Source organism: Paenibacillus silvae (genome assembly GCF_014639235.1).
In the GTDB taxonomy this organism is placed as follows: domain Bacteria; phylum Bacillota; class Bacilli; order Paenibacillales; family Paenibacillaceae; genus Paenibacillus; species Paenibacillus silvae.
The window spans coordinates 1-115,343 of the sequence record NZ_BMFU01000011.1 but is presented as its reverse complement, the minus strand read 5'-3'; the positions used below and the strand labels follow the sequence as shown (position 1 = coordinate 115,343).

Here is a 115,343-nt window from a genome sequence, read left to right as displayed (position 1 = left end):
ATTATTGCTGGGAACGGTACGGTTGCGATGGAAATTATGGAAAGTCTCGATGAGCATGCAGATTATGTATTTGTAACGATTGGTGGCGGTGGTCTGGCAGCCGGCGTGGGAACATATATGAGAACGGTCAGCCCTGACACTCAAATTATCGGTGTTGAGCCGCTTGGCGCGGCTTCTATGAGTGAAGCGATGTTCCGTAAACAGGTGGTCACACTGGATGATATTGATAAGTTTGTCGATGGTGCGGCGGTGAAACGGGTGGGCGATCTGACCTTTGATATCTGCAGCAGCATTCTGGATGACATCGTCAAGGTGCCGGAAGGCAAAGCCTGCACAACCATTCTGGAGTTATATAACGAAAATGCCATCGTGGTGGAGCCTGCCGGTTCGCTGGCTGTTGCTGCACTCGACCAGTATCGGGAACAGATTGCAGGCAAGACGGTCGTATGTGTAATTAGCGGCGGTAACAATGACATTGACCGGATGCAGGAGATCAAGGAGCGTTCCTTGATCTATGAAGGGTTGAAATACTACTTTATGGTGAATTTCCCGCAGCGTGCAGGGGCTTTGCGCGAGTTCCTGGAGGAAGTGCTTGGTCCGAATGACGATATCGCCAGATTTGAATATACGAAAAAGCATGACAAGGAAAACGGACCGGCCCTGGTCGGCATCGAACTGATGTACAAAGAGGACTACCAGCCGCTGATCGAGCGCATGAACCGCAAAGGCATCGCCTATACAGAGCTGAACAAAAACCTCAATCTGTTCAACATGTTAATCTGATAAAGGATTTCGACTGGTTATAAGACAGACAAGTAGAAAGGGGCATTTGGGGACAAGTGAAACCAACGACAGAGTCAGCTATACCCAACTCAACACCTCAGCTCCGACCTGCGCGGAAGGAAGATGTGGATCAGATGCTTCCGCTGCTGGTGCAGGCGATTGACGATATTGCTTATGCACTTGCAGGTGAGGGTGATCATGAGCGGGCGATGCACATTTTGCGGGAATTAATGACACAGGAACATAACAGGATAAGTTATCAGAACATTACCGTGATGGAGCAGGAAGGGCAGGTTACTGGAATTCTGATCGCTTACGCGGGGGATGATGCGGACCGTCTGGATCAACCGATTCTGGATCGGCCTGGACGGGATACGGACGAGAAGTATGCATTGGTAAAAGAAACCCGTCCCGGGGAGTATTATCTGGATACTCTCTCGGTAAGCGAGTCATTTCAGGGGCAGGGCATCGGCCGTGCACTGATGGCTGCTTTTGAGCAGCAGGGGAAAGAACGCGGCCACTCACGGGCAGCCCTCATCGTAGAACAGGACAATGGACGTGCGAGGCAGCTGTATGAACGGCAAGGTTACGTTCAGGATGAAACCATCCTCATTGGAGGACATGCGTACGATCATATGATTAAACCGCTTTAAGCGGTTGTGTTGGGTGTTCTTTGTCAAATATGGCTAAAGGCGAAGGCGGCAGGCTGCTGGCTACGGGTTCAAGGTGGATTCTCAGGACACAGGACAAGGATAGTTAGTATGTTTCCGCATATGCTGTACACAGGAACCATGGGATACGCAAAAAAAGAAGACGAGACCCCCTCATGATGAGGTGGATTTCGTCTTTTTGCTGTGTGTACCGACATGAGCGATTCGGCTAACGATCTCAGATGACGTTATTTCGCCATTTTCAGCTCACTTTCACATCTAACGAATCGGAGAAACGTTATTTCCACTTTTTATGCCGAAAATCACAGGTTTTCACTCATTCTAGATGAAATAGCGTCGCTGGAGATCGTTACATTGCTGAACCGCTCAGAAAACGCCAAATAAGGCTTTTGGGAATCGTTAGAAAATGCTGCTATTCAGCAATCAACATCTCATCTCATCCCAACCTCACACTACTAGTTCCAAAACTCACTTCTAGGCATATTTTGTTCCAGCCAGTTTTCGACCGCTTCGGATTGTTCATAGTTGGAATCGGCAACGACATCCATAAACGCATTCAGCTTTTTCAGAAAAGCACTGTCTTTGGAGGCGTTGCGCTGTAAGACAGCTTTGTAACCTTTTTGAGCATTCGCATCCATGACAGTGGTGTCATAATCGAACAGAGGTGTATTATCCAGCCCATAAAAAGTGTAGTAGGTGTACTCGTTCAGCAGCATCTGTATCTGCTTCTTCCGATTGGACTTAGGATAATCATTCAGGAATTGTTCCTGATTCAGCGCACGATTGAGCATCTCCTGATATCCAATCATGAGGCCTCCATCCTCCGTAGAAATATCGCTTGTTTCCACGGCCATGATTCGGATGTACTGTTTAATATCCTTATTCACGTAGGAGGTATATTTGTCAAAAGCCGCATAATTCATAATTGGATACAGTGAGCCCTCAATCATCGTCAGGCGGTAACCACTGTCTCTGGCTTGCTGCAGCAAGTTGCGCAGCGTGTTGTCTTTGGTGCGGGCCATCAGTTGGGTGAAGCTGTTATTCCACTTATAGATTTTCAACATCTGATCCTGTACATTCGGGACAAGCATACGATCCGTCATAGCGGTCAGTGCCTTGATCCTTGCGTTCTCCAGCTGCATTATCATTAATGTTGCATGATAAGGGGTCACCTGGCTGATCTTGGACTCAAGGTAGCGATCTGCTGCGGGCAGACCATTTTTTTTGTTAAGCATATTCTGAAATGATTTGTAGATCGCGGATGAACTAGCTGTTGTAACCTTGGTCTCCGCAGCCGGGGCAGCAGAAGCGATGCCAGCGACTGGAGCAGCAGCCGTTTGCAACAGTACAGCTATTGCCGTGGCGGTAAGCAGCGTGCGTAAACCTTTATTTTTAAAATAATGTAAAGATGATGTCATCAATATAAACCTCCTGCAATTCTGTATTGTTAGATGCGACCGAAGTAAAGGCTGCCTAGGAAAATAAGTCCCCTGCCTGAGCACTTGGTTAACCATTACCCACAGATTACAGTAATTGGCACATAAAGTGGTTGCGGAATAATGACAAATTCTTCTGTTATTTTTAACTTTTCAAGGTAGATGCCAGGTGAATTTTTCTGCGAAAATAATTTTTGTGCAAACCGGAAACTTTTTATCGAATCGGAACGTCTTAAATGTGCATAGGAAAATACAGGAATTCATCTACAGCACATCTAGTCTATACGAATGTTACTAATTATGGAGAGAATGGGGATAGAGGTATGAGGAAAGCGGGAGGAAATCAAGTCAAAAAGGTGATGTCAGCGTTGGCCGTGTCGGCCATGCTCATGTCTGCATTGCCACTGTCGGTGATGGACGCAGCGGCAAGAATCAGTATCTATATTAATGATGCCGAGCTGCCGTCAGCTCAAGCTCCAGTTATGAAGGCTGGGCGGGTACTTGTTCCGCTGCGGTCGATTTTCGAGGGGTTGGATGCAGATGTAAAATACAGCAATCAAACGAAAAAAATTACAGCAACACGCGGAGATCAGGAGGTTTCATTAACGCTCGGTTCCAAGGTTGCATATATCAACGGACAGCTCACCATGCTGGATGTGCCTGCGAGTACAATCAAAGGAAACACGATGGTGCCGATTCGTTTTGTGAGTGAAGCGTTTGGCGAAAAAGTTTTCTGGAACTCTCGGAATCAGCGTGTGGATATCAAAACAACATCAACGCCTGAAACGCCAGTAGATGATACGCAGTTTGCGGCCTGGAATATATATGGCTCGGTATACGGCAGCAACGGAGATGGTCGCGATCTGACGGTGAGCTTTACACGTGCGACTTCGGAAAAAAGCGTGTCTGCGTATCGGATTATGCTGGTGAAAACACGTGATGTGAACAGTTTCAATGAAAAGACGGCCTCGGCTGTTCCTTCCGCAAATTATACTTCCATTACGCCAAACGGCAGCAATCCGAAGCTCACACTGAATGCTCAGACACGTGACGTTAACGGAGATTTGCTTAACGGCAATGAAAGCTACCGTCTGTATGTATTAACCGTAGGCAACAGCAGCAATAACTACACAAATACATTGAACTGGTCTTCCCAAGTTCTGAAGCTGAACCAGGTGAAATCTTCCGTTCAGGCTGTAACAGGGCTGCGTGTAGCTGACGTAAGCGATTATGGCGATGGCAGAGATATGGAGATTAATTTTACACAGCCAAGCACGACGTCCAATATTACGTATTACCGTGCATATGTAGTAAAAGCAAAGGATGCCTCGGCATTTAATCTCAATGCAGCTAATAAAGTATCCAGTGCCAATTCTACGATTATCTACAAAGGCAACTCAAGTGCAGTCAAAGCTCAGCTGACTTCCTCATCCAGGGACACTTCTGGCGATTTGATCAAGAGCGGAACAGCCTATGTGGTATACATCATGTCAGTGAGTGCGAATACAACTATGGATAGCAAGCTGTCCACATCTTCATCTTCCCTGACGTTGTCTGTAAATACAGCGGCAGCTCCAGTGATTACACAAGTGAGAGACATTTCAGATTATGGAGATGGCCGTGACATCCAGGTAAGCTTTAACCGTGTATCGGATGAGTCGAAGGTGGCAAACTATCGTGTGTTTGTTGTACGGAACTCGGTAACCAGCAGCTTTAATCTGAATACAGCAAGCAATCTGTCTTCCAGTCTCTATTACACGGTAAATAAAACAGGCAACAACATTACGGTAACCCTGCCTTCAAATATGCGGGATACAAGCGGTTATAACATCACGAATTTACAGGATTATCGAATCTATGTCATGGCAGCAGGCAATCAGCAAAATAACTACACTAATGCACTGTCGGCTTCTTCCAGTGTATTGAGATTGACGTCAAACAGCACTGCAGGTGTGGTAAGCAACCTGTCCGTTGCAGATATCGGTGACAACGGGAACGGTTCTGATCTGCGCGTGACATTCACCAGAGCGTCGAATGAGTCCAATATTTCGCACTATCGCGTGTTCGTGGTGCCTGCGAGCTACGCAGGAAGCTTCGGTCTGAATGCAGCCAATTCTTCGAATTATTACACTCAGGTGAACAAAACGGGCGGTAATCTGACCGTATCACTGCAGTCTGGCACTAGGGATACAAACGGGAATCTCATTGTTAACGGTCTTGCTTACCGGGTATTTGTCCTGTCCGTGAACAACAACGGCAATTGGAGCCAGAATGCTTTGTCCTCATATTCGGCTCAGATTACCCTGACACAGAATGCAACGGTGCCGGCTCCGACGAGTGTGGCTGCAACTGATGTTTCGGATAATGGGAATGGTAGTGACCTGCGTGTGACGTTCAATAAGTCATCCAATGAGACGAATGTAAATCATTATCGTGTATTTGTTGTCAAAAATTCGGACGTTAGCAACTTTAATTTGAGTTCTGCTTTAAATAATGGATATTACACGTCTAGAAGTAAGACGGGAAGTAATCAGACTTTCAATTTAACGAATGATGCCAGATCAACGGACGGAAATCTTATTGCAAACAATATTGATTATCGAGTGTTTGTTGTGGCGGTGAATAATAATTCCTCTCAGTCCAGTGCAATCTCATCGGCATCGGCTGTTATCAGATTGACTAGCACATCTGCTGTAGCAGCAGTAAGCAAGGTAGATGTAACTGTTAAAAATCAGGGGCAACAGGCAGGCAACGCTTCTGACGTGTCTGTGTCCTTTCCTAAAGCAGCGAATGAAACGGGCATAGCTAAATATCGTCTATTCATTGTCCCTGCGGAACAGGTGAATGGTTTCACCCCAAATACTGCAACGGAGATAAGATATTATACCGATCTGGATAAAAGTAGTGCTGGCAATGCTTTCTACTTGAATGATGGATTCCGGGATATTAACAATAAACCTCTTGAAATTGGGAAAAAATACAGGATCTTTATTATGTCCTTATCAGAGAGTACATCTCGTGCATCAAGTTTGTCACCAGCATCCGATGAGTTTAGCATCAATGCTCCAGCGACTGCAGTTCAGGCAGCTGCCATTACAGAGTTGCAAAAATCAGCAACTGACGCAAGCTACAAACTTACGTTTACCAAGCCATCTAGTGAAAGTGGTATCTCTTCGTATAAATTATATATTGTGAAGGGAGGAGGAGCTCTTGATGCGTCTTTAGCAAATCCAAACAGTAATTATTCAGTTGGGGAGCCCAAGACTGTCGAAGTAACTTTAAATGCGTCTTCCTTAGATTCTACCGGGGCTGCTCTTGTAGAAGGAGAAGCGTACACGGTATATATATTGTCAGTTGCGTCCAATACAACAATTAACAGAAATACGATATCAAGTCCGTCGAGTACGTTTAAGTTAGAAAAGGCTGCATCTACGCAAACAACAAATTCGGATCAAACGAATACTACGAATACACCAGGTGATTCGTCGGGAACGCCTACAGGACAGTTATCTACATCAACTCAAGGTTAATCTCTATATAACATCTTTTCAGCTCGCTCCCTTTCCATTCCCCCGGAAAGGGAGTTTTCCTTTTCTCCGTTATCGGCACACGACAGCATCTGCGAACGTCATGACCAATGTCCTTATTTTCGGACAATTATAGCGCTGAAAAGGGTTCCTTGGGCCATTGCTGATCTATGATCAAACGACCGATAATAAAAGGCAGAGAGGCATTAGCTCATAAGCTGAAAGGAAGGATGGCATGTTAGCGTTTCGTTTGACAGGGCGGCCGAATTCAAGAATGCCTTTGTACCTGTACGGTGTGGGTACACAGGAAGAGAAGGGGCTTCATAGACCGGATGGATTTCCGGTTTACCAGCTGTTTATGGCCCGAGGTGGCGGGGGGCGGTTTAATATTGCGGGAAGAGGGGGCCTTGTTATTGGCGAAGGTCAATTGTTTGCACTTGAACCGGGAATAGCTCATGAGTATATTCCTCATCCCAAAACGACCGGGGAGCTGGCGTGTATCGGAATCGGCGGTGAATCAGCGGCATCGGTGCTTCAGGCTGCAGGATTGGTTCGAACGGGACCTGGCACCGTGACCGGGTTTGATGTAGTATGGTCACGGATGACGGAATTGTGGAAGGCGCTGGATCAGGGCAAGATGTCGATGTGGAGTATCTCTGCCTTGGTATACCAGTTCATTCTGGAGCTCGCTCAGGCTATGCCTCAAGAAGCACTGCCAACTTTTCCGGCGGCAGCGCCAGAAATCAGGCACTTATCCAAGGAAGCGGACAGTGCAGGGCAAGAGAGCAGCGTGTCGGGAATGCAGCCGCACCCGGATGCTGGCCAACAGGGGCTCAACCGGGCGATTGCCTTGATGCAGGCTCATTATCAGGATGATCTGTTATTTAAGCATGTGGCCGATGCAGCAGGTTACTCGGTACAGCATCTGAATCGACTGTTTCATCAGCACTACGGTGTGACAGGACATCAGTATATGCAGCGCTGGCGTTTGCATAAGGGAATGGAGTGGCTGAACAAACATCCTCAGGCGAGTGTGAAGGAAGCGGCAGAGAATGTAGGCATGGAAGTGAATTATTTTATCCGGATGTACAAGCGTGAATTCGGGGAGACGCCGGGCAAAGGTGTAAAGCAGCGCAATCAGCTCAAGCTGGAGCAGAGTCTTACGCTGAACCCTAGTACTCTCCCAAACCCGAACCCTCTGGTAGAGGGATAAGAGCAAAAAAATGGATTAATCAAAGGGCAAAACGAATTAGCGATTTAAAATAATCAACACGGCAGCCATATAAAAAGGGACCGATTCGGTCCCTTTTAAACATCCATTGTAGTATTGAACACATGAATATGTGCTCGTCTGTTTCCTGTTATGCCTGTTTCTTTTGCCCGAATATCGGCCTCATTAAAGCAAGTCCTACAATGCCAATGAGCGCACTCACCCACGGGGCCATGTAGAAAACAGGCAGTTTATCTCTAAGCGGGTAACCGACAAAGAGTACAAGCACAACGATGACGATATAGATGAGGATACCTCGAACGTTGACTTTGGGCATCACATGTTTGTCCTCGCCCTGGTCGTCTGGTCGTGCTGCTAATCGACGCAGCATCTCCACCAGTGCAATTCCGCCTACAGCGGCAATAAGGAGGGAAAACAGGCTAATATGCTCGAAAGGCTCGGTATCGCCGTCGGTCATACCGAAGAATAATCCTGCGCAGCCTTGAATGAGCAGTACTACGGATATAGCTGCCCAGGCGATCATCACATACCATTTAGGTGTTCGCTGCGCAGACTCTGACGTATTGTCATGATTCGCGTGCTGAACGGTGCTGGCATTATTCTTTTTGTTGGAAACTGTACCGGAATGATTTCTGCCCGTATTTGTGCCTGATTGTACATTTGGCTGAGCATTACCTGTTCCCAGCTGCATATAAATATCCTTTTCCAGATCAGGTCCATACAATTCGCGAGCCGGTTTGTTTGACTGCTGTGCCTGTACGATCGCTTTACCTGCGGCGAGAATCCATTCTTCCTGAGTTCTCTCGTCTGCCGGTGACTGCCGTGCAATAGTGCTAATCTGGTTGTACAATTTTACGTTATCTGGTGTCATTCGACTCATCTCGGTGATTTGCCGATTTTGTATTTCTTTCAGCTTCTTATACGAAATCCCCAATGCTTGCTCCCCCTGTCCTCGCACGTTCTGATCTTCCATATTCATGAAGACCCTGACGGTATTTTAGTATACGGGAAGGGCTGTCGTTTCGCAAAGTCATTCCTTATAAAATAACTGCTTATGGTTCACCCATAGCCCGATGCAGGCTAGCACAACACAGGTACATAAGAGCACCAGCTTTCCATGATGCTGAATCCATGCAAGCAGATGTGCCATGAGTTCATTCCTTTCGGTGAAAGGCGTTCCAGACAGGGGATGCCTTTGATTTTGGTTTTATTTTCCCCATGTGAATCTGTGAATATACACGGACCGTTCCGAAGAAGCAACGATTCTGTGAACGGTGAATAAAGAGCTGTGCAATCCACCACAATAGTAGCAATTTAAAACCGAAATGACGGACAGGAGGGTGCTCAAGATGGACAAGCAATCAGAACTGACACGTAAGATGCTGCTCAACAGTAATTCCCGTGGTGTTAAGGATGAGGTAGTGCCAATGAATGAGACCGTGGACGATGCGGAGTTTGGGGAAGAGCTTAACGATGACAATCTGCAGGGCAGAAGCTTCTGGGACAACGATGGTGAAGGTCAGCAGCATGAATGGAACGGACGAATCGAGACTCATGCCATGTTCCGCAGGAGTTACGAGTAGGAAAGAACCATGGACTATACATGCAGAGGAAATAGCTGCTACAGGAACCAAACAGCGTATATTACGAGCCTTGCTGAACATAGCCAGGCTCTTTTTTTGCAGGGGGGAATGGCTCAAAAAGAGAACAATTACATACGACAAAGAACGATCATTTCTCGCGTTGACTTACGGGTAAAGGAATGATAATATACTAATATCTTCTTAATACTTACTAAACTTATCGGATTAAATATAATTAACATAAGAACGAGAAACGTCAAATAGATTGCATTGTGAGCATGGAAAGGGGAAATCGGTATGGAACGTCAGATCAGCATCCGTCACGGCGAAGAGGAGTTAACCGCGACCATTCACTATCCGGTTGTAAAAGATATCAAAGAGGAGACACGTCAGCAGCGTGTGCCTTTGGCGGTCATCTGTCATGGCTTTGTGGGAAGCCGAATTGGTGTGGATCGTTTGTTTGTAAAGACTGCTCGTGAACTCGCGGAGGACGGATATCTGGTGCTTCGTTTCGATTACATCGGCTGCGGGGAGAGCAGCGGTGAATATGGAGCAGAAGGGCTGGAGTCCATGGTGCTGCAAACCCGTTCTGTACTGGACTATGCGGTGAACTGCAGTGATGTAGACCCGACACGTGTCACATTGATCGGACACAGCTTGGGTGGAGCTGTTGCGCTATTGACAGCTGTGCGTGACAAACGGGTTAAAAATCTCGTGATGTGGTCTGCTGTCGGTTACCCATTCAATGATATTGTAAAGATTACAGGCCGGGACGTGTACGATGAAGGTGTGAGAAAAGGTGCTGCCGATTATCTAGGTTACAAATTCACACCGAAATTTTTCGAATCTCTCGCAGAACATCAACCATTCCAGGAAGCCGTGAAGTTCAGCGGGGATGTGCTGGTTGTACACGGTACTTCCGATGAGGTTATCCCGGTAGACTATGCGTTTCTGTATCAGAAAGTTTTCTGGATGCGTCAGGAAGGGCGCTGCGACAAGGAGATTATTTTCCAGGGCAATCACACCTTCTCATCAGGTAAAGAGCGGGAACAGCTCATTACTCGCACAAGAGAATGGCTTGGAGAACGTCAGAAGATTGAAGAGAACTGGCAGCACTGGATGATCTAAACGATAAGTCAAACGTCATCAATCAAAAGTCACAGGGGTAGCTTGGAAAAGCGCCTTCTTCGGGGTAAAATAGAGAGGTAAGCATCCTATCCGTGTCTGGAGGTTGGCAGCGATGACATTACCCGCACTATTCATTGCGCATGGTTCTCCCCTGCTTTCGGTGGAGAGCAGTGACTACACTCAATTTTTGAACCAGCTTGGAGAGAGGCTGCCGGCTCCGAAGGCTATCGTTGTTTTTACTGCACACTGGGACTGTCCTGTGCCTTCGGTGACGATGGATGAGAAGCATCAAACCCTGCATGATTTTTACGGATATCCTTCAGCAATGTATAACATACAGTACCCTGCAGTCGGGCAGACTGAGATTGCAAACGAGATCTGTGCGTTATTCTCCCGAAGCAACTTGCCGTATCAGCCTGTTATGAGACGAGGACTGGATCATGGCGTGTGGGTGCCGCTGCTGCATATGTATCCCGAGGCCAACATTCCGGTTATTGCCGTGTCGGTGGACTCCCTGCGTTCTCCTCAAGAGCAGTATGATATCGGTCGTATGCTGGAGCAGCTCAGACATGATCATGTGCTCATCATCGGCAGCGGTGGAACCGTTCATAATCTGAGAATGCTGGCACAGGATGACGAGCCACAGGACTGGGCAATCGAATTTGATGATTGGCTTGGAGAGCGCCTGCAGCAATGGAACACAAGAGAGCTGTTTCAGTATGATAAAAAAGCTCCTCATGCACGGACAGCAGTACCCTCCTATGGAATGGAGCATATCGCACCTTTGTTCTATGCGATGGGCACAGCGGATATGTCCCGCACAGCCCGGCGGTTATTTCAATCCTATCCTCATGGCACGCTTAGTCTGAACTGCTGGCAGTTTGGAGACGGCATATAACTTGGAGCAGATGAGCGTGGATAACATGCAAATGCTGGAATGTAGTTCTCATTCAGTTTGGGTTCAAGTGATGTCTTTCAAGTTATTAACGATTAATGAAGTGAAGAATACCATACTAAATAAGATAAAAGGTTCCTCGCGTCTGTTAACGACTGCGTGGAACCTTTTTTTGGTGTATAGATACGTCACAGGCTTAGCTCAAATATCTCAAAAAGCGTGCCAGTATCCTGACTTTAACACTACTTACGAATCTCGAACAACTCACATTCCGCACGTGAGTGATAGGCTAGATCGCTGACACTGGATTGCACAACAACGGTGTTCTCGTCAAAACGAATGATGATGCCGCCAGAATCGATCTGGTGGTTATCTTTGAATACGCGAATTTTATGTTTTAAAGTCATGGCTTCCTGAAAATCGGCGTCCGTTTCAAGACGGCGTTGAGTTGGCATATATAGGATACTCCTTTTTGCGAACAGACTTTAGTTTTATCATAATACGGAGTCCGGCAGGTGAGCAAGTGTGCTGCATAGGAAATGTTACACGCAGCACTATATTTTATGATGAAAAAATCCTGCTCCGAAAGAAGGAGCAGGACCGAGATTTTATATTTTATTCAGATTAAGCTGTTTTCTTCGTTGGTGTTATGGTTGGTGTCGTAGGTGTCACCGTTTTGTTACGGTTGAACAATCCGCGAAGGTAAGGCAGAACCCAGTGATCCAGACCGATTTTACCAGCATTTGCACCAGCTACGACGATGAAGATTTCCATCAGAACCAGTTGAGCGTTGGTGCTTACTGTACCCGAGAAGAGGAACGCGAAGTTCATGACCATTGCCATCAGAGCTGCCAGGGTTGTGAAGCATCCAAGGATGAGTCCCAGACCTACAAGGAATTCACCAAGCGGGATAACGAAGTCGAACAATCCGGCATTCGGAATTGCGAATTTTTCAAGGAATGTTGCCCACCAAGCTTGAACGGCCGGGTGATCACCTGTTGCTTTTTCAAGTGCCCCTGCGAGGAAGCCGCCTGCTTCGAATCCACCAGTCAATTTGCTCCAGCCGTGAGTCATCCAGTCGTAACCGATATACACCCGAAGTATTGTCAAAATCCACATTGCCACTTTGTTTTCTCTAATCCATTGGTTGAAGCTGAACATATAAACCACTCCTTTTATGAAATCTAATGTGTGTTGTTTTTGTTTTTCTAAGTGATCACCTTTGATGTCTTTATTGTATAGCCGTAAAGGTGTTTTGTTTGTGATAATAATCACAATCTAGTTCAAATTTTAAGTAAGGTTTGAGAAGTTCACATTTCAGACGAATTTTTTCCCTTTAACTGTGATTCAAAAACGATAAACGAGCTGTATCAAGGTTTTTCAGGCGCAGACAAAACGGAAGCATTGTGATTAAATGGAAGGAAATACGTGAGATGGTTGTCTGCATGAGAGAAATATCACACATGACATCTGAAGGGAGTCAGCCAGATCGTTCAGGAGGTTTTATTTTGAATTCGTTTTCTTGGAAAAAAGGGTTGCTGACAGCGTCAGGCTGTCTTCTCGCTATTAGCCTTGTCGCTTGTCAGGATAAGGAGCTCGCCAAGGTTCCTCAGCCGGAGCCTGCACCAGTACAGGAAGAGCAGCCGATTGAGCAGCCTGTTAATCCGATGAATACAGCTCCTTTAACAGGACTAGCTGTGGAGACAGCACCCACGGATCGCCCGCTGGCGGTCATGATTAACAATGCACCTGCGGCACGTCCTCAATCCGGGCTAAGCGCAGCAGACATTATTATCGAGGTGCTTGCTGAAGGCGGCATCACCCGTTTCATCGCGGTTTTCCAGAGTGAAGGCGGTGCAGACGCTGTTGGCCCTGTGCGCAGCATTCGTCCGTACCTGATCGAGCTCGGAGAGAGCTATGATGGTGTGCTTGTGCATGCGGGAGGCAGCCCGGAGGCCTATTCTATTTTGCAAAAACAGCAGAAGCAGCATATGGATGAAATTTCGAATGGCGGCCCCTATTTCTGGCGCTCCAAGGATCGCAAGGCTCCTCACAACCTGTATACCTCTGTCGAAAAGCTTAGAGAGGGTGCAGAGAAGAAAGGATACAGCCATGAGTTCCAATCACCTGTGTATATGTACGACGAACAAGGGTCTACTTCAGCAGGGGAGGCTGTGAAGCAGTTTGAGCTCCATTATTTATTGAATAGTTATAAAGTAACGTATGATTACGATGAGGTTAGCGGACGATATATGAGAATGGTTAATGGAAAGCCCGATGAGGATAAAGATAATGGCCATCAGCTTGGTGCAGCTAACATTATTGTTGCCGGAGCAGATCATAAGGTGCTTGATGATGTAGGCCGATTGGCTGTTAATGTGGATCAAGGCGGGGAAGCGATGCTGTTTCAGAAGGGAAAGATGATTCGCGGGCAATGGGTGAGGAAAAAAGGGGATATCATTCGTTTCGTGCAGGACGGAGTGGAGATGAAGCTGGTTCCTGGTAAAACCTTCATTAACATCGTTCCAAACGCCCCGAAATTTTCAGATCATGTGAAGCTCGGTGAGCAGTCATGATAAGTTCCTGGGTTGATTTTCCTGGAGAAATGTAAACGCAGTGTAAAATTTAAGTCTGATTTTGCCATAATTCCACATAATTAAGATTCATTTCAGGTTTATATGAGAAGAATATAAAAAAGCATCGCAGCTTTTGTACAAACCATGAAACAAATATGATAAGATATCAAAGGTTGTCATTTCATGTTTCATCGGTTATCAGCGCAATTTCTCGAAGAGGGGATAGAGCTATGAAGATTAAGAAGAAGAAGGATATATTTTTTGAAACACTGGAGAACATGGCAGATACGGTGGTTCAAGCGGCAGATTATTTCTCCCAGCATGTTTCCAACCTTCAGGATGTAACTCTTTTTGCTAATGAAATGAAGAAGTACGAGTCGCAATGTGATGACTACGTACACACCATCATTACAGAGCTGAACAAAACATTTATCACGCCGATTGAACGCGATGATATTATGGAACTGACAACAACTCTTGATGACGTATTGGACGGAATCGAAGCTACAGCTTCCCGTTTCTATATGTACCAACTGGTTGATCCGGACGAATATATCGTTCAATTTGCAGAAATTTTGCGTCAATCGGCTTATGAAATTCAAAAGGCGATTCATTTGCTGTCCCAGAAAAAATTGCTGGCGATTCGTGAATACACCATTCGTCTGAACGATCTGGAAAACCAGGGCGACGAAGTATTGCGTAATTGTATCAAGAATCTGTTCGCAACGGTATCCGATCCGATTGAGCTGATCAAGCGCAAAGAGATTTATGAACGCCTTGAAACGACAACGGATGATTGCGAGCATGTTGCCAACGTTCTTGAGTCCATCATCATGCGTAATTCTTAAGGAGCCAGAGACTAATGGAAACAACGATTTGGGTATTAGGTATAGTCGTCTTCCTTGCACTGGCGTTTGACTTCATTAATGGGTTTCACGATACAGCCAATGCCATCGCAACTTCGGTATCAACACGTGCATTGACGCCGCGCCGGGCTATTCTTCTGGCGGCTGTGATGAACTTTGTCGGTGCAATGATGTTTACAGGTGTAGCGAAGACGATTGGGGGGAGTGTGACGGACCCCACCAAGCTGGATAACGGCATCGAGGTCGTCATAGTCACCTTGATCGCCGCGATCATATGGAATCTGGTGACATGGTGGTTTGGAATTCCTTCTTCCTCTTCACATGCGCTGATCGGCGCGCTCGCGGGTGCTGTACTCGTTGGAGCAGGTTCGGACAAAGTGAAATGGACAGGCTTCATTGATATTGTAGGCGGTTTGCTGTTATCACCTCTGATTGCTTTTGCAATCGGTTATATCGTCATGACGATTCTCAAGTATGTATTTGCCAAACGAAGCCCGCATAACGTCAATAAGGGCTTCCGTACGGTACAGATTTTCACAGCTGCACTGCAGGCATTCACGCACGGTACTAACGATGCGCAGAAGGCCATGGGGATCATTACGTTCGCGCTTGTCGCAGCTAAAGTACAGGATCATCTCGAAGTACCGCTGTGGGTAAAAATTTCGGCGGCCACTGCGATGGCACTGGGAACGTCCATTGGTGGATGGAAAATCATCAAAACGATGGGCACGAAAATTTTCAAAATCGAACCGATTAACGGCTTTGCAGCAGATTTGTCCGCGGCCTCGGTTATTTTCTCGGCAACGTTGCTTCACCTTCCGGTAAGTACTACCCATGCGATTACATCCGCGATTCTGGGTGTAGGTTCGGCTAAGCGCTTTTCGGCGGTAAAATGGGGACTGGCCGGCCGTATAATTATTACGTGGTTTATAACGATTCCAATTTCCGGAGCTCTTGCGGGATTGCTGTACTGGATTATTTTCTAAACCGCTCATATAAAGCAACACAACCGTGGATATGTTTTAGAAAACCGAACAATGGTCTGTTTATAACCATGTCAATATCGGGATATGTGGATAATTAAACAATGATATGGAAAATAGGCTGTGCACGAAATTGTGGACAGGCTGGATATGTGGATAGCCATCCGTGGAATGATAAACCAAAAGAAATCTTCCTGTGGATACAGGAAACTGTGTGGATAGGGGAAATGAGAGAAGCCAACCGGGTTGGCTTTTTTTGTTTGTGTTTGTCATATCAAGCCACAAGCCACGATAAGTCATATAAAGTAATACATTCGCAGCGATGACTTACTCCGTAAAGCAGACGTATGTGGCTTGACGTTGTATGATGGAATAGGGAAGAACTTCGACAAGAGACAAGGACGTGGTCTACTCCATGATTCGTACACTTGCAATTACGCGGGATCACCAGGTTACCGTGAACATGCCGCTTGAGCAGCTGGAATTGAGCGATTATGCATGGGTATGGGCAGATTTCAACCAGCCGACAGAAGAAGAAAGCCGATTGCTGGACAGCTATTTTCATTTTCACCCGTTAGCGATTGAGGACTGTATGCATGTCTTGCAGCGGCCCAAGCTGGACTATTATGAGAATTTGCAGTTTCTCGTGCTGCATGCACTGAATCCGGTCACACTGGAGGCCGAAGAGGTGGATTTGTTTCTGGGAGCCAACTTTCTGGTGTCTTTTCATCATGGGAAGCTGGAAGAAGTAGATGAAGCCTGGGATCGTTTGCTGCAGCATGCACATGAACGAACCATCTGGGCAAGAGGGCCGGTCGCGGCAGCCTATACCGTGATGGACAAGCTGGTGGATCATTATTTTCCGTCCCTGTTTGCCATTGAGGATGAGCTGGCTGAATTGGAAAACCGCGGCGGTCAGGAGTCGGTAGAGGAACTGATGAATCAGGTATTTGATCTGAGAAGTCGACTGCTGAAGCTGAGACGCACCGTTGTTCCGATGCGTGATCTGCTCTATCGGGTCGTGAATTCACAGCATGTCCAGCGATCAGGGGAGCATACGGTGTATTTTACTGATATATATGACCATTTGCTCAAGCTGACAGATATGATTGAAGCGGATCGAGAGATGACGGCTGATCTGCGCGACAGCTATATTTCGCTGAACTCTAACCGCATGAATCAGATTATGAAAACTTTAACCGTGATTACTACCGTATTTATGCCGCTCACCTTGATTGCCGGTATCTATGGAATGAACTTCACCCATATGCCAGAGCTGCAGTGGAAGTACGGATATGGTGCCGTGCTGCTGCTGATGTTTGTACTGGGCGGCTGCATGGTGGCGTGGTTTGTAAAGCGTGGCTGGTTCAAGTAGGCAGGGGCTTGTGGCCCCTGTCTTCTTGTCTCATTTTATTGTTCTATCCACATGTGAATAAGTTTTCTCGTAGATACATAACTGTGCATAAGTAAAAAGATTAAAATATGCGACCAGTTCTGCCTTAAACGCAGCCTTAGTCTACTTCAAGCACAAAAGAAGCGGTTTGCGTTTCCTGCCCGTTCACAAAAATAGTGAGCGTATGGAGTCCCGCGTAAAATTTGCGAGTAGTGATCAGCTTGAAGGATTGCTTGGTCGCGACTTGCGTGCGGCCTTCCGCATACATTCTGTCAGAGCATTTGAAGCGCTTGGGTGCCTGCTTGCCGTTAGCCTTCATATAACCGATCTCATATTCAATCCGCAGCATCTGCGGCTCCCCGCTTGTATTGACCACATCGAATGAAAAATGAAGCTCCTCCCCTGTCGCAATGGTATCCCGTTCCAGCTTCAGGTTCTCAATATCAACAGCTTCCTGTTTGTTGTAGCCGAACAAGCTTAATGCAGCGGGATGCCCTTTTTTGAGCAGTGAACGACTCGCATGACGGATAATCCAGTCCGTATGCGGATGCTGGCCATGCCAGGACTGAGCTAAATCCAGCACAAGATCGGCATGATCTTTGGAGATATCGTTCAGGTGATTGGCGACACTTTTTCGTACATACAGAGAGCTGTCCTGCCGGAGTGCATGCAAAATGGGAAGCACCGGCGTGGGATCAGCAATAAATTCACCAAGCTTGGCTCCCCATGGCAAACGAGGGCGGCTGCCTTCACTGGCTAACCTGCGAATATGCTCATCACTGCTTTCCGTCCATTCCATCAGTTGTTTGATCGTCTGGAGAGGGTAACGCTGAATAAAGGGGCGCACCGCAAACTCCGAGCTGGAATAAGGTGTAACAAGCGCAAGATACTTCATGGATAGCTCGTACCTGTCTGGCGCAAGTCCATTCACTTCAATGAAGTCAGGTATGAAAAGAAACTCAACACCTCGCAGCTGCGGGGCTGCCTGCCCGATAATATGTAATGCTTCTTCATAGTCTGCTGGAAGCACCTGAGTCAAAGCTTCCGTAATGCGGCGAATCCTTGCCTTGAATTCGAGTGTTTCCCAGCCCTCGGCGAAGATTAACTCACGAAATTGCTGTGTCTGCAGCTGTGGGTAAAACTGGCGAAGCTGGTCAGCGGTCCGATCAACCAGAGCGGGGGTATATTTGTCTTTGAACAGTTCCATGGTCTGCCTCCTTATATGTATTCTCTAGTATAAGTTGAACTAAAGATTTTACACAGACCACTCCGATGACAGAATAACCTGGAGAGTAGCGGTTATCCCCAGATTTTTTCGATTCCCTTTTCCAAAGGGGAAAATCCGGTGATAAAGGCGACCGCTCCGCTTTTTCAGGTTTTTTCTGTCCTCTCCGTTAACGTGTAAATGAAGAGTTCAACTTATATATTATACCTCATCTACTGTGCATGGGAACATAGGTTCTTAGTATTTATTCTGAAAAAAATTATTCAGACACCCGCCTTCGCAGAGGGGGTGTCTGAAGGGAACTAGCTTTTGCGTCTTTTGGGGCGCGGTTTTGCAGTTGAGTTTTTGCGGCGTACCGGAGAAGAGTTGCGTTTGCGCTGCTTGCCGTTCGTTTGTTTGCGGCGCTTGCGCGGGCGAGGCTTGGAATATTCCTCGAAATCAGCGTCTGCTTCACTGCTGCTATTTTTATTTTTGCCAAAAGGCAGAATGCCCATGACAAGCTTCATCATCGGTGCCATCTGCTGAATGCCGCCAACGACCTTCTGCATCTTGGCTACACCGTTCATAATGCCGTCAATACCGCCGAAGCGGTCAATCATGCCTTTGAGCTCCCCCAGATTCGCGAGGGAAAAGCCTGAACTACCTGAAGATGCGGGTGTCTGGGCTGGAACAACAGGGGTAACTGGAGTGCTGCCTCCCAGAAAGCCTCCACCAGGTGCACCTTGCCCGTAAGGCACAAGACCGGATGCTTCGACTTCAGCGAAACCCGGATAATGCGGATCAACCCCAGGATACATCGGCTGAATCTGGGCTTCATTCAGAGAACGCGGGACACCATAAGGTACATAGACCGATGTATGGGCCTGCCGATGACCAGGAGGAGCCGGCCGCGGCCGTGTTCCCGGTTGACGATGGTAATAATGCTGTGGCATGAACGATCACGTTCCTTCTATATTGGATTTCGGAATTGCGTTCCACCGAGGATCCCGGAATGGATTTTTACCAAGATATCATTGGAGTGAAATAAGGAAACAACAAGCAAGGTGGAACTCCCTTTTGATATACTGTATGTCATTCGCGGAGAGGCGGCGTAGGCGAGTGTCACGGGAAACGGGATATTTGCGGATTTGGGCGCAGAGGAGGTGTGAGGAGCGGGGATGTAACTTGAGGAAGAAAAATAAAATTTTGACACAAATTCGTCACAATTAAGTTTCATAAAATCCTAGAAGATTAATCGGATATGGTTCCCTATAAATGGGGATAAACTGCGATATTTAGGGGTAATGTCCATGAGGGGAGGACAATGATCCTATTTGTAAGCGTTAACATGTGTTTTTATTCTGTAGTGCGTGAAATCGTTAACGCTTGAAATACCAACTCAGGGTAGGTACAATGTAGGTACACAGTAACCGCTAGGGGATGATAAATAAATGCAGCTGAAAAAGCTAAATGATAAAAGTATAGAACAACTATTCGAGGCCATCCTGACACTGAAGGATATTGAGGAGTGTTATGTCTTTTTTGATGACCTCTGCACCGTAAACGAGATTCAATCCATGTCCCAGCGTCTGGAAGTGGCACGTATGCTTGGTAAAGGCAATACATATAACCAGATTGAGGCGGAGACTGGCGCGAGCACAGCTACAATCTCGCGTGTGAAGCGTTGTCTGAATTACGGCAATGATGGTTATAAAATGACGCTGGAACGCCTGGGGCGCTAATTTATGAAGAAGCCGGGTGTACTCATCATTAGTCACGGTTCTCAGGAGAAGACCTGGGTTGAATCCGTCGATGACGCGATTTCCCGGCTGAATCTGCCCGAGCCGCTGCCTGTTGAAGCTGGATTTCTGGAACTCGTGAATGGACGTTTAATTCAGGACGGTATCAACCGGCTGGAAGCTCAAGGTGTAACGGATCTGCTCGTTGTACCTCTCTTTGTTTCGTCTGGAAGCACACATGTGGATGAGATTGAATACGCGATTGGAGCCAAGGAAGCCCCAGAACGGGAAACTGATCTCGAACCATTTGAGGTGAAGGCCCGGGTTCATTTTGGTTATCCGGTGGATGATGATCCTGATATTGCGGTAATGGTGTGGGACAAGGTCCAGTCACTGTCACAGCAGCCCGAACAGGAGACCATCCTGCTCATTGGACATGGAAGCATCCATGACGGATTTCGCCAGCGCTGGGAAGCCGGCATAGCTTCTCTTGCTCGACGCGTGCAAGATATTAGCGGTGTAGCTCATACAGATTACGCGCTGCTTAATCCCGAGAGTGTGCATGACAAGGCGAAATACTGGAGCGAAGAGCGTGGAAGCCGTGTAATTGTGGCACCGCTGTTTCTGAGCGCCGGTTATTTCACGCGTCATGTCATTACGGATCGGCTTCAAGGTCTGGACTATGCATATAGTGGGGAAACGTTGTTACCTCATCCGCTGCTTGGTCAGTGGCTGGAACGGCAAATTCAGTATTTGCTGGACCAGTGTAATAGTGCTCAGGATTAAGGAATGCACGGCAATGGCTTTTAATTTTAATTGTAAGGCATCCAGTCAGCATAATGAAAACCACGTCCGAGGACGTGGTTTTTTGGCTCGGATTTTTAGTTAGGCAAAGCTTAGTCAGTAAGCAGTTAAGATAGGAAAGGGATTCGGATAAAATCTTGGGATAACAGCGGCTCTCAAGGTTATTCGCCATTGAAGCGGGCCGTGTAAAGTCTTTGGTTCAGATCAAGAATAAACAATGAATTATCTAAACCAAGCCTTATTCAGGTTGTTCGTAAAGTTGTTATCGTTAAATGGTACATTGGCACTGCCAAAGTCCGTTGTATTCAGTGCATTGCGTGCGGCCGAAGTCAGATCATCCCAACCGATCAGCGGCTGAGTTCCTCCGACCACATTGGTTACACCGAGCTCATGGTTAAGCGGCCAGGTGCTGTTGTAGGAGATTTTCGGATGATCCCCCTGCATATTGCTTGAGCTTGGAGCTACGTTCGTGAACTGGCCGTGGCCGGAATAGGCGACGGAGAGCACTTTCGGATTGGCTACAGCGGGATTGTCTACCCAAACGACAATGCCTTCCCAATCATGACGATGTCCGAATCCGGGAGATGGATTGTCTTTCGGAAAATACCATGCGTACATGATCGCCCACACTCCATTATGCCAAGCTGAGCGGGAGTAGACCTGGCCCAGATTGGAGCTGCAGCCGCCATTGTGTGATCCTGATGTTGCCAAGCCGGCACTGGTGTTGCCCTGTGCATCTACAGCGGGGAAAGGCACGCATCCATGGTAGACCTTTAGAAACGGCTGGAAACGTTTCGCCGTAATCTGTGTAGCGGTCACGGGTGTGACCTCCTGAAAGCCGACGACCTGATCATGGTTGATCACGGCCGCATCGGCGGTAGTAACCAGAGGCATACAGGCGAGGAGGGTGACCATGAGCATCAGTACAAGTTTCTTCGTTTTGTTCATCATGCAATTCTCCTTTGCGACATATTGGCGTGCTGGTTGTTATGTATGAGGCATGTACTCACATCTTACTGGAAAAATATTGATTATATTTATATTTTTATATTGAGATTTGTAAATTTGCGGTATATTTATGTCATCATCAAAGGATGCCTGAAAGGGTAGGAGAGATTAATTCGTGTTCAGGCGGGCAGAATGGAAGGATAGCGGGTTATTTTGCAAAAACGAGTTGTGGATTACAGGCTAGGACATCTTTACGTTTGGTGATATGATAGAAGCAGCGGTCTAAGGAATGAGACGAAATTCCTTTGGCATAGATATGAATGTGGAACGTATTGTTTGGGCGGGATGAATTGAAGTTTAATGTTGTGTTAAATGGCGGCCTTTACTGAAAAGTAAACAAAGCGGATGAGGTCGTTCCGACTCATGGATAATGTGGAATAGGTGGCGTATCAGATGAAAAGAGCTCGATTAATATATAATCCGACCTCCGGCCGGGAAGAAATGAAGAAACGTCTGGCAGATATTTTGCAGCGTCTGGATCAAGGCGGTATTGAGGCTTCCTGTCATGCAACAACGGGTGAAGGGGATGCAACCCGGGAAGCGGAGCTGGCCATTGAACGCGGATATGACATGATTATTGCGGCAGGCGGCGACGGCACGTTGTATGAGGTCATTAACGGCATGGCTGAACGGGAGAACCGTCCGCCGCTGGGTGTATTTCCTCTGGGAACGACGAATGATTTTGCGCGTGCGCTTGGTATTCCAAGACAATGGGAAGATTACGTGGATCTGGTCATTCATCAGCAGACACGTCCGCTTGATCTGGGCAAGGCCAATGATAAATATTTTATTAATATTGCAGGTGGCGGGTCGTTAACCGAGTTAACCTATGAAGTGCCGAGTCGTCTGAAAACGATGATCGGGCAGCTGGCCTATTATATGAAGGGCATCGAAAAGATGTCGAACCTGTCCCCACAGGAGCTGATCATTCGTGCGAACGGACAGGAAGAAATTCATGATGAATTCATGCTGTTCCTCATTGCCAATACCAATTCCGTCGGCGGCTTCGAGAAGCTTGCTCCCGGTGCAACCATTGATGACGGGATGCTCGATGTGATTGCAGTGCGCAAGTGTAACCTGGCCGACATGATCCGTCTCGTTACGCTGGCGCTGCGTGGGGAGCATCTGAATGACAAGAAGGTTTTGCATTTCCAGACCGATCATATGGAAGTGACCTCACCAGGACATGTGCTGCTGAATCTGGACGGAGAGCTGGGCGGATCACTGCCGGCAACGTTTACGAATCTCAAGCATCATCTGCAGCTGTTCCATCGGTAAAACGAAGCCTCCCCTGGGTGGGGCGGTGTGGTGGAATTGGTCTGATGGGCTGAGTCTGATACATTCTTATGATCCGTTTGGTGCGGTATGATCTTGAGTTGGGCTCATGATGCTAACTAGTCATGTGGCTTGAGTTGATCAGTTGTGAGTTGTGCATGAGTGCGGGAGTGTATTAGTGAATGTGCGCGCGAGTGTAAGACTGAGTGAGTACATGCGCATAGGGATATAGAATTGTGTAGGAGCGTGTTAGGCTGAATAGCGCATGGATATAGGATGTAAAAGTGCGTGAATGCAAGAGTATATGTAAGAAAGTATGAATGCGAGAGTAAATGTAATAGCCCGACAGTATTTCCAAGAGGCGCAATAGTATTATGTAGAGTACGTGAGTACTGCTTTAAGAGCGGACTGTTGTGCAAGATTAAATGTGAGATGTAGGGCGCAAGTTTACATGAAGGGTGCGAGAGTACAGGAAGCAAGAGTGCAATAATATGTGTAAGAGTGTGTGTGGATATATGAGAAGGTAAGAATACGAAAGTATCTGTAAGAGTGCGACAGTATTTCTAAGAGGCGCAATAGTATATGTAAGAGTACGTGAGTACTGCTTTAAGAGCAGACTGTTGTGTAAGAGTAAATGTGAGATGTGGAGCGCAAGTTTATACGTGAGAGTGCAAGTATATATGTAAGATTCGTGAGTATGTCTGCGAGTGCGAGTGTATGTGTAGAGCTCGATAGTATATATAGGAGCACTGCTGTTGTGGGAGTCGCTTGGTAAGCCGGAATTGGTGCCTTTCGTGCTAACGATTTCAGGAAGTCTTATTTTGGAGAAATCAGTACATTTGGAATTCTAACGATTCGGTGAGACGCTATTTTAGGTGAAATGACTCAAAATGGCCGATAAACTCGATTTTACATTGAAATAACGTCTCTGAGATTCGTTAGAATTTTAGAACGTTATTTTTGGCGTGAATAAGGTTCCCAGGATTCGTTAGAATTCAGCGAGCATAAGCGAGCGGTGCTCATCCTTTCAAAAATTACAAACATTGTCGCTGGGTGACGCAAAATGCGACTTATCGCTGGATTTAACCACTGCCTTTGAAGGCGGTGTACTATATAAGAAAGAAGTGAATGTGCGTTGTCTAATATGAACCGCAGCGGTCGTGGAAAAAACCGCCGGAATTCGGCTGCTCCTCAAGGGAAGGGGAAAGCTTCAGCGTCCCGTCAGCCAAGTCAAAGTCAATCAAACCAATCAAGACCGCGTGAATCAGCAGCATCAATCGAAGGATTGCCCGTCAGTAAAAATGAAGAAACCGTCATTGATATCATCGGCATGAATCATGACGGCGAGGGCGTAGGCCGCGCGAATGGCTATACATTATTTGTGCAGGGTGCTCTTCCGGGTGAAACCGTGCGCGTGCGCGTGATGAAAACGAAAAAGCAATACGGCTACGCCAAGCTGCTGGAAATCGTCAAAGCCAGCCCGGATCGCGTATCCGCGCCATGTCCGATCTATGATCAATGTGGTGGATGCCAGATTCAACATATGAGCTACGCTGGTCAACTGGCGTGGAAACGTCAGCTGGTGATCGATAATCTGCAGCGCATCGGGAAGCTGAACGTGTTGGTGGAGGATGAGACTCAAGTAATCGAGCCTGAACAATCTCCATTTGATGAACGAATAGAAGAACAAACCAACGAGAGTAATCGAATGCGTCTGCGACTTGAAGGTGTCATGAACGAAAAAGACACAGAACACGCAATTCGTGTACTGCCAACGATGGGCATGGACGAGCCGTGGCGTTACCGGAACAAGGCACAAGTGCCGATTGGCGCAGCTGAAGGCGGTTTGGTTGGTGGTTTTTATGCAAAAGGAAGCCATCGGATCATCGACATGGATACCTGTCTTATTCAGCACGAGCACAACGATGAAGTCGTGGCCAAGGTGAAGGAGATCGGCAGCCATCTTGGCATTAGTGCATACAACGAGGAAACAGGCCGGGGGTTACTGCGTCATGTCGTGGTAAAAAAGGCGTTCCGTACAGGCGAGATGATGCTGGTGCTGGTCACGAACGGTCGGGATATTCCACATCAAGACGAATGGATCGGCAGCATCCGCGAAGCGATTCCGCAAGTGGTGAGCATTTGTCAGAACGTGAACAAAAAGCAGACAAACGTTATTTTCGGCGAGGAAACCCGTGTCCTGTGGGGACGTGATGTCATCTATGATTATATCGGCGATGTGCAATTTGCAATCTCTCCGCGTTCGTTCTATCAGGTCAATCCGGTGCAGACCGAAGTGCTGTATGGCAAAACGGTAGAATACGCCGGACTGAGCGGCAAAGAAACGGTTATTGATGCATACTGCGGCATCGGAACGATCTCTCTTTTCCTGGCGCAGCATGCGGATCAAGTGTATGGGGTAGAGATTGTGCCCGAAGCCATTGAGGATGCCCGAAGTAATGCGCTGCTAAACGAGATGCGTAACGTCAAATTCGAAGTCGGCGCCTCCGAGGACGTCATTCCGCGCTGGAAAGAACAAGGCATCGAAGCAGACGTCATCGTTGTTGACCCACCGCGCAAAGGCTGCGACCCGCGTCTACTCGACACGATCCTGGAGATGAAACCGGAACGCGTAGTCTATGTCAGCTGCAACCCAAGCACCTTGGCGCGTGATTTAAGAGTTCTGGAGGACGGCGGCTATCGTACGGTGGAGGTAACGCCGGTGGATATGTTCCCGCATACGGTGCATGTGGAGGTAGTAATAGGAATGCAACGCAAAGATACCTAGAAATCCTTTGTTTTCAACACTTTGCGCCGTTTACGACTTTTACGAAGGATGGCCCTGATTTCAAAAATAAGGTTCTAAAGGAAACAATTGAGGTTTCGGTCGTGCTTGACCTTGGTTTTGAGGTCGAGTGTGTAGATATGTCGGGAGAGAGAAGAAAATAGCCTAAAATCGTTAGATTGAAATTTCAAGAGAGCGCCTTTGTAAGGCGTTTTTTTTGTTTCATACATAGACAAAATTCGCACATTTATTCCAATATTTTCACGACTGTATGGTACTATAGACATGTAGTATCTATTTTACCAAGACCAACATATTTAATGTCTATGGAGGGATTTTTGTGAAGCTAAAAAAAGTTTCGATACAAAATTACAGACGGTTTATAGAGACATCGCTATCATTGGCTGATGACGTCACTTTGTTGGCTGGTGCAAACAACAGCGGGAAGACATCTTTAATTGAGCTTTTAGAAAATATATTAAATTCGTCAAAAACGGAATTTTGTGTTTCTGATATACCTGTAACTCTCTCAAAAGAATGGGTTGATCAGGCATACTCAATCTTTATTAATCATTTTGAGAAAAATGATGATAGAGAGAAAACAATTCAAGCGATAGTAAATGATCTTTTTTGTTTAGATGGAGCTCCTGGGAAAGAGAAACTTCTTATTTTACCAACAGTCGTTCGGCTAAGAGTTGATTATGAGACTAATGAAGAGATGGGGGATTTTGCTGACTATATTATGGATTTAGATCTTAACCATTGTTCAATCTATTTCGAATATTCATTCGAGGTTACTTCTACTACTTTTAGTCAGTCGCTAGACAAGGACTTTGAAAAATTAAAAAGTAGGTATGAAAAGCTTTCTGGAGAAAAGGATCAAAATACTAAGATGGGTTTCTTTAAAGAAAAAATATTAGGTACATACGTTTCTAGTATTATTGAGAAGTGTTACTTTGCTGATAGGCAGTTTCAAAATAAAAATGAAATGGAACTTTCACATTTCCGAAAGTTGTTTAATTTATATAATATTTATGCAGGCAGGCCATTAGAAGACCAGAATGTAGGTCACTCAAAAAGTATTAGCAAAAATGTCCTTGATCTTGCACATCATGATGATGCATGGAAAGCATTTCTGGGAGCCTTGCCAGATAAGATACTTCAGCCAATTGAAGAACTAGGGATAACAGATATTGTAAGGAAGGTTTCGGTGGATGGACTTACTGAGACAATTTCTTCAATTGCTCAAGCTAATGGGGGGAATACGGGGAGCATTATGCTTGATTTAGAGATCTCGGAGGAAACGATTAGTTCTCTTATCAGCCAAATTACTCACGCTAAGTATGATCTTCAGGGGCACTATCTCAATGAAACATCACAAGGATTGGGATACAGTAATATGATATTTATTCTCTTGCAACTTGAAAGATATAAAAGGAACATTGACCCATTGCTGGTGAACATATTTATTATTGAAGAACCTGAGTCACACATGCATCCACAAATGCAAAATGTCTTTGGGAAATTTCTGAAAAAATACTACCAAGAAAAAAAGATACAAGGGTTAATAACCACACATTCTAGTGAGATGGTTAGAGTAACTGAAATGAAGAACCTCAGAGTGGCAAGACCGACAACTCCGTTCATAAGCAATATATTTGATTTCTCATCTTTTAAAGAAAGTGTAAGTAAGGACCCTGTTCTTGATAATTTCTACGATTGGTTCTATGAAATAGGATTCTCTGATATAGTATTTGCCGATAGAGTCATTATTTACGAGGGTGACACAGAAAGAATGCTCATTAGAAAACTCTTTTCTTTGGATGATTTTGCAGTATTAAATCAACTATATATCGCATTTGTTCAGGTGGGAGGAGCGTATGCTCACAACTATAGAACTCTCATTGAGTTTATGGGAATAAAAACGCTTATACTAACGGATCTTGATTATAATAAAGCCTCAAAAACAGAAAGTCACATAAGAGCCTCAGGAACAACGAATGCCACGATTAATAATTTTTATGAAATAACACATCCAGAAACCAAGCCAACTGTAGCAGATTTGTATGAGTGGAAAAAGAATGAGGGGAACATATTGTTTAAAGGCTGTGCATATCTAAATTATCAAGGGGAAAAGGACAGCTTTGCTCGTACCTTAGAAGAAGCAATGCTTGCTAAGCATTATAAATTAACAGCAGTTGAGGAAAAGAGTCGGGAGGATTGGATTAATTTAAGAAATGTTGACAAATTGAAGTTTACTATTCCTCAAGAAGAGGGACAATATACAATTAGAGACATTGTTGAGCATACTTCAAAAGGAAAAACAGATTTTATGTATTCAGTGATCCTAAATAATTTAACTAAAAATATGTTGCCAGATTATATTGAGGAGGGGCTGGCATGGCTGAAGAAATAGTAGATAAAAATATCTATTTAGTTAATGCTCCGGCCGGAAGTGGTAAGACAACGGCAATCAAATCAATGATTTTCAAGCATCTGGTTGAATATCCCAAAGATAATATTCTTTGTATAACATACACAAATAGGGCTGCAGAAGAATTAGGGAAGGATATGGATAATAAAAAAGTTTATTTTTCAACAATTCATTCTTTTTTACACAACTTTCTAAAGATTTATTTTTCACATGAACAAATACTAAATTTGTACTTTGAAACATATGGTGCTGAAATAATGAAGAGAATTACCAATGAAAATGGGGATGAAAAGATAACCAGAAGTAATGAAAGGTATATTGAGAAAAACGGTGAGTTATCATTTAATTATATTAAGGAAAACCTTAAGTCTATCTATTACAATGAGTCTCAATTTAACTTTTTATATTATGGAGGCTTGTCTCATGATGATCTTATAACGTTTTCTAAATTAGTATTTGATAAGTTTCCTGTCATTAGAAGGAGATTGACAAAAAAGTATCAACTTATATTTATTGATGAGTATCAAGATTCATCGGCAAATGTATTAAAATTATTTTATGAAGCAGTTCATGCAACCTCTACAGAGCTATATTTTCTGGGAGATAAAATGCAACAAATATATAGGAACTATGATGGCTCATTTGAAGATAAACTTTTAACCCTCAATCAATCAATTAAATTAACTACTAATTATAGATCAGTTCCTGCTGTTATTGACATTTTAAACAATTTGTATAATAACAATTCGTATAAGCAAGAACCTGCAGAGAAAAATTTAAATGTAGTAGCTGATCACTTGCCTAGAATTTTGTTATGTGATGATGTTTCTGAGAAGCTTAAGTTTGAAAAACAAAATTATCCTAACGCATTATTGTTGTTCTTGCTTAATCAAAAACGATTTGACTCTATTGGAGCAGGAGATCTTTATAGAAAGTATAACAAAATGGAACGATATTCGCATATACAACAATATAGTGCTGTTGATGTGCTTATAAATGATTCACAGGATAACCCAGATAGTTTAGTTAAATTATTGTTCTTGGTTAACCAAATTGCTCAGGACTATGGTACTAAGAGCTTAGGCAATATCGTTCAGTTGTTCAAACGAAATTCTAAAATATTTAATGATACTGTATTTACCGTGAAAAAACATGAAGATAAACGTAGATTGGATAATTTATTGCTTAAAGTTGCGGATGTATATAATAATTCTCAAATGGAATATAGTATAAAATCAGTGCTAAATACACTTTTGGAAACTGCACTGGTTAGACCGGATTATATAGGCTCCATAATTGATGACGAAGAATACTCTTTAGTTTTGGAAGTTAATATAGCAGAGTTTCGTCTTCTAGCTGAGTACTTAAAAACACCAAATGTATCTACACAACATGGCGTAAAGGGAGAGAGCCATGACACAGTTTTTTTTATAGCAGAGGACAGTAACAGCAAGCCATTAGTCCATATGTATAAGTTCTTTAACATGTGGAGTAACATGGAGGTGTCACTTAATGAATTTGAGTCGTTCTATTATGAATATGTTGAGTGGATAAAGGATACAACTTCATACTTAGGGTTCAAATTATCTGAAATTAATAGTGAGCTGCATAAAAAACATCGAGAGTATTTAACATCAAGAATAAATCAACTACTTAAACACTTTGAAAATAATGAGTACTTCAAAAATTTATGTGAGAGTGATCACAAAGCATATGTAGACAATCCACTTGTAAAAACAGCCAAAATGTGTTTCAAAGAAAGCCAAGTGTATGGATCTTTAAGTGCTTATCGTTTATTTTATGTAGGTTGTTCTCGTGCACGAAGAAATTTGTCAATATTTATTAATAAATCTAAAATCGAAAATTTTTCTTCTCAATTAGTAAAGAAATTTTGCGAAATAGGGTTTGAAGTCATGGAATAAACTAATTCAGTTTTTGATTTCAAGTAAACAAGAGAGCATCCCTTACCAGATGCTTTCTTTTCATATAGATATCCTTTAAAAGCCGATTGCTCTGAATTATAGCGCAGTCGGCTTTTTTACGTTGAAGGGAGGAAATGAGATGACAAAGGTATTCGCTCTCGCTAATCAAAAGGGCGGTGTTGGCAAAACGACAACGGCTGTGAATTTGGGTATTGGCTTGGTTAAGGAAGGCAAGAAAGTGCTACTGGTGGATGCAGATGCGCAAGGGAATTTGACAGATTCCTTGGGCTACCGGGAACCAGACAGCATTCCTGTATCGTTAGCTACTTTGCTTGTCAAAACGATGATGGAGGAGTCCTACGATTCACAGGAAGGAATTTTGCAGCATCAGGAGGGCGTTGCACTCATCCCAGGCAATATTGAGCTGTCGGCGGTTGAGGTTTCTCTTGTAAACACAATGAGCCGTGAAACGATTCTGCGCTCCTATATCGACCAGGTAAAGTCAGATTATGATTATGTCCTTATTGATTGCATGCCAAGTCTGGGGATGCTGACAATCAATGCCTTGGCAGCAGCAGATAGTGTCATTATTCCGGTACAGGCACATTATTTGCCAGCCAAGGGAATGGCTCAGCTTTTGCAAACCATTGCTCGTGTGCGTCGTCAAATTAATCCGAAACTGGCGCTGGATGGCGTACTGCTTACGATGGTAGACAGCCGCACGAATTTCGCCAAGGATATTGCTCATGTGCTTCGGCATGAGTATGGGGACAAGCTACGTGTCTTTCAGGATGAAATTCCCTTATCCATCCGCGCGGCAGAAACGAGTGCCAAGGGAAAAAGCATCTATGCGCATGATCCAAATGGTCAGGCTGCAAAGGCATATATGGCTTTTACGAAGGAGGTGCAGCGTATTGGCAGCGAAAGACGACAGACGCGCCAGCATCAAGCTGAGCACGGTCGATGATTTATTCTCGACAGATGAAAGCCGTGCTGATGCGCAGCGGGAAAAGGTAATGGAGATTCCACTTGTTGAAATCAGCGAGTTTCCCGGCCATCCCTTCAAGGTCAAGGCAGATGAAGCCATGCTGGAAATGGCAGATAGTGTGAAGCAATATGGTATTTTGGTTCCCGGCCTGGTGCGTCAAAAGCCAGACGGCAGCTATGAGATGGTTGCAGGGCATCGTAGGAAAAAGGCGAGTGAGCTTGCTGGAGCGGAAACAATGCCGTGTATTGTAAGAGAACTGGATGATGATCAGGCTACGATCATTATGGTGGATAGCAATTTGCAAAGGGAGAACATTTCAGCGAGTGAGAAGGCGTTTGCTTATAAAATGAAGCTGGACGCTATTAAAAGGCAAGGGGCTCGAAATGATCTGACTTCTGCGCAAGTTGCGCAGAAGTCAGCGGGTAAAACATCTCGCCAGATTATAGCAGAGCAAGCTGGGGAAGGCCCACATCAAATTTCCCGTTACATTCGCCTAACCGAGCTCACCCCAACCATTCTTGAAATGGTGGATGAGAAGCAGATTGCCTTTAATCCAGCAGTAGAGCTATCTTATTTGTCCGAAAAAGAGCAGCAGGACCTTTACGAAACAATGCAGTCTGAGGATTGTACACCATCATTGGCACAGGCGCAGCGTATGAAGAAGCTAAGCCAGGATGGGCGACTGAATATGGATGTTATTTTCTCTATTCTTACGGAGGAGAAGCCAAATCAGAAGGAAAAGCTGCATATCCAGCGTGAAAGAATTGACCGTTTCTTCCCAAGGGAGTTCACTGAAAAGCAGAAGGAAGACCTCATTGTGCAGCTACTGGAGGGCTGGTATCGAAAGCGGCAGCGAGAGCATGAGCGCTGATGCTCAAATATACAATTAAACCGAATAGAATAACCGGCTCTCCTGTAAATGGAGAGTTTTTTTATGCCTTTTTTTAGAGAGAGGAGGTGAGAGGAAAATGGATTTTACTAAGGGGAAGCGACGTGTCTATGAACGCTTAATGAAGGAAAAGCCTGGCTTTGGTCGCCATAAGCAAGAGGATGAAGAGGAAAGTCAGCGTCCTTGCATCTCAGACCGTAAGCAACGGACAGGGGAACAAGAAAAGCAGGGAAAAGAGGATGCTTAATGGAGCAGGAAAAACGGATGGTAAAGGGATATGAGGTCGTTCAAGCCATTGAAATTGGCAAGGTTGAGGTGATTCTGGCTGTAGATGAGCAGCAGGACAAGCCTTATTTGGTCTGTTATTGCACTCGGCAAAATCTGCTCAGCATGGAGCAATATTATGGTGCGGAACAAGGAAGCGATTATTTAAAGGCTATGAAGGATTTTACGGAGCGGATTCAGGATGAGGTAGCTTCCCTGCAGCAGGAGCGGGCCGCTCTTCCGCTGGATATGCCTGTGTTAACGGCGAATGAATGTCATGCACTTACCAGCGAAGCCAATCTTGAAAATGAGCTGCTGGCTATTCGCCCTGAACGACTGCGCCCTGAATATCGGGCTGCCCATCACCAGCTTGTCGTGGCTATAGGCGGCTTTGGGATGTCCCCTCACGCCAGAGGTAGGGCTGTATATGTCAGAAATGTGTATTCGGGCAAGGAGCAGCGCTGGAATCGGGACGATATGCTGGGAAGCGTGAAGCCAGAGCATATTCCACCTTGGGCACAGCAGCGAATTGAGCAGCAGCAGGCAGCAGAGAAGAAGAAGGCCAATCAGCGTACGGATGCACGTTAAATAGAAGGGAGATAGAAGCTATGTCATGGACGTATCACCGCCGTAAGCTATTCATTATCGCTGGCATTATTTTAGGCGTGTTGCTCCTGATTGCAGCGGTTGTTTTTACCGTAAGAAGTCAGTCAGAGCAACAGCAGCAGAGGCAGGTCATGATTTCACAATATGAACAGCAAATTCAGCAATTGAAGAAAGCGGAGCAGCAAGCACAGGGTGAAGCCTGGACAATAACTCGCACCCTGCCTGCTGGGAGCTTAATTACAGCAGATGATTTAAAATCCGTTACTATACCTGCTTTCATGCTACAGGCTAACGTAATAACAGATAAAAATGCGATTATTGGCAGGTACACCAAGGTCGAGCTACAGACCGATGCCCCTATTTATCCAGCTATGCTGTATGAGGGCAAGCCAATTGCAAATGATGTGCGGGTTCAGGAGCTTCAAATTATACAGCTTCCCACGTTGCTGAAAAAGGAGCAATACGTGGATGTGCGGATTCAGTTTCCTACGGGTGAGGATTTCGTAGTGCTTTCCAAAAAGCAGGTGCTACAGCGGGAGGGGACTGTCATTTGGCTCGAGCTAAATGAGTCAGATCGGATGCTGTTCTCCAGTGCGACGATAGATGCCTACTTGCAGGGAGCCAGACTGTATGCGTTGACTTATGTGGAAGCTGGTCTACAGGCAGCAGCTATTGTAAATTATCCAGCAAGCAGCGTAGTGCTGGATTTGCTGGAAATAGACCCAAATCTGGTTGAAAAGGCAACGACAGAGCTGGCGCGCAGACTTCGCAAAACACTGGAAAGTAATCTGAGTGACATGAGCGAGGCAGATAAGCTACGGGTGATGTCTGGTAATATTGCGGTGCAGCAGCAGCTTATGAATGAACGGGCGACAACACTGCAAAGCAATTTGGCACAGCAATCGACCCTGCCACAGCCTGAGTTTGCCGAGCCAGCGGCGCAGAAGCCGATTTTAGTGGAGCCAGGGATAGAGCAAGCACCAACGACTCCAGTAACCAAGGAGCCAATGAGTGAGCCTGCTGCACCATCCCCACAGGTCACTCCACCTGCTTCATCGGAGCCGCAGCCACAGCCATCTAGTGATACGGACAAGCTAGAGGAAATTTTTAATCAATGAGGAGGGAGTGCAGCGATGAAAAAAATTGTATTTTTAGGCGCACCAGATAAAAGCCATTTACTGCTCATCTTGGGCAAGCTGCTTGCTGTAACGGGGCAAAAGGTCATCGTGGTCGATTCCACGCTTAGGCAAGGGGTTCAGGGCTATATGCCAGACAGTGAAGCTCATCTGCCCATTCGCCAATTCGAGGGCATGGACGTTGCACGCGGCTTTGTTACACCCGTTCAGCTGGAGCGTTCCTTGCAGGGGAATTATGATGTACTGCTGCTGGATACGGATCATACCGAATTTGTGAAGGGACGGGACTTGGCAGCCTATGACAAGCGGGTGTGGTGCAGCAGCTATGGACGGCTTCATTTACAGCGAAATGCAGAGCTGATGCAGCGGCTGTGTCTGCATGAAGCCGAAGGCAAACCGTTGTCCTTTTATAAAATGCTCACCCAGCTTGTGCCTGTAAGTATCACAGAAGCTTATTTAGATGAATTGCTGGACACGCAGCATATCCAGTGGGAGAATACTATTTTTCGTTTTGCCCTAGATGAGCGTAATACATCGGTGGAGCTGGACAATCAGCACCACAGCCGATTAGATGTTAGAAGATTAACAGGCAGCTATCGCCGCACTGTGCTGGATATGGTCAAGCATTTGCTGGAATGGGATGAACGAACGGTACAGCAGGCATGGAAGCAGCTACGCAAGGCGCGCATCAGAGGAAGAAACTGACCATGAAGAATAAGGAACGGGAGAAAAAGGAGGGAGTTTACCTGTGGGACATACGATTGTGTTCTGGAGTCCGGTATCCGGTCAAGCGGGAACAACCAGCAACTTGACAGCGGTAGCCGCCCTGCTCGGACTGGAGTATACAGCACGCACTGTGCTGTTTGGTCACATGAATAGTAGCTTTGCAGCACTGGAGCAGGGCTTTACACGCACCTCATGGCAACAGGGCGATCTGCTCAGTGGCACGGATATGGGAGTGGATGCGCTGCTGCGACTGGTGCAAAACCAAAAGCTGCAGCCTACCATGATCTATAATTACACGCTGCCGCTACTCAAGGACAGACTAGATATGCTGCCAGGCTCGCAGCGAACAGATCAGAGCTTTATCATTACAGCCATGCCTTGGTTAACAGCCATGCTGGATATGGCGAAGCGTGCTTATGATTTGGTGCTTGTCGATGGTGGCTGCGGTACAAGGAGTGCGTGGACGATGAAGCTACTAGAGGAGGCGGATGTGCTAGTAATCTGTCTGCCACAAAACAAACTGGTGCTCCAGCAGTTTTTTCGGCATGCAAGCCTACAGGAGCTGATGCAGAGTAAAAAGCATCTGCTCTTATTTGGTCAATATGATCGTCATTCGACCTGGACTGTGAAAAATTTGCTGCGACAGTTTGGCAAGCAGCGTGAAGCAGCTTATCCGATGAGCTACAACACAGGCTGGCTGGATGCGCGTCAGCAGGGCGATGGTCTTCGTTATTTCTTCCGAAATCGACAGGTAAGCAAGGCACATGAAAATTTCAACTATGTTCATGAGGTAAGAAGGGTGACGCAGGTGCTTGTCAAGCAATGCGGACTCCAGCCCTTCTTTGGTGGAAGGGAGGAGCCGAATCAATGATGGCCGCTTGGCATGGCTTGCTCATTTTAGGCTTACTGTTGGCAGGAGCCAGCCTTCTGTTCCTTCGCATGAACCGCATCATGCCAGACCAGCCGAAAGAAGTCCCCATCTATACGCTGGAGGGCATGACAGACTACATCAAGCATACGCTGCATGAGCTGACAAGTGCGAATCTGAGCGATTATGGCTTGTCCGAAGAAGAGTATCGTCGGCGTAAAAGCAAGCGGGCAGAGCTGAAACGCGCACTGCGTGGTGCAACCTCTGGTGATTTGCGGGACAAGCAATATGTGAAGCAGGTAATTACTGATTTGCTTACCCATCATTTTACGCTGGATGAGGTCAGCCTAGATCGGCTAATTCCCTTTGACAATCCTGAACAGCTTACGTCACAGGATCGCTTTGAGATTTTGCTGTACACATACAAGCAGCAGCATGGCTATGAGGCGCTTAGTCAGTTGCTTCAGCGCTATGCGCTGGACGAGGCAAAGCTGCTGGAGGAGGGCGATGAGGAGGTTTATCGCATCACAGCCGAGGAGATTGCTGAGATTTATGAGCAGGAGCTACCAACACTTGAGATACAGGACAAGCTGGAGCTTATAGTTCAACGGATTTATCAGCAATACAAGGGCTTTAGTGTGGTGGACGAGCTGCGGGATATGCGCATAGATGGTATTTCTGGCGGGGTATCGGGCATTCCCCCTTCTGTATGGGAGGGTGAGAATACAGCGCAGACGAGCCTGAGAGAGGCTCCATGTTCCTATGATAGTGTCTGGCTGTTTTATCAGGGGAAGTCGATTCATTTGAGCTTTTTGTCCTTTGGCTCAGAGCAGGAGCTACGCCGTGTGTGCCAAAACATCTACAAGCATAATTTCCCTGGTCAGCTGTCCGAGGCAAACGGCTATAAGGTCAACGAAATGGCGGATGGCTCCCGCGTAGTGGTGCTGCGCCCCCGATTATCCGAATCGTGGGCTTTTTTTGTGCGCAAATTTGATGTGCAAAGCGCCACGCTGGAGCAGCTTTTGCAGGACGAGCATGCGGAGATACCAATTGGACTCATTCGCTTTTTGGTCATGGGTGAGCGAATTACAGCCATTACTGGTGCACAGGGTAGCGGTAAGACCACGCTGCTTATGGCAATGGTGAAGCATATTTCGGCATTGCTTCCCATTCGGGTACAGGAAATGAGCTTTGAGCTGCAACTCCGCAAGATCTATCCAAATCGTAACATTCTCAGCTTACGTGAAACGGATACCATTTCGGGTCAGGCAGGTCTGGATATTCAAAAGAAAACAGACGGCTCGGTTAATATTTTGGGTGAGATAGCCACCGATCCGGTCGCAGCCTGGATGGTTCAAATGGCGCAGGTTGCCTCCTTGTTTACGCTGTTTACGCATCATGCCAAGACCTTTCGCGACTTGGTTTATGCGCTCCGTAACTCACTGCTTAAAACAGGTGTATTTACGAACGAACGAATAGCCGAGCAGCAGGTCGTCAGCGTCATTAACTTTGATATTCATCTGCGCCGCGATTTGGATGGAAGACGTTATATTGAGCGCATCACAGAGTGTGTGCCTTTGGAGCAGGAAGCAGCCTATCCCACACATTTTCGGGAGTTGCCTACGCTGGAGGGGAAAATGAGCGCCTTTATGGATACGATGACCACATATTTTCAGCGCTCCACAGATCGCCCGTTATATGAGGCACGCAATGTGGTGGAGTTTCAGCATGGACAGTATGTTGCGGTGCATCCGTTGTCAGAGACTTGCCGCAGTGCCATTTTGGAGCGGCTTTCTGGTCCTGACCAAGCGGCTTTCTTGGCATTTCTAAGCCATTGGGGGGATGAGCATGAGGCTTGATGGACTTTCGTTGCTGCTGGGAACCGCAACGGTGCTGTTTTTGGGTGTCGCGGTTGCCTTTCTCTGGCTATCTCGCTACAGCTCCGAGGTGGGTGCGGCGCGACAATATGAGGCCTTACGCAAGCCCGCCAAAACCAGTAAAAAGCAGGCACTGCATCAGTTCATGCAGCGGCTATATTTGCTGTGCAGCAGGCTTCCTTTACTTCGTGCCTATCTAAGCTCCATACGCAAACGGTTGACCATCCTGCATATGGGGGATGAGTGGAAGCTGCGGCTGGAAACGATGCGCGTGACCTTGTGGGCATGGAGTGTGCTTGGATTGGCAAGCCTTCCTCTGCTGCTATGGGTGCGTGATCCGATGAGCCTGCTCATGCTGCTCATTGGCTGCTGGGTCGTGCATGGCATGATGGTTGATGTCGTCGTGCAGCGCTTGGAGGTTCGCCTGCTGCGCCAGCTTCGTACCTTTTTAGGTGATCTGCGGCATCATTATCATCGACATGGCATGGTGGAGGAGGCGCTTTATGAGGCGGCAGACTCCGCCGCTTATGAGATGGCACTGCATGGGCAGGAGCTGGTGGAGGTGCTGTCGGACAGTCATACAGAGGAACGGCTGGAGCAGTATTTGGAAACGGCACCGAACCGCTATTTAAAGGGCTTGGCGGGACTTTCTCACTTGACGAAGGAATATGGGGACAAGCAGACCGAGGAGGGCTCGCTGTATTTACAGTCATTAGGCAAGCTGACGAATGAGCTGAATTTGGAGCTGCTTAGACGAGAAAGGCTTGGCTTTCTACTGCAAGGCTTGTCAGTTATTGCGCTGCTGCCACTGTTGTTCACACAACCACTGGAGGCATGGGGGAGTCGTTATTTTCCGGCAATGGCTGCCTTCTATACGAGCACCTCTGGCTGGACAACCAAGCTGGGTGTGCTGCTGGTCGTATGGCTCTCTTATATTTTGCTTCGGCACATTCAGGAGCTGGAGATGACGCCCAAGTCTACGAATCGAGCGATATGGGAAAAGCACTTATACCAGTGGGGCTGGGTTCGCAGGCTTGTCCATCGCTTGGGGCCAGCACCTGGCTCTGATGAAGCAAGCAGGCTGATTAGGCTGCTCAAGGAGAGCGGATCTCCGCTGCGACTGGAATGGTTTACGCTCCGGCGAATCATGGCGGGGGCGATTGCCCTGCTCATGGCAATCGGTATAGGTGCTGCGCTGCATATTACAGCACGCCATCAGCTCTTATACATGCCAGTGCGCTCTGGCATCCTGCTCGGTCAGCCGACACCGGAGGAGCAGGCAAGCGCAGAGGCAGCTTTAGCCTTAGATAGACAGATGATGGAGCAATTAAAGGGGGTGAAGCAGCGCTCAATGACAACGATTTTATCACTTTTAGGAGGTGAGGCCGACAAGGGAAAAACCGAGGCGCAGCTTGAGGCAGATGCGCGGCGAATTTTAGGCAAGCTGGAGCAGCTTGACCAGCAATATGTGAAATGGTGGGAGGTGCTGCTTATCCTGCTAGCAGGCTGGGCGGGCTACTGCCTCCCTGTAGGCATTCGTCTGTTTCAGCGAAAAATGCGGCAGATGGAAATGAAGCATGAGGTCGATCAATTGCATACGGTCATTGCCATGCTAGCCCATATGGAACGCATGTCGGTAGAGGATTTACTGATTTGGCTGGAGCAGTTTGCAAGGCTATTTAAGGAGCCGCTTCAGTCCTGCCTGCTTCATTTCGACCAGGGGGCTGAGCAGGCGCTGGTACAGCTCAAGGAGGATGTCCCCTTTCTTCCCTTTGTACGCACAGTCGAAAAGCTGGAGCTGGCTGCGCAGAGTCTACCGCTGCGTGATGTCTTTGACGATTTGGAGTCCGAGTATGCCTTTGCTCAGGAGCAACGTAAGCAGGAGTATGAGCAATTAATTGAGCATAAGGCAGGCTGGGGCAGTTGGATTGGCTTCGCTCCGATGATGACGCTCATTTTTGGCTATCTGGTGCTGCCCCTCATTTGGGTCAGTCTGAATCAGATGTCGGTTTATTATGAACAGCTTCAACGCATTCAATAATTTGTAAGGCTTTACAGGCTCTTTCCATCAGGGGAGGGCTTTTTGCTGTACTACTTTATACCTTCAAAGGAGCGAGATAAGACATGTCAAATGCACAAAAAGCACTAGTGATGGCCGCAGGAATTTTCCTTGCCATCGCCCTGATTACACTGGCGGTTGTTTTGTTTACGTCCGCACAGGATTCCACCAAGGCGGCGCAAAGTAATTTTAGTAATATTCAAACCGAGCTATCCCAAACGGCATTTACCGTCTATGACAATACCACGCTGTCCGGCAGCCAAGTCGTCAATGCACTGCGTAAGTTCAGCGATCAGGAGCAATTCGGGATTCAAATCGTGACAGGTAAAAATCCGACAGGACAATGGTATGGCAAGGTGATTAATGCTGGAGTGCCGCTGGATAGCATCACCTATGGAACGGTCGTTGGCGAAGCGCCAGGGAAGCTCAGTCATACGGTGGATGAGGCAAATGTGAACTATGTCAATCCGAGCGGAAAGTTTAAGGCACAACTGGTGCTGGATCGCAGTAACGTCATTCGGGGTATTATTTTCCGTCAGCAATAAGAAATAGCAGGGTTAGCGGGCAGACATAGGTCTGCTCGCTGCTTTTAAGAAAGGAGGCAGCGACATGGGACATGCAACCAGAAACATGCTAGAGATGAGCGCAGCTTGCTTGCTGTTTCTGTTAGCGATAACGAGTGGGCTAGGGCTATTCACAACAGGGAATGCCATGACGAAGACTGCTTACTTGGCAGGAACAGGGCTGGATCGCAGCATTCAGCAATCCCTTAGCCCCCTTGCGGGAGATGGTCGCTTGTCAGGCAATGAGGTTTTGCATCTGCTTGCCCGTTTGGAGGAGGGAGCTGTTGAAATTATGGTAGATGATGTGCGGTATTCCGCCCCCATCGAGCGTGAGAACGGACTGCCTTCGAGCCTTCGGATGAACGCACGCTATCAAGTGCAATATGACCGTGATTCCAATGGAGAAGTGCTCCGTGTCCGCTTGACCTCATAAAGGAGAATGTCATGAACAGCTATATGAAGGTTTTTTCCATCCTGTTAGCTGTGCTGCTGCTGTACCTGTATCCCATCTATACCGCTTTTCAGCAGCAGGATGATCTATCGGAGCTAGTGGCGATGAAGGTGACAACCACGTTTGTAGATAGTGTGCGAGATAAGGGGTATATTTCGCCTACAATGTACAATGATTTTGTTGAAGCGCTGTCTGTGACGGGCTTGGTGTTTGATGTGCAGATGCAGCATGAAAGCAAGAAATATGTGCCTGTATACACGGATGTGACGCGTCCTGAAACGTTTCAAAATCGGTATGAGCTTCACACAGACAACTTTTATCAGGCACAAATCATGGCGACGCTGTTTCCCGAACAGTCTGTGCCTAAGGAGGACCCGCTTCGCCGCTACAAGCTGCGGATAGGAGATACCTTTGCCGTAACGGTTGCCAATAAAAGTCGCACGTCAGGCACAGTGATGTTTGATTTTATAAACAACGCCGTTAGTGCAAGCGAAGAAATAGTCATTCCTTACGGCGGGGTGGTGCGCAATGAAGTGGATTGAGTGGGCAGTTGTTGGTGTACTGATCCTGTTTCCGTTCGCGCAAATGAATCAGTTTGAAACAGAATTACTGCGAAAAACGATGCTGCTGGAGCTACGCTATGATGCGGCGCTGGATGCTGCTGTAGATGCAGCGGCGCAAGCGCTGATTTTGAATGCAGATGAGCAAAAGGAGTCGCGCTACGAATCGGTCAAGCGCATCGCAATGAACAAGGAGGCTGCAATAGAAGCCTTTTATCACACACTGTATCTGAACTTTGGGATTGCAGATGATCCGATAGCGCAGGGTGTGCTGAGGCGATATATTCCGGCAGTTGCCATTGTTGGCTATGACGGATTTTATGTCTATGCAGAGGAGGAATGGATAGATAGTGGGAATCAAACCATCATGGGAACAGCCTGGGGGTTGAAGAAGCCCTATGTGTATTCGGATACGGCGGGTAATAGCTTTTCGTTTACACTGGATGAGCAGGTATTGGCATATGCTGCTGGCACGTATAGCTGGCAGGAGGGGGTACGCTCGGAGCTATCAGCAGCAGCTATTCCGCTTCTAAGGGATGGGAGCCTATTTAATCAGGTTCGGCAAAGTACTATCGTTCAAGCTCTTCAGGACGAGCTGGCTTATCGGATTAACCAGCATAATGAGGCTGCCCTGCGTAGCGGTGTGTCCTATACGTTTACACTGCCTTCTATTCCGCTGGAGGATTGGCACAATTCTATTCAAGATGTAGGTGTCATTGCCTTCTTACAAGGAATTCCGATGGGCAGCAGGGTGTACAACAGCTATGCCTTTGGCGGTAGTCGAGTGGTCAAGCTACCCGAAATAGTGGGCGCACGCAAAGGAGAAATGAAGGTATATTACCGTCGTTCCAGTAACTATAACTATCCTATCGAAGAAACCTTCACCAGCGAGCAGGTGGCTGCGCAAAAAGGCTATATGCCCTTGCCATAAAGCTGCACTGGGAGGGTAGACATGCTATGACATTGCCTTTATGCTTACTGTAATAGGGTTATCCTTCCAATATTGTCATTAAAATAATCGAAGAGGTGAAGCAGGATGAGGAAATGGACACTGGCTGTGCTTATGGCTATTTTGCTTGTGAGTATACCTGTTGCAAGTGCGAATGCCTCCAGTTTACCGCCTACCTTTGTGAGTGTCGTGCTGGATGGCAAAAAGATTTGGTTTCCAGATGCACAAGCCTATATTGATGCTAATCAGCGTACGCTAGTACCCGTAAGATTTGTAGCGGAATCCCTTGGAGCCAAGGTAGGCTGGGAGGGGAAAAGTCGAACAGTTCCCATTTCTCGTGATGGGCAGGATATTAGCCTGGCCATCGGCTCCGCAACGGCTATTGTGAACGGGAAACAAATCGAATTGGATACACAGGCTGTCATGACTGGTGGCAGAACGTTTGTGCCACTGCGCTTTGTCAGTGAGGTGCTGGGCGCTGAGGTGAAATGGGAGGGCAAGACAGCAACGGTGCTGATTCAAACCAAGGAGTTATCTGAAGCAGATACCGATGAGTGGGGACGGCTCATCCGAAAGACCAATCTCCCTAAAAACGCAGCAGATTATCCGTACATTTTGGCAGACTTACCGAATGAAATGTATGAGCTGGCTTATCCGTATTCAGAGCCGACTGATCGGAGAGTGACAGCAAAGCTTTATTCCAATGTCCCTGAATTTACAAAAGCAAATATAGATATTTGGATGGGACGTTTGAAGGCCTTTGGTGGATTATGGCTAAATGTGGATTACAGATCAATAGATGATGCTTGGGCGCAGGCTGTATTTGCTACTAAAATGCAGAACTCTAACGCAGAGCTAAAATATATTCGCAAGTATGTAGACTGGGTAAAGAGTAACAAAATTCAAGTAGCGGGCTATTTAGAGCCGGAGCCTTCACTGATTTATAAGGATGGATTTGGTTCCTATCATATGCGTGTGAAGTTCCGTCTTAAATTTATCTCTTTTGATAAACAGGAACGATTGATATATGATGAGTGGTTCCCACAAAATGCAAGGTTTGAAAAGAATGTATGGTACGAGGGCTACTCAGATATTAAAATGACAACTAATGTAGGCGGGGATTGGGGAAGCACCCTAAAGGTTTCGCCGACGGCTAGCCTATTCAACAACCAAACCATTTCAAAGGTGGAATAGCTGTATGAAGCATACAAAACTATATAAGCGTCTTCTGTGCATGCTGCTGGCATGCACTTTTTTTATGCCTATAATCTGCATTAGTCGTGTAGAAGCTGCACCACCAGTTATGAAGGTTGAGGATGGCATGATTAAATTTGAAATAACCAGTACAGCGGCAACAGCCGCGATTCGTTATCGAACAGTGGGCTGGGTCGTTACGCGAGAGCAGGTTTGCTCAACAACAACTCCCAAGCAGTGTGGAGATCCACGAAGCAAACCCCATGCACTATTTATGGAGCAGGAGGTTCAACAAACAGGTCAATTTCCTAATCCAGCAGTACCAGGACAACCTTTAACATCCTATTATAAAATACCGGAGGATGTCGTAACACAGCGACTTTGGGCGGCAGGCATGGAGGGCATCAAGGATAACGATGACCTGTTCTTTTATGCAGTCATGGTATCTGTCAATGGTGATGGCTCGGTTAGAAAAGGACCATTTTATACATTGGGAGGGATTAAGGGAGCTGAGGGCTGGCGGGTTCCCGATGATCTCGATGATTATTTTGGCATCCATCTATACTACCGAAGTGCAGATTTTCCAGTAGATATTATTGCTAAAACAGTGGATGGCAAAATCATTAAGCAGCCCCAGGTCACCTTTCTAAAGGGCAAGTATAAAATTGGGGAGGAAATCAATCATGAATTCCCTGCTGTTATTGAAGATGGCGGTAAAACCTACACGATTGTCCGATCCTATATCTCGCCCAAGCAGGACAAGACGCAAAAGAAGTGGCTACAGGAAAATCCAGAAACCAATGATAAGGTGCGTATTCGGAGCTTTACCGTTGCCTTAGGCGGTTCAGACGTTATTGCAGAGTATTCCGAAAAAAATGAAGTTAAGGCGATTTATTTAACCAGCAGTGGCGAAAAAATTAAGGAGATAGACAAGGGCGAGTATGCTACTGGCTCAGAGGTGCAGCATACCTTTGAAGCTACGCTTACACATGAAGGCGAGGCCTATGAGCTGATTCGTTCCTACATTACCAACAATAATAAGCCTCAGGAGCAGTTATTCGTGCAGGAGAAGGGCGACAGCAAGCTACGAGAACGATCTATTCGTGTGGGTTCAGGCGGCTCAAACATCATCGGTATCTACAGGTCTGCCAATGGCGGAAAGGACGAGGAGCAGCCTGGGGCAACCAAGGAAGCGGAAATGATGAATCCTTCCGTCGCGGCCGTCATTCGGGCAGACACACGCGGAGCTGAGAAGTTTGATGTGCTACAGGGGATTCCGACATCAGAGAGTCTTTACGTACAGGCAGAAGCGAAATCCTATTTATATCGTAATAAGTTTTCAGAGGTAAAGGGGACGAAGTCTTACCCGATTACGGTTAGTCGTACGTATACACTGCAATGGACAGAAACCAAGCCGGGTCCTCCGGACAGTAAGGGTAATCCAACCACAATATCCGTCAGTCGCTCAGATACACAGACGGTAACCAATAGCTATACAGTCGAGCGAAAATATAGCTACTGGCTAATTAATCGCTTAGAAGTGTATGGGCTAGAGAAAGCTACCGTTTCAAATTATGCACTGCCTGCTGGTCAGATCGTACTCCAGCCGAAGGGCTATACGTTACCTACTGTAGATGCCACACATGCAGCAGATACGGCTGCTCATCTGACTGATCCCGTCTATCAGAATGTAACGCTGCCTGGCCAAACCCTACAGGGCGGTAGCAGTCGTCCAAGTGTCCCTAGTGAAAACTGGAATTCACAGGCGGAGGCAGCCATTTCTAAAATCAAGGTAAAGAATGATTCGCTGGTGTTCAACGGTCAAACGGTGATGGATAATCGTCAGACAGAGGAAGCCGCACCAGCGCCGGGAAGTATTCCTGCGCCATCCATGATTGGACAGAATGTGCTATATGGTCAGGGCTATATCATTGATGCAAGCAAAAGCAACAAGGTGAGTCAGCCAAGCGCAGGTAAGCTGGAATATAAGCTGGTCAAGGGGATTGGTGGTGGACAGGCCCAAGGCTTCCCGATTCAAGGCATCAATCCTGTAACCGTCCATACTCCCGTGGTTAATCTGGCATCCGTATCTGATGACAAGGCGCATAATCAGAAAACACAGCCAACTGCTGGACGTTCAGCACTCATTTTAAATCGTCCCTTCACCGTAGCTATTCCAACCAGCGGACAGCATCGGAGCATTACAGGTTATGGCAACCGCGATTATGCCAAATATATGCGGGACAAGCAAGTCTGGTTCCCATTTGATGTGTATCAGGCGGATCGGACAACGCTCATTCCCAAGGAAACCTGGACCTCCATTCCTGTTGGTGAGCTACAAACTGCTTTTTATTTGCCTACTTGGGTGGATGAAGGTAACTATAGTGTGCTGTTCCGAACGATTGCTGAAAACAGTCCGGCATCCTTCACCTCTCAAATGCATGCCAATCTGGACAATGCGCATCATGTTGCTACACAAGCCGTTGATGTAGAGGTAATTGGACGTATGTACGATTTTCGGATTACGGATATTGCCGATTATCAGTGGGAAACGGTGTTCCGTACAGCTAAAGGCAGTGCCACACCGACCGGAAGTAGCTACTGGGTTGGGAAAAATGGCATTGATGGTGCAGCAAGAGGGAATAACACTCCATTTGTGTTGCCGATTCGTCCGGGTAGTCACCCCGAAATAGGCAAAAAAAACATTGCGGTAAAAACAGGCTATCAGTTCAAGTTTGAGGTGAAAACACTCGGCAACATGTTCGGTTCAGGCGACGGCATTAAAATTACGCCTACCTTTTATTTTGTAGACAGTAAGGGGAAAAATCGGCAGGAGGTAGATCTATACTATCATTCGGGAAATACTCGCTTCATCCGAATTGGCTCTAGTGCAGATACAGAGCGAAGACAGGTGACGCTAGACACGCGCTTACGAAATATCTCCCAGCAGGAGCTAACGCAAACGGCTACCTCCCTATGGGCATTAAACGGTTTAACGGGAGATCAGCAGACGTATATTCGTCAATTTCTGAAAAATGCACAGCAGAACACCTATGTGGGCGGATACGATGTCATGCTGCTGCCGCCACAATTGCGAACCCTAATTGGTAGCACGAAAGCGCCATCAGGTGTGAATACGGCTCGCGTCCAAGCCTCGGTACAACGCTGGTTTGGGGAGTATAGTTTGCCTGCTGCACCTTATGTCGTACCCAAGGGCTTCAATATTGCTGAATACGGGCGCGCCCAACAGCTGGACGACAAATCTCCTATATTTCTTCGGAATGGTTATATAATCGTGAATTTTAAGCTGGAAACGATTCACAAGCAAAAGTTGAATGAGCCGCATTTGCAGTATAAGGATGCGCCGCTCAGCAATCAATGGCAACTGGAGGGCTTTCAGCGCAGCTTTGTTGATCCTTACGGGGCAGCCTTCTCCCTGCTGGATGGAGATGTTGTCTTTTATCATGCCAATTTATCCAGTTATGACGACTTTGGAACAGGAGGCACCCATTAACTACAACTGGGAGGAAGAACTATGGATGAAAAGCTGCAAGCCGCCGCACCAGAGGATGCGGCTTATTTTTATTCCGCATCTGCTGAGGAGGAAATTAGTCGAGCCTGTATTGGTCATTTGCGTGGTGATTTTGGGCGTTCAGGGGAAGAGTTTTGGGTCAACTGGTTCACGAGAAGCTCCCCCTATGAAACGTCTGCGTTTAAAGATGAGCTGGGCAAGGTATTCCAAGTAATGGGTGAACAGGAGGTATTGAAGAGTCGCCGTCATATGCTTCGCTTTTGCAGTCAGCATCCAGAGGCGCGTATTGGTGGTGCATGGAGTACAGATGTATACGGGTTCTCCATGCAAACCAAGGAGCACCGTTATTATTTACGCTGCTTTCCCTTTGCGGGCGATTACAACTTTTATGTGTATTGCTACCGTAAGGAGCACCTGCTGGAAAAGCCGCTAGCGAAAGGGTCAGAAGAACCAGCAGCATCACATAAAAAACTGCCACGCGGAGCGGAGCGTTAAAAGGGGAGGGGCGAGCATTGACTGCAAAAATGCAGCAAATGGTGAAGCTTTCTGCACAAACGGCTCGTAGCGTCACGGATGATCCTGAACAGTGGGGCGCTTTTTTGCGAACAGCAGCATGGAATTATAAGTATCCCTTTCATGACCAACTGCTCCTGTTTGCACAGCGTCCTGATGCAACGGCCTGCGCAACTATAGAGGTGTGGAATAAGCGCTTGGATCGCTGGGTAAAACGTGGAGCCAAGGGCATAGCATTAATTGAGGATCGGGGTAGCACACTTGGTCTTCGCCATGTGTTTGATATTTCAGATACGCAAAGCCGCAAGGCACAGGAGATAACACTTTGGCATCTCAGGCCAGACGACAACACTGCGATTGCCGAAACACTAAGCAATAGGCTAGACCAAGAAGGCGAATATGCCACCTTACCTGAATTACTTATCGCCACCGCAAAACAGGCGGTAGAGGACAATAGTGCCGATTATGTACAAGCAATAATGAAGGAGCTGGAGTTCAGCTTATTGGAAGAGCTGGAGCCATCGCATGTGGAGCTGTTGTTTCGCCTGAACGCACAGTATGCAGTAGGCTATACGCTGCTGACGCGATGTGGCTTTTCTGCCGCGGACTATATTGGAGAAGAAGAGCTAGCAGGTATTGGCTATTTTAATACCTTGCCTACCCTCTCTCAATTGGGGGCTGCCATCAGCGATGTGTCAGAAATGCTGCTGCGCGAGTTGGAATCAACCATTCGAGAGCAGCGACGAGTTGAACGTGCCTCCGTACAGCAATATAAGAGTCGCAGCCTTGCAAAACTAACACCGCTCCAGCACAATAAAGCTAACAAGACAGAAGGGAAGGATGAGCATGGAACTGACCTACACCCGTCAAGGGGACTACCTGCTTCCGAATCTGGCAATGCCAGAAGAGGTAACGCCGATTGGCAAGTATGGGATGCTGCGCAAAAGCTACCTTCAGACGGAGCAGATGGGCATGTACGCCAGTCTGATGTTATCGGGCAAGCTGCACGCTCATCTGACGGAGATCGAGCAGACCCTCCGCCAGCAACTCGAAGTCACTATGAATCAGCTTCTGCTGACGCAGCCAGCGCCAGACAAGGCGAGCGATCCGATGGCGTGGATGGCTCACATGAACAGCCTCAAGCAGCAGGCGGAGGAGCTTCTACTGCCGGAGCTGATTTACAGCTAAAATGGCATGATCGGAGAACGGAGGACAACAGTCTTCCGTTTTTTCATGATTGGAAGGCAATTAATGAGCTTCTGCGCACAGCCCCCTTGCGCGAGGATAAGGGTGCAATTGAACTATTTTTTGCTCAAAATGAGGATTGGCAAGCACAGCAACGTTATGTACGCAGTCTGTTTGAGCTTGGACAGTCGGAGCACGTGCTGGAAAGTGGACTTCGTATCGGCTATGAGCCTTATGCGAATGTCCTGCATCTGTGGACAGGTTTGGCAGAAGCACGAGAAGCACAGGGCTTCTATGATTGGGGCGTTATTGCCGAACATATTCAAAGCATGCTGCTTCTACAGGAGTTTCGAGAGCAGGCGACATCATTACCCACCGTTGAACAACAGCTATTATGGATGGAGGAAGCAGAGGCAGAAAAGGCCTCTGCTTTTACTTTGCCGCAAGCGGTCATAGATGCCATTTTACAGAAAGGAAGCAGCTTTGCTGATAGCAAGTATCGGATTGCTGCTCATTTTCAACAGCATTTATCTCCCAAGAAGCATGCCGATTTCTTGAAGCAGGAATACGGTGAGGGTGGTCGCGTACCCATTCTTACGGGTACAGACATAAGGGAATGGCATAACAGTAAGGGAATTACACTTGAGCGTGGCTTCAGCGGGAAGCCTGAGGACAAAATCACCTTGCCCTGGATGAAGGTACAAAAGCGCATTGGGGAGCTAATTGCGCATGGGCGTTATTTAACCCAGCAGGAGAAGAAGCAATTCCCCCTCTATCGGCAAAAAGAACAGGGGGAAACAGAGGTTGTTCATAATGAGGCTGAGACTAATAAAGCTAGTCAAGATACTGCTGATGATGAACAATATATCTATTCTCAGGGGGATACCGTATTTGAAGGTGAAACGGAGTATGAGATTGCCTTCTTCAACAAGGATTTTGTTCGACTTCAAGATGCAAACAGCCCCTACTATACAATAGATGTATCTCATGAGCAGCTTAAGGAGCTATTGCAAACCAACCCACTGAATGCAGATTTTTGGCCTCTTTTTGAAAAAGAGGCATTAAGATCCGTGGAAAGCGAAAAGAAGCCTGACGATGATTTACAGAGCTTGACAAGTCATATAAAGGATGGCAGAGAGACATCGTTTCACGATTTAAACCCTCTTTCATTAGGAGAGCAGAAGAAAGCAAGTCGTAGCTCAAGCAATCCCGCTCCAGACAATTTTCGTATTCAGGATCATGAGCTGGGGCAGGGCAGTACCAAGGTGAAATTTACTCGTAATGTAGCAGCAATTCAGCTTTTGAAGCAGGTGGAGGCGGAAAATCGTCAGGCGACAGCCGAGGAGCAGGAGATTCTTGCTCAATATGTAGGCTGGGGTGGGCTATCTCAGGCCTTTGACGAGGGGAATGCCCAATGGAGCAACGAATATGCCCAGCTAAAGGCGCTGCTGGAACCGGAGGAATACGAGCTTGCTCGCGCCTCTACGCTAAACGCCCATTATACCTCTCCAATCGTTATTCAAGCGATGTACAAATGCTTGGAGAGAATGGGCTTTCGTAGTGGTAATATATTAGAGCCAGCCTGTGGAACAGGTAACTTTTTGGGTCTTGTGCCGGAGTCGTTTCAGGATTCACGGCTATTTGGCGTGGAGCTGGACAGCATTACAGGCAGGCTAGCCAAGCAGCTTTATCCCGGTGCATCCATTATGGTCAGCGGCTTTGAGGAAACAGCCTTGCCAGATAGCTTCTTCGACCTCGCCATTGGCAATGTACCCTTTGGCGGCTATGGCGTTTCTGACAAAAAGTATGACAAGCATAAATTCCTAATTCATGATTACTTTTTTGCCAAAACACTGGACAAGGTACGCCCTGGTGGAATTATTGCCTTTATCACCTCAAAGGGGACGATGGATAAGCAAAGTCCGGCTGTTCGTAAATACATTGCTGAGCGGGCAGAACTGCTTGGTGCAGTCAGGCTGCCGAATAATGCCTTTCTCTCTAATGCAGGAACAGAGGTAACAGCGGACATTTTATTTTTGCAAAAGCGCGACCGCATGGTTGCAGTCAGTGAACAGAGCGTGGAATGGCTAGGTCTTGCTGAAACAGTCGATAGTGTACCGATTAATGCGTATTTTGTAGCACATCCTGAAATGGTGCTTGGCACAATGGTCTTTGATGACCGGATGTATGGAAATAAGCGAGAAACCGCCTGTCTGCCTCATCCCGACACCAGCCTAAGTGAGCTTTTAGAGGAAGCGATGCTGGGCATTCATGCAGAGTGGCAAGAATTAGAGCGCGAGGAGCTACCGGAAGAGCAGGATTTCTCTTTACCAGCTGATCCAAGCGTTCGCAACTTTAGCTACACGCTGGTGGATGGACACATTTATTTTCGGGAAAATAGCCGCATGCATCGGATGGATACCTCCATGACTGCTGCTGGACGTATTAAGGAGCTGCTTGCTTTGCGGGAAACGGTGCGCACACTAATGGACTATCAGATGGAGGACTATAGTGAGGCGGCTATTCGGGAGCAGCAGCAGAGACTCAGTGAGCAGTATGACCAGTTTACCAAGCAATATGGTCTGATTAACAGTCGAGCCAACAGTCTTGCCTTTTCCGATGATAGCGCCTATTTTTTGCTATGCTCACTAGAGATTTTGGATGAGGAGGGACGACTGCTTCGCAAGGCGGACATGTTCACTAAGCGTACGATTAAGCAGCAGTCTGTCATAGAACATGTGGATACGGCGGCAGAGGCCCTTGCCGTATCCATTGGGGAAAAGGCCTGTGTTGATTTGCCCTTTATGGAGAATTTAACAGGCTTCACAAGGGAGAAGCTGATACAGGAGCTGCAAGGCATCATATTTGCGAATCCAGAACGAACGGATGTCGAAGGCAATCCGATCTATGAAACGGCTGATGCTTATCTATCCGGTCATGTACGAGACAAGCTACGAGTTGCCAAGCAGTTTGCCGCATATGATGCGAGGTATGGTGAAAATGTCAGGGCGCTTGAAGCGGTGCAGCCGAAGGATCTGGATGCCTCGGAAATTGATGTGCGGATGGGTGCAACCTGGCTGCCAGCAGAGGATATTCGGAGTTTTATGTTTGAGCTGCTGGATACGCCCTATATGTTCCAGCAATCCATTCAAGTGCTTTATTCTGAGTATACAGCGGCCTGGAATATACGCGGCAAGAATGATGATCGCAGCAATAATATTAAAGCCAATATGACGTATGGTACAAGCCGAATGAGTGCGTACAAAATTATGGAGGATACACTAAACCTACGGGATGTGCGCATCTTTGATACGGTGGTTGAGGACGGGGTAGAAAAGCGGGTACTGAACAGACAGGAAACCGCAATCGCCCAGCAAAAGCAGGAGCGAATAAAGGAGTCCTTTCAGGAGTGGATTTGGAAGGAGCCTGAGCGAAGGGAACGATTAACACGACTTTACAATGAGCGGTTTAATGCGATCAGGCCGCGTGAATACGATGGCAGTCATATTCTTTTCAAGGGGATGAATCCCGAAATTGGACTGAGGCAGCACCAGATTAACGCGGTTGCTCGTGCCTTGTATGGAGGAAATGCGTTATTTGCACACTGCGTGGGTGCGGGCAAGACCTTTGCAATGACTGCGGCAGCGATGGAGAGCAAGCATTTGGGGCTATGTAACAAAAGCATGTTTGTTGTGCCCAATCACTTAATTGAGCAGTGGGCAGCAGAGTTCCTGCAGCTCTATCCCGCAGCTAATGTTTTAGTAACGACGAAGAAGGATTTCGAAACTAAAAATCGCAAGCGATTTTGCGCTCGGATTGCTACAGGGGACTATGATGCTATTATTATGGGTCACTCGCAGTTTGAAAAGATTCCGATTTCAACAGAACGTCAGCGTCAGCAATTGCATGATCAAATTGTCGAAATAACGAGTGGTATTCGGGAGTTGAAGGAAGCTAAAAGTGAGCGCTATGCGATTAAGCAGCTAGAGAAGACCAAAAAAACGCTTCAGGTCAAGCTGGAGAAGCTGAATGATACGAGCCGCAAGGATGATGTTGTTACCTTTGAGGAGCTTGGCGTGGATCGGCTGTTCGTGGATGAGGCTGATTCATATAAGAACCTGTTTTTATATACCAAAATGCGTAATGTGGCGGGTTTATCTCAAACAGAGGCTCAGAAGTCCTCCGATATGTTTGCCAAGTGTCGTTATTTGAATGAGCTGACAGAGGGACGTGGAGTTATTTTTGCAACGGGTACGCCTATCTCCAACTCCATTACTGAAATGTATACGATGCAACGCTACCTCCAATATGAGCGGCTACAGAGGCAGGGATTGCAGCATTTTGATTCTTGGGCATCCACGTTTGGTGAGACAGTTACCGCTATAGAGCTTGCGCCGGAAGGAACGGGGTATAGAGCGAAAACAAGGTTTGCTCGCTTTTACAATTTGCCTGAGCTAATGAGTATGTTTAAGGAAGTAGCGGACATTCAAACAGCAGATATGCTCCAGCTTCCTGTGCCAAAAGCATATTTTCATAATGTTGCTGTACCACCGAGTGAATTTCAAAAGAACATGGTAGCAGAGCTATCGGAGCGTGCAGAGAGGGTTCGTGCTAAGCAGGTTGAGCCTCACGAGGACAATATGCTTAGCATCACCAATGATGGGCGTAAGCTGGCTTTAGACCAGCGATTGGCTAATCCAATACTCCCTGATTATGAGAGCAGCAAGGTGAGCGCTTGTGCAAGCAACGTCTATCAGCATTGGTTGGACGGCTCGAAGGAGCGACTCACACAGCTTGTATTTTGCGACCTGTCTACTCCCAAAACAGACGGCACATTCAATGTGTATGATGAGTTAAAGCGTAAGCTGGTAGAAAAAGGTGTACCAGCTGAGGAAATTGCTTATATCCATCATGCCAATACGGATATGCAAAAAAAGGAGCTATTTACCAAGGTACGGGTCGGCCAAGTACGTGTTTTGCTCGGGTCAACCGCCAAGCTAGGCGCGGGTACGAATGTGCAGACAAAATTGATTGCACTTCATGATTTGGATTGTCCTTGGCGTCCACGAGATCTGGAGCAGCGTAGTGGACGAATTATTCGGCAAGGCAATCAAAACGGCGAGGTTCATATTTTTCGCTATGTCACGGAAAATACGTTTGATGCTTATATGTATCAGACGCTAGAGAACAAGCAGCGCTTTATCTCCCAAATTATGACCAGTAAGTCCCCTGTACGCTCTGCAGAGGATATTGATGAAACAGCGTTGTCCTATGCCGAGGTAAAGGCGCTGGCGACAGGCAACCCGTACATTAAGGAAAAGATGGATTTAGATATTCAGGTATCCAAGCTAAAGCTGCTAAAGGCCAATCATTTAAGCCAGCGATATACATTAGAGGATCGATTGCTCAAAATACTGCCTGTGCAAATTAAGTCCACAGAAGAAAAAATTGTGGGCTTGGAGAAAGACGTAGCATTGTTCAAAGAATCTTCTCAGAAATATGGGGATGACTCAGCCTTTCCTGGTATGGTTATTGAGGGAACTAGCTATACGGAAAGGGCAACAGCAGGCGTAGCCTTGCTGGAGGCATGCAAGAAAATGACATCGCCAGATCCACAGGAGATTGGCGATTATTTGGGCTTCAGCTTATGGCTGTCCTTTGATAGCTTTCAAAAGGAATATAAGGTAACGCTGCGCGGCATGCTTGGTTATATGGTTCCATTGGGAGCTGACGGTGGCGGTAACATGACACGGTTAAACAATGTGTTGTCCGATCTGCCAAGCAAGCTGCAATATGCTAGCCAGCAACTAACAACAATGTACCAGCAGGTGAATACCGCCAAGGAGCAGGTTGCCATGCCATTTGAAAAAGAGCAGGAGCTACAGGAGAAATCTAAGCGACTTGTCGAGTTAAACATCTTATTGAATATGGACAAACGAGAAAATGAAGGAGTAGATGCTACCCCGGATGAACAGCAGGAGTCAACTCGCAAGCCCCCTCATAGGGAGAGATAATTCGTTTGACACATTCGATCTCCTAGCCTGGCTTTTGTATAGTGGAGGCAGGGAGGAGTGTGTATGCATTGGAGCTATGGACAGAGCTATTAAAAATGGGCTTTAGTGAAATAGAAAATGAAGTGGTCAGTCGGCTGCGTGCAAATGAACCGGTATACCGTCAGCTAGGGGAGCAGCGCTCGCTTCTGTTACAGCAGCATCCGTTGCTCCAAAACGTATCGGAGGGCAATCGGGCCTTGTTTCCAAGTCAAGTGGACTATGAGGCTTGGCTACTCAGTAAAGCGCTTGGGGATGAGCTTGATCAGATGGAGCGAGCAGCCATTTACATGCAGGGACATGCCGACTGTTATTCTTACTTCAAAAAAATAGGTGTGCTCTAATCGTTCCAGCCAAGGTGAGTATATTCAACTATAAAGGATACAATGGTATAATGAAGATAGTTAGGAATGGAGTGAGAGGCCCATGCTGGAATTGCTTGATCCGCGTGTAGATGTTATTTTTAAACGAATCTTCGGCAGCGAGCATAACAAGGATGTGCTGCTGGCCTTTTTGAACAGCACCTTCCGCGAGGCGGGTGAATCACCACTGACTGAAATTGTGCTGCTTAATCCGTACACCGAGCCAGACAGTCCAAATGACAAGCAGTCCATTATGGACATTAAGGCGAAGACAGCCAAGGGCGAGCTGTTGAATATAGAAATGCAGCTGTTTAACCCATACCATATGGAAAAACGAACACTGTTCTATTGGTCTGAAATGTATTACCATCAGATACCTAAGGGCGGAAATTACAATACCTTAAAGAAATGCGTGACCATTAATATACTGAACTATTCCTGTCTGCCTAATGACCGTTACCATAGCGTATTTCATTTGCGAGAGGATCGCACTGGAATTAAACTGGTGGATGATATTGAAATTCACATTATGGAATTGACCAAGCTGAGCGAGCATGCGGCAGAGCTTGAAGAAGGCGGACTGGTGAACTGGCTGCTGTTTTTAAAGGGAGTCGATCAATCCAATTGGGAGGTGCTGACGATGAAGGAGCCGATGCTGAAAAAAGCGATGGATACACTGGAGTTTCTGAGCCAGGATGCAGCGGCACGCATGGCTTATGATGCTAGAATGAAGGCACTGAGCGATGAGCATTCTCGAATTGAGGGAGCCAAGACTGAAACCAGCAAAGAAATTGCGCTTCGACTTTTGGACAGAGGCGTGGACCTGCAAACCATTTCAGAGGCAACGGGCTTATCGGTTGCAGAAATTAAGGAATTGAGATAGTAAGCGAAAGAACGCTTTTCACCCTATTATTTTTATTTTATGGTGCAAATTGACGGCAGCCACAGCTACAGGGCTGTCTTTCTTTTTGTCCAAAATTAGATTAGGGGGTACGCTATGAGCTATGTAAGTAAGGAGCAAATTGAACAGGCGAAGCAGCTTGATTTGCTGACATATTTACAGATGTACGAGCCTTACGAACTGGTTCGCTGTTCTCGTAACGTCTACTGCACTCGAACCCACGATAGTCTGAAAATCTCCAATGGAAAATGGTTTTGGTGGTCGCGTGGATTAGGCGGTCGTTCCGCATTAGACTACCTCATTAAAGTCAGGGAATTAACCTTTCCAGAAGCCGTGCTTGCGTTAACAGGACCAGCTTCAATAGAAAGTTCGCATAGGGATGTTCAGCATGATGCCGTGACTTCTTCTAGTAAGGAATTTAAGCTTCCAGAGCGAAGTGACAGTAATCAGCGTGTCATTGCTTATTTAACCAAGCGAGGCATTGATCGTAGCGTCATAGATTTTTGTCTGGCATCTGGGAGGCTCTATGAAAGCCTTCCTTATCATAATGCTGTTTTTGTCGGGTTTGACCAGCAGGGCATTCCCCGCTATGCAGCTATCCGTGGCACAAGTAAAACAAAATATATGGGCGAGGTAGGGGGTAGCGATAAGCGCTACTCCTTTTCTATTGCGGCAAAAGAATATGGGCAAAATCTTCATTTGTTTGAGAGTGCGATTGATTTGCTATCTTACTGCACGCTAGAAAAGCTGAAAGGCTTGGATTGGAGGCAGATGCATTTGCTTTCATTGGGTGGTATTTACAAGCCTTCAGCGGGGAAGGGGCAGGCTGATGCTCCGGTAGCCTTAACGCAATATTTGAATACTCACATTGACATTAACCGTGTGGTTCTGCATTTAGATAATGATGAGCCAGGGAGGACTGCTGCATTCACCATTAATCGTTTGCTTTCCCCTGAGTTTTCTATTTCTGATGAAATACCGCGAAATGGGAAAGACGTAAACGACATGCTACTAGATTATCTGTGTCGGAGAAGAGAACAAATCAGGTTAAGATAGTTTGGCTTTGTGGGGAAATTAATGTCTATGAATAGAAGGAATGAATGATGGGATTTGTATTTTAACACACTCAAAGAAGGGTTGATTGTTGGTAAGTAACGAGTGAATTTCAAGAAGCAGCCTTCGCTTTTTTTCGGCAAGTGTTTTAAAAGAACAATGCGAGACGTATGTCTCGTGTTGTAGCAAGCACTGAATTTGGATATCCAAATTCACTTGTTAGGGGCAAAGCCCCTAAGACCCCAAGTCATTTTTTATGCTTGAGTGTTGTTTGTTTTGCTTAAAGAATATATTTTTTCACAAAATTTTCAAGGGTGAGATCAATGAGAAAACGTAGAGTTTCATTTGTATTGCGATTAAGTGAATCTGAGCATTCACATCTCATGAAGGGAGTAAAATCTACAGGCCTTCCAAGAGAAACATTTATTCGTTCTCTAATTCTAGGATATATCCCCAAGGCTAAACCGCCTCCTGACTACTACGCTATGATGCGAGAGCTTCATGCGATTGGAAACAACCTAAACCAGCTTGCAGCCAAAGCTAATGCAACTGGGCATTTGGATAGCATTTTTTTTCAACAGGAAGCCGACCGACTTCGGAAATCAGTCCAACATATCCAACAGGCAGTAACAGCTCCTGAAAAAGGAGCAAGCTAAGCTTTTATACGACATCATTTAAAAGGTTACCTTGAATTATTTTGTGAGGGAGAAGAGTTGTGTGATTGGGCTCTAAGCAGTTCAAATATAAATGTAAATATGAAATGTATTGGCTATTGCATTAGTAGAGATAACTACTGAACATCAATTATTTTTCTTATCATTATCTTTTTCAAAAAGCTTATTAATACTTGAACACAAGTAGCTAATGATTTCGATGTTGTGACCAGTTTGGGATTGATATGAAGGATGTGCAAACTGATTTCTCATTACCCTAATACCGTGATATATAGATTTTTCTGTTTCTGTTATAAGACCTATTTCAAATAACTTATCAATTTTCTTGCTCAGCTTATTAGGTACTTCAGTTTGACGTTCCTCAAGCTTTAGCTTAATTGCTAGCTCTAAAGCTCTAAAAGCGTAGTCATGAGCTACCGTAAAGAATGTCCAGTAAAGATACCCGTACATGTATAGTGCCTTAGCAGTCTCGAAAATCTCTCTAACATCAAGAGGGACTTTTTCAGATAATATGAGCTTGTTGGCTTCCTCAATGTAAGTGGCTTCTGTAACTGGAACACCATCGAGAGAAACAAATTGTAACGTGGGATTAGGTAAGTAATAATTTTCTTCTGTAATTATTTTGGGGAGGTTCATTGAAATTCAGTCCTTTCATTTACGAGTATTTTCAAATCGGGTGATACCCTTGCTTCAATATAACAATACCAATTCACACTATCATTCTAACATGGTGAATGTATTACGATTTATTGCTTTTGGAAAGTTCCGAGAGAAGAGGCATTAGAGTTTTAAGTGTCTTCTAACATGTATCATTTTTGCTTACGGCCCATTTTTTAATTTCTAACAGAATACTACTGTGATTTCTTTGTTTAGTTATTCTGAGTTCTGTCAGTTCAACTGAGGCACCATTCTAAATCACCATGATTGAGTAAGGAGGTGTCGCATTGGCAACAACAGCCATTTGGGATGTGACAGATCGGCTAAAGCGAGTCATTGACTACATTGCTAATCCTGAAAAAACAGATTTATCTCAAGAGATAGAAAGTGGCCTAGAGCAAGCCTTAAAATACGTACAGGACAGTGGCAAAACGGAAAAACAGCTATATGTGAGTGGAATCAATTGTGATCCGCTCACTGCCTATGAGCAGATGCAACGAACAAAACGACAGTTTCAAAAGACCGAGGGAATTCTGGCCTTTCACGGCTATCAATCCTTTGCACCTGGTGAAGCAACACCGGAAATTGCCCATGCTATCGGAATGAAGCTGGCACAGGAGCTATGGGGAGAGCGCTTTGAGGTGGTGGTATCCACTCATCTAGACAAGCAGCATTTACACAATCACTTTGTGCTAAATGCTGTTTCTTTTTTTGACGGTAAACGCTACTACGATAACAAAGCCTCTTATGCACTGCTCCGTCAAACCTCGGATCGGCTTTGCAGAGAGTATGCGCTGTCGGTTATTACACATCCTGAGCGTGGAAGGGCTGCACATTATGGAGAATGGAAGGCAGAACATGAAAATCGCCCAACCTGGCGAGGACTCATTCGTGAGGATGTAGATCAGGCACTGGCTACCGCGATGACTATGACGCAGTTTTTTTCGCAATTACAAAAGAAGGGCTACGAGGTAAAGACAGCGGCAAAGCATTGGGCAATCCGTCCTCCAGGTAAGCAGCGCTTTGTTCGTTTGCGTAGTCTTGGAGAAGCGTACACCGAGGAGGCACTCAAGCAGCGTATTCTTCAGAACAAAGCTCCTAAGCAAGCAATGCCAGCTCCACTACCACGAAAACGAAAGGGTATCCTGTACGGGAAAGTGGCTGGCAGTCGCAAGCTTCAAGGCTTACAGGGCTTATATGTAAAGTACCTGTATCAAATGGGCATTATTCCCTCCAATCGTAGGACAGCTAAAAGACCAACCTTTCGTTTGCGTGAGGATGTACGAAGGATGTCGCTGCTGACTGCACAAGCAAAGCTGCTTAGTGAAAAGAAGATTTCGACAAGGGAACAGCTTGAGCTTTACCTGTCTGAGGCGAGCATGCAGATGGAGCTGTTAAAAACGGGACGAAAGGGACTTTACCATCGAATTCGCCGCTGCAAGGATAATGAACAAAGGCTGAGCTACAAGGCGGACATAGCCGGTCTAACTAAGCAGCTTTCTGTACTACGAAGGGAGGTGAGGCTTGGCGAGGGAATACTGGCACGTTCCGCGGACATGCAGACTACGCTAAGGCAAGAGCAAGGAACATGGCGAAAGGAGGAGCAGAAGCATGAGCACCGAAGCAGAGGCAGCCAATCAGGTCGTGAATATGAGTCTGCGCAGCATCGAGGTGATGGCCAAAATTTCAGGAGAAGGCGCTAAGCACCTGGCTGTATATCTATTTGCAGCTTTGCAGGGGCAAAAGCGGACAAAGGGCAGCATTCGCTTGGAAAGTCTGCTACGCAGCGGCAAGGAGCTGAAGGTGTTTGCGGTCAGGAATGCGGATCTCGAAACCTTCTGTACGGAAGCAAAGCGGTATGGTGTATTGTACTGTGCGTTGCGCGACAAAAAAAATGTGGATGGCTTATGTGACATTATGGTTCGCGCCGAGGATGCTTCCAAAATTAATCGGATTGTAGAACGCTTTAAGCTGGCAACGGTAGATACAGCAAGCATTAAAAGTGAAATCGAGAAGTCACGGGAAACTGCCTCGCCGCAACAAGAGCAAGAACCACGAGATGAGGAGCACACCCATACACAGGAAGCAGAGGTAACAGCGGCTTCGGATGAGTTAGAGAAGGTGAATACGGAGGATTTTTTGGACGAGCTGATGGGAAAGCCTCAAGCACCGGAGGAAGCTCCAATACAGGAAGAGCAGCCGGTGATGAAGGAGCCAAGCATGGAGGAGAGAACCTTGGGGGAGAAGCCCTCCCATCTGTTAGAGCCTATCTCCGAACCCAGCGAGGCTACCGTAAAGGATATCCCTGATGCGCAGCCTGCAAAGGAGCCAGAACGAATCTCCATTCGACAGCTATTACGAGAAATTAGAGAAGAAAACCGTAAGGCCAATAAGGAGAAGCAGACGTTAGTGCATGAGGACCCACTACCCTCCAGAAAAAATCGCCAACCAGCAGGGAAGGCAAAGAGCACCAAGGGAAAGGGTGATGGAGGAAGAAAGCGAGGGAAGACGAAATGAGTGGGCTGGATGATTTATTCAGAGAAGAAGCATCTATTCCTTCAGCAACGAAGCGCGGCGATCAGGCCTTTAATAAAGAGGCATGGGTGCAAAAAAAGCAGGAGCTGCGGCAGTGGACGTATGACACCATAGATACGGCTTCACTACAAATTGCTCAAAGTGGGGAGGGCTTTCAACAGTATTTGGATGTGCAGAGCCGTTTTGACCGCTACAGTGTTGCTAACGCATTGCTCATTCTGGCACAACGGCCAGAAGCAACTCGTATTGCTGATTTTGAAGGCTGGAAGGAGCAGGGTGTATTTATCCGCAGGAAGGAAACCGGATTTTATATTCTGGAGCCAGGGGAGAGCTACAAGCGGGAGGATGGGAGCACGGCCATTAGCTATAACCCAAAGAGGATGTTTGATATTTCGCAAACTACGGCGCTTCCGAAACAGGAGCAGAACGTGATGCCTGATGAACGAGCAAAAATTAAAGCGCTAATTGAACGTGCGCCCGTTCCAATTACAATGAGCGACAGCTTGCCATCAGAGATGCATGCGTTGTATCAACCAGATACAAGAAGCATTGTCATTCGCCGCGGACTTGCTGCAGGCGATATTTTTCGTGCGCTAACACAGGAGCTTGCACATGCGGAGATGGATAAGGGCAACGGACAATACGCTCGTTCCGAAAGCAGCTTACAGGCGTATTGTGCAGCCTATATGCTGAGCAAGCAATTTGGATTTTCTACCAGTAGCTTTTCCTTTCAACGTGTACCTGAGCTGCTAGGTAAAATGGAGCCGCAGCAGCTTCGGAAAGAACTGACGTATATGAAGGAAGCCGCACAGCCAAGCATTGTCCGAATGAATCGCCAGCTCTCACAGCAGCAGCGACAAGCCAAGCGTTCAGAGCCTACTCGCTAGCTACAATCTTAAAACAGGAGGGAGTGCCTATGAAGGAGCAGCATGAACGGACGCTAAGCCTGGATCATTACGAGCATGGTATTGTGGTGCACGCACTGCATAGCTTACGTAATGATTTAATTGGTGAGAAGCGCCCAACAGATGCCGTCGATGATTTATTGTTAAAGGCCATTGAAGCCCCGTATCAAAAACAGAAGCGATGGAAACGCCATGAAGCGCGATAGAGCCGTAAGGAGTAACCTATTACTCTTTGCGGCTTTTTTTGTGCCCGTTGTTTGGTTGGCTTTACTGGCAGCGCCCGCCTTATCAGAGGGAGTGTTTGGTATCATTACACATTTAAATCAAGCGTTCCAGCAGCCATTTCATATTCAATGGGTAGAGGATACACCACGTAGCTTATTTATCTTTATCCTTTCCTATGGCTTGGGAGCAGGGATCTATTTGGCTTCACCTCGTAACTACCGCCGCCGGGAGGAGCATGGTAGCGCACGCTGGGGGAGGGCAAAAACAATAAATAGCAAATACCGCAGTAAGACACCAGAGCAAAACAAAATTTTAACCCAGCGTGTACGAATTGGGTTGGATGGACGAAAGCATCGTCGTAATTTAAATGTGCTGGTAGTCGGTGGCTCTGGTGCAGGGAAAACGCGCTTTTATGCAAAGCCGAACGTCATGCAGACGGCTACCTCCTATGTAGTGCTTGACCCCAAAGGGGAGATTTTACGCGATACAGGGCATCTGCTACGGACACAGGGCTATGACATTCGAGTCATGGATTTGATTAATCCTCATCGCTCTCATGGCTATAATCCATTTGCCTATTTGCAGGATGACAAGGACGTACTGAAGCTGGTCACAAATTTGATTCGCAACACCACGCCCAAGGGAAGTAGCACCAATGACCCGTTTTGGGAACGTTCTGAAACGGCACTGCTTGAAGCGCTCATTCTGTACCTGCTCTATGAAGCACCGCCAGAGGAGCAGAACTTTCCGATGGTGATGGAGATGATTGCAGCGGCAGAGGTGCGTGAGGAGGATGAAACCTATCAGAGCCCGCTGGATGAGCTATTTGAACGGCTGGAGATGCGTGACCCTGATCATCTAGCGGTGAAGCAGTATAACATCTTCAAGCTGGCTGCTGGAAAAACGGCAAAGTCGATTTTGATTGGACTTGGTGTACGGCTGGAAAAATTCAACCTGCATACGATAGCAGGTATGAGCTTGGTTGATGAATTGGGCTTATCCACGATTGGAACGAGAAAGACAGCATTATTTGCTGTCATTCCTGACAACGATAGCAGCTTTAACTTTATTGTAGGCATGCTGTATACGCAGCTTTTCCAAGCCTTAATGTATGAGGCTGATTATCGGCATGGAGGTCGCCTGCCTACGCATGTCCATTTTGTTATGGACGAATTTGCGAATGTTGCCCTGCCAGACGAGTTTGATAAGCTTCTATCCACGATGCGCAGTCGGGAGATTTCTGTATCAATCATTTTGCAAAATCTGGCGCAGCTCAAGGCACTTTATAAGGATAGCTGGGAATCCATCGTAGGCAACTGCGATGTGTTTTTGTATTTAGGGGGAAATGAGCAGTCCACGCATAAATACGTGTCTGAGCTGCTTGGTAAGGAAACGATTGATACGAATACGTATGGTCAGAGTAAAGGACGCAGCGGGAGCTACTCCATTAATTATCAGCAATCGGGACGTGAGCTGCTCGCTCCAGATGAGGTGCGGCTGCTGGATAACCGCTATGCACTACTGTTCATCCGTGGGGAGTATCCAGTACAGGACGACAAATACGATTTATTGAAGCATCCAAATATTCTCTATACAGCAGATGGAGAACAGCCACCCTTTAAACACGGAGGCACAGAGCATGCAAGGGATTGGCGCTCTATCACGCTGCATGAGGATGGAGAGTACGAGCTGCTTTCCGAGGAGGAAGTGGAGGCAAGTCTAGTAGACCAGGGAGGTAGAATGGCATGAAGGGAAACACGAAACGCAAGTGGCTGTTAGGACTGTACATCTTCACTGTACTTAGTGCGGTTTTTTCATCTGTTGCCTATGCAGCAGGTGATCCTATGTCCGCCGTTAATAATTTATCCAATTTCATTTTTGGCCTAATTAGGGCGATTGGCATGATTATTTTAGGCTTTGGTGTGGTGCAGGTGGGACTATCCTTTAAGTCACATGATCCGTCGCAGCGAGCTAACGGATTTTTGACCTTGGCTGGTGGAATTATCATTACCTTCACCAAGGAAATTCTGAATATTATCACTGGATAACCAGCTTAAAAGAAGGGGCAGGCCTTATATGCTTGCCCCTTTGCTTCTGGAAGGGAGGCAGCCTGTGTCTAAAAATAGCTGGATTGCTGAAAATTTAGAAAATGCTTTAGAAACCTGGAATGACAAAATGGCAGAGATTTGGACGCTGGTCACTCAATCCCCTACGGAGTTTAAAGGAGGGAGCGTTTGGCACGTCATTCTGGATATTCATGGTGGACTGCAGGCCACAGGCTTAGCACTGCTTGTGTTGTTTTTTGTCATTGGTGTAGTGAAAACGACAGGCAGCTTTGCTGAGGTAAAAAAGCCAGAGGTTGCCGTTAAGCTGTTTATTCGCTTTATTCTGGCAAAGGCGGTGGTTACCTATGGACTAGAGCTTATGCTGACGCTGTTTACCATTGTTCAGGGTATCATCTCGACCATGATGGCTCGTTCAGGCTTTGGTTCCGCGACTGCAGCTGCGTTGCCCAGTACAATAGCTCAAGCCATTGAAGAGGTGGGATTTTGGCAAAGCATTCCTCTATGGATTGTCACACTGCTAGGTAGCCTGTTTATTACAGTGCTGTCCTTCATTATGATTTTATCCGTATATGGACGCTTTTTTCGCATTTATTTGTATACAGCCATTGCACCAGTTCCACTTTCTTCCTTTGCGGGGGAGCCAAGTCAATCTATTGGAAAATCCTTTTTGAAGGGATATGCTGCGGTGTGCTTGGAGGGAGCCATCATCGTACTGGCTTGTATCATCTTTACAGCCTTTGCTGCTGCGCCTCCAGCAGTGGAAGAAGGTGCCGGGGCTATCACAATGGTATGGACTTATATTGGGGAGCTAATCTTTAATATGCTGGTGCTTGTAGGGATGATAAAGATGGCTGATCGTATTGTGAGGGAAATGATGGGGCTTTAAAAGCAGATCCATATGAGTTATTTAATTGCGCCAGGATGCGCCAAGAAATAACTTTAGCAGTGCCAGAGCATCCTTTCGCTGCTGCTCAGTACAATGCTTCAAAGCAGCCATAATTAAAGCTGTTTCATTATCCTCAGAAGGATTAGGTTCTGAGTTCAAGAGTAAATCATTGGGAGATAACTTGAGTAAGGAGCAAATACTCAGCATTGTCTCAATAGACATGCCTACCTGCCCACGCTCGATATTAGCACAGAAACGCGGAACCTTGCCGATTTTTTCAGCAAATTGCTCACGTGAAATTCCTAATACTTCCCGTTGTTTACGAATACGCTGACCAACCAGCTTTCTATCATAGTTAAGCATAATAGCACCTCCTTAATCCGACTTAATAGCCTGCATTTTCTATTATGAATGAGTGCACAATTGACTGACATGATTTTTAAAGTTACTATTTTTGTAACCTTAAAAGTCTAAAAATATAAGGAGGCTATGAATTGCTTGATCCACTTAAATTGTTAGAGGAAGAGCGCCGAAACCTAAACGTAATTGGTCAAAGGTCATTGGAGCAGTCAATTCCGCTTTTCAATAACGAGCAACTTCAAGTGCAAAGTCGGCTGGTCGATGAACTTCTCATGCAGTTGTATCGAGAAAAGAGGAGTAGAAAGTAGTCTTAGCGTAGAGGTGAGGGGGAAGCAGGGCGATGGGATTTCCACCGTGGTTTCGGCAAGCGATTCAAGGAAGAATGGATGAGGTTTCTGCGAGAATTGAGCATGATCCTGAATTAAGCTTTATTCGTGAGCAAGCAGATAAAGCCTTTGAAGCGTTATTTGCGGGAAAGGATATTGGACGTATGCCGGAGTTCTCTGAATGGGAGGACTGGCATCACCATAAGTATGGCATTATAAATGAACGATTGTATCTACAGGGGCTGAAGGATGGTATTCAGCTTGCTGCCACGCTGCTATGTCATTCCACTGGGTTTGATGAAGGCGAAGGATGTAGCCATACAGAGGAAAGGAAGAACAGTGACTAGTGAGTAGCTAATCGGGAGGGATGAAGGTGGAGGTAAAGATTAACCGGGAAATCCGGGAATATACGGAAAGCTTATTTTTTGGACTGTCCTTGCGGCAGTTCTTTTTTTCTATTCTGGCTGTTGGTGTAGCGATTGCTCTGTATTTTGGCTTGCGTAGGCAATTTGGCATTGAAACATTAAGCTGGATGTGTGTGCTGGGGGCTGCACCATGTGCGGCATTGGGCTTTATTAGGTATCATGGCATGACAGCAGAGCAGCTATTATGGGCGTATGTAAAATCCGAATTTCTTATGCCGCGGCGCTTAATTTTTTATTCCACAAATACCTACTATGAGGCGTTACAGGGAACGATTCAAAAGTATGAAAAAGAAGGAATGAAGCGCTATGATTAAAACGCTAAGTCGCATTCTGAAGCAGGATAAGGAAAGGTTCGTTATACCGAAAGGTGTTCAACAGGTAATCCCGATTCGCGCCATCTGGCCGGACGGGATTTTTTTTGTTGGAAACAAGTTTTCTAAATCCTATCGCTTTGAGGATATTAACTATGCCGTGGCATCTAGGGAGGATAAGGAGGAGATGTTCTTATCCTATTCAGAGCTGCTTAATTCCTTTGACAGCGGAGCAACAACCAAAATAACGATTCATAACCGCCGCTTGAACCAGGCTGATTTTGAAGGCTCTATGCTTATTCCATTGCGAGAAGATCCACTTGATCTATATCGGAAGGAATATAATCAAATGCTGATGGACAAGGCCGTTGGAGCACACGGAACGGTTCAGGAAAAATATATCACCATCTCCATCGCCAAGAAAAGCGTCGAGGAGGCGCGGCAATATTTCGCTAGGGTCACCACTGAGCTATCCGCTCATTTTGCTCGGCTTGGATCACGCTGCATCGAGCTAGATGCGGCAGATCGTCTGCAGATTTTTCATGACTTTTATCGAATGAATGAAGAAGCAAGCTTCCGATTTAGCTTACCTGAAACGATGAGAAAGGGACATGACTTTAAGGATTACATCTGCCCCGATACGCTGGAGTTTGAGAAGGATCATTTTCGCATGGGGGAGCTGTACGGGCGGGTTATTTTCCTTCGTGAGTACGCGAGCTATATTAAAGACAGTATGGTATCCGAGCTATGTGATTTAAATCGGAATTTGTTTCTATCCCTGGACATCATTCCAATTCCGACAGATGAAGCAGTTCGTGAAGTAGAGAACCGTCTTTTGGGCGTGGAAACCAACATTACCAACTGGCAGCGCAGGCAAAACAAGCACAACAACTTTTCTGCTGTCGTGCCCTATGATATGGAGCAGCAGCGCAAGCAGAGTAAGGAGTTCCTGGATGATCTGACTACACGCGACCAGCGTATGATGTTTGGACTGCTGACGATGGTGCATGTTGCTGAAAGCAAGGAGCAGCTTGATAGTGATACAGAGGCGATACTGACAACAGCGCGCAAGCACCTGTGCCAATTCTCCACCCTGAGCTATCAGCAAATGGATGGACTGAATACTGCATTGCCCTTTGGAGTAAGGAAGGTGCATGCGCTGAGAACGTTGACTACGGAAAGCACGGCAGTGTTCATCCCCTTTCGGGCGCAGGAGGTCATCCATCCCGAGGGCATTTATTATGGGCAAAATGTAATTAGCAAGAACATGCTCATTGCCAATCGGAAGCAGCTGCTAAATGGAAACAGCTTCATTTTGGGGGTATCCGGTTCAGGAAAAAGCTTTACTGCCAAGCGTGAAATCGTCAATCAGGTGCTCGCTACAGATGACGATGTCATTCTCATTGATCCGGAGCGCGAATATTCGGCACTGGTTGAGGCGTTGGGGGGCGAAACGATTCATATTTCAGCAACCTCGCCTAACCATATTAATGCGATGGATATGAACCGTCAGTATGGAGATGGAGCCAATCCAATTATTTTAAAATCAGAATTTGTACTTTCCTTATGCGAGCAGCTAATGGGAGGGCATCATTTGGGCGCAAAGGAAAAATCGCTTATTGACCGTTGCACAGCCAGTGTATACCGAAGGTTCCTGCAAAACAACTACAAGGGAGATCCACCTACGCTGCAGGATTTTAGAGCAGAGCTGCTCAAGCAAGCCGAGCCCGAGGCTCAGGATATTGCATTGGCAATTGAGCTGTTTACTGCTGGCAGCTTGAATACCTTTGCGAAGCCAACCAATGTAAATGTGAACAACCGTCTCATTTGCTATGACATTCTGGATTTGGGAAAGCAGCTACTGCCAATCGGGATGCTGGTGGTGTTAGATAGCATTCTTAATAGAATCTCGCAAAATCGGGCAAAAGGGAGAAATACCTTCATCTTCATAGATGAAATCTATCTGTTGTTTCAGCATGAATATAGCGCCAATTTTCTGTTTACGCTCTGGAAGCGAGTCAGAAAATATGGCGCTTTTTGTACGGGAATTACACAAAATGTGGACGACTTATTGCAGAGCCACACAGCTCGAACGATGCTGGCTAACAGCGAATTTATTGTAATGCTGAATCAGGCAAGCACGGATAGAAGGGAATTGGCAGAGCTTTTGAATATTTCTGATTTGCAATTGTCCTACATTACAAATGTAGATGCCGGGAACGGTCTTCTAAAGGTCGGCAGCTCATTAGTGCCATTTACAGATAAATTTCCACGCCATACAAGGCTGTATAGCTTAATGACGACCAAACCAGGTGAGTAAAAGTTCAATTACAAGTAGGCGGCTATCCATTTAATGCTGGATAGCCGCCTTAATTCGTATTGTTTTTCATTGGGTTAACTACAATACCTCCTGTAGCAGGTGCTTGATTTTCTTCCTCAGTCTATGTATCCGACTGGTAACTGCTGTATTGGACAGGCTATATTTTGCACTCAATTCAAGAATGGACAAGTGCTGCTTGAAGTAGTCCTCATACAATGCCTGTTCACGAGAATTGAGCTTATTCAAAAGCTCCTCAACCAATTTGCTTAGGTTAGTCGAGGGAAACAGGACCTCATCTAAAAACGGACAGCCACAAGCTAGCATGTCGGCTACATCGCAGTGAAGGTCAACCTCATATTTTTGCTGGATATAGCACTTTCGAAAAACATTGTTTACCTGATTACGGGAGGTTCTATAAAGCCAGCCTTCAATATTTGGATGTTTTTTAAGCTTGTTTGCTTGCTGTCCTGCATGTAGGAAGGTATTTTGCACGCATTCCTCAGTTGCATCAGTGTAATGGCCTCTCAGAAGTTTTTTGCAAAATAAACGGATTCGGTTGGCATGACTTCGATAGATTTCCTCTAAAAACTCCCCATTGGTTTTTAAGCTGTACATGTGCTGCTCCCCCTCTCAGCTAGTGGTGATAAAGTACCGCAACTACAGGTAAAGAGTTGGTTCAATACTCCTATATTTTACCATTAGCATGTAGATCGAAGCTCTTAAAATTTACAAAATCCATAATGATACGACTAAAAACAGGAAAATATTCCTGGTTACGTGATTTGTCATGGTTCGAGCGACATATAACCATATAGGGATTATTGTCTAAAAATGTAGTTATTTTGAATTTGGTTTGGAGGCTGTATAGGTTGAAGAGTTCTAAGCAGGATTTTCACTTACGAGTGGTGACACCTGAATAACTGAACATGAGGCTTTCTTCTCACAGGGTGTCGCTATGTGAGCGGGAGTTGATATTTTGTGGTCGAGTGCCTTTAATATCAAATCACGTGCAGCTTGTGCTGCAAAGAAGCTGGTAGCGCAGAGCAATTTTGCTATCTACGCTACTCTATTACCCTTGTGTCAATTACTGATTATTACTATCCATGTAGGCTCTAACAGCATTTTGCTTTGGAGTCCTTTTTATTCCGCCAGTGGATTTTTGAAGCATGGAACAGGCTGTCGTTCTCCTCCTCTGTTTTGGTTTGTACAAAAAAACCAAAATACGGAGGTAAGAACGATGAAAATAAATTTGAGAGACCTATATTGCCTTTATACAACAGATGTATGGGTAGAGGTGGATGAAGAAATTGTTGAGGAAATGCATCGCTTTGATAATCTTGATAGCGCATACAGATTGCGTGCGTATCGTCATCGTGCTTATTATTCACTGGATGCTAACGATGGCATAGAGCATCAAGCTTTATTTCAAATATGTTCTTCTGAAATGGAGTTCGAGGAGGCTTGGCTTCGGCAGGAGATTTATAAGGCCATGAGCCAGTTGTCGGAAAAGAGCTTCAGACGCATTTATGCCCATTATTTCTTAGGACTAAGCAAGGTTGCTATTGCTCAGATAGAAAAGGTGGACGAGCGTGCGGTTCGTAAGTCTATAAGCAGTGGTTTGAAAAAACTGTCTCGTTTGCTTGATAAAATACTGGACTAAGCAATGGGTCCGATTTATCCATAAAAATGATGAGATTGTTAGAGGATTATTTCGCATTGCAGCGGCTGGTGCTGGTGACTAGCCGCTGCATGTTATGAAGGGAGCCACTTAATATGCAGCCAAGAATGTTTCGAGATGAGGAGCACGAACGCTTTTATTATGAGTCGCTACGAAGGGCGAATTGTACAGATGCCTATCATCGAGCCGTTTTTTATGTGTTAGGGATTTCGTGGGAAATGAGAAGCCATGCTAATGAGCTATTTGATTATTCAAATGACAGCATCAAGACTACAGGCCTTAGCGCTGCATGGCAGACCAGCAGCACAATTCGAACAAGCCGTTTAGCCTTTAATTTGTGGAACGGCTGGACTGAGGATGGCAAAGAGCGTTACTCCACCCCACACGAGCTATTTGACTGTAGTTATGCGCCTTACTTCTTCGAGGCTATCCGCTTGCGTTACCCTGAATACTGTAGAGAGCATGAACGTACTACCAGAAGCATTGAAAATCGCACTCGCTAAATAATTAAGTGGAGGTGGTGGTATGAAGGATATAAAAACAAGGATTACGCATAAAAGTGTAAAAAAGCTGGAGAGACATGTACAGTTACTTGATAAAACACGTGCATCTATAGTGGGGCTCAAACAGAAGGATAACGATGAATCAGATGCACATTCTCCTGTTGAATATGCTAAGGGCAAATCGAGTGAGGCCTTACAGCGCTCATTGAGAATTGGTAAACATTTAACCAGACCGATTTCAAAAAGAGCGTCTCAAAAGATGAGCATTGAGCACGCACCTTCATTGATAAATAACAAGCAAAACGTAAGTATAAACAGGTATGTACAGAGTGAAAAAGGAATAACAGCACGAAGGAAAGCATCAGAGCATTCTATATTAAATGGTAGAAAAACAAGAGCAACACAGTTGCCACGTAGCATGAAGCAAATTAAAGCCTCAGTAAGTAATACTAGGTATCGGGGCGTTCAATATACCTTGCTAAGACCTAGACAGAACTTGACTGTGAGCTTGTCAGATCGAGTTGTAAGAAACCAAAGTGACTTAAAGGGCCGGGCTAATGCTCGGCTTTTGTATATTGGGCGGGTATCTAAACTAAAATTGAAGTTTATCAAGCAGCAAAAAGGCAGCAGGCTACAGGCGGAACCTAAAAAGCAGTCTCTTGTTCAATCAAGTAATCCCTCTTATTTGAGGCGACAGTCTAACTTTGAGAAACAATCCGGTAATGAAAGGAAGTTCTTCCGTACGCAGTCATCATTTCAATTGGCTAAGAAGCCAAAGCATTCTCGGTTGGTCAGTCATTCTGTTACTACCAAAGGGCAAAAAATAATCAAAACCTTATCCAAGCAAACAAGGCTGGGGACGTCCAACAGACCAAAAAGCAGTATGAATGCTTCGGTTGGTAAAAAGGGTGGCATAGAGCAGGCTAGGAAAGCGATTCACCAGGCAGCGTCAGTTCGAAGAAATATACAAAGAATACAAGCCATGACCCGATTTAATCTGCGTATCATTCGTATCGTAGTAAAGGCTGCCGCTGTGGCAGTGAAGGGAATCATGGCTTTATTAGGAGTGAGTGGCTCAGTCATTATGCTGATGTGCATCGTATTAGCGGTTGCTTCTCTCATTGCATCCCCCTTTGGCATTTTCTTTTCTGACGAAAATACGGAGCAGGATGTAAAGCCCTTGTCTGTAGTTGTCAAAGAAATGGATGCTGCATTTGCTGATAGACTAGAGGAGATTAGACAACATGCAGGATCTGTTGATCGGGAGGAGCTAAACTATATTGGTAGTGCAGATAATACCCGTGTAGATAACTGGAGTGATGTCATCGCAGTCTTTGCAGTGAAGACGGCGCTGGACGCTGAAGGTGGAATGGATGTGGTCACCATTGATGCGACGCGTGAGGAAATGATTCGCTCCGTCTTTTGGGATATGAACATAATTGAATACGATCTAGAAAAGATTAAGAATCAGGAGACAGTGGCGGTAGAGCAAGAGGATGGTAGCTTAGAAAATAAAACGGTGACAACGTATGAAACGGTTCTCCATGTTACGATTACTAGCCGGACAGCCGAGGAGCAAGCAGGGGATTATAGATTTACAAACGATCAACATTCACTAATGGAGGAGATGCTATCAGAGGAATTTAGACCTCTTATGTTTGCTCTTTTAGGCAAGGACAGTGATACAGGCTTATCACAGGAGCAGCTTGAACTGGTTTATCGAGATTTACCAGAGGGAGCACATGGGGCTGAGGCGGTTAAGCTAGCATTAACTCGTTTAGGTGATCCGTATAGCCAGCCCAAGGCAGGAATCGGGCGCTACACAGATTGTAGCTACCTGGTACAGTGGGCTTATAAGCAGTTAAATATTCAGTTGCCACGCACCGCGGCAGAACAGGCACGTTATATCGTAGATCATAACCTTGCAATCCAATATGAGCATTTAGCTCCTGGAGATTTGGTGTTTTGGAGCTATGAAAGCAATGGTCGTTTTATGGATATTACTCATGTCGGTATTTATGCAGGCAATGGGAAGGTCGTCGATGCTTCCTCTAGCCGTGGACAGGTGGTTTATCGGAATCTGTTTGATGGGGATAAGCAGGTGATGTATGGGAGGGTGATTAATAGGTGGATTGAGCAATTTCACATGAGCTTCAATGATGGCTTGAGAAAACCTTGGGTATAGATGCTAACCAGTGAATTTTACTCATTGCGAATCGAATGGTCTATAAATGTCGTTATGAAGCCAAACTTTATTTTCTTTCTAAGTAGAGGGTGATTTCTGTTATACTAATGTAAAGGGCTAATCATACTTTTTAGGTAAATAGTTCATATCTAGGGAGATCTAATTGAAGAACAAATTCGATTTTAAACTTGCTGACCATATAGAAAATTATTGTAAATTTTTTGATAGAATTATCCCAAACAGACATACGACAGTTAATAATTTCAGTATTCCATCTTCCACAAAAAAAATTATGAGTAAAGAAAACTATAATGAGAGCATCAAAAAAATTGAAAAATATATTCTTTCTCAAATTTCAAAAATAAAAAATATTGAAGCTCTGTCTATTTCTTTATTTGTGTATCGAGCTGTTACAAAAGGGAAAATGTATGAAGACATGGACTTTTGGACAGAAAAATTTAAAATCTGTAACATTTTATTTTTCTTAGTAAAGAAAAATATGATCGGAATTGGGATAAATGGTGTTCATGTTAATACTAATGAATATGAGGTTTTAAATGAAGTAGTTAATTGTGTATACACACTCTTAGTTAACCAGCATTTTTATAATACTATGTACACTGATAACGTATCTGTGGAAGAATATTTTGATAGGGTAAGGGAGGTTTCTAACAGAGTTGGAGATATGCATTCATATGTAATTCAATCCAATGACTTGCAAGCATACTTAAATAGTAGGAAATTAGATGTTGATTCACTTAAAAAAAAGTCACTTGAGAGTATTAAAGATCGGTTTATAACTATTGAGCAAATTAGTTATGATACGTCATGGGACAATATTATAAAGCGGTTCAATTTAAGTTTGCCAGAGGACGATATAGTAATTATTTGTCGTAATGATTTTGAAGTTTTAGATGAACGATTTAGGATTTTTCTGAATACTTTTGAGGTTAGCAATTGTACTAACCCTTTCGAAATCGAAAATGAATTATTTTTTACTTATGCGACTTCACGATACATTTATATATCAAAAAAAATTATGCTCGATGCACAAACGATAATCGAAGACTTTAACGTGTGGGGACAATATGAAAATCTAAGCAAATATTACTTTAACTTGAACAAAAATGAAGAAATTCTAGCAAAATATAACTGCCTAATGACATATAAGGTAGCGGACGTGTTAAGGAGTGCCGGCTACATTGTTCCTTTAGAAAAAAAGAAAAGTCTGAAAATACCTAGAGTTGAAATAAAGCATTACACAGAATCTGAAGAATGCAGTAGGTCATTAGGTGATATTGATGTGATGTTCTACTCAAGAAAAACTAAAATCTTGTTTTTAGTTGAGTACAAAAATTATCAAATGATGGTGAGTAGACAAGGTGATTTGAGTTCGGAAATTTCTAAAGTGAAACGTGAAGGTACAGAACAAAAGGTTCTGCTAAGACAAGAATATGTAAAAGGAAATATTAAAAAAATTATGAATGATTTCTTTTTATGTACTTATGAAATTAGGTTTGTCAGAAGCATTTTACTTACAACAAAACCCAACTATTTTTTCTATGCTAATAAGTCTCAAGATTACTATTATATGGACTGGGTTGAATTTGAAGAAAAATTAAAAAAACAAGAATTATAAAAAATATCATTTCAATCTCGAATTATTTGTTTAATGAGAATTTATTTCCTGTGTTAATATAACTGACTGTGAATGAAGTGGTTTTTAAAAATCAAATTAATTTGCTGAGGTATACAAAATTAGTTCAATTAGTTGTTAGTAAGTACCCCTTTCTTCTGCAATGAGAAGTTTGAATAATTTATAGGTGACCATTCATAGTCATAGAGTGTTCCAGAAATCAATGTTTTTTCTGAATAGAAAAGAGCCTCAGAGGTAGTTCTAGGGCTCTTTTCTCAATTCTCTTAACAATCGGATTATACTACTTATACACTAAAATCACTGTTGCTAATTTCTTGCATAAGTTTATATAAGTATAAGAGGCTTTAATCAATTAGTTGCATGAATGAATTGTTCTATTACCTTTAGTTGTTCTTTTTCTAATTCATATATGTTTTTGTTGAAAACAATTTCATTCTCATCAATGGAAGAAATGCATTTCTTCGCCCATTCAATGTCGTCAAAAGTTAATCCATATCGAAGCATCCAAATCTCATCAATACTATTTGTACCGTATTTCAAATATTTCGCAAGTTGGAGTGCACGATCATCTTTATGTTCTAAGTAGAACTGAAAAAAAATTGCATAATATATATCGCTCAACTTAAATCCTATTAACTTATCCAAATAATCATATGTGTCGTACACAATAAGATCGTAGTCAACATCTTTAGCTTTTACATTACTGTCAAAGAGAGGGTATTTTTTTAAATTCTTATCTGGGATGTCATGATAACCACACATATATTTAGCAGCTAATTCTTCCGCCATTTTGTTATCCCCGATTCTATAGAGTTCTCTTCTCTCTGTAGAGCGTGACGCATAAGCATAACGGAATTGACATATACTTTTAAAGGTTCTGCCGCGTATTCTCCATAACATTATTTTGATTGCATTACTTAAAACAAGCTTTTCTCCAGCCTCTAAATCACGACCAAGGTAGTATTCATAGAGTTTATGAAAATCTTGATAAACTTCTTTCAAATCTACTTCCTCAGTGTTAGTTGTAATAATATCATTATTTTGAAATAGCATATCAAGTAGAATAGGGATTATCATTGTTACTTCTTCCGATCGAAGCTTTTCAACATCAGCTTCAGTTAGATTATATTCATCAGAAAATGTATCATTTTTAATTGCTTCTTTAAACTCATTATACTTTTTATCAAATCCATCTTCTTGAATATCTAAATGTGATATTTCAGAAAGAGGCTCCTTCTTCATTAATACTTTTCTTAATGAGGTTATTGCAGATTTATGGACAATTACACTCCCATAATCAAATACTTGTTTTGAAGTAGAGCGCCCCGCACGTCCAATGAGGTTTTTCACAGAAAGTGATGAGCTTGATTCAAATCTATCAAGATAAACAACATCAAAGGGCATATTAATACCTTGCTCTAATGTTGAAGTGGCAAAACAAATCCGGCAAAACCCCTTTTGTGTGAATTGCTCTAATATAAGACGTGCAGTTAAAGGCATAGATCCATGATGAATAACTATGCCACAGGATAGCTTTTCTAACATTTCAGAATTGTAGAATTGCTTATCCTTTTTTGAGGCTCCGATATACTCTCGTAATGACTCTATCATCTTTAAACCATCAGCGTCTTGAATTGGCAAGCACATGTTAATATATTTATTGAAATGGGTGTAGATTGTTTTATCATAAATATGTTTTTTTGAGACATAGATTAAAACACTTCCACCATTTTTTATTGCTTTTTCGATAGGATCAAAATTGGACTCTAACTTATGTTTGCCCATAATTTCTTTATTTGTACCTATATGATAGAATTTATTGGTTAAGGTATCGTTAACAAAAAAAATTTGCCCAACATTTTTTTGTTGATATTGATGCGCAAAAGAGGTTTCTTCTAAGTCTATTTCGTTTTTCTTAAATTGAGCTTCAGGATTAGTTATAAAGGGATGAGCAAAAATACATTTTGTATTAGGGAATGTTTTTAGAATCCGACGCACAATACTATCGAAATAAAGTCCACGTACAGACCTCTCATCACTAAGTTGTGCCTCATCAAACAAAACAAAATCAATATTTAACCACTCTCTATTTTTAAATAAATCCCTAGCTCGTTCTGGTGTAAGAATAAATACATTTCTTAATGAATGTTTTATATTAATTCTATCTACAAAAGTAAGAATATTTACTTTTTTAATATCAACAATCTCCCGTACTTTATCATAGTATTCATTTATTAATGCTCTTGAAGGTACTATAACAACCACATCATGGGAGGCCATTTTAATCAGGTTTCGAAATACAAATGATTTCCCTGTACTTGTAGGTGCAGAAAAACTAATGAACTGATTAGTTCTTATCTGCTTAATAATATTTGCTTGCATAGGAGTGTAGTTCTCTCCAAATTGTTCTATTATATATTGGTTGTATAAATCAAAAAGTGCACCACGTAATGTATCAGGCTTCAATGCTTTGAAAAATAAACCCATACTCTCAATAACTTCATTTTCAAAAGTACGAAAATACTTAGGTTGAAATAATTTGAAATATGATAGGATTTCAAGAACAACAGTATCAATAGGACCTTCTTCGAAGAGATTAATTCGAACATATGACGAAATTTTATCCATTTCTTTTCCATCTCTTATTTTCGAAATTAAATTACCTTGATCAAAAATAGTATTCATAGATTCACCGCTATCAATATAACTTCATCGTAACATAACAAATCAAGAAAGTTTTGATGTGTAGTTATTGTTTTAATTAGTGCTGGTGTCTTTGTTCTTTTTGCTGAGAATGCTATAGCAAATCCCTTATTTCCATCAATGACTCTCTGTAAAGCAACAGGAGTACAAAATTGTTTTAGATCTCCTACATCGTCTATATCTTTGCGATCATTTACAAATCTTACAACCTGTGATAAAGCACTCTGATAGCCACTTTGCCTTGCTACATATTTAGCCTCTCCAAAGATCACAGTATCAGTAGTACCGTTCTGACTATGGAAATCAAATCCAGGATTCCCGGAAACTTTTTTTCCAAGTAACTCTGCTAATGGAATGTTAAGATAGTTTAATTTATCTACTAATGATTTTCTGGCTAGCTCTGAAATGACGTATTCAGCGGCATCACTGGCAACTTTATCAACTTGTGGGCTATCAAATTTTCTTTTTATATCGTCGAGTGTCTTCATAGCACGATTCTCGAAGCTTTTTTGCATAAAGGACTCATCAAATTTTTTAAGCCATGACATATCCATTAAAGTATGAAGAATATTTCCTAATGTTTCTTGCAAATCCTCTGGATCAATTCTAATAAAATGTACAGTTGCTTTACCTGTCGCAGGTAATTGTTTAAAGTCAACAACTTTCAATCCTAAGCACCTCACAAAATTACATTACTGAGAAGTTGCCATTCACTGCTGTCTACGTTGTCACTATATTTTTCTGTACAGATACATAGCTCATTACTCTTATTATCATAACGTACAAATCCACCTTTAAGATTGTAACGTTCTAAGTAATTCTTTAATACTTCAAATTTCTTCGGTGAAAAAATATCAATGTCTTGACTATTACCTTTTCTATCAAATCCACCTTTTGTTTCAATAATCCATATTTCACCTTGTACACAAATAATATAGTCAGGAAAGAAATTTCTTTGTTTTCCGGAGTTATCGTTGTATACAATTGATAAATATTCACTTCCCTTATCTCCATTTTTATATATCCACTCAATACTTGAGACTTGTTCACAAAATTTCTCGAATATTCTCTCACCGGATGATCGTGGTTCAGCAGAGGAGAGATATCCAGAATACACATTTTTTTTCATTTCAATTTGACCTTTAGATAATTTATCATAGGTAAATAAACATGTTTGAGGAATTTTAAATATATTTTTTGAGACTTGGTTAGCATCGAACTGCAGTTGCATTTGTGCAATCTCCATGGCCATTGCCTCTCGAATTATATGTCGTAGTCTTTCTGTATTATTAATAACAAAGGAATAGACTTGTTTCAAATCTAAATTTAAAATTTTTCTATTGTAATTTGAATTTTTCTCGAACAGCCTACGAATAATTGTATTCATATAGCTGTATCCCATCCCTATTTCCATACCTAACTTACCAATTTTCTGATGGTATTCGCGACCATGTGTATGAGTGTTTAATTTTTCGGTCACAGCTATCTTATTCATGTCGGATACTGCAGCTTTATTAATAGTAGCAGTTTCACCTGAATATGTATGGCGGTATATATCATCACTAATCACGAAACCAGCTGTTCTAAGTAATAATGTATTTTCTGTTCTGTTCGTACCCGTTTTAATAGTGTGTTCAAAATATTTGGCAATGGCGAGAAGTGCTTTTTGAGGATCACGATGATCTGTTACCATTGTTCTATGCTCAGATGTAAGGCTAATATTTACATAATCTTTTTTTAGAAAAAGGGTACTGGCATCTAGTGCACCCTTTCCCATGCTAAGCTTGACTCCTTCTGTAAATTTTTCATCAAACGTGTAAAGATAACAACTATCAAGCAATTCAATTCCATAGTGTTTTGCTTCAGCCATTCGGCGTATTCGTCCAATTGTTTGAATTTCAAAAGTTTCATCCATATTATCTCGAAGCTTAACAAGAATTTGTGCGCGGGGACAGTCCCATCCTGTAGCAACAGCCTGCTTAATTATTATAGCTGAGGCAGGGGAGTCTAGTTCTTCTATTTTTTCTAAGTTTTCGTGTTGATTGGACAACCAAACTGCGAGTTGGCCATTTTCATAAGTCCATCCCTTTTTTTCAAACCATTGTTCGACCGTATTTTGTAGAAGATCAGAGTTATTTGGCAACTGTATAATAATGAGTGGATTAACTTGTATATCATTTTGTAGTAAAGCTGAACGTATCTCTCGATGCTTAGCACATGCTCTTTCAAGTAGATAATTTATTTGATTTTCTGTTTGTATAATTTGTTCGAAGTTTTCATTTATTACTAGCATTTTTTTAATTAATCCTGCTACAATAACTTCTTCTTCAGGAATGTCAATTATCTCTGCTCCTGCAATGCCTCTGGGGGTCGCAGAACAGCGGATGATTTTTTTTGTATGGAAGTATTGAATAATTTCATCTGCTTTTACAGTATTATTTTGATGGCTCTCATCTACTACGATTACAAAACGAAGTCCATTTTTTAGAGCGCGATTTATATGTTCAATAAAGTTGGTTCGCTCGCTCTCCTTGAGGGCGTTATTTCCTTTTTTGTTTAGTTTTTCCCAATTTATAAAGCAAGAATCGTTCTCGTCAAATCCACTTGTCATAACATCGGGAAGCAATTTTGTTTGAGACATATGAATGTACCTATCCATTTTTGCTTTGCTTTGTTCTTCAAGTGAACCCTTACCTGGTGTAAGCCATATAAATACTGTATTCGGATAGGAGAGCATGTATTGTTGCATGAAATATGTCAGAATAATTGTTTTCCCACTACCAGTAGGACTTTTCAAAATAATTTCTTGAGCCGATTTTTCCATAGCTTCAAACAATTCTTTTACAGCGGTTAATTGAAATTCTCTTAATTCCATTTTCTCATCTCTCCTGCAAATCCCTATAATAGTAGTCAGGGACAATATTAACTTCAATGTTATTCTCTTTAAATAGCGATTCTTGTTCCGCAGTTGGTAAAAGGTTATGCCCCATATACAGCCTTCTGCATTTAGAGAGATTATTAGTATTTTTGATATATAATTGTAGTTCTTCTTCAGTGAGAACAATCCCGATTTCAGAGTTGTTAATAAGGTTTATTCCATTCTCTAATTCCACTAATTCACGAGTATGAAGAAGTAGTTCATCGGCGTATTCGTAGTAAAGACGCTCTGAGGTAGGAATATAATCAACTTTATAGTATTTTAGGCTTGCATAAAATTCTTCTTTGCAAATAACGCGTTTAATACGCTCATACGTTATTTCTTTGCAAATGTTATTTTCATTATTGGTACATAGGATAAAGCTACGGTTGCTATCTTTGTGTTCTTGATTGTATTTTAAGACAGCGTGTCCAGTTGTGCCGCTTCCAGCAAAAAAATCTAAAATACAACTAGTGGGTTGTGAGGCAATTTCAATGATACGTTCAAGTAGACTTACAGGCTTGGGATTGGTGAAGACTCCTTTACCTTCAAATATTTTCTTTAACTCTTGAACACCAACTTGGTTGTCTCCCACTTCTGTTCTAAACCATATTGTTTTAGAAACACTACCTTGTTGGACCTCGGACAAGAATTTTTTTTGAGCTGGAACATTGTTTCCATTTTTCCCAAACCAAATTCTGTTATCAGCAACTAAATCTTTAAAGCGTTGTTCATTTGTAATCCAACTTCTACTACTTGGAGGAGATACTATTCTTCCGCTTGGAGTTGTGATTAAATAATCACCAGTAGGGCTGTATGTTTTAGCTGAAAAGTCGGCTGCTTTCCAAGGCCCTCGTGGATCATTATCTGGATTTTTATATCGTTTATCCATTTCTGCTGTGCGCTTTAAAAGGTTTGGGCGCCACTTCTCTTTGTTTTTGGCATATACTAGTATGTGATCATGGCTATCGGATAACCACTTTGCATCATTTTGTGGTGAATATTTTTTTTCCCAAACTATATTAGCAATAAAATTTTGGTATCCGAATATCTCGTCACATAAAAGTCTAAGAGCAGCAACCTCATTATCATCAATAGAAATAAATATTGCCCCTTGGGATGATAAAAGTTTCCTTGCAATCTCTAAACGTCTGTACATAAAAGAAGACCATTTAGAGTGCCTATATGTATCATTTTTATCAACTAAAGTATCAGAGTAAGTAAATCCTTCTTTTAGTGTATTATATGGTGGATCAATATAAACCAAATCAACTTTTTCCTTGTGAGTCTTCAACAATAACTTAAGGCTCGCCAAATTGTCTCCTTCTATTAAAAAGTTCATCTGAGGATTATTATTAATAAGTAAGTCCTTATCTTCAACTAAAACAGGTGAATGAGCAGCCAGTATCTTGTCAATTAACTCCGAGTGCTCTTCAAAAACTAATCCGAATTTTTTATTAGTCAATTCTTTTTCTAAATCATTTAAATAAGTGAACAGCTCGTCTGTATTTGAATCCTGTGTTGATTTGGATATAAAGTTGCGAATATGATTAATTTTATTAAGTAAGTCCTCACGTTTTTGTTTTGATGTATTTGTACTCATTTCATTATCTCCATTCCATTGTTACAAACTTGAGAACTACTCAATTTCAAAGTTGAAGTATACTTCATTGGTAACACCAATTAGGAATTATTTCCTATTGTATATCATACTTCATATTTCGCTAATGCTCAATAAGATCTACTGCTCCAAAAATTAGTAGGTAGTTTTATATTGCATATAGAACAGCAATTTCTGATTTAAAAAACAAATCAGTAATCAATAGTTATAGGATTGTTCGATTCTGATTGAATATTGTAGCATTAAAGAGTTCGGTTATATTTCCGAAGAGTAGGAGCCAAAATTTTATGTGGTCTCTATGGACTATCTACAAATTACATTATGGTAATGGTTGAAAAGATGGAGTATACCCGATCGAAACCATAAAATGAATTGTTAAGTTATTACAAAACGAAGGCAGGATTGTGCATAATCCTGCTGAGCATGTGTAGGTTGGTTAGCTGACTAAGCCTAAAATGAGTCAGGTTGATGTAAAGGAGTCATTGGCTAAAGTTGAAAGCCGCGGGGATTAAGGGAGTGAGTTCTAGGCCGAATAATATACAACATACCTTTGCCGAGTTGTATATTATACATGAAGGTGATACTTACAATTTACAGGACATTTTAGCATATGTCTCGCAGGACATGGTAAAAAAATACGTGAATTTATGGTGACCGGATGCGATTTAAGCATGCGAAATCGTATCTTTCTCTTGGAAAAGCAAGAAGACCTGAAGACACGCAGGCACTTGCTTTTCCCGTTCATTACCACCATCTACGCTCAAGCTTCTTTTGGTCAGCGTTCTTTTGGTGATCGCGTTTCCCGAAAAACTCGTCTTCCCGGGCAATCGTTGGGTCATACCAGTCTGCCTTGGCTTTTGCCCATGTTATCCAATCTTTTGTCTTGGGATCAAGGTTTTCAGATACCTCAACTGCCGCAATGTAGCGTCTTATTTTGCAGGCAGTATCGTAGTCCTCCGATAAATTTTCCAGTATAAGTGTTTGGTCAACCTCTTCATTTACACGTTGACGGCGTTCCTCTCTTCGACGTTCCTCTTCCTGACGCTTACGTTTGGCTTCTTCTCGAGCCTCGCGCTCTTGCCTGAGTATATCGGAAGCCTCATACAATGAAATCATGAGATCACCAAGACGATCTTCAATGACGTATGATTTACAATCACGGAAACTTTTTGAGCTATTAATCGAAACGGTTAGTCGGCCATTGTAAACATAGTCATACTTTCTGATTTTTGGTTTTGACGCCCAGGAATTGCGGCGCTTGTCTTCTTCATACTTTAGTAGTTGTATATTTTCTTCTTTCGTAGGAATATGCTGGATTTCGTCCTTTGCTTCTGTTACCGAGACAGAGACGGTTTCACCGTTGACAACAAATTTTAAATCGCTAGTTAGGGAGCATTCGAGCGGCTCCATGGCTTTGATTAGCGCATCAAAGAGATGCAACACCCTAGGCAAGGATTCTTCAGAAACCGTGTCGGCAAGAAACAGAGGAGTATCCATAGCTCTTCTATTATAACCTTTGCTTTCTTGCTCCCTATGTTTTCTCTTCCAATCAATGACTGATTTTCGGTGGGCTACAATTGTCGGATGCATTTTGGCATTCTCATTGGGCAGTCTGATTTGCGTTGCAATAGAAAGAACAACACTTCTATCTTCTTCATTTAAAAAGCTGAGTGTCTCTTTCTCAAGTGATGGACTGTAATCTGTTCCGGTTCGTACCCCTGATTTTTTAGTAGGCTTGTTGGTTATAGGTAACGGAGTACGGGGCACTGGCTTGCCTGCTCGAAGCTTGGCCCAATACCCAACTGGAGGCGTGGGGATATCCAACGACTGGCATACCTTGCGGATTGTGACATCCGAGACAGCATACCGTTTAGCTATTTCGGTTACGGGAGCCAACCATATTTCATTGTATAGAAGCTCTCTGTCATAAATATTGAAGGTTTGTCCGGATTGCTCATACGTTTCTGGTAGGTCAATTGTTTGAGCGACCTCGCTGGCATCATCCTTAATTGTTGTAGAAGGGAAGGGAGCCTGCTCTTCCCCTGGTAATGTAGGAGCTTCGAGTGCTGTTGATGCTTCTGCGATGCCTGCTTCCAACTCGTCTTTGCTGTAGCTTTCAATCGTTAAGCTTTGCCGCTTCTTTTTAGAAGTAGAAGGTCGGGAGTTGGATAACAAAATGATTTCGTCTGCCGGCTCCGGTAATTCAAGCTTGGTTACAGGCTTGTTAAAATTGAGCTTCGTCCAGTATCCAGACGGAGGAATCGGAATGCCCGCGTCTTTAATCTGTTTCATAAGGTGGGTATAAGGGAGGTTGTATTTTTTGGCCACTCCGGCGACCGATATTTCCCAGATTTCATCGTATAATTGCTTTCGAGTCATTTCAATATTCGAATACTCAGGCAAAGCGCTTCCCTCCTCTCCTTCACTTGACGAGCTTACTTCAATGATGGGAACAACTGCAGGTTCAATTCTAGTTGGTTGCTCTTCTTGTGCGACTTGTTGAACTGCTTCTTTATCATCATGAAAGTCAATTGCAGTGTGTTTACCCTGTAGTGTGTGATTTACCTGCGGTGCAAGGAGTGCGTCGAATTGTTTGATCCCTCCAATCCCTCGTTTTCGCTTAATAGAAAAACCAGGTCCCGTTTCATTTCTTCGAATTGATTAATGATCGTATTCAAGTTTTTTTCAATATTCTCCACCTGAATTGCATTGATCTTGCCGTGATTATAGGCAATAAGCCGTTCCGGTACGATGGTATAAGACCAACTCTCCCTATATCGATCTTCATTACGAATTGCAAAACCAATGGGCAACAAGTCATTTCTCATGCCGAGTGTCAGCATGTTTGGGGATATACCCAGGTAATCTGCTGCAATTTTAATGGTAATTTTGGACATGCCTCTGATCTCTTCATCCGAATACTTAGCCATACGTTTCACCTCCTTTAGCAGGGCGTTTTTCTTCCAGATTTAATATCATTATTTTCACCTTTATCATACTACATAGTAGTGTGCCGGGTAGTTGTTTTTGAAAATTTGATTATACGTAACCTCTATTCTGAAGCAACAATAGATTAAAGGATATGATGCCATTACTGTCGAAATTTATAAAAATGCGTCGATGACTGGAGATGGCATAAGGCAGTATATTAATAAGCCTATCGGCGCAAGGAATTCTATACTAACAAGGGAATGTGTGACGAGTATGAAATTGTTCGACATTATTCCGGATCGACTGTTTACGCTGCTTGTGGGCTCTAATAAGCAAATCTATGCTGAGGCTCTGTTGCTGCTGTATGAACAGGCACAGACAGAGCGCTTCGGCATTCGTTTTAACGTCATGCGGGATTTGCTGCAGGAAATGCTGGATACCCGGCGCGAATTGGGTGAGGATATTGCTGTATTGGATACGGAAGACGAGGAGAGTGAGCGCAGTGACGATTTGAGACAGATTAACATGGAAGACCTGACGAGGGCTCAAGCGAATACAATGTTGCGGCGACTGGAAGAGCGAAAGTGGATCGATGTGGAGACGCGAGCTCAATTCGAGCGGTTCATTGTATTGCCCCACTATGCCAGTCGGCTGATTGGTGTGTTAAAAGAGCTGTGCGATGCGAGGACGGTTGAGTACCAGCGATTTGCATTTTTGGTCTACCAATCGCTGACCGGAGAAGGAGCCCGGCTACAGCCTTGTTCGGCCGTTATGAGTGCGGCTGAAGTAAGTGGACAGTTTCGACAGGAGCTTGTGGCGCTTTACAACAATATGAAGCACTTGATGGAACAGGTTGTTCAGAAGACGTCAATACAAGATGTGCTGGATCATCATTTTGACCATTATAAAACGCAAATTATTGACAAGAGTTATCATCGGCTGAAGACGTCCGATCATGTTGCCCGTTATCGAATGCAAATTCTAAATACGGTACAGCAATGGCTGCTAGATCGACAGCAATTGGAAGAGGCTGCACTCGATGGGGTGAAGAGTGGATTGTACACTTCGGTAGATGAGGCTGGACAGGCTGTGAAGCAGGCACTCTTTTTCATTGATGAAACGTTCAACGGGCTGGATGAGTTGTTTTACCAAATTGATGTGCGGCACAATCAATACTTGCGTTCCTCTTATGATCGTGCTCGCTATTTGAGTCAGCAGAATGAAGGCATAGATCAGCAGCTTGCACGTTTAATTGAACGGCTGAGCAAAGACTTATCAATGGATGGTACAGAGTCGTTGTTTGTGCTGCGCCAGACCCGCGCTCTTTCTGAACAATCCTTATTGCCACCACGGCGTAAGCGGGCGCCTCATCAACCTGATGTGCATGTAGCTGTGGAGATGCCTGATCATCTATTGGAGGAATTACGAAACAAAAACCTAGAACGAATGCGCAAGGCGATTACCCGAAAGAAGGTAGATGATTACATAACAAATCGTTTGGGTGAGCGTGCAGAGATGGAGATGGCGGAACTCGCACCCGAGAATGCGGAGCAGTTCATTATGCTGGGCTATATTTATTTGTATGGATCAGATGGAGGCTCGAACTTCCTGATTCAGCGAAGCGATGGCCGTAATATTCTAACGATTGGCGGATATCGCTTCGATAACCATACAATTGTTAAGAAGAAAGGAGGCTCGAAAAGATGATGTTTGACGAATTGAGTGAATCTGAGCAAGCCAAGGTTCGTCATGTATTGAATCGGTTATTCGAGGTCAATCTGCTGGTTAGAGACAAGGATCGTGAAGCTTATGCCATCATACGACGTCATAGTCAGGCATTTGAAGCCTACTTTCAATTTCTCGGTTGGGAACTAACAGTTGATGAACGTCATGAATGCGTCTTTCTCCACCTTCCGGATGGACGGCTCCGCAGGCGGCTGGATAGGGAACAGACCCTTTGGCTACTTGTGCTGCGGCTTCTGTATGAGGAGAAGCGACAAGGCTTGTCGTTAGCTGATTATCCGATGGTGACGTTGCATGAAATTCGTAGTAAGTTTGAGACGTTTCGGATTGAATGGGTGGGACGAACAGCGCTGGACAAGCTTATTCGGTTGTGTGCACAGTTTCAATTGCTCGAAGCGATGGATGAGGATCATCGAGCGGACGATGCCCGGTTCAAACTGTACCATACCTGGATGTATGTTGTTCAGGCTGATGAGATCGCCCAACTTACGGAAAGACTGGAACGCTACGACGCCGCAGAGGAAGGAGGATTACTGGATGAAATGGATGACACGGCTCCGGTTGATTAACTGGCACTACTTCAAGGATGTAACTATGGAATTTGGCCGACAGACATTAATTACAGGACAAAATGCCGCCGGTAAATCGACGATTATAGACGCTCTTCAGGTACTGTTTGTAGTTGATCAGCGACTTATCCGCTTCAACGCTGCGGCTCACGATGAGGCGAAGCGAAGTTTTGAGAATTACCTGATGGGCAAGATTGGCAGTGATGAGCGCTCGTACGTTCGGGACGGGGATTTTACGACTTACATTATTGCTGAGTTCCGTGACGAGGACAAGAAGGAATCGTTTGTTATTGGTGCAGCTATTGACGTATACCGCGACCGTTCGTATGAGGAAGAGTATTTTATATTGGATGCATGCAAGTTGGATCAGCTTGACTTTATTAATCAGCAAGGGCAGTTGCTGAATCGGGAAGCGTTTAAACGACGATATGGAGACGGTGTTGGGACTGGACTTGGAGAAGGAGATCTGCAGCTTGGTGTGAGGCAGGGCTCAAAGAGGCGGGCCCTATTTGAGCGTAACAAGTCTAACTATCAGAAGGCATTGTTGGCAAGATTGGGTCAACTGCAGGATCGATTTTTCCATATATTCACCAAAGCACTATCGTTTAAGCCGATCCGGAATATTCGGACGTTTGTTTATGACTACATTCTGGACAAACGCGAGTTGCAACTGGACTTGATGAAGCAGAATTTCGAGATTCATGAGCGCTACAGGCAGGAGCTTGAATTGCTGCAGAAGCGAAAATTGCAGTTGCAGGGCATTCGAGATAGCTATCAGGAGTATGCCCGGCTTAAAGAAACAATTAAAGAGCAAGACTATGTTATTCGAAAAATAAAAGTGTTGTATGAAACAGAGAATCTGGAGCAACAGGAGCGTTTAAAACATCAAGCAGAGGGAAATTTGGGTCGCCTACTGGAAAGTGTTGGATTGGCAGAGGTTAAGTTGAACGAGGCGCGTGAGCAGTCTCAGCTTGCTTACCAGCGTTGGCAGAATCATGCAGATGAAAAACGCAAGCAGGAACTGGAGAGGGAGATACGGGAGCTTGAGACGAAACGTGTAGATATGGAGAATTTATTATCCATTTACTGCGCCAAGCTTGATCGGGAGAGACAATTGCTGGGGAACTTCTCCACCTGGACGGATGGAGAATATTGGTCATGGGAAATAGGAGAGCAGGAGCGGATTGGGCAATATACGGAGCATCTTGCGGGATTGCTGGCGATTGTAGACAAAGGTAATGCACAAGAATTGGATGATGAAATATGGGAATCCAGATTAGATGAAATTGGTGAAGCCCGGTCTGGTTGGTATGATCGGCTCTTACTTGGAGAAGCTCGTTTACTGGAAACACTGAATGCGGCGGAGGAACAGGCAACTGAACTGGAGAATATTATCCGTGATCTAGAACAGAAGAGGCGGAGCTATTCTGAACCGGTCAGACAGTTGAAGGCATTGTTGGAGGAGCAATTAAGGGGACGTTCTGCGGTTTGGATTTTTTGTGAGGAAGCAGAGCTTGTTGACGAAGGCTGGCGAGATGCACTGGAAGGTTATCTGAATACGCAACGATTTGATCTACTGGTAGAACCGGAATGCTTCGCCGAGGCCCTTGGTATCTATGAGCGAGAGAAATGGACGCGAAAGCTCGAAGGTGTAGGTCTTGTTGATACTGAAAAAGAAAGGAAATATCTAGGCACAGCAGAGGAGGGCTCGCTGGCTTATGAGCTTATTGCTGAGCATCCTGTAGTGCGGGCTCGTGTGGAGCATCTGCTAGGCAGGGTGATGAAAGCCAAGGATGAGCAGGAGTTGCGACGGCATCGTACGGCCGTTACGCGTAGCTGCATGGTATACAATAATCTTGTGGCCAGACAAATTCCGAAAAAGTACTATGAAATCCCTTATATTGGAACCAAGGCAATCGCGCACCAATTGGAAATTCGCAAGTTGGAGCTTCAAGAGGTTAGGGAAACAGTTTTAAGGCTAAGGGAATTGGCGACTGGTTTCCGTGAGTGGATGGATCGACTCCGGGACAAGGATGCCGTGTATAATAGCTTATCGTCTCACCTCACATTGCCGCGAGAACTGGAAGCTTGCAGGTATCGTCAGGAACAAGTGCAACTAGAATGGGAAGGACTCAATCTTGCTGAAACTGAACGCCTTAAAGCTGAGTATGAGCATTGGCGTGAGGTGGAGAAGCAATGGACGGAAAAATGGGGAGAATTCTTGGAGGATAAAGGAACGGTTGAAGCCGAATGTAAGCAGCTTGCGGGAATCTTGTTTGTTCAGCAGAATAAAGTGCGAGATGCTGAAGAAATCCTTGAGCAATGGATGGGTGAGCATGGGGCTGAGAGTGAGCAGCGGGCCAAGCAGCGTTATGAGGAAGCGGAGCGATCAACTACAGTCAGTACGTTTCAAAAGTTGCAAAACTGGGAACGTAGCTCTAAGGGAATACAGACCAAGCGTGATGACCAATTCAACGATGTAGCCAAACTCAGACAAAAGTACAATGTTGATCATGCTTTCAGTGGTGATGCGAACGATTCCGAGAATGATGCCTATGATCGTTTGCTCGATACAATTGAGCATCTTAACATTCCACAATATCAGGAAAAAGTTGCAGAGGCGCTTGCTGAGTCCGAGGAGGAGTTTAAGTCTCATTTCGTATTTAAGCTGCGGGAAGCAATTGAGATGGCGCGGCGTGAATTCCAACAATTGAACTTTGCCCTGCGGAACTTCCCTTTTTCTGACGACAAGTATCACTTCGAGGTTTCGCCGAGCGAACGGTACAAGAAATTTTATGAGGCAGTAATGGACCCACTTTTGATGGAGAAAGGTTCTCTATTTGACTTGCCGGAAAATGATCGGACTGCAGTGCTACATGAATTGTTCGAAATGCTGGTGCGTGGAGAGGCCGGGCAGATGGAAGAGTATGCGGACTACCGACAATACCTGGACTTTGACATCATGGTTTCTTCAAGCAGTGGGGGGCGTTACAGGTTCTCTCAAGTGCTTAAAGAGAAATCCGGCGGTGAGACACAGACTCCTTTTTATATTGCGATCCTAGCTTCCTTTCATCATTTGTATTCAAACAAAAGCTCTCGCCTGGTTGTCTTCGATGAAGCGTTCAACAAAATGGACGAACAGCGTATTCAATCCAGTTTGCGGCTAATTAAGCAAATGGGACTGCAATTGGTAGCCGCTGTTCCAGACGAGAAAATGCAGCATATGGCACCTGAAGTGACGACTACGCTGTTTGTCAGCAAGCATGACTATCAATGCTTTGTTGATATGATTGACCGTTGGGCTCCAGATGAAGCAGAGACGAGCCCCGCATTTCATAATATTGAAACAATTGAAAAGTCAGTTAACCCAACGGAAGAACAAATCTCCGATACGGACTCATTATCGTCAAAGTTAGGTGAAAGTACAGAGAGTCCTACTTTTGATAGTGAACGCCACGGAAGGCAAGGCACCTTGTTTTGAATTGTTAGCAGGAGGTAAGACTTGTGTATGGAAGCAAACGAAATAAGTTATAAGCAAAAATTTGGCAAGGACTTGCTGACCTTGCTTCTGAGCAAATATGAACAAAGCCAATCATTTGTTACAGGTATTCCTGGAAAAATGCGGCCCCAACTCACGATTGGGAAAAGTCCTTTTGCTCGTGATTATAACGATGAGATGGACTTTCGAAAGCGTCATTGGATGAACGAAAGGCTATTTGAGTTAGAGCAGGAAGATGTAGTTCAACTTACAATGGCTAAATATCGTTCGGACGAAATAGAGAAAGTATATTTGCAATGGCAAGCTGTAGAGGAGGCTTACCGAATTTCCGGTCGTACTCCTTTGCGCACCAAATTGGAGCAACTGCGGGCTTCTCTGATTCCGTTGAGTTCTCATCCGTGGCGTTGGGTTCAAAAGTGGCGACAGGAAATGGACGATGCATTGGCGCAAGGCAAGGCTGTTCGCCTCGATCCAGATGATGTGCAAGGAACGGTTGATCTAGTTCACACGTTAAACGAATTGCCACTGCTTGGTGATCGTGCAGTGCCAATTCGCATCTTTAGCCAGCGGTTATTTCGAGATACGAAGCATCTGGAACGTCAGACGCTTAAACGGCTGATTTCTCTGGCAAAGCAGGCATCCGGTGAGCAGCGAGAGACGGAAGAGGAATGGTTGGATTGGCTTGGTCTTACTCGTAATCCTCAAAGTGTCTTTTTATGCGGCTCACTTGCCTTTCGAACCCGCAGCGGCAAGCAGGTTGACACTAGCGCATTTCCGGGCGGTCTTGGGCTTTCCGGTGAGACGATTGATATGATAACGGATTTCTTTATGCCTGCTCGTCAAATTCTTACCATTGAGAATTGGACAAGCTATCATCATTATCTAGAGCAGCCTTCGGTTCGTGCTGGTGAGGTTCTTGTCATCTACACAGGAGGGTACCCAAATCGTGTCTTGCAAAGCTTTCTCCGAAAGCTGAGTCAGGTAGTGAATGAAGCGTCAAATCCGCCAGAACTGCTCCACTGGGGTGATATCGACCTTGGGGGAATCCGAATTTTCAAGTGGATTCAATCCAATTTTTTCTCCGAGCTTCGACCTTATCGGATGGGAGTGAATACGTTACTCCAGTACGAATCACAAGCAGCGCCGGTCAGTGAAGATTATGCTAATCAGCTACTTCATGCGTTGAGTGAACCACAATATGCGGATTGGCTTCCGGTACTGGAAACCATGATAAAGCGGAGGATTCGTCTTGAGCAGGAATGTATCATAGACTGAGATATAGATTTCTTACAAACTTCAAGCGGGTTGTGCTGCATCGTTGGACAGAAGATAGGGCCAATTCAGTTGGTTTTAATGAAAAAGGGGACCCGAAAAGGGAACAAGATTGAAAATATTAACCAGCATTCACTCTTCCGTTCTGATATTTTTTTATATTTTTGCTGAATATTCATAGAATTCGTTTCATATTTTCAAAAGGACTAAACAATGATAGGTAATAAGATTCTCAATCTACTGTTAGTGTACAAGCCTTCAAGATATTTAATCTTGAGGGCTTAACTTAATTAAAACGTAGGAATACTGAGCCAGTCTAATGCCTAATCCTCGCGTCTTATACACTCACTGATGAGTTCACAAACTTCACCAAAAATCTTCTGAAGTTTATCCAATGTATCTTCGTCATCCCTAATTTTGTTCTACATTGTTATTAAATCAATCAAATTTAAGATGATTTAATTTTTCATAGCGGCATCTGTTTGAACCTATAAGCTGAAATATTCTCGGAGAATAAACTCCTCAGGTCCGTACAGCAGATTTTTATATTTATGAGGGTCCGATTTTGATTGAGAATTGAAATGATAGGTAGAGGGACAAACCTCATCGTACTTTGAAAACAAAAAACTAATCTTATCCAGCACTTTCTTCGCGTGCTCCAAAAGGAGAAAGCCAGTCTGCAGGTGCGCCATAATCATCTTGAATTATTAGGATGCAAGCGATTTTGCCATGCAGTAAATAAATGGTGGTTCCATTTAAGGCGACGATTCATGCGAAGCTATAATGATACTTCTGTCCAGCCACAGCTTATCGCAATGGGGGCAGCTCGCAGAGAACCTGGGAGAGGTTAGCTACCTATGAGAATGACTAACCATCGTTCGCTGGATAAGTAAATCGTCAAACTAAAACAGAGGAGAAGGGGCATTCGCATGCCCCTTTCATTTAAACTTGTAGCAAACTATGTGTTTATCGTGAACAAAACCCTTTAATAATGATTTTCTTAATCTGCTTTATTGGGAGGTATTGTATGAAGCACAATCTGATCCGATACAGCATGCAAATTGCTATGCTCAAGCAGTTATTATCCATATCTCTAATTACCGAGCAGGAGTTTCGTGCGCTCAAAAGCAAAATCATGAAGGACTACGGTGTGATTTCTGACCTGACAACCTGATTCGCACAATTGTTGATTACACCCAGTCTTATTATACTAATTCCGAGATAATAAGCGCTGAGGGAGGAATAACAATGGCATATGAAGTAGAAGTGATTAAGGCCAGCCGAAAAATATCTGACCGAAAAGCTGGTGGGAGTTCTGATATTTTAAGAGTAGCCCCATATGCAAGAGTAAGTACAGATACGGAGGAGCAGCTTAGTAGCTATAAATCACAGGTTGCCTATTATACTGAGCTTGTGAACAAACGAGGAGATTGGCAGCTTGTTGATATTTATGCAGATGAAGCAGTCACGGGAACACAGGTCAACAAGCGTGAGAACTTCCAGCGAATGATTGATGATTGCATGAATGGAAAAATTGATATGGTTATCACAAAGTCTATATCCCGATTCGCTAGAAATACGCTAGATACACTCAAATATGTGCGAATGCTCAAGGAGCAGAATGTAGCTGTGTTTTTTGAGGATGAGAATATCAATACGATGACAATGGACGGCGAATTGTTATTAGTTATTTTAAGCTCAGTGGCACAGCAAGAGGTTGAAAATATTTCCTCCAACGTTAAAAAGGGCTTGAAGATGAAAATGAAGCGTGGCGAGCTTGTTGGATTTCAAAGCTGCCTGGGTTATGATTATGATGTTCAAACGAAGAAAATATCTGTAAATGAGAAGGAAGCGGAGATCGTTCGTTATATATTCGAGCGTTACATAGCTGGCTATGGGGCTCATATGATTGCTAAGGAATTAACCGCCGCGGGTCATAAAACACGGGCAGGTCGAAGTATTTGGCAGGATGGTGCGATTCTCGGTATTGTTAAAAATGAAAAATATAAGGGCGATTTGCTTCAAGGCAAGACCTTTACAGTTGATCCGATTTCAAAAAGAAGGCTGGAGAATTACGGCGAGGAAGATCAATTTTATATAAGAAATCACCACGAGGCAATAGTCAGTGAAGAGATTTTTGAAAAGGCTCAGGCTATCCTGCATCGAAGAGGAGCAAGATTAAGAGGTGTAGAAAAGGGAAAACGTAATAAATATAGCCGACAGTTTGCTTTTAGCAGCAAGCTGGAGTGCGCGTTTTGTGGGAGTAACTTATCCAGGAGAAACTGGCATAGTGGAACGAATCATACAAAGGTAATCTGGCAATGCGTGACCGCAACGAAAAAGGGCAGGAAGTATTGTACTCATAGCAAGGCTCTATTTGAAAATGTAATCGAAGGTGCTTTTCTTGAATCTTATCGGAGATTGTGCAGTAATCATACGGATGTATTAGATGAGTTGATGGGAAATATGGAAACTGTTCTTAATAATCAGAACCATATTCGGCAACTAAATAAAGTGAAAAATGAAATCAAGCTATTGGAGCAAAAGCGTTGTAAGCTCATTGACCTTTGCTTGGATGAAAAAATAGATCGAGCTACGTATGAGAGCCGGTATGGGGAACTGGAAGCGCAACTCAATAAGCTTTTAGCTGAGCAGACTCAGCTAGAAAAAGGCTCGCGGCAGGAAATTGATTTGGAAAAGAGATTGGAGCATTTGAGAAAGGTGCTGCAAAAGCATGAAGTGCTTTCTGCCTTTGACCGTAATGTTTTCGAAAGCATTGTTGAGAAGGTTATTATAGGAGACTTTGCTGATCCTACACAGCCAGAACCACACAAGCTGAAGTTCATTTATAAAACGGGCTTCACAAATACCGTCGAAAGTAAGATGTTCAAGCAAAAAAAATCCTACGTAAATGAAAGGGGGGAATTGCCTTCCCTTGCTGTGAACGACACATGTGGAGTCGGTGGCGATGTTGGTTAGGGAGGATTAAAGAATAAGCAGAAGGGTTCGAGAATTTGTACAGATTCTCGAACCCTTCTGCTTTAATTCCAATTCGATTAATTAGTCGGTGCAAGATCTCTGGAGTCAACTTCTTGAAGGACATAAATTCTTTGAGGAGCTGTTTTAATTCGGTGAACGCCAAAGTATTATTGTTGTTTTTCAAAGACTCTTCAATGTTGCATTTCTTTTCTATTAAATCATTCAGTCTTACATTAGTTTCAGAAACGTATTCGTTATATTCCTCATCTGTCATGTTACCATCCAGATTTTTGTCTCGTGCTTTTCTCTTTCGAGTTTTCAACTTGTCAATTTCAATTTCAGGTTGATTTTCTGTAGCTAATTGTAAATCTGCTCCACGTACGAGATGGAAACTGTACTTTATTTTCCTTTTTTTACTTTTATTATTATGGTAACTCGAAATGTGTAAATGGTGATTGAGGGACTTTCATTCTACACGAATCGGTTATGGTCATATGTTATTTATTTTCAGCGGGTTTACAATTTTATATTACAATGCGTTATCGATATCTTACCAGCTTGGATTCTCTGGAAATGTTGACGGTGGACGGCAAAATTTTGTCGGCCAATATGCGACGGATCGGGCTCCAATGAAGCAACGCCGATCATCAGCTTTCGCCCATTCTGGTCATGTTTTTGTTCTTGAGCAATCAGATTATGGAGGACACTACAGCGGCTCTGTAAAAGGTTGAAAAAGCATCACCCCTTTTCAGAATGAGAGGTTGAATTTTTCCTCCATGACCAGGCCACCACCGGAATAAGCAGCAAGGACATCAATCCTCCTGCAAGAGAAAGCATGGAATAGCCAACGCCAGCCATAACCATGCCTGACAAAGCGCCGCCGGATGCGCCGGCCAGCGCAATCAGCACATCAACCGTGCCTTGTGTCTTCGCGCGAACCTTCGGCGTTGTGGAGTCGATAATGGCTGCTGTTCCGCTAATTAGTCCAAAGTTCCAGCCTAGGCCGAGAAGCGCCAACGCTACAATAAGCAAGCCCATGGATTCACCTGGTGCAAAAGCCGCGGTCAAACCTGCCAGCAGCAGCGTTACGCCTGATGCATAGGACATAAAGGTACGGCCAAGCTTATCCACCAGCACGCCAGTCAGCAGGGAAGGCAAATACATGAATGCGATATGAATGCCAATCACCAGACCTGCATCTCCAAGCCCATGGCCATGCTGCTTCATATGTACGGGCGTCATGACCATGATCCCCACCATTACGATTTGGGTAAGCACCATAACCGTTGCCCCCACAATAAGTCCCTTTCGGTTATGAGAGCTCTCGGGGCGGCTTGCGTCTACCTTCGCCTGAAGACTTTTGCCGTCTTTCACCTGCGCCCCTTTATTCAAGCTTTTCTCTTCGTCAATCGCCTTGGCAACGATAAATGGATCAGGACGAAGAAACAGCAGCAGTACCAGGCCCGCTATCAAATAGGCTGCCGCAGCTAGAATAAACGGCCCCGACAAAGCAGGAAGGCCGATGGAGGTCGCCATGTGACCGGTCGGCTCTACCAGATTGGGACCTGCCACCGCGCCAATCGTCGTAAACACCAGCGCTGTACTGATTGCTTTGGCCCGCTGATTCGGCAGCGCCAGGTCTGTACCCGCGTACCGGGCTTGCAGATTGGTTGCTGTGCCCGCTCCATAAATCAACAGCGACACAAATAGCAGCGCTATTTGATCCCAAAGCGCGGCCAACACAACGCCAGTCGCTCCAGCTCCACCCGCTATAAATCCGGTAGCCAGCCCGACTCTGCGTCCAAATCGTTGTGACAGCCTTCCCACCATAAGCGCCGCCGCCGCAGAGCCTAGCGTAAACAAAGCTGCGGGAAGACCGGAAAGGCTGTCGCTGCCTAGCATATCCTGCGCAAGCAGTGCTCCAACAGTAAGCCCGGCAGCCAGCCCCGCTCCTCCGAATATTTGTGAGACAACAACAAGCCATAACGTTTTTTTATACAGCTTCTTCTGCTTCTCCGGCGATTTTACATACTCATTTACTCTGTCAGAGCGGCTTTTTTGCCGTTTCGGAGCCATTGATGTGTGGTTATTCATATGCATCCTCCTTTTCGGCACCCCTGCCGCTATCTAGATCATCTTTAATCCAATGTCTGAATTATAGCGATTTACGCCATCTCTCTTCAATCCCTCAAAGTTGGGATAGCTATTCCAACCCTTTTAGTGATTCGATCATAGCGATACGGGACATTTTTCATTTTGCGGGGCGTTTATTCTACAATAAGGTCATTGATTTATGCCTAACATCTAGGAAGGCTGAGAAACAGCCTGATGACGAATTAAAGAGGGCATCAACGGGCTTTTTCGAAACTGTTGACAATTGGCATATATGTAATTATATTTAATATATCAATCGCTTGGTGCTGTAAATCTACTAGTGTAAACGCTCTTGAAGCACAACTTTACGCAATATAGTTCGATCCCGTCGAGGAAGAAAATGGAGAGGTGATGGGGGGATTAGTCCCAGTATTGTACACGCCCTGTCCATTTACGAGTGGCATTCCTCTTAGTTTTGTAAAGCATTTTCAGCAACGCTTCATTGCTTGGGAAAATGCTTTTTTCTTTAGGTTTTGCGATGTTGACGATGGTAACCCTCAAGTATTTCCGTCGTTGTACTCTTCGCGTCAAGCCTTTTATGTCCTGCATCGTGTCATACTCCGCCTCCAACATGAATTGCAGCATCTCTGCATACAACTCTGTAAACAACTCTTTCAGTGCAAATTCACCTTCTACATCGTTATGAACATATTCTTCTTCACAATCACTTTCACTTGCTCATCACGTATACGATCCTCTTTAATCAGCCTTTTTCTAAAGATTATCTAACGGGGGAAACATGATGTCTAAATCAATGGAATTGATCTTGAAAAATGAAATTTTTGCTGAGCTGGACATCGAGTATCCGGAAGACCACGATACCCGTTTGTTGGACCAAGGGATCGATTCAGCAGGCTTCATCAAGCTTATTGTTTTAATGGAATCGAAGTTTAACATCTCGATCCCTGATGAAGATCTGTTATTTGAGAATTTCTCCACGCCTGGATTAATCCTTAATTATTTGACTGAGAAAACGCTATGATGACGATCATTCAGCGTCTATTTCTGGAGGCCTCTGATCGCCAAAATCATATTATCCTTGAAGATCTGAAGCAGCAATGGACTTACACAGATGTGATGACAGAAGCTTATTTGATTGCTCTATATATCCGCAAAAACTTTGAGCTTGAGTCCGGAAGTCATCTTGCATTATACACAAATAATGAGCCCTTGTTCATTTTTGCGGCGCTGGGTATTCAATTCTGCGGTTATGTGCTCGTACCGGTTCCTTATTCGGCATCCAATACTGAAATTGAAAATATTTTAAATGCCAGTGACGCCAAACTGGTTATCAGTAAATATGTACAGCCTGCGCATTTAAATTGCGACATTCCTTGGGTTAAAGCTCAGGATTTATCGCAAGAACCAAAGCCTTCGTTTGAATCGATCTCGATAACCAATCAGTCCGATCCCGATCAATGTGCGATTCTCCTTCCTACATCGGGCACAACCGGAAAATCTAAAATCGTTATGTTATCCCATTGGAATGTATTAACGAATGCGTTGGCACATGGCGAAAAGGTGGGGTATACGGATCAGGATTCGTTTCTGGTAACGATGCCCGTTCATTTCAGTTCTACGATTGTCACGCAATTGATTTCTTGCATGTTATATGGAACCCGAATTAAACTTATCAGCTTGCCCATGCTGCCGCGCACCGCGTTTAAACTGTTTCAGAATAAGGCGGTCACGGCATTCTCAGCGGTGCCTACGCAATTGATGCACTTTGTTTCCGATTTCCATCAGACCAAGAACTGGAGTGCCTTTGATTCCATTGAATTTATTGTAATTAGCGGTGCGGCGATTCCTGCAAAATTAGTAGACCATCTTCAGACTGTATTTCCTCACGCTGACATTATTCAAACCTATGGATTGACCGAAGCTTCTCCGCGGGTGAGCATGATGGGACGGGGAGAGCGCAGCTTATCCTGTGGAACACCCATCAATGACGTTTCTGTTCGTCTTGTTGACGAAGAAGAGAATGAGATTGAAGGAGCAGCGATCGGAGAAATTTGGGTCAAAGGACCGAATGTGATGCTCGGTTATTACAAAAACCCGGAGTTAACGAACGCTACCATTGTTGAGGGTTGGTTAAAGACAGGAGATCTGGGATTTTGGAATGAATCAGGGTGTCTCATACTGACAGGCCGAAAGAAGAATATCATTATATCCGGCGGTATCAATATCTATCCGGAAGAAATCGAGGAATTTCTGTACGGCTTGAAAGAAGTGGAGGAGGTCATGGTTGTTGGGGTACACGATGATCTGTTAGGCGAAGTACCCGTCGCATTTCTGAAAGTTTATAATGAATGCCTGATTGATATAGATGCACTGACACAACATTGCAACTTACATTTGTCATCATATAAAGTGCCTAGACAATGGAGGATTATCGATGACATTCCAAAAACCAAAACAGGAAAACTGGACAGGGCAAGCACGAAGCGCTTATTGCTAAATGAGATATACTGATTCGGGATCCTTAAGCCAATTAACCAAATAATCAGGGGTGAACGAAAGGTTGAAAAATTCAACTCAAACGTTAGGCAGCAAAATATTGCCGGTCAGTTATCCGATGATTACAACCTATACGCAGCATGCTCATCTCTTGTCCATACTTACCCATTACAAGTGCGCACATCCATGGATATTTAGCAATTATATCCAATTATATATTAACAAAGATTATAAACATCATTGGGGAGATTTTTATTTCCCTGTGACTTATGAGCTGCGGCCTTCGGATTCGTGCAAATGGATTACTACTCAAAAGTTACATAGAGATACGGTAACAACGAAATGGGACTCGGTTATTCATTTTATTATAGAAAACATTAATGCGAATAACTATGTGCACACCATGGTCAATTATTTCTACGTGCCCCTAAGCGATCGCTACAATAAACTTCAATTGCATCATGACATATTTGTTTACGGCTATGATTTGGATAGAGAGATATTGTATGTTTCCGATTTCTTTAAGAACGGCGTGTATAGTCAGACTAAGATATCATTTACTGATTTCAAGCTTGCGTTCGAGATGAATCATCTAACAACCAATCATGATTATCTTAGAGAAATGGTTTATCTGTATACATTCAATGAGCAACATCAGGATAAATTCAGTGCAGATACCCTGGTGAATTCGATAAGAAATTATTTCACTAAGAAAACGCCAGAGTATTGGGAGATGTTCAACTATGGGGGCGACAGGCATAATCTTGACTTCGGCATGCAAATATACACAACTCTATTAAATTATGCGAAAGAGACATCGGAACAGAAGGCTATGCTTGATATAAGACCTTTTCATTTACTTTATGATCATAAGAAGTTAATGACGCTAAGACTCAAGTACTTGTACGATAATCGGCATTTAATTAATTTAAATCAGGAGCATATAGATGAATTCACAGACATTGAACTTAAGGCAAAGATACTTGTGAACGTAGCGATGAAATATAATTTGACAAGGGATACGAGTATTTCCGAAAGTTTTCAAACGCTGATTACGAGTATAGAAAATGAAGAATCCATATTCCTTGAACGATGGTTGAAGAAGGTAGGCATTCAGTCATGTTGAGGGAGCAGATGATGTCAGTTGTGGATATCTCTTCTTGCACCCGAATAGAAGCCTTAGTCCGAAGCCGGTGGTGATCCGGGCATATTTGTGGAGGGAGTGATGCCGGGCTTATAATCGTTGCGATACAGCGTATTGAGTAAGCCAAACCGTTACTCTTGTCCTAAAGATTCCGTTTGCTGACAGCCTATTGCCTTCTTGTCTTTCAGCGATCCGCATTGCTTCAAGCTCTTTTTTTCGGCACAACCACAGCGAATCCACTCACCTCAAGAATCTCTCCTGGTATTTGACCCGACATCTTGTGATTCATGCCTGGAACCATACCTGTTTCGTTTGGGAGCAACGCATCGTTCAACAACCTTACGTATGAACAGCCAGTTAATTTGAAGAATCTGCCGGAAGCCACCATCATGAACTTGGAACCGGCGATCAGTTTGCATAATGCACTCACTAGAACGATCCATTATTACTATATAAGTTTAACTATTCATTTACACGTGAACGAAGAGGACAGAAAAAAACTGAAAAAGCGGAGCGGTCGCCTTTATCACCGGATTTTCCCTTTTAGAAAGGGGAATCGAAAAAATCTGGGGATAACAGCGATTGGAAGGTTGTTCTGTCATCGGAGTGGAATGTGTAAAGTCTTTATTCAACTTATATAGGGTCAATATATCCATTAAACGGGAGGTAGCTATGCAAGAACAGATCATAGCGATGATAAGCGAAGTCAAGGACGACGCCCAGCTGGAAATCAGCTTGAACGGGCATTCCAGCATCATGGAAGACGGGGGATTGGACTCTTTACAGCTAATTACTTTCTTATTGAAGGTGGAGGAGCGCTTCGGCATTGAAATTGATTTCGAACAATTCGAATTCGATTGCATGGAATCGGTTACAATCTTTTGCAATTATATCTCGGAGCTGCAGAAGACGGCATCTGCATGAACGATAGACGCAAGTTCGAGCTCATTATCGGGACGTTTGATGCGGAACGCTTCTGGCGCGACCCTAATCAAGCCAAACTGCCGTCGTTTCACGATGCTGAAATGGAGAATGTCGTGATGGCCATGGATGAGCTGCTCTTCCCATTTTGCGGGGCGCAGGATAGGCTCATTACCCGTTATGGAATGAACACTTCTCATAAAGCGTATTTGCATGAGATCGGATTCCAATTTCTGTCCAATTCAACCGATCTTGAGCGTCCTGATGGAGGAAGCGCAGGCAGAACCGCCAATATATTCGACCTGCTCACCACAACTGATCATGTGGGTGACATGGATCCAGACTGGCTGAACGGCGCCAGGTTGTCGCCCTTTGCGCTCATTCCGGGGGCGGAACGTGCTGCTATGCGTTTGGGGCTGGAACAGGATTGTCCATCTGTCGAGACGGTTCAGACAGTCAATTCTAAGCTATATTCAACCGAATTGAACCGTCGCCTTGAGCTTCAGTGTGACAGCCAGACGGTCTATTCCCACGAAGAGCTGCTGTCAAGCGGCTTGGCTCTGCTGAAACAAGGTCCCTTTTTGATCAAAGATGAGTTTGGGGTATCCGGGAAGGGCAATTTGCTAATCGAGTCGGAAGCGATTCTGCAGCGGGTCACATCCTATCTCGCCGATCAGTGCAGAAAGGGAAGAACGGTTCGGTTTATTATTGAGCCGTTCCTCCTCAAGGAGCTGGATTTTTCTTGCCAATTCCACATCGATCCGGACGGTACGTACCGGCATATCTCTGTGCAGCAATTGGTCAATCACAATTTCGCTTACCAAGGCTCCTATACAGCCGATGACAGGCTGCTTCATAAGCTGCACGAAGCGGAGTACTTTGATGTAATGAAGCTGGCGGCTCGAGAGCTTTACCAGTCGGGTTATCACGGGCACGTATGCGTCGATTCGATGCTGCTAAGAGACGGTCGCATCGTTCCGATTGTTGAGGTCAATGCAAGGAGATCGATGAGTCTGATCAAGCATTACGTTGATCGGTATCTCGAGCAACACGGTACGGCCGGGAGCATGACACATGCGACCTTACAGTTTGCAGGGGATGTATCATTCGATCAATTGCTGGAATCGCTGGACCGCGAGGGTATTCTATATAAGCCTGATCAAGGGTTTGGCATACTACCGTTAAGCGCGAATACGCTCTTTATTAACAAGGTCGTCAGCGAGTGCAAGGGGATCCGAAATAAGCAGGTGAAGGGCAGATTGTATTATTCGCTGATCGAGGGGACAGGGGATAACGAACGATTGTCCGCGAAGCTTGAGGAGGTTCTGTTGTCGTTATCCTTCAAGATCGCCCGCTGATGAATTCCGAAGTGCTTGAAACCAGGGATGGAGGAAGAGAGTTTATGGGGAAGCGGAAAGTAACGATTCTATGCTCGGGTTTCGGTCTGGGGTTCTATATTCCCGGCCTGTTAGCCGCAAGCGAATTCGGGAAAAGGGATATCGCGACGGAAGTGCTCGTGTTCGAAAGTTATTTGGAGCATGACAAGAGGGAGCATATTGCAGACAGCAGAACGGCGTACCACAATAATTTCGCCATTGCCAATTTATCGGCCCGAATGCCGATGGATATCCGGGGGAGTATAGATTACGCCCAGGTCGAGCTATTGCTGGAGGCGTGGAAAGCGGAAGAACGCTACGAATTCATATCGCTATCCGGACACTGGGTCTATATTCTGGATTTGTATAGGGAGAAGATGCTGCCGAATCCAATTCATGTCGACCTGCTCTACGTCGATTCAGATCTGGCCCCGTCCTGGAAGAGCCTGAAGAAGTTTCATCCCCGGTATGACGAGCATTATTACAATGCTTGTCTCTATGACACCTATAAAATGGCGGTTCGATACGAAATCCCGGTTCTTCCAAGTACGCCACTGCCCTTCGAATCTAGGAAGCGACGGCTTGTTGTTCATGGCGGCGGCTGGGGGATGGGCACTTATCAAAGTACAATTCCAGAGCTTGCCGGTCATAACTATGGGCTTGATATTGTAGCTTACGACTGGAAGGAAGCGAAGCCCGATCCCGATCACCGATATTGGATGAACGATCCGGAATGGTGTTCTTGGGTGAAGAGCGCGAACGGCCTGCACGAATTTCCGCCATATATTGAAATAGCAGGAGAAAATACGAATTCATACGCTGCTGAGGCTGATCATCATTGGTTATTTGACGTCGCCTCTGAGGCGATGGCTATCGTGGCCAAGCCGGGAGCGGGCACATTGATCGACTCGCTCGCCTCCGAAACCCCTCTTATTCTTCTGGAGCCGTTCGGCAGTCATGAGCTCAGCAATCTGGAATTGTGGGAGTCGCTTGGGTTCGGAATACGCTACGAGAAGTGGCGAGAGATGGATTTTTCTGTAGATATCCTTAAGGAGATGCATCAAGCGATCAAGAACAGGCCCGGTGAACGGACGAATTATGTGGATCACTATTGTTCGAGGGTTGCCTTGACGAAGAGGTAAGATTTCAATGGCAGAAGGGGTTATGCGATGAGCTTAAATACATTGAGTGTTGCCAAGGATACGGTAAGCTATCCGAGATGGATCGTCCTGCAGCTGCTGGAGGAGTGCAATTTGCGATGCAAGATGTGCTATGAATGGGGTCTCGAAGGGCCCTACAAAAGCAAAAAAACATTAGCGCAGCTGGACCCGGAGCTAATCAAAAAGATCATCATCGAGTGCAGCCCCGGCAAGCCGTATTACGATTTCTTCGGCGGCGAGCCGCTCATGTACCCTTGGCTGAGCGATATTCTCGCCATGATCAATCATTATGGAAGCATAGCGGACTTCCCCACGAACGGCACCCTGCTTGAGAAGCATGCCGAGATGTTAGTCGAGACTCCGCCCAATAAGATATGGGTGTCGCTCGACGGCCCTGAGGAAATCAACGACAGGCAGAGGGGCAAAGGCGTATTCAAGAAAGTAATCAAAGGGATCGAGAAGCTCTATGAGCTCCGGCAAAGCAAAGGCAAGCAATTTCCGAAGATGGGTGTATCGTATATCATTACGCCCTTGAACTATATGTACGTTGAGGAATTTTTCTTTAAGCATATCGACTTGTCGATGTTGGACCATATCAGCATGGAGGTGCAGCTCTATGCCACGGAAGAGCAGTATGCCCAATATGTGGAGGTTCTTAGCGAGGAATTCGGCGTGCATGAAGCTCCGTATGCCAAGGGGATGGTCTGGAAAGACATCGGTTCGTTCAGCCAGATCGATATTCCAGAATTGACGAGACAGCTCAATAATGTTAAAGACTATTGCTTGAAAAACCGTATCGATGTGATTACCTATCCGAAGACGATAGATGAACAGAACTTGCACAACTATTTCTCGGGACAATTCCATCAGATGGCGGATAAACGAAAACGCTGCTCCCTACCATGGACTTATGCGGAGATTACGGCAAGGGGTGACGTTTCGCCCTGCCATGCCTTCTATGATTTGACCTTTGGCAACGTGAACGAAGATAATCTGCTGGATATCTGGCGCAGTGACAATTACAAAGAGTATCGCGCGTATATGAAAAAAAATATGCTTCCGATTTGTACGGCTTGTTCAAGGTATTATATCTACTGATTCATGTGAATGACCTATTACGTTTAAGAAGGGTGTGTTGATATGAATCCGAAATCTGAGATTAAGCATTCCGCAAAGGATCTGCAAATATTGAAGCGTACGATCAAGAATACGGTGGAAACCAAGCGGAACATGGAGAAAATAGCGGGTTACGCGACACCGTTGCCAGAGTCTGTCGGGATTAAACTGACAAACCAATGCAACTTGCGCTGCAAGCATTGCTATCAATGGAACGACACCGGCTACCATCACTTCATGACACCGGAGCAGCAGCGCGAACAGCTCGACTACGGGCTGCTGGAGAAGCTAATTCTTGAGACGGAACCAGCCAAGTCAAGACTCTATATCTGGGGCGGCGAGCCTCTCGTATACAGCCATTTCGACCGTTTGGCCGATCTGCTTGAAGCCCATCCTCGCGAGACGACGATCTGCACGAACGCGGTGCTGATCGAGCGAAAGCTGGACGCCTTGCTGAGAATCTCCGACAACCTGGAGCTGCTCATTGCGCTTGATGGCTTCGAAGAAGAGAATGATGCGCTTCGCGGCAAAGGGGTATTTAACAAGGCGATAGATGCGATCCGGAAGCTGATCGAGCTGCGCAAGGAAAACCGGTTCAGGGGCAAAATTACGATCCATACCGTCGTGAACGATGCTATGACCGACAAGGTTTACGATCTGCTGGACTTTCTGGAGGGCGTCGGTGTAGACATGGTCATGGTCTGCTTCCCATGGTACATCTCGGACGAATGCACGCAGGGAATGGACGATTACTTTGACCAGAAGTTCGACTTCCTTCCGGCGAGCGGGCACAAGGGCGAACGAAGCTGGCACGCCTTTAACTACAAACTCGATCCAGAGCGTATCCCTGCATTGATGAGCGAGTTGGACCGGGTGAATAATCGGGTCTGGAAAATGCGTTTACGCTACCAGCCGAATCTGGATCATGACCAGATCGAAGATTTCGTTCTTGGCAAAGAGGTGAGGGGGAAAGGCACGATGAACAAGAAGTGCCTGGCTCTCTCGAATCGGATGGATATTACGCCTGATGGAACGATTGTTGCGTGCAAATTTTTCAAGGAGTTCGAGATCGGCAACTTACATGAAGCGTCCGTACAGGAATTATGGCATAGCATGACCTACAGAAGGATAAGGGAAATGATGGACGAACGACTGACACCTGCTTGTTCCAAGTGCAGTGTCTTGCATTTGCACGGTGTATAACGATTCTAAATTCACATAAATGAGGTGCGCAAGTGAGCATTATCCACCTGGAGGGATTATCCAAAAGCTTCAAGTATTACGAGAAAGAACTGGGGCTCAAAAAATCGCTCAAAAATTTAGTGAAGCGGAAATCACTAATCAAAGAAGCGGTTAGCGAAATATCCCTTGTAATCGAGCAGGGTGAGATGGTCGGATTTTTAGGCCCGAACGGTTCCGGCAAAACGACTACGCTTAAAATGCTGTCCGGCATCTTGTATCCGACAAGCGGGCAAGCGACGGTATTAGGCTATGTCCCTTGGGAGCGAAAAAAAGAATTCAAGATGCAGTTCTCGATCGTGATGGGACAGAAATCGCAGTTGTGGTGGGATTTACCGGCGAACGAATCGTTGTACCTGAACAAATGCATCTATGAGATCGAGGATAAGCCCTACAACCTTGTCCTGGATGAGCTTACGGAGATGCTTGACGTTAAAGACCTGCTCAATATTCAGGTGCGGAGACTCTCGCTGGGGGAACGGATGAAGATGGAGCTTATTGCGTCGCTCATCCACCGGCCCAAGGTGATTTTCCTGGATGAGCCTACAATCGGACTTGATCTGATTTCGCAGAAGCGCATTCGGGAGTTTCTGAAGGATTATAACGAGCAGACGAAGGCAACGGTCATTCTGACAAGCCACTACATGGCGGATATTGAGGATCTATGCAAGCGAGCGATCATCATCAATCAGGGGAAGATCGTATACGACGGCGATCTTCGGCGTGTGAACGAGTTGCTGCATGCCAAAAAGATTATCAAGCTGCAATTTACGGATGAAGTGCCGAGGCAAGCGTTAAGCGACTATGGCACGATTACTCAACATGACGGCATGAATGCCGTCATGGAAATTGATAAGCATGACCTCCAGCGGCTTTCCAAAATGATACTGGATCGGTTCCCGATCCTTGATTTCACAGTTGAAGATGTACCTGTCGAGAGAGGCATCGAAAGCTTATATCAGAAAGATGGGGTCCAGACATGAAAGCCTTGCAGAAGTATAAAAGGACTTACATCCTTGCGCTTCAGAATGCGATGGAGTACCGGACCGATTTCCTGATGGGCATTATCAGCGGCGGTTTTATCATACTCGTCCAATGCTTCCTCTGGACAGCTGTGTTCCGCAGCTCGCCGCAAGAGATTATTAACGGTTATACGTATTCACAGATCATCATTTATTCCGTGTTGTCCGGTGTCGTCTCCAAGCTGGTTTCTGCCGGCTTCGAAGGGGAGATCGCGAATGATATCAAGACGGGCGGGCTAAGCAAGTTTATCGCTCAGCCCATTCATTATTTCAGCTATCGGATATGCAATTTCTTCGGTGAGAAAACGGTTCAGACCGGGGTCGTGCTTGTCTTATTCGTCATACTGATGACCGTGTTTACTCAGATCTGGGGGTTTCCGCTCAGAGTGGGGCAGATCGTTATGTTCCTGGTCAGTATTTTGTTCGGAATGCTCATCAACTTCCTGCTTTTTTATTCGATTAGTGCGCTCGCGTTCATCATTACTGAGGTTTGGGGCGTGTATATCGCGTTCAACCAAGGCGTCTATCTGCTCAGCGGCGCCATCTTTCCGCTTAATATTTTCGGAGATACGTTTGCCACAATCTCCAGCTATTTACCGTTCCAGTATGTCGTATTCTTCCCGGTTAAGATCATCCTCGGGAGCTTGGAGGTTCATGAGATCGTGAGCGGGCTCCTGGTACAGGCGGTTTGGGTAGTGGTACTTTTGGTCATTTCTAAATTGGCTTGGGATTCCGGGATGAAGAAATATGTAGCCGTTGGAGGTTAGGTCTGTGAGTATCAGCTTGAGTGAGATTCGGAAGCATGTACGTATGTTTTTTATTTTCGCAAAGAACAGTTTGGTCGGTTATATGGAATACAAAGCGAATTTCTACTCCGGTTTGATCATGGAGACCGTATTTCTGTTTACCAAGCTGATCTATGTCATCTTCGTTTTTCGGCTGGGGATTGAAATTAATGGCATTTCTCCCGACCAGATGATGATCTTCACCGGGACCTATACGATTATGATCGCAATCTATACAGGATTGTTTATGGATAACTTTTATAGATTCGCCGGCCATATCCGCAACGGAACGCTGGACTTGTATATGACGAAGCCGCTATCGCTGCAGTTCATGATTTCATTCCGGAACGTTAACTACGCGTTTCCAATTCCGAACCTGATCGCCGGGATCACGATGATCGTCCTGGCTTGGCGGCGGCTTGGCATCGAGCCAAGCTTTATGCACTTGGCCGGATATATCGGCGTGATCTTGAGCAGCACGATCGTGATGTACTCGGTGCTTCTGCTTCCGCAAATTCTTGCTTTCTGGACGGTGAAGTCCGGTTCGATCTTCGACATACTGGACAAATGTTGGGATTTGAACAATATGCCGATGTACATATACCCCAAATGGCTGCAGAGAATAGGACTGTATGTCGTGCCTATCTTGTTTATCACCAACATGCCGTCGGTTTATTTGATCGACCGCTTGGACTTCTTCCTTGGGGTATGGATTTTTGCAGCTCCTGTGATATCGCTTCTAATGGTCAGGCTGTTCTGGAAGCTGGCCGTCAGGCACTACGAGAGCGCCAGCAGTTAGAGAAATGCCACTAACAAATGGTTGAGAGGGTGAAGTGCATGAGCAGGATGGAGTACAAGAGCTTTTCGCCGCGGACAGAGGATACTGCCAAGAAGCGACTACACAACGGGATCGAAATCTATCAAAACAACGAAGGAGAGACCGAGTTCCTCTACAACGAGATTTTCCAGAAGGAGATGTATTTCAAGCACGGGATTACGCTCCCGGATCATGGCACGGTCATGGACGTTGGGGCTAATATCGGCATGTTCACCCTGTATGTCAGCAGCAAGAGCAACTGCAGGGTATATTCCTTTGAGCCTCTGCCTCCGACGTTTGAGCTCTTGAAGATGAATACGAGCTCGCTGCCTCGCGTAACAACGGTTAACGTCGGGCTTTCCAATGAGATTAAGGAAGCAGAGTTTGCCTATTTCCCTACGATGTCCACGGATTCTGTCCAGATCAAATACCGGGATAACCACGATCTGGATCTCCGATACGGGTTAATCAACCATTACCGGGATCATTTCGATGACCCGCGCATGCTAAACCGGTTTGTGGATCAACTTATGTCCCCGAAGCTTCTGAATGAACAAATCCATCGATGCAAGCTAACTACGATCTCTGAAATGATCCGTTATTACGATCTGAACCCCATTGATCTGCTCAAAATCGACGTGGAAAAAAGTGAATTTGAGGTTCTGGAAGGCATAGAGCCGGAGGATTGGGGCAAAATCAGGCAAATTGTAATGGAGGTACACGGACTGGACGGAGAACAGATCAGCAGGCTCGAGAACATCTTCCGCTCCAACGGCTTCCATGTCTTGATCGATTACTACGAAGACTTGAACATCCCCAATTACTACAATGTGTACGCATTGAATCAAATGCATATATCGGCTGGGTGATCGTCATGCTACAGCATCTGCATGCAAGGTTGGTATGCTCCAGCTGCAAGGGTGTGCTGGTCCAGTCGGAGGCGTTGCTGCAATGCTGCAGCTGCGATGCGGTATATCCGATTGATGATCGTTATGTATCGATGCTCGACCAGCGTGAGCAGGTTGCCCACCCTTCCGATTGGAACCGGAAAGAGGCTGAAATTCGGGATTATAGCGAGATTTCGCACTCCCTTGGGCTGTCCGGTATAGGCCGATTCGCCACCTTCTTAAATTATGGTTACGTCCCGGACGGGAGTGAGCAACATGCGGTGATCGAGCCGGGCGATGCATGGAATAGAAACTCAGTCAAGCTGCTGCTTGAGACAGTGGGCAGGACGGCGATTCGGGAGCGGCAGGTGATCGACATCGGATGCGGCAGGGGAGGGAACATAGCAGCTCTGTCTAAATATTTTAAGCCGCTGTCTATTGTCGGTCTCGACATCTGCCCGGCGAATATTGCCTATTGCAATGCCAAATCCCGAGGAGATGAATCTTTGTATCTCGTCGGCGATGCGGAGAATATACCGTTTGCAGACGAGAGCTTCGATGTGGTGTTAAATATAGAATCCGCGCATGCCTATCCGAACCGATCACGCTTCTATGAAGAGGTGTACCGGATCATGAGAGCTGGCGGCGTATTTCTGTATACGGAGCTGATGCAGGGAGATGAGGTAGCGCAGAACGTCAGGCTGTTAGAGGAAACAGGCCTGTCTGTAATCCGTAATCAGGATGTGACTTCGAATGTTCTTTTATCATGTGATGAGAGTGCGAAGCAGCGTACTGGCACACAAGGCATTGCGAGCAACGCCAAAGCGAGCACGAATATTGGAGATATTCATGATTTCATCGCATTGCCCGGCTCGAAGAAATATGAAGAGATGAAGGCTGGAACGCGGCAATACCGTATGATGAACCTTGTTAAGAGGTAATATAGCCGTAATATCAACAATAATTTTAGGTTAGGAGAACTATTGTATGGAAGAAATTGTTTCCCTGGACACCTTTCAGCCCTTCGACGGCATGACAAAAATGTTTCCTCATCATAATTTTCCTTATTTTAATTGCGGCTACAATTTGTTATTAACGCTTGCCAGATATTTTAAAAAAGATGAACTGCCGATTTTGAATAATGTCATTACTATTTATAGATTTGATAAACAAAAAATACAAACAAGAGGATATTTCAAGTTAGAGGTGCTGGATCTTGAGGAGGGAGATCGGATCCTTGAGGAAATGGGGATCTCTATTCGTAAAAAATCCCCTGCACTAGATACGTTACAAGATGAGATCATAAACTCTATTTCTAGTGGTCATCCGATTTCCATATTCATTGATTTATTTTATCAACGTGGGAGAGACTTTTACTATAACAAAAAGCATGGACTGCACCCTGTTTTTGTCTATGGCTTCAATCTTACGAACGAGGAAATATATACGGTTGATGATATTACAGAATACAGACAATATTCTCTGCCATTTTCAGAATTCAAATCGTCATGCATGACTTCGGAACACGTAAAGATGCCAGACTACTTTTGGGAATATGCGCTAGTGCCCCCCGGTAATCATGAGATCTTGAACAATAAGAAGTCAGCACACACAACCATCCATACATTCGTAGAAAATATGTGCAGGTATCAAAATGAAATAACGGACAGTTTGAATAATATACTGTCGCTCGCAGAAAATTACGAGCTCATTATACAAAATGAAACGATTATTGAGACACTGAGCAGTACGATTTATAGAAAATGTTCTGAGAAATACAGGTTAAATACGCTCTATAAGTACAACATTGATCAAATCAATGCAAAACATACGCTTGACCCGTTATTGGACCAAATTATTCGTGACTGGAAGACAGTAAGGATCTATTCGAATAAAGCCATCATGTCCCAAAAGTTCACTGGGGAAAGCATAGACAAGTGCATTGGTTTATTTACAAAAATATATACGAATGAAGTACATTTTCATAATCAATTATTTTTAATGTTAAAGGCTTCTATATAAGGGAAGCCGCCGCCGCTGTCTGCATCAACACTTTAAACAAAAACGGCAGAGATGCCGTTTTTTTTGTTTTGATTTTGTTACAGCACACTAGTCATGTAGAAGCGGTGGCGATATTGGTAAGGGTCTCGTGTTTTGCTTTCAATAGCTTTACTGTTGTTCAATGTTTTCAAGTGCCTTAGTAAGACGCGGTAAAGGTATGCCTAACTTTTTGGCTTCTCTCACAACTTCAAGTACCGCAAAATTTGGTTTGCTATTGTTGTATTCAATGATAAGCCGTGGTATGCTGCCCTTTGCCAAAATAACCTTGTTAAAAAGCGTGCCGAGAAGTGCAGGTGGAGTCTTGGTAAGCAGGAGAGAAATCATATCAATCTTTGCACCTCTTGCTTTAAGTACAGGCACAATTTCCCTCATATTTTTCCCAACATTTGCGAATGAGTCACGATGATTCAAGATTGCTGGAAAGCTTCCCACTTTTAACACTTCGGTTTCCATCGCCGCGTTCATGGCAAAGTGATTCCATAGCCAGTTTTGCATATCCTTGATCCAATTAATTTTAAAATGGGCACTTTCAAATAGTTCCTTCACCTTGTTGTTAATATGTTCAGTGCCTGCCCGTGGTTTTTCAAGAAAAAGTATTTTCAAAAAGCCGCCTCTAAGCCTATTGTCGGCAATACCGCCGCCGGCTCCTGGGAACCCAAAGACCACATTGTTCATAGACAAGGGTGAGATCGATGATTTCAAATCTAACCAAATGTTATTGAATATGAGGACAGGAGTGTTTCCAGCAACGGTCGATAGCAATTGTGCTGCTTTTGGAAGTTGTTCCGTGTTGACACTCACAATAATGAGATCATAATTTGGGCTAATTTCCTCATGCAGTTTGACGTTCCAGCTTTCTTGTATGAGCTGTTTTCCTCTTCGTGCATCCCACATTTCAAGCTCTATATGGCTTCCAAAGGTTTCTTTTCTCCCTTTTCTGACGTAAAACTCTACTGTATGTCCTGCCTTTTCAAAAGCCCAAGCATATTGGGTCGATATGACACCTCTACCTAAGAATAAAATTCTCATATTACCTCCTAAAAATGTATTTCAGTCCTTGTTGATGATCCAACAACGTGTTGTATAATGTTATTGTATGGATTGACTACACACTCATCAACCATCAGATTTTTTATATCTGTCGTATGATGGGTTGGACGGATTGAACAGAAAATGGAGGGGAATCATGCATAAGCAACCTGAAATGACGGACAAAACAAGGCAGACATTTGTAAATGCATTCTGCGATTTATACAGCCGAAAACCCATCGAAAAAATATCCATTCAAGAGATTGCCAAGCAATCAGGATATAATCGCAGTACATTTTATCAATACTTCACGGATATCTATGAGTTGTTGGACTATGTTGAAGAGCGTATCTTGAACTCCATTAACGAGGAAATGGCAGGCAGAGAGTTTTCTACGCATACTTTCCAAGATGCACTTCAATGCTTGGAAAGTGCAGAGGACATTTTAGTTCTGAAAGCACTCTTGGGCGACTATGGTTCAGTTCATTTTATTGAACGTCTGAAAAGAGAAATTCCATTTGAGCGATTGATTGTGGATTTTCCAACAAACGATGCTTTAGCACCATATATCATTGAGTTTTACATATCAACATTAATATCTATGTTTCGTCTTTGGATACGCAACGGCAAAGATCTATCGTCAGAAGAATTGGTCGGACTGATCGATAGCCTATTTGCAAAGGGGATAACCCCGTATCATATCTTTGGCAAGGCCAATCCGCAGCGCTCTGATTCGAATAAGAAGTAAGGGGGACGAGGGAGAAATTGAAAGAAAAGAGAATGAGGAACTTATTGTAACAGAATCCCTGACACTAGGATCGTTTCCCATATGCGATGCATGTGGACAGGGTGGTAATGTTGGTTAAGGTTTAGTATCTTAAAGCCACAGTTATCTGTTTGTAAAACCAGTCAGCCTGAATTCTCTTGAATTCAGGCTATATTTTTATACTATGTAAATAAATTATATATAGTCCCATACGGTCATGTCATTATTCACACTAACATATACTCTCCTCAGTATATGGTGTAGTGAACTAGTGCTTTTGGAAAAGAATTGTTGTTAGATTATTTCTAATCTCTTCTATATTTGTCGTTGATAAATTGTTTAAAAGGATGATTGTAATCCTGTCATCTACATAACGGGTGATCTCATTTTTGAAACCGACAATTCCGCCGCCGTGGAACAATTTTCTCCGATCCTGATTTCCATCTATAAACCAACCATAACCATATCCAAAGCAATGGGGAGTGAATATGGTTTCAAGGCTTTCCCTTGTAACTAATCTCTCTGTGTACAATGACTGGTCCCATTTGAATAGATCTTCAGTTGTAGAATAAAGATTTCCACCACCCATTGGAAAACTCATATCAATATACTCTGCATTAACAATGCCATTATCATATTCATAACCCTGCGCCCTGTTAGATATTATTGCTTTATGGTTATCACAGCCTGAATTCTTCATACCCAGTGGTGAAAAGATTTGGTTACTTGAAAATTCTTCATAAGTAAGTCCTGTAGTTTTTTCTATAATATAAGCCAACAAAATGTAACCTGAATTACTATATTGGAATTTAGAATTTGGAACAAACTCAGGTTTCAAGTCCATTATTAAACGAACGGTTTGTTCAGTGGTAGTTGGTTGCTTCATTAATCTCTTAATATCAGGGAGTTGTGTAATATTAGGGATACCTGATGAATGTGTTAATAAGTGATGCAGTTTAATGTGATCACCGTATTTGTAGGAGGGTATAAATTTTGAGACATGATCTGCTACGTCTAGTTCACCATGCTCCTGAAGTATCATGATAGCCATTGCTGTGAATTGCTTGGTTATCGACCCAATTCTGAACTTGGTCTCAGGTGTATTTTTGACTTGGTGCTCTCGATTGGCAAAGTTATATGCACGATTAAACCATACTTTCTCATCCTTAGAGATCAACACACTGCCACTAAACTCTTCGTTCTTTTCCAAAGATGTAAAGTAATCATGAATTTCGCTTTCTATAGTTCGCAATGATTCATCCTCCAGTATTCCTAATTTATATCTTTTATCATATAGGTAATTACTGTTAAAACAAGACTGATAGTTTTTTCGCCTTTGTGATAAAATTGAATTAGGGAGATCTGACACAGATCTCTTTTTTCATTTGCAGCGTGCCCAGCTAAGCACGCATCTTCTAGCCGGTGAAAGTCCGGTCGCAGGAGGGGCCAAGCCCCTGCGTAGCTAGGATACTTGCGTATGGCGAAATCTGTAC

Annotated in this window: 93 protein-coding genes and 1 pseudogene (1 of these 94 running past the window's edge); 73 read left to right on the top strand and 21 right to left on the bottom strand. The window is 44.6% G+C overall.

Annotated elements, in window-relative coordinates; all coding sequences use genetic code 11:
- Together ilvA and IEW26_RS24965 are read left to right on the top strand one after the other, a co-directional pair.
- Positions 1-783: the 3' portion of a threonine ammonia-lyase IlvA gene (ilvA, locus tag IEW26_RS24970; protein WP_188594359.1), read on the top strand. The gene continues 450 nt to the left of window position 1, outside the view; the window shows 783 of its 1,233 coding nt (coding positions 451-1,233); its start codon lies beyond the left edge, outside the window; its stop codon occupies positions 781-783.
- A gap of 56 nt (positions 784-839) precedes the next feature.
- On the top strand, positions 840-1,436 hold the full coding sequence (locus IEW26_RS24965; RefSeq protein WP_229730026.1) for a GNAT family N-acetyltransferase: 597 nt from the start codon (positions 840-842) through the stop codon (positions 1,434-1,436).
- Between the two features lie 473 nt (positions 1,437-1,909).
- On the opposite strand, the gene IEW26_RS24960 is transcribed toward IEW26_RS24965, so the two are convergent.
- Positions 1,910-2,872 (bottom strand): hypothetical protein, encoded by a 963-nt coding sequence (locus tag IEW26_RS24960; protein ID WP_188594341.1) that lies wholly within the window; start codon positions 2,870-2,872, stop codon positions 1,910-1,912.
- 341 nt (positions 2,873-3,213) lie between these two features.
- On the opposite strand from IEW26_RS24960, the gene IEW26_RS24955 reads away from it, so the two are divergent.
- Both IEW26_RS24955 and IEW26_RS24950 read left to right on the top strand, forming a co-directional pair.
- A complete protein-coding gene (locus IEW26_RS24955) occupies positions 3,214-6,420 on the top strand; it encodes a copper amine oxidase N-terminal domain-containing protein (protein WP_188594340.1) in 3,207 nt (1,068 codons plus the stop codon).
- 232 nt (positions 6,421-6,652) lie between these two features.
- On the top strand, positions 6,653-7,630 hold the full coding sequence (locus tag IEW26_RS24950; RefSeq protein ID WP_188594339.1) for an AraC family transcriptional regulator: 978 nt from the start codon (positions 6,653-6,655) through the stop codon (positions 7,628-7,630).
- A gap of 148 nt (positions 7,631-7,778) precedes the next feature.
- On the opposite strand, the gene IEW26_RS24945 is transcribed toward IEW26_RS24950, so the two are convergent.
- Complete coding sequence (locus IEW26_RS24945; protein ID WP_229730025.1) at positions 7,779-8,582, bottom strand: hypothetical protein; 804 nt, start codon at positions 8,580-8,582, stop codon at positions 7,779-7,781.
- 415 nt (positions 8,583-8,997) lie between these two features.
- Between IEW26_RS24945 and IEW26_RS24940 the strand changes: the two genes are divergently transcribed.
- The 3 genes from IEW26_RS24940 (at position 8,998) to IEW26_RS24930 (ending at position 11,257) form a co-directional block, all read left to right on the top strand.
- Complete coding sequence (locus IEW26_RS24940) at positions 8,998-9,231, top strand: hypothetical protein (protein ID WP_145405546.1); 234 nt, start codon at positions 8,998-9,000, stop codon at positions 9,229-9,231.
- Positions 9,232-9,528: 297 nt separating this feature from the next.
- The gene (locus IEW26_RS24935; protein ID WP_111273213.1) at positions 9,529-10,359 is read left to right on the top strand and encodes an alpha/beta hydrolase; all 831 of its coding nucleotides are present in this window, start codon (positions 9,529-9,531) and stop codon (positions 10,357-10,359) included.
- 112 nt (positions 10,360-10,471) lie between these two features.
- Positions 10,472-11,257, top strand: coding sequence for a DODA-type extradiol aromatic ring-opening family dioxygenase (locus IEW26_RS24930; RefSeq protein WP_188594337.1), 786 nt, complete (start codon positions 10,472-10,474; stop codon positions 11,255-11,257).
- A 239-nt stretch (positions 11,258-11,496) separates the two neighbouring features.
- Here the strand turns inward: IEW26_RS24930 and IEW26_RS24925 are convergent, their stop codons facing one another.
- Positions 11,497-11,709, bottom strand: a complete 213-nt coding sequence (locus IEW26_RS24925) for a hypothetical protein (RefSeq protein ID WP_188594336.1) — start codon at positions 11,707-11,709, stop codon at positions 11,497-11,499.
- Positions 11,710-11,878: 169 nt separating this feature from the next.
- Positions 11,879-12,415 carry a DoxX family protein gene (locus tag IEW26_RS24920; RefSeq protein WP_188594335.1) on the bottom strand — a complete coding sequence of 179 codons (537 nt, stop codon included), beginning with the start codon at positions 12,413-12,415 and terminating at the stop codon, positions 11,879-11,881.
- Between the two features lie 347 nt (positions 12,416-12,762).
- Here IEW26_RS24920 and IEW26_RS24915 point away from each other — a divergent pair, with 347 nt between their 5' ends.
- The 4 genes from IEW26_RS24915 to corA all read left to right on the top strand — a co-directional run bounded on the left by IEW26_RS24915 (position 12,763) and on the right by corA (position 17,054).
- The gene (locus tag IEW26_RS24915; RefSeq protein WP_229730024.1) at positions 12,763-13,830 is read left to right on the top strand and encodes a DUF3048 domain-containing protein; all 1,068 of its coding nucleotides are present in this window, start codon (positions 12,763-12,765) and stop codon (positions 13,828-13,830) included.
- Positions 13,831-14,060: 230 nt separating this feature from the next.
- The gene (locus tag IEW26_RS24910; protein ID WP_111273207.1) at positions 14,061-14,678 is read left to right on the top strand and encodes a DUF47 domain-containing protein; all 618 of its coding nucleotides are present in this window, start codon (positions 14,061-14,063) and stop codon (positions 14,676-14,678) included.
- A 14-nt stretch (positions 14,679-14,692) separates the two neighbouring features.
- Positions 14,693-15,682, top strand: a complete 990-nt coding sequence (locus IEW26_RS24905) for an inorganic phosphate transporter (RefSeq protein ID WP_111273206.1) — start codon at positions 14,693-14,695, stop codon at positions 15,680-15,682.
- Between the two features lie 412 nt (positions 15,683-16,094).
- Positions 16,095-17,054 carry a magnesium/cobalt transporter CorA gene (gene corA / locus IEW26_RS24900; RefSeq protein ID WP_188594333.1) on the top strand — a complete coding sequence of 320 codons (960 nt, stop codon included), beginning with the start codon at positions 16,095-16,097 and terminating at the stop codon, positions 17,052-17,054.
- Between the two features lie 136 nt (positions 17,055-17,190).
- Here the strand turns inward: corA and IEW26_RS24895 are convergent, their stop codons facing one another.
- Together IEW26_RS24895 and IEW26_RS24890 are read right to left on the bottom strand one after the other, a co-directional pair.
- Positions 17,191-18,279, bottom strand: a complete 1,089-nt coding sequence (locus IEW26_RS24895) for a DNA alkylation repair protein (protein WP_188594332.1) — start codon at positions 18,277-18,279, stop codon at positions 17,191-17,193.
- Between the two features lie 320 nt (positions 18,280-18,599).
- Entirely contained in the window at positions 18,600-19,229 is a 630-nt protein-coding gene (locus tag IEW26_RS24890) for a tyrosine protein kinase (protein ID WP_188594331.1), read from the bottom strand.
- Between the two features lie 498 nt (positions 19,230-19,727).
- Here IEW26_RS24890 and IEW26_RS24885 point away from each other — a divergent pair, with 498 nt between their 5' ends.
- Positions 19,728-20,018 (top strand): YerC/YecD family TrpR-related protein, encoded by a 291-nt coding sequence (locus IEW26_RS24885; protein WP_017690665.1) that lies wholly within the window; start codon positions 19,728-19,730, stop codon positions 20,016-20,018.
- A 3-nt stretch (positions 20,019-20,021) separates the two neighbouring features.
- Entirely contained in the window at positions 20,022-20,801 is a 780-nt protein-coding gene (locus IEW26_RS24880; RefSeq protein ID WP_188594330.1) for a sirohydrochlorin chelatase, read from the top strand.
- 240 nt (positions 20,802-21,041) lie between these two features.
- Here IEW26_RS24880 and IEW26_RS24875 read toward each other — a convergent pair whose 3' ends face one another.
- Positions 21,042-21,740 (bottom strand): NPP1 family protein, encoded by a 699-nt coding sequence (locus IEW26_RS24875; protein WP_248064260.1) that lies wholly within the window; start codon positions 21,738-21,740, stop codon positions 21,042-21,044.
- Between the two features lie 480 nt (positions 21,741-22,220).
- Between IEW26_RS24875 and IEW26_RS24870 the strand changes: the two genes are divergently transcribed.
- The 25 genes from IEW26_RS24870 (at position 22,221) to IEW26_RS24750 (ending at position 57,625) form a co-directional block, all read left to right on the top strand.
- Complete coding sequence (locus IEW26_RS24870; protein WP_184186181.1) at positions 22,221-23,105, top strand: diacylglycerol kinase; 885 nt, start codon at positions 22,221-22,223, stop codon at positions 23,103-23,105.
- A gap of 1,141 nt (positions 23,106-24,246) precedes the next feature.
- On the top strand, positions 24,247-25,890 hold the full coding sequence (gene rlmD, locus IEW26_RS24865) for a 23S rRNA (uracil(1939)-C(5))-methyltransferase RlmD (RefSeq protein WP_373288567.1): 1,644 nt from the start codon (positions 24,247-24,249) through the stop codon (positions 25,888-25,890).
- A gap of 337 nt (positions 25,891-26,227) precedes the next feature.
- Entirely contained in the window at positions 26,228-28,303 is a 2,076-nt protein-coding gene (locus IEW26_RS24860) for an ATP-dependent nuclease (RefSeq protein ID WP_188594328.1), read from the top strand.
- On the top strand, positions 28,288-30,243 hold the full coding sequence (locus IEW26_RS24855; RefSeq protein WP_188594327.1) for a UvrD-helicase domain-containing protein: 1,956 nt from the start codon (positions 28,288-28,290) through the stop codon (positions 30,241-30,243). Before IEW26_RS24860 ends, IEW26_RS24855 begins: the two co-directional genes overlap by 16 nt.
- Positions 30,244-30,382: 139 nt before the next feature.
- Complete coding sequence (locus IEW26_RS24850; protein ID WP_188594326.1) at positions 30,383-31,210, top strand: ParA family protein; 828 nt, start codon at positions 30,383-30,385, stop codon at positions 31,208-31,210.
- Positions 31,158-32,102, top strand: coding sequence for a ParB/RepB/Spo0J family partition protein (locus IEW26_RS24845; protein ID WP_229730022.1), 945 nt, complete (start codon positions 31,158-31,160; stop codon positions 32,100-32,102). The genes IEW26_RS24850 and IEW26_RS24845 overlap by 53 nt, the downstream gene beginning before the upstream one ends.
- A 97-nt stretch (positions 32,103-32,199) precedes the next feature.
- Positions 32,200-32,367, top strand: a complete 168-nt coding sequence (locus tag IEW26_RS24840) for a hypothetical protein (RefSeq protein ID WP_188594325.1) — start codon at positions 32,200-32,202, stop codon at positions 32,365-32,367.
- Positions 32,367-32,972, top strand: coding sequence for a hypothetical protein (locus tag IEW26_RS24835; RefSeq protein ID WP_188594324.1), 606 nt, complete (start codon positions 32,367-32,369; stop codon positions 32,970-32,972). Before IEW26_RS24840 ends, IEW26_RS24835 begins: the two co-directional genes overlap by 1 nt.
- 20 nt (positions 32,973-32,992) lie before the next feature.
- Positions 32,993-34,108: an SAF domain-containing protein gene (locus IEW26_RS24830; protein ID WP_188594323.1), complete on the top strand. Its 1,116-nt coding sequence runs from the start codon at positions 32,993-32,995 to the stop codon at positions 34,106-34,108.
- A 15-nt stretch (positions 34,109-34,123) separates the two neighbouring features.
- On the top strand, positions 34,124-34,831 hold the full coding sequence (locus tag IEW26_RS24825) for a hypothetical protein (protein WP_188594322.1): 708 nt from the start codon (positions 34,124-34,126) through the stop codon (positions 34,829-34,831).
- Between the two features lie 43 nt (positions 34,832-34,874).
- A complete protein-coding gene (locus IEW26_RS24820; protein WP_188594321.1) occupies positions 34,875-35,723 on the top strand; it encodes a CpaE/TadZ family protein in 849 nt (282 codons plus the stop codon).
- Positions 35,720-37,579, top strand: a complete 1,860-nt coding sequence (locus IEW26_RS24815; RefSeq protein ID WP_188594320.1) for a Flp pilus assembly complex ATPase component TadA — start codon at positions 35,720-35,722, stop codon at positions 37,577-37,579. The genes IEW26_RS24820 and IEW26_RS24815 overlap by 4 nt, the downstream gene beginning before the upstream one ends.
- The gene (locus IEW26_RS24810; protein ID WP_188594319.1) at positions 37,569-39,638 is read left to right on the top strand and encodes a hypothetical protein; all 2,070 of its coding nucleotides are present in this window, start codon (positions 37,569-37,571) and stop codon (positions 39,636-39,638) included. The genes IEW26_RS24815 and IEW26_RS24810 overlap by 11 nt, the downstream gene beginning before the upstream one ends.
- An 83-nt stretch (positions 39,639-39,721) precedes the next feature.
- Positions 39,722-40,201, top strand: coding sequence for an ABC transporter permease (locus tag IEW26_RS24805; protein ID WP_071639604.1), 480 nt, complete (start codon positions 39,722-39,724; stop codon positions 40,199-40,201).
- A 64-nt stretch (positions 40,202-40,265) separates the two neighbouring features.
- Positions 40,266-40,652, top strand: coding sequence for a hypothetical protein (locus IEW26_RS24800; RefSeq protein WP_188594318.1), 387 nt, complete (start codon positions 40,266-40,268; stop codon positions 40,650-40,652).
- 11 nt (positions 40,653-40,663) lie between these two features.
- Positions 40,664-41,212 (top strand): hypothetical protein, encoded by a 549-nt coding sequence (locus tag IEW26_RS24795; RefSeq protein ID WP_188594317.1) that lies wholly within the window; start codon positions 40,664-40,666, stop codon positions 41,210-41,212.
- A complete protein-coding gene (locus tag IEW26_RS24790) occupies positions 41,199-42,161 on the top strand; it encodes a hypothetical protein (protein ID WP_188594316.1) in 963 nt (320 codons plus the stop codon). The genes IEW26_RS24795 and IEW26_RS24790 overlap by 14 nt, the downstream gene beginning before the upstream one ends.
- Before the next feature lie 105 nt (positions 42,162-42,266).
- The gene (locus IEW26_RS24785; RefSeq protein ID WP_188594315.1) at positions 42,267-43,373 is read left to right on the top strand and encodes a copper amine oxidase N-terminal domain-containing protein; all 1,107 of its coding nucleotides are present in this window, start codon (positions 42,267-42,269) and stop codon (positions 43,371-43,373) included.
- A gap of 4 nt (positions 43,374-43,377) precedes the next feature.
- Complete coding sequence (locus tag IEW26_RS24780; protein WP_188594314.1) at positions 43,378-46,887, top strand: DUF5704 domain-containing protein; 3,510 nt, start codon at positions 43,378-43,380, stop codon at positions 46,885-46,887.
- A 21-nt stretch (positions 46,888-46,908) separates the two neighbouring features.
- The gene (locus IEW26_RS24775; protein ID WP_188594313.1) at positions 46,909-47,400 is read left to right on the top strand and encodes a hypothetical protein; all 492 of its coding nucleotides are present in this window, start codon (positions 46,909-46,911) and stop codon (positions 47,398-47,400) included.
- A 17-nt stretch (positions 47,401-47,417) separates the two neighbouring features.
- On the top strand, positions 47,418-54,617 hold the full coding sequence (locus IEW26_RS30875) for a helicase-like domain-containing protein (protein ID WP_229730021.1): 7,200 nt from the start codon (positions 47,418-47,420) through the stop codon (positions 54,615-54,617).
- A gap of 68 nt (positions 54,618-54,685) precedes the next feature.
- Positions 54,686-54,997, top strand: coding sequence for a DUF6664 family protein (locus IEW26_RS24765; protein ID WP_188594312.1), 312 nt, complete (start codon positions 54,686-54,688; stop codon positions 54,995-54,997).
- An 82-nt stretch (positions 54,998-55,079) separates the two neighbouring features.
- On the top strand, positions 55,080-55,898 hold the full coding sequence (locus tag IEW26_RS24760) for an Rpn family recombination-promoting nuclease/putative transposase (protein WP_188594311.1): 819 nt from the start codon (positions 55,080-55,082) through the stop codon (positions 55,896-55,898).
- A gap of 114 nt (positions 55,899-56,012) precedes the next feature.
- Positions 56,013-56,972, top strand: a complete 960-nt coding sequence (locus IEW26_RS24755) for a DUF3991 and TOPRIM domain-containing protein (RefSeq protein ID WP_188594310.1) — start codon at positions 56,013-56,015, stop codon at positions 56,970-56,972.
- A 320-nt stretch (positions 56,973-57,292) separates the two neighbouring features.
- Complete coding sequence (locus tag IEW26_RS24750) at positions 57,293-57,625, top strand: plasmid mobilization protein (RefSeq protein ID WP_188594309.1); 333 nt, start codon at positions 57,293-57,295, stop codon at positions 57,623-57,625.
- A 144-nt stretch (positions 57,626-57,769) separates the two neighbouring features.
- Here IEW26_RS24750 and IEW26_RS24745 read toward each other — a convergent pair whose 3' ends face one another.
- Positions 57,770-58,279, bottom strand: a complete 510-nt coding sequence (locus IEW26_RS24745) for a DUF4145 domain-containing protein (protein WP_188594308.1) — start codon at positions 58,277-58,279, stop codon at positions 57,770-57,772.
- A 308-nt stretch (positions 58,280-58,587) separates the two neighbouring features.
- Between IEW26_RS24745 and IEW26_RS24740 the strand changes: the two genes are divergently transcribed.
- From IEW26_RS24740 to IEW26_RS24710, 7 genes are all read left to right on the top strand, one after another.
- The gene (locus IEW26_RS24740) at positions 58,588-60,003 is read left to right on the top strand and encodes a relaxase/mobilization nuclease domain-containing protein (protein WP_188594307.1); all 1,416 of its coding nucleotides are present in this window, start codon (positions 58,588-58,590) and stop codon (positions 60,001-60,003) included.
- Positions 59,912-60,817: a PcfB family protein gene (locus IEW26_RS24735; RefSeq protein WP_188594306.1), complete on the top strand. Its 906-nt coding sequence runs from the start codon at positions 59,912-59,914 to the stop codon at positions 60,815-60,817. The genes IEW26_RS24740 and IEW26_RS24735 overlap by 92 nt, the downstream gene beginning before the upstream one ends.
- Complete coding sequence (locus IEW26_RS24730) at positions 60,814-61,722, top strand: hypothetical protein (protein ID WP_188594305.1); 909 nt, start codon at positions 60,814-60,816, stop codon at positions 61,720-61,722. The genes IEW26_RS24735 and IEW26_RS24730 overlap by 4 nt, the downstream gene beginning before the upstream one ends.
- Before the next feature lie 29 nt (positions 61,723-61,751).
- Entirely contained in the window at positions 61,752-61,946 is a 195-nt protein-coding gene (locus IEW26_RS24725) for a hypothetical protein (protein ID WP_071639619.1), read from the top strand.
- Between the two features lie 217 nt (positions 61,947-62,163).
- Positions 62,164-63,714 (top strand): VirD4-like conjugal transfer protein, CD1115 family, encoded by a 1,551-nt coding sequence (locus tag IEW26_RS24720; RefSeq protein WP_229730020.1) that lies wholly within the window; start codon positions 62,164-62,166, stop codon positions 63,712-63,714.
- The gene (locus IEW26_RS24715; protein WP_188594303.1) at positions 63,711-64,013 is read left to right on the top strand and encodes a glutamyl-tRNA amidotransferase; all 303 of its coding nucleotides are present in this window, start codon (positions 63,711-63,713) and stop codon (positions 64,011-64,013) included. Before IEW26_RS24720 ends, IEW26_RS24715 begins: the two co-directional genes overlap by 4 nt.
- 64 nt (positions 64,014-64,077) lie before the next feature.
- On the top strand, positions 64,078-64,917 hold the full coding sequence (locus IEW26_RS24710; protein ID WP_229730019.1) for a VirB6/TrbL-like conjugal transfer protein, CD1112 family: 840 nt from the start codon (positions 64,078-64,080) through the stop codon (positions 64,915-64,917).
- 21 nt (positions 64,918-64,938) lie between these two features.
- Here IEW26_RS24710 and IEW26_RS24705 read toward each other — a convergent pair whose 3' ends face one another.
- Positions 64,939-65,280 (bottom strand): helix-turn-helix domain-containing protein, encoded by a 342-nt coding sequence (locus tag IEW26_RS24705; RefSeq protein ID WP_188594301.1) that lies wholly within the window; start codon positions 65,278-65,280, stop codon positions 64,939-64,941.
- Between the two features lie 337 nt (positions 65,281-65,617).
- Between IEW26_RS24705 and IEW26_RS24700 the strand changes: the two genes are divergently transcribed.
- Genes IEW26_RS24700 through IEW26_RS24690 form a run of 3 tightly spaced genes read left to right on the top strand, consistent with a single transcriptional unit; the run spans position 65,618 to position 68,659 of the window.
- Positions 65,618-65,950 carry a hypothetical protein gene (locus IEW26_RS24700; RefSeq protein ID WP_188594300.1) on the top strand — a complete coding sequence of 111 codons (333 nt, stop codon included), beginning with the start codon at positions 65,618-65,620 and terminating at the stop codon, positions 65,948-65,950.
- A gap of 26 nt (positions 65,951-65,976) precedes the next feature.
- Positions 65,977-66,342 (top strand): PrgI family protein, encoded by a 366-nt coding sequence (locus tag IEW26_RS24695; protein WP_188594299.1) that lies wholly within the window; start codon positions 65,977-65,979, stop codon positions 66,340-66,342.
- On the top strand, positions 66,335-68,659 hold the full coding sequence (locus IEW26_RS24690) for a VirB4-like conjugal transfer ATPase, CD1110 family (RefSeq protein ID WP_188594298.1): 2,325 nt from the start codon (positions 66,335-66,337) through the stop codon (positions 68,657-68,659). The genes IEW26_RS24695 and IEW26_RS24690 overlap by 8 nt, the downstream gene beginning before the upstream one ends.
- Before the next feature lie 78 nt (positions 68,660-68,737).
- On the opposite strand, the gene IEW26_RS24685 is transcribed toward IEW26_RS24690, so the two are convergent.
- The gene (locus IEW26_RS24685; RefSeq protein ID WP_188594297.1) at positions 68,738-69,274 is read right to left on the bottom strand and encodes an RNA polymerase sigma factor; all 537 of its coding nucleotides are present in this window, start codon (positions 69,272-69,274) and stop codon (positions 68,738-68,740) included.
- Positions 69,275-69,635: 361 nt separating this feature from the next.
- Here IEW26_RS24685 and IEW26_RS30460 point away from each other — a divergent pair, with 361 nt between their 5' ends.
- The 4 genes from IEW26_RS30460 to IEW26_RS24665 all read left to right on the top strand — a co-directional run bounded on the left by IEW26_RS30460 (position 69,636) and on the right by IEW26_RS24665 (position 74,664).
- A complete protein-coding gene (locus IEW26_RS30460; protein ID WP_229730018.1) occupies positions 69,636-70,319 on the top strand; it encodes a sigma-70 RNA polymerase sigma factor region 4 domain-containing protein in 684 nt (227 codons plus the stop codon).
- 113 nt (positions 70,320-70,432) lie between these two features.
- Positions 70,433-70,840 carry a DUF6075 family protein gene (locus IEW26_RS24675; protein WP_188594296.1) on the top strand — a complete coding sequence of 136 codons (408 nt, stop codon included), beginning with the start codon at positions 70,433-70,435 and terminating at the stop codon, positions 70,838-70,840.
- Between the two features lie 22 nt (positions 70,841-70,862).
- Positions 70,863-73,025: a C40 family peptidase gene (locus IEW26_RS30455; protein WP_229730017.1), complete on the top strand. Its 2,163-nt coding sequence runs from the start codon at positions 70,863-70,865 to the stop codon at positions 73,023-73,025.
- 163 nt (positions 73,026-73,188) lie between these two features.
- Entirely contained in the window at positions 73,189-74,664 is a 1,476-nt protein-coding gene (locus tag IEW26_RS24665) for a hypothetical protein (protein WP_188594295.1), read from the top strand.
- Positions 74,665-75,030: 366 nt separating this feature from the next.
- Here IEW26_RS24665 and IEW26_RS24660 read toward each other — a convergent pair whose 3' ends face one another.
- The 6 genes from IEW26_RS24660 to IEW26_RS24635 form a co-directional block, all read right to left on the bottom strand.
- On the bottom strand, positions 75,031-77,367 hold the full coding sequence (locus IEW26_RS24660) for a DEAD/DEAH box helicase (RefSeq protein ID WP_188594294.1): 2,337 nt from the start codon (positions 77,365-77,367) through the stop codon (positions 75,031-75,033).
- The gene (locus tag IEW26_RS24655) at positions 77,364-78,053 is read right to left on the bottom strand and encodes a hypothetical protein (protein WP_188594293.1); all 690 of its coding nucleotides are present in this window, start codon (positions 78,051-78,053) and stop codon (positions 77,364-77,366) included. The genes IEW26_RS24660 and IEW26_RS24655 overlap by 4 nt, the downstream gene beginning before the upstream one ends.
- Before the next feature lie 11 nt (positions 78,054-78,064).
- Positions 78,065-80,260, bottom strand: coding sequence for a DEAD/DEAH box helicase family protein (locus tag IEW26_RS24650; protein WP_188594292.1), 2,196 nt, complete (start codon positions 80,258-80,260; stop codon positions 78,065-78,067).
- A gap of 4 nt (positions 80,261-80,264) precedes the next feature.
- Complete coding sequence (locus IEW26_RS24645; RefSeq protein ID WP_188594291.1) at positions 80,265-81,905, bottom strand: site-specific DNA-methyltransferase; 1,641 nt, start codon at positions 81,903-81,905, stop codon at positions 80,265-80,267.
- A gap of 762 nt (positions 81,906-82,667) precedes the next feature.
- Positions 82,668-84,326, bottom strand: coding sequence for a hypothetical protein (locus tag IEW26_RS24640; RefSeq protein WP_229730016.1), 1,659 nt, complete (start codon positions 84,324-84,326; stop codon positions 82,668-82,670).
- Between the two features lie 158 nt (positions 84,327-84,484).
- Entirely contained in the window at positions 84,485-84,853 is a 369-nt protein-coding gene (locus tag IEW26_RS24635) for a hypothetical protein (protein ID WP_142546877.1), read from the bottom strand.
- A 274-nt stretch (positions 84,854-85,127) separates the two neighbouring features.
- On the opposite strand from IEW26_RS24635, the gene IEW26_RS24630 reads away from it, so the two are divergent.
- The 6 genes from IEW26_RS24630 to IEW26_RS24605 all read left to right on the top strand — a co-directional run bounded on the left by IEW26_RS24630 (position 85,128) and on the right by IEW26_RS24605 (position 94,916).
- Entirely contained in the window at positions 85,128-86,561 is a 1,434-nt protein-coding gene (locus IEW26_RS24630; protein WP_188594290.1) for a Wadjet anti-phage system protein JetA family protein, read from the top strand.
- Positions 86,558-87,166 (top strand): DUF4194 domain-containing protein, encoded by a 609-nt coding sequence (locus tag IEW26_RS24625; protein WP_188594289.1) that lies wholly within the window; start codon positions 86,558-86,560, stop codon positions 87,164-87,166. Before IEW26_RS24630 ends, IEW26_RS24625 begins: the two co-directional genes overlap by 4 nt.
- Positions 87,135-90,647 carry an ATP-binding protein gene (locus IEW26_RS24620; protein ID WP_188594288.1) on the top strand — a complete coding sequence of 1,171 codons (3,513 nt, stop codon included), beginning with the start codon at positions 87,135-87,137 and terminating at the stop codon, positions 90,645-90,647. Before IEW26_RS24625 ends, IEW26_RS24620 begins: the two co-directional genes overlap by 32 nt.
- 27 nt (positions 90,648-90,674) lie before the next feature.
- Positions 90,675-91,940 (top strand): Wadjet anti-phage system protein JetD domain-containing protein, encoded by a 1,266-nt coding sequence (locus IEW26_RS24615; RefSeq protein ID WP_188594287.1) that lies wholly within the window; start codon positions 90,675-90,677, stop codon positions 91,938-91,940.
- Positions 91,941-92,964: 1,024 nt separating this feature from the next.
- Entirely contained in the window at positions 92,965-93,111 is a 147-nt protein-coding gene (locus tag IEW26_RS24610; protein ID WP_074093518.1) for an SHOCT domain-containing protein, read from the top strand.
- Between the two features lie 74 nt (positions 93,112-93,185).
- A complete protein-coding gene (locus IEW26_RS24605) occupies positions 93,186-94,916 on the top strand; it encodes a recombinase family protein (RefSeq protein ID WP_188594286.1) in 1,731 nt (576 codons plus the stop codon).
- 738 nt (positions 94,917-95,654) lie between these two features.
- On the opposite strand, the gene IEW26_RS24595 is transcribed toward IEW26_RS24605, so the two are convergent.
- Both IEW26_RS24595 and IEW26_RS30870 read right to left on the bottom strand, forming a co-directional pair.
- Entirely contained in the window at positions 95,655-96,992 is a 1,338-nt protein-coding gene (locus IEW26_RS24595) for an MFS transporter (protein ID WP_188594352.1), read from the bottom strand.
- Between the two features lie 438 nt (positions 96,993-97,430).
- Positions 97,431-97,584: pseudogene (locus IEW26_RS30870) on the bottom strand (IS256 family transposase); the annotation flags it as partial.
- 228 nt (positions 97,585-97,812) lie between these two features.
- On the opposite strand from IEW26_RS30870, the gene IEW26_RS24590 reads away from it, so the two are divergent.
- The 14 genes from IEW26_RS24590 (at position 97,813) to IEW26_RS24525 (ending at position 112,016) form a co-directional block, all read left to right on the top strand.
- Positions 97,813-98,052, top strand: coding sequence for a phosphopantetheine-binding protein (locus IEW26_RS24590; protein ID WP_188594284.1), 240 nt, complete (start codon positions 97,813-97,815; stop codon positions 98,050-98,052).
- A complete protein-coding gene (locus IEW26_RS24585) occupies positions 98,049-99,542 on the top strand; it encodes a class I adenylate-forming enzyme family protein (protein WP_188594283.1) in 1,494 nt (497 codons plus the stop codon). The genes IEW26_RS24590 and IEW26_RS24585 overlap by 4 nt, the downstream gene beginning before the upstream one ends.
- 49 nt (positions 99,543-99,591) lie before the next feature.
- On the top strand, positions 99,592-100,653 hold the full coding sequence (locus IEW26_RS24580; protein WP_188594282.1) for a hypothetical protein: 1,062 nt from the start codon (positions 99,592-99,594) through the stop codon (positions 100,651-100,653).
- A gap of 690 nt (positions 100,654-101,343) precedes the next feature.
- Positions 101,344-101,595, top strand: coding sequence for an acyl carrier protein (locus IEW26_RS24575; RefSeq protein WP_188594281.1), 252 nt, complete (start codon positions 101,344-101,346; stop codon positions 101,593-101,595).
- A complete protein-coding gene (locus tag IEW26_RS24570) occupies positions 101,592-102,950 on the top strand; it encodes an ATP-grasp domain-containing protein (protein ID WP_188594280.1) in 1,359 nt (452 codons plus the stop codon). The genes IEW26_RS24575 and IEW26_RS24570 overlap by 4 nt, the downstream gene beginning before the upstream one ends.
- 44 nt (positions 102,951-102,994) lie before the next feature.
- Positions 102,995-104,110, top strand: coding sequence for a UDP-glucuronosyltransferase (locus IEW26_RS24565; RefSeq protein ID WP_188594279.1), 1,116 nt, complete (start codon positions 102,995-102,997; stop codon positions 104,108-104,110).
- A gap of 27 nt (positions 104,111-104,137) precedes the next feature.
- Positions 104,138-105,226 (top strand): radical SAM protein, encoded by a 1,089-nt coding sequence (locus IEW26_RS24560; protein ID WP_188594278.1) that lies wholly within the window; start codon positions 104,138-104,140, stop codon positions 105,224-105,226.
- A 42-nt stretch (positions 105,227-105,268) separates the two neighbouring features.
- Complete coding sequence (locus IEW26_RS24555) at positions 105,269-106,447, top strand: radical SAM/SPASM domain-containing protein (RefSeq protein ID WP_188594277.1); 1,179 nt, start codon at positions 105,269-105,271, stop codon at positions 106,445-106,447.
- 32 nt (positions 106,448-106,479) lie between these two features.
- Positions 106,480-107,466 carry an ABC transporter ATP-binding protein gene (locus IEW26_RS24550; RefSeq protein ID WP_145405515.1) on the top strand — a complete coding sequence of 329 codons (987 nt, stop codon included), beginning with the start codon at positions 106,480-106,482 and terminating at the stop codon, positions 107,464-107,466.
- The gene (locus IEW26_RS24545; RefSeq protein ID WP_111273624.1) at positions 107,463-108,272 is read left to right on the top strand and encodes an ABC transporter permease; all 810 of its coding nucleotides are present in this window, start codon (positions 107,463-107,465) and stop codon (positions 108,270-108,272) included. Before IEW26_RS24550 ends, IEW26_RS24545 begins: the two co-directional genes overlap by 4 nt.
- A 4-nt stretch (positions 108,273-108,276) precedes the next feature.
- On the top strand, positions 108,277-109,089 hold the full coding sequence (locus IEW26_RS24540) for an ABC transporter permease (RefSeq protein WP_111273623.1): 813 nt from the start codon (positions 108,277-108,279) through the stop codon (positions 109,087-109,089).
- Between the two features lie 38 nt (positions 109,090-109,127).
- On the top strand, positions 109,128-109,976 hold the full coding sequence (locus IEW26_RS24535) for an FkbM family methyltransferase (protein ID WP_188594276.1): 849 nt from the start codon (positions 109,128-109,130) through the stop codon (positions 109,974-109,976).
- Positions 109,977-109,981: 5 nt separating this feature from the next.
- Positions 109,982-110,935 carry a class I SAM-dependent methyltransferase gene (locus tag IEW26_RS24530; protein WP_229730015.1) on the top strand — a complete coding sequence of 318 codons (954 nt, stop codon included), beginning with the start codon at positions 109,982-109,984 and terminating at the stop codon, positions 110,933-110,935.
- 46 nt (positions 110,936-110,981) lie between these two features.
- Complete coding sequence (locus tag IEW26_RS24525) at positions 110,982-112,016, top strand: hypothetical protein (RefSeq protein WP_188594274.1); 1,035 nt, start codon at positions 110,982-110,984, stop codon at positions 112,014-112,016.
- A 147-nt stretch (positions 112,017-112,163) separates the two neighbouring features.
- On the opposite strand, the gene IEW26_RS24520 is transcribed toward IEW26_RS24525, so the two are convergent.
- Entirely contained in the window at positions 112,164-113,084 is a 921-nt protein-coding gene (locus tag IEW26_RS24520; protein WP_188594273.1) for a ketopantoate reductase family protein, read from the bottom strand.
- Between the two features lie 157 nt (positions 113,085-113,241).
- Here IEW26_RS24520 and IEW26_RS24515 point away from each other — a divergent pair, with 157 nt between their 5' ends.
- Complete coding sequence (locus IEW26_RS24515) at positions 113,242-113,832, top strand: TetR/AcrR family transcriptional regulator (protein WP_145405510.1); 591 nt, start codon at positions 113,242-113,244, stop codon at positions 113,830-113,832.
- 286 nt (positions 113,833-114,118) lie between these two features.
- Here the strand turns inward: IEW26_RS24515 and IEW26_RS24510 are convergent, their stop codons facing one another.
- Complete coding sequence (locus IEW26_RS24510) at positions 114,119-115,102, bottom strand: serine hydrolase domain-containing protein (RefSeq protein WP_188594272.1); 984 nt, start codon at positions 115,100-115,102, stop codon at positions 114,119-114,121.
- 20 nt (positions 115,103-115,122) lie between these two features.
- The coding region (locus tag IEW26_RS30450; protein ID WP_229730014.1) for a hypothetical protein at positions 115,123-115,343 on the bottom strand (221 nt) is incomplete at its 5' end.

Coding starts and splice junctions, on each gene's coding strand:
- IEW26_RS24960 (WP_188594341.1), bottom strand. CDS start 2,872: ATGACATCATCTTTACATTATTTTAAAAATAAAGGTTTACGCACGCTG.
- IEW26_RS24955 (WP_188594340.1), top strand. CDS start 3,214: ATGAGGAAAGCGGGAGGAAATCAAGTCAAAAAGGTGATGTCAGCGTTG.
- IEW26_RS24950 (WP_188594339.1), top strand. CDS start 6,653: ATGTTAGCGTTTCGTTTGACAGGGCGGCCGAATTCAAGAATGCCTTTG.
- IEW26_RS24940 (WP_145405546.1), top strand. CDS start 8,998: ATGGACAAGCAATCAGAACTGACACGTAAGATGCTGCTCAACAGTAAT.
- IEW26_RS24935 (WP_111273213.1), top strand. CDS start 9,529: ATGGAACGTCAGATCAGCATCCGTCACGGCGAAGAGGAGTTAACCGCG.
- IEW26_RS24930 (WP_188594337.1), top strand. CDS start 10,472: ATGACATTACCCGCACTATTCATTGCGCATGGTTCTCCCCTGCTTTCG.
- IEW26_RS24925 (WP_188594336.1), bottom strand. CDS start 11,709: ATGCCAACTCAACGCCGTCTTGAAACGGACGCCGATTTTCAGGAAGCC.
- IEW26_RS24920 (WP_188594335.1), bottom strand. CDS start 12,415: ATGTTCAGCTTCAACCAATGGATTAGAGAAAACAAAGTGGCAATGTGG.
- IEW26_RS24910 (WP_111273207.1), top strand. CDS start 14,061: ATGAAGATTAAGAAGAAGAAGGATATATTTTTTGAAACACTGGAGAAC.
- IEW26_RS24905 (WP_111273206.1), top strand. CDS start 14,693: ATGGAAACAACGATTTGGGTATTAGGTATAGTCGTCTTCCTTGCACTG.
- corA (WP_188594333.1), top strand. CDS start 16,095: ATGATTCGTACACTTGCAATTACGCGGGATCACCAGGTTACCGTGAAC.
- IEW26_RS24895 (WP_188594332.1), bottom strand. CDS start 18,279: ATGGAACTGTTCAAAGACAAATATACCCCCGCTCTGGTTGATCGGACC.
- IEW26_RS24890 (WP_188594331.1), bottom strand. CDS start 19,229: ATGCCACAGCATTATTACCATCGTCAACCGGGAACACGGCCGCGGCCG.
- IEW26_RS24885 (WP_017690665.1), top strand. CDS start 19,728: ATGCAGCTGAAAAAGCTAAATGATAAAAGTATAGAACAACTATTCGAG.
- IEW26_RS24880 (WP_188594330.1), top strand. CDS start 20,022: ATGAAGAAGCCGGGTGTACTCATCATTAGTCACGGTTCTCAGGAGAAG.
- IEW26_RS24875 (WP_248064260.1), bottom strand. CDS start 21,740: ATGCTCATGGTCACCCTCCTCGCCTGTATGCCTCTGGTTACTACCGCC.
- IEW26_RS24870 (WP_184186181.1), top strand. CDS start 22,221: ATGAAAAGAGCTCGATTAATATATAATCCGACCTCCGGCCGGGAAGAA.
- rlmD (WP_373288567.1), top strand. CDS start 24,247: ATGAACCGCAGCGGTCGTGGAAAAAACCGCCGGAATTCGGCTGCTCCT.
- IEW26_RS24855 (WP_188594327.1), top strand. CDS start 28,288: ATGGCTGAAGAAATAGTAGATAAAAATATCTATTTAGTTAATGCTCCG.
- IEW26_RS24850 (WP_188594326.1), top strand. CDS start 30,383: ATGACAAAGGTATTCGCTCTCGCTAATCAAAAGGGCGGTGTTGGCAAA.
- IEW26_RS24840 (WP_188594325.1), top strand. CDS start 32,200: ATGGATTTTACTAAGGGGAAGCGACGTGTCTATGAACGCTTAATGAAG.
- IEW26_RS24835 (WP_188594324.1), top strand. CDS start 32,367: ATGGAGCAGGAAAAACGGATGGTAAAGGGATATGAGGTCGTTCAAGCC.
- IEW26_RS24830 (WP_188594323.1), top strand. CDS start 32,993: ATGTCATGGACGTATCACCGCCGTAAGCTATTCATTATCGCTGGCATT.
- IEW26_RS24825 (WP_188594322.1), top strand. CDS start 34,124: ATGAAAAAAATTGTATTTTTAGGCGCACCAGATAAAAGCCATTTACTG.
- IEW26_RS24815 (WP_188594320.1), top strand. CDS start 35,720: ATGATGGCCGCTTGGCATGGCTTGCTCATTTTAGGCTTACTGTTGGCA.
- IEW26_RS24810 (WP_188594319.1), top strand. CDS start 37,569: ATGAGGCTTGATGGACTTTCGTTGCTGCTGGGAACCGCAACGGTGCTG.
- IEW26_RS24805 (WP_071639604.1), top strand. CDS start 39,722: ATGTCAAATGCACAAAAAGCACTAGTGATGGCCGCAGGAATTTTCCTT.
- IEW26_RS24800 (WP_188594318.1), top strand. CDS start 40,266: ATGGGACATGCAACCAGAAACATGCTAGAGATGAGCGCAGCTTGCTTG.
- IEW26_RS24795 (WP_188594317.1), top strand. CDS start 40,664: ATGAACAGCTATATGAAGGTTTTTTCCATCCTGTTAGCTGTGCTGCTG.
- IEW26_RS24790 (WP_188594316.1), top strand. CDS start 41,199: ATGAAGTGGATTGAGTGGGCAGTTGTTGGTGTACTGATCCTGTTTCCG.
- IEW26_RS24785 (WP_188594315.1), top strand. CDS start 42,267: ATGAGGAAATGGACACTGGCTGTGCTTATGGCTATTTTGCTTGTGAGT.
- IEW26_RS24780 (WP_188594314.1), top strand. CDS start 43,378: ATGAAGCATACAAAACTATATAAGCGTCTTCTGTGCATGCTGCTGGCA.
- IEW26_RS24775 (WP_188594313.1), top strand. CDS start 46,909: ATGGATGAAAAGCTGCAAGCCGCCGCACCAGAGGATGCGGCTTATTTT.
- IEW26_RS24760 (WP_188594311.1), top strand. CDS start 55,080: ATGCTGGAATTGCTTGATCCGCGTGTAGATGTTATTTTTAAACGAATC.
- IEW26_RS24755 (WP_188594310.1), top strand. CDS start 56,013: ATGAGCTATGTAAGTAAGGAGCAAATTGAACAGGCGAAGCAGCTTGAT.
- IEW26_RS24750 (WP_188594309.1), top strand. CDS start 57,293: ATGAGAAAACGTAGAGTTTCATTTGTATTGCGATTAAGTGAATCTGAG.
- IEW26_RS24745 (WP_188594308.1), bottom strand. CDS start 58,279: ATGAACCTCCCCAAAATAATTACAGAAGAAAATTATTACTTACCTAAT.
- IEW26_RS24735 (WP_188594306.1), top strand. CDS start 59,912: ATGAGCACCGAAGCAGAGGCAGCCAATCAGGTCGTGAATATGAGTCTG.
- IEW26_RS24730 (WP_188594305.1), top strand. CDS start 60,814: ATGAGTGGGCTGGATGATTTATTCAGAGAAGAAGCATCTATTCCTTCA.
- IEW26_RS24725 (WP_071639619.1), top strand. CDS start 61,752: ATGAAGGAGCAGCATGAACGGACGCTAAGCCTGGATCATTACGAGCAT.
- IEW26_RS24715 (WP_188594303.1), top strand. CDS start 63,711: ATGAAGGGAAACACGAAACGCAAGTGGCTGTTAGGACTGTACATCTTC.
- IEW26_RS24705 (WP_188594301.1), bottom strand. CDS start 65,280: ATGCTTAACTATGATAGAAAGCTGGTTGGTCAGCGTATTCGTAAACAA.
- IEW26_RS24700 (WP_188594300.1), top strand. CDS start 65,618: ATGGGATTTCCACCGTGGTTTCGGCAAGCGATTCAAGGAAGAATGGAT.
- IEW26_RS24690 (WP_188594298.1), top strand. CDS start 66,335: ATGATTAAAACGCTAAGTCGCATTCTGAAGCAGGATAAGGAAAGGTTC.
- IEW26_RS24685 (WP_188594297.1), bottom strand. CDS start 69,274: ATGTACAGCTTAAAAACCAATGGGGAGTTTTTAGAGGAAATCTATCGA.
- IEW26_RS24675 (WP_188594296.1), top strand. CDS start 70,433: ATGCAGCCAAGAATGTTTCGAGATGAGGAGCACGAACGCTTTTATTAT.
- IEW26_RS30455 (WP_229730017.1), top strand. CDS start 70,863: ATGAAGGATATAAAAACAAGGATTACGCATAAAAGTGTAAAAAAGCTG.
- IEW26_RS24660 (WP_188594294.1), bottom strand. CDS start 77,367: ATGAATACTATTTTTGATCAAGGTAATTTAATTTCGAAAATAAGAGAT.
- IEW26_RS24650 (WP_188594292.1), bottom strand. CDS start 80,260: ATGGAATTAAGAGAATTTCAATTAACCGCTGTAAAAGAATTGTTTGAA.
- IEW26_RS24645 (WP_188594291.1), bottom strand. CDS start 81,905: ATGAGTACAAATACATCAAAACAAAAACGTGAGGACTTACTTAATAAA.
- IEW26_RS24635 (WP_142546877.1), bottom strand. CDS start 84,853: ATGGCTAAGTATTCGGATGAAGAGATCAGAGGCATGTCCAAAATTACC.
- IEW26_RS24630 (WP_188594290.1), top strand. CDS start 85,128: ATGAAATTGTTCGACATTATTCCGGATCGACTGTTTACGCTGCTTGTG.
- IEW26_RS24625 (WP_188594289.1), top strand. CDS start 86,558: ATGATGTTTGACGAATTGAGTGAATCTGAGCAAGCCAAGGTTCGTCAT.
- IEW26_RS24620 (WP_188594288.1), top strand. CDS start 87,135: ATGAAATGGATGACACGGCTCCGGTTGATTAACTGGCACTACTTCAAG.
- IEW26_RS24615 (WP_188594287.1), top strand. CDS start 90,675: ATGGAAGCAAACGAAATAAGTTATAAGCAAAAATTTGGCAAGGACTTG.
- IEW26_RS24610 (WP_074093518.1), top strand. CDS start 92,965: ATGAAGCACAATCTGATCCGATACAGCATGCAAATTGCTATGCTCAAG.
- IEW26_RS24605 (WP_188594286.1), top strand. CDS start 93,186: ATGGCATATGAAGTAGAAGTGATTAAGGCCAGCCGAAAAATATCTGAC.
- IEW26_RS24595 (WP_188594352.1), bottom strand. CDS start 96,992: ATGGCTCCGAAACGGCAAAAAAGCCGCTCTGACAGAGTAAATGAGTAT.
- IEW26_RS24590 (WP_188594284.1), top strand. CDS start 97,813: ATGTCTAAATCAATGGAATTGATCTTGAAAAATGAAATTTTTGCTGAG.
- IEW26_RS24585 (WP_188594283.1), top strand. CDS start 98,049: ATGATGACGATCATTCAGCGTCTATTTCTGGAGGCCTCTGATCGCCAA.
- IEW26_RS24575 (WP_188594281.1), top strand. CDS start 101,344: ATGCAAGAACAGATCATAGCGATGATAAGCGAAGTCAAGGACGACGCC.
- IEW26_RS24570 (WP_188594280.1), top strand. CDS start 101,592: ATGAACGATAGACGCAAGTTCGAGCTCATTATCGGGACGTTTGATGCG.
- IEW26_RS24565 (WP_188594279.1), top strand. CDS start 102,995: ATGGGGAAGCGGAAAGTAACGATTCTATGCTCGGGTTTCGGTCTGGGG.
- IEW26_RS24560 (WP_188594278.1), top strand. CDS start 104,138: ATGAGCTTAAATACATTGAGTGTTGCCAAGGATACGGTAAGCTATCCG.
- IEW26_RS24555 (WP_188594277.1), top strand. CDS start 105,269: ATGAATCCGAAATCTGAGATTAAGCATTCCGCAAAGGATCTGCAAATA.
- IEW26_RS24545 (WP_111273624.1), top strand. CDS start 107,463: ATGAAAGCCTTGCAGAAGTATAAAAGGACTTACATCCTTGCGCTTCAG.
- IEW26_RS24535 (WP_188594276.1), top strand. CDS start 109,128: ATGAGCAGGATGGAGTACAAGAGCTTTTCGCCGCGGACAGAGGATACT.
- IEW26_RS24530 (WP_229730015.1), top strand. CDS start 109,982: ATGCTACAGCATCTGCATGCAAGGTTGGTATGCTCCAGCTGCAAGGGT.
- IEW26_RS24525 (WP_188594274.1), top strand. CDS start 110,982: ATGGAAGAAATTGTTTCCCTGGACACCTTTCAGCCCTTCGACGGCATG.
- IEW26_RS24520 (WP_188594273.1), bottom strand. CDS start 113,084: ATGAGAATTTTATTCTTAGGTAGAGGTGTCATATCGACCCAATATGCT.
- IEW26_RS24515 (WP_145405510.1), top strand. CDS start 113,242: ATGCATAAGCAACCTGAAATGACGGACAAAACAAGGCAGACATTTGTA.